This is a genomic window from Segatella copri, from assembly GCF_009494395.1.
In the GTDB taxonomy this organism is placed as follows: Bacteria; Bacteroidota; Bacteroidia; order Bacteroidales; family Bacteroidaceae; genus Prevotella.
Genome location: NZ_VZCB01000079.1, coordinates 285,248 through 373,794, shown reverse-complemented (window position 1 = coordinate 373,794; position 88,547 = coordinate 285,248). Strand labels below are relative to the sequence as shown.

The 88,547-nt window shown below is 44.7% G+C and carries 58 protein-coding genes and 1 pseudogene (1 of these 59 cut by a window edge); 47 read left to right on the top strand and 12 right to left on the bottom strand.

Annotation, left to right across the window (positions count from 1 at the left end; all coding sequences use genetic code 11):
* Nucleotides 1–410 precede the first annotated feature (410 nt).
* Complete coding sequence (locus F7D73_RS11080; RefSeq protein ID WP_153124690.1) at nucleotides 411–1,403, top strand: helix-turn-helix transcriptional regulator; 993 nt, start codon at nucleotides 411–413, stop codon at nucleotides 1,401–1,403.
* Here the strand turns inward: F7D73_RS11080 and F7D73_RS11075 are convergent.
* Entirely contained in the window at nucleotides 1,400–2,914 is a 1,515-nt protein-coding gene (locus tag F7D73_RS11075; protein WP_153124688.1) for an NAD(P)H-hydrate dehydratase, read from the bottom strand. The two genes, F7D73_RS11080 and F7D73_RS11075, sit on opposite strands and share 4 nt — an antisense overlap.
* A gap of 149 nt (nucleotides 2,915–3,063) precedes the next feature.
* On the opposite strand from F7D73_RS11075, the gene hpt reads away from it, so the two are divergent.
* The 5 genes from hpt to F7D73_RS11050 all read left to right on the top strand — a co-directional run bounded on the left by hpt (nucleotide 3,064) and on the right by F7D73_RS11050 (nucleotide 7,805).
* Nucleotides 3,064–3,600, top strand: a complete 537-nt coding sequence (gene hpt / locus F7D73_RS11070) for a hypoxanthine phosphoribosyltransferase (protein WP_153124686.1) — start codon at nucleotides 3,064–3,066, stop codon at nucleotides 3,598–3,600.
* Between the two features lie 37 nt (nucleotides 3,601–3,637).
* Nucleotides 3,638–4,210 (top strand): adenylate kinase, encoded by a 573-nt coding sequence (locus F7D73_RS11065; RefSeq protein WP_153124684.1) that lies wholly within the window; start codon nucleotides 3,638–3,640, stop codon nucleotides 4,208–4,210.
* Between the two features lie 116 nt (nucleotides 4,211–4,326).
* A complete protein-coding gene (gene obgE / locus F7D73_RS11060; RefSeq protein WP_153124682.1) occupies nucleotides 4,327–5,487 on the top strand; it encodes a GTPase ObgE in 1,161 nt (386 codons plus the stop codon).
* Between the two features lie 122 nt (nucleotides 5,488–5,609).
* On the top strand, nucleotides 5,610–6,449 hold the full coding sequence (gene pgeF / locus F7D73_RS11055) for a peptidoglycan editing factor PgeF (protein ID WP_153124681.1): 840 nt from the start codon (nucleotides 5,610–5,612) through the stop codon (nucleotides 6,447–6,449).
* Between the two features lie 165 nt (nucleotides 6,450–6,614).
* Complete coding sequence (locus tag F7D73_RS11050; protein WP_153124679.1) at nucleotides 6,615–7,805, top strand: M23 family metallopeptidase; 1,191 nt, start codon at nucleotides 6,615–6,617, stop codon at nucleotides 7,803–7,805.
* A 145-nt stretch (nucleotides 7,806–7,950) separates the two neighbouring features.
* Here F7D73_RS11050 and F7D73_RS11045 read toward each other — a convergent pair whose 3' ends face one another.
* Both F7D73_RS11045 and F7D73_RS11040 read right to left on the bottom strand, forming a co-directional pair.
* Nucleotides 7,951–8,151 (bottom strand): hypothetical protein, encoded by a 201-nt coding sequence (locus tag F7D73_RS11045; protein ID WP_006848784.1) that lies wholly within the window; start codon nucleotides 8,149–8,151, stop codon nucleotides 7,951–7,953.
* 21 nt (nucleotides 8,152–8,172) lie between these two features.
* Entirely contained in the window at nucleotides 8,173–9,357 is a 1,185-nt protein-coding gene (locus F7D73_RS11040; RefSeq protein ID WP_153124677.1) for a phosphoribosylaminoimidazolecarboxamide formyltransferase, read from the bottom strand.
* A gap of 212 nt (nucleotides 9,358–9,569) precedes the next feature.
* Between F7D73_RS11040 and F7D73_RS11035 the strand changes: the two genes are divergently transcribed.
* Nucleotides 9,570–9,794, top strand: coding sequence for a hypothetical protein (locus tag F7D73_RS11035; protein WP_153082714.1), 225 nt, complete (start codon nucleotides 9,570–9,572; stop codon nucleotides 9,792–9,794).
* 139 nt (nucleotides 9,795–9,933) lie between these two features.
* On the opposite strand, the gene rplS is transcribed toward F7D73_RS11035, so the two are convergent.
* Entirely contained in the window at nucleotides 9,934–10,299 is a 366-nt protein-coding gene (gene rplS / locus F7D73_RS11030) for a 50S ribosomal protein L19 (RefSeq protein ID WP_118086221.1), read from the bottom strand.
* A gap of 267 nt (nucleotides 10,300–10,566) precedes the next feature.
* Between rplS and F7D73_RS11025 the strand changes: the two genes are divergently transcribed.
* The 4 genes from F7D73_RS11025 (at nucleotide 10,567) to F7D73_RS11010 (ending at nucleotide 16,650) form a co-directional block, all read left to right on the top strand.
* Entirely contained in the window at nucleotides 10,567–11,349 is a 783-nt protein-coding gene (locus F7D73_RS11025) for a 5'-nucleotidase C-terminal domain-containing protein (RefSeq protein WP_153124675.1), read from the top strand.
* A 95-nt stretch (nucleotides 11,350–11,444) separates the two neighbouring features.
* Nucleotides 11,445–12,275 carry a bifunctional metallophosphatase/5'-nucleotidase gene (locus F7D73_RS11020; protein ID WP_153124712.1) on the top strand — a complete coding sequence of 277 codons (831 nt, stop codon included), beginning with the start codon at nucleotides 11,445–11,447 and terminating at the stop codon, nucleotides 12,273–12,275.
* Nucleotides 12,276–12,329: 54 nt separating this feature from the next.
* Nucleotides 12,330–13,934 carry a helix-turn-helix domain-containing protein gene (locus tag F7D73_RS11015; RefSeq protein ID WP_153124673.1) on the top strand — a complete coding sequence of 535 codons (1,605 nt, stop codon included), beginning with the start codon at nucleotides 12,330–12,332 and terminating at the stop codon, nucleotides 13,932–13,934.
* Nucleotides 13,935–14,112: 178 nt separating this feature from the next.
* Nucleotides 14,113–16,650 (top strand): glycoside hydrolase family 31 protein, encoded by a 2,538-nt coding sequence (locus F7D73_RS11010; protein WP_153124671.1) that lies wholly within the window; start codon nucleotides 14,113–14,115, stop codon nucleotides 16,648–16,650.
* Nucleotides 16,651–17,242: 592 nt separating this feature from the next.
* Here the strand turns inward: F7D73_RS11010 and F7D73_RS11005 are convergent.
* From F7D73_RS11005 to F7D73_RS16225, 4 genes and pseudogenes are all read right to left on the bottom strand, one after another.
* Complete coding sequence (locus F7D73_RS11005; RefSeq protein WP_153124669.1) at nucleotides 17,243–18,913, bottom strand: glycoside hydrolase family 43 protein; 1,671 nt, start codon at nucleotides 18,911–18,913, stop codon at nucleotides 17,243–17,245.
* 207 nt (nucleotides 18,914–19,120) lie between these two features.
* Nucleotides 19,121–21,838 (bottom strand): hybrid sensor histidine kinase/response regulator transcription factor, encoded by a 2,718-nt coding sequence (locus tag F7D73_RS11000; RefSeq protein ID WP_262884888.1) that lies wholly within the window; start codon nucleotides 21,836–21,838, stop codon nucleotides 19,121–19,123.
* Nucleotides 21,839–21,859: 21 nt separating this feature from the next.
* Nucleotides 21,860–22,009, bottom strand: a pseudogene (locus F7D73_RS16350) (hypothetical protein); the annotation flags it as partial.
* A gap of 14 nt (nucleotides 22,010–22,023) precedes the next feature.
* Complete coding sequence (locus F7D73_RS16225; protein ID WP_228117715.1) at nucleotides 22,024–23,217, bottom strand: ligand-binding sensor domain-containing protein; 1,194 nt, start codon at nucleotides 23,215–23,217, stop codon at nucleotides 22,024–22,026.
* Between the two features lie 481 nt (nucleotides 23,218–23,698).
* On the opposite strand from F7D73_RS16225, the gene F7D73_RS10995 reads away from it, so the two are divergent.
* The 11 genes from F7D73_RS10995 (at nucleotide 23,699) to F7D73_RS10945 (ending at nucleotide 45,007) form a co-directional block, all read left to right on the top strand.
* The gene (locus F7D73_RS10995; RefSeq protein WP_153124667.1) at nucleotides 23,699–25,096 is read left to right on the top strand and encodes a cellulase family glycosylhydrolase; all 1,398 of its coding nucleotides are present in this window, start codon (nucleotides 23,699–23,701) and stop codon (nucleotides 25,094–25,096) included.
* 142 nt (nucleotides 25,097–25,238) lie between these two features.
* Nucleotides 25,239–28,367 carry a SusC/RagA family TonB-linked outer membrane protein gene (locus F7D73_RS10990; protein ID WP_437182317.1) on the top strand — a complete coding sequence of 1,043 codons (3,129 nt, stop codon included), beginning with the start codon at nucleotides 25,239–25,241 and terminating at the stop codon, nucleotides 28,365–28,367.
* Between the two features lie 19 nt (nucleotides 28,368–28,386).
* On the top strand, nucleotides 28,387–30,351 hold the full coding sequence (locus tag F7D73_RS10985; RefSeq protein ID WP_153124662.1) for a RagB/SusD family nutrient uptake outer membrane protein: 1,965 nt from the start codon (nucleotides 28,387–28,389) through the stop codon (nucleotides 30,349–30,351).
* Between the two features lie 44 nt (nucleotides 30,352–30,395).
* Nucleotides 30,396–33,263: a SusC/RagA family TonB-linked outer membrane protein gene (locus F7D73_RS10980; RefSeq protein ID WP_153124660.1), complete on the top strand. Its 2,868-nt coding sequence runs from the start codon at nucleotides 30,396–30,398 to the stop codon at nucleotides 33,261–33,263.
* A gap of 22 nt (nucleotides 33,264–33,285) precedes the next feature.
* Entirely contained in the window at nucleotides 33,286–35,094 is a 1,809-nt protein-coding gene (locus F7D73_RS10975) for a RagB/SusD family nutrient uptake outer membrane protein (RefSeq protein WP_153124658.1), read from the top strand.
* 30 nt (nucleotides 35,095–35,124) lie between these two features.
* A complete protein-coding gene (locus F7D73_RS10970) occupies nucleotides 35,125–36,171 on the top strand; it encodes a DUF5627 domain-containing protein (protein WP_153092300.1) in 1,047 nt (348 codons plus the stop codon).
* A 44-nt stretch (nucleotides 36,172–36,215) separates the two neighbouring features.
* A complete protein-coding gene (locus F7D73_RS10965; protein WP_153124656.1) occupies nucleotides 36,216–38,453 on the top strand; it encodes an endo-1,4-beta-xylanase in 2,238 nt (745 codons plus the stop codon).
* A gap of 266 nt (nucleotides 38,454–38,719) precedes the next feature.
* Nucleotides 38,720–40,180: a TolB family protein gene (locus tag F7D73_RS10960; protein WP_153124654.1), complete on the top strand. Its 1,461-nt coding sequence runs from the start codon at nucleotides 38,720–38,722 to the stop codon at nucleotides 40,178–40,180.
* Nucleotides 40,181–40,207: 27 nt separating this feature from the next.
* The gene (locus F7D73_RS16070) at nucleotides 40,208–41,467 is read left to right on the top strand and encodes a DUF6057 family protein (protein WP_194256900.1); all 1,260 of its coding nucleotides are present in this window, start codon (nucleotides 40,208–40,210) and stop codon (nucleotides 41,465–41,467) included.
* 376 nt (nucleotides 41,468–41,843) lie between these two features.
* Nucleotides 41,844–42,773, top strand: coding sequence for a hypothetical protein (locus F7D73_RS10950; RefSeq protein ID WP_153124652.1), 930 nt, complete (start codon nucleotides 41,844–41,846; stop codon nucleotides 42,771–42,773).
* The gene (locus F7D73_RS10945) at nucleotides 42,773–45,007 is read left to right on the top strand and encodes a sialate O-acetylesterase (RefSeq protein ID WP_194256899.1); all 2,235 of its coding nucleotides are present in this window, start codon (nucleotides 42,773–42,775) and stop codon (nucleotides 45,005–45,007) included. The genes F7D73_RS10950 and F7D73_RS10945 overlap by 1 nt, the downstream gene beginning before the upstream one ends.
* A 103-nt stretch (nucleotides 45,008–45,110) precedes the next feature.
* Here the strand turns inward: F7D73_RS10945 and F7D73_RS10940 are convergent, their stop codons facing one another.
* Nucleotides 45,111–46,235: an ATP-binding protein gene (locus tag F7D73_RS10940; RefSeq protein WP_118141050.1), complete on the bottom strand. Its 1,125-nt coding sequence runs from the start codon at nucleotides 46,233–46,235 to the stop codon at nucleotides 45,111–45,113.
* A 604-nt stretch (nucleotides 46,236–46,839) separates the two neighbouring features.
* Between F7D73_RS10940 and F7D73_RS10935 the strand changes: the two genes are divergently transcribed.
* Entirely contained in the window at nucleotides 46,840–48,339 is a 1,500-nt protein-coding gene (locus F7D73_RS10935) for a glycoside hydrolase family 43 protein (RefSeq protein ID WP_117727183.1), read from the top strand.
* A 222-nt stretch (nucleotides 48,340–48,561) separates the two neighbouring features.
* Nucleotides 48,562–49,422, top strand: a complete 861-nt coding sequence (locus F7D73_RS10930; protein WP_153124650.1) for a nucleoside hydrolase-like domain-containing protein — start codon at nucleotides 48,562–48,564, stop codon at nucleotides 49,420–49,422.
* Between the two features lie 250 nt (nucleotides 49,423–49,672).
* On the opposite strand, the gene F7D73_RS10925 is transcribed toward F7D73_RS10930, so the two are convergent.
* Nucleotides 49,673–50,641, bottom strand: coding sequence for an Rpn family recombination-promoting nuclease/putative transposase (locus F7D73_RS10925; RefSeq protein WP_153124648.1), 969 nt, complete (start codon nucleotides 50,639–50,641; stop codon nucleotides 49,673–49,675).
* A gap of 1,011 nt (nucleotides 50,642–51,652) precedes the next feature.
* Nucleotides 51,653–53,527 (bottom strand): sialate O-acetylesterase, encoded by a 1,875-nt coding sequence (locus tag F7D73_RS10920; protein WP_437182318.1) that lies wholly within the window; start codon nucleotides 53,525–53,527, stop codon nucleotides 51,653–51,655.
* 308 nt (nucleotides 53,528–53,835) lie between these two features.
* Between F7D73_RS10920 and xyl3A (F7D73_RS10915) the strand changes: the two genes are divergently transcribed.
* The 23 genes from xyl3A (F7D73_RS10915) (at nucleotide 53,836) to F7D73_RS10805 (ending at nucleotide 86,572) form a co-directional block, all read left to right on the top strand.
* On the top strand, nucleotides 53,836–56,442 hold the full coding sequence (gene xyl3A / locus F7D73_RS10915) for a xylan 1,4-beta-xylosidase (protein ID WP_153124644.1): 2,607 nt from the start codon (nucleotides 53,836–53,838) through the stop codon (nucleotides 56,440–56,442).
* Nucleotides 56,443–56,465: 23 nt separating this feature from the next.
* On the top strand, nucleotides 56,466–58,982 hold the full coding sequence (locus F7D73_RS10910) for a glycosyl hydrolase family 8 (protein ID WP_153124642.1): 2,517 nt from the start codon (nucleotides 56,466–56,468) through the stop codon (nucleotides 58,980–58,982).
* Nucleotides 58,983–58,995: 13 nt separating this feature from the next.
* Nucleotides 58,996–59,700 (top strand): acetylxylan esterase, encoded by a 705-nt coding sequence (locus F7D73_RS10905; RefSeq protein WP_153124640.1) that lies wholly within the window; start codon nucleotides 58,996–58,998, stop codon nucleotides 59,698–59,700.
* Nucleotides 59,701–59,720: 20 nt separating this feature from the next.
* Entirely contained in the window at nucleotides 59,721–61,211 is a 1,491-nt protein-coding gene (locus F7D73_RS10900; protein ID WP_153124636.1) for a family 43 glycosylhydrolase, read from the top strand.
* A gap of 250 nt (nucleotides 61,212–61,461) precedes the next feature.
* Complete coding sequence (locus F7D73_RS10895; RefSeq protein WP_153124634.1) at nucleotides 61,462–62,070, top strand: HU family DNA-binding protein; 609 nt, start codon at nucleotides 61,462–61,464, stop codon at nucleotides 62,068–62,070.
* A gap of 243 nt (nucleotides 62,071–62,313) precedes the next feature.
* Nucleotides 62,314–64,920: a xylan 1,4-beta-xylosidase gene (xyl3A, locus tag F7D73_RS10890; protein ID WP_153124632.1), complete on the top strand. Its 2,607-nt coding sequence runs from the start codon at nucleotides 62,314–62,316 to the stop codon at nucleotides 64,918–64,920.
* A 199-nt stretch (nucleotides 64,921–65,119) separates the two neighbouring features.
* Nucleotides 65,120–65,671 carry a hypothetical protein gene (locus F7D73_RS10885; RefSeq protein WP_153124630.1) on the top strand — a complete coding sequence of 184 codons (552 nt, stop codon included), beginning with the start codon at nucleotides 65,120–65,122 and terminating at the stop codon, nucleotides 65,669–65,671.
* A gap of 136 nt (nucleotides 65,672–65,807) precedes the next feature.
* Nucleotides 65,808–65,999, top strand: coding sequence for a hypothetical protein (locus F7D73_RS10880; RefSeq protein ID WP_153124628.1), 192 nt, complete (start codon nucleotides 65,808–65,810; stop codon nucleotides 65,997–65,999).
* Nucleotides 65,996–66,601, top strand: coding sequence for a hypothetical protein (locus F7D73_RS10875; protein WP_153124626.1), 606 nt, complete (start codon nucleotides 65,996–65,998; stop codon nucleotides 66,599–66,601). The genes F7D73_RS10880 and F7D73_RS10875 overlap by 4 nt, the downstream gene beginning before the upstream one ends.
* A 38-nt stretch (nucleotides 66,602–66,639) precedes the next feature.
* Complete coding sequence (locus tag F7D73_RS10870) at nucleotides 66,640–66,807, top strand: hypothetical protein (RefSeq protein ID WP_153124624.1); 168 nt, start codon at nucleotides 66,640–66,642, stop codon at nucleotides 66,805–66,807.
* Complete coding sequence (locus tag F7D73_RS10865; protein ID WP_153124622.1) at nucleotides 66,794–67,330, top strand: hypothetical protein; 537 nt, start codon at nucleotides 66,794–66,796, stop codon at nucleotides 67,328–67,330. The genes F7D73_RS10870 and F7D73_RS10865 overlap by 14 nt, the downstream gene beginning before the upstream one ends.
* A gap of 25 nt (nucleotides 67,331–67,355) precedes the next feature.
* Nucleotides 67,356–67,883 (top strand): hypothetical protein, encoded by a 528-nt coding sequence (locus tag F7D73_RS10860; protein ID WP_153124620.1) that lies wholly within the window; start codon nucleotides 67,356–67,358, stop codon nucleotides 67,881–67,883.
* Between the two features lie 16 nt (nucleotides 67,884–67,899).
* Complete coding sequence (locus F7D73_RS10855) at nucleotides 67,900–68,256, top strand: hypothetical protein (RefSeq protein ID WP_153124618.1); 357 nt, start codon at nucleotides 67,900–67,902, stop codon at nucleotides 68,254–68,256.
* Entirely contained in the window at nucleotides 68,237–68,674 is a 438-nt protein-coding gene (locus F7D73_RS10850) for a hypothetical protein (RefSeq protein ID WP_153124617.1), read from the top strand. The genes F7D73_RS10855 and F7D73_RS10850 overlap by 20 nt, the downstream gene beginning before the upstream one ends.
* 517 nt (nucleotides 68,675–69,191) lie before the next feature.
* Complete coding sequence (locus tag F7D73_RS10845; protein ID WP_153124615.1) at nucleotides 69,192–70,763, top strand: ATP-binding protein; 1,572 nt, start codon at nucleotides 69,192–69,194, stop codon at nucleotides 70,761–70,763.
* Between the two features lie 255 nt (nucleotides 70,764–71,018).
* Nucleotides 71,019–72,365, top strand: coding sequence for a glycoside hydrolase family 43 protein (locus F7D73_RS10840; RefSeq protein WP_194256898.1), 1,347 nt, complete (start codon nucleotides 71,019–71,021; stop codon nucleotides 72,363–72,365).
* Between the two features lie 33 nt (nucleotides 72,366–72,398).
* Entirely contained in the window at nucleotides 72,399–74,324 is a 1,926-nt protein-coding gene (locus F7D73_RS10835) for a glycoside hydrolase family 97 protein (RefSeq protein ID WP_153124613.1), read from the top strand.
* 24 nt (nucleotides 74,325–74,348) lie between these two features.
* A complete protein-coding gene (locus F7D73_RS10830) occupies nucleotides 74,349–76,823 on the top strand; it encodes a glycoside hydrolase family 31 protein (RefSeq protein ID WP_228117714.1) in 2,475 nt (824 codons plus the stop codon).
* A gap of 19 nt (nucleotides 76,824–76,842) precedes the next feature.
* Nucleotides 76,843–79,227 (top strand): glycoside hydrolase family 127 protein, encoded by a 2,385-nt coding sequence (locus F7D73_RS10825; RefSeq protein WP_153124611.1) that lies wholly within the window; start codon nucleotides 76,843–76,845, stop codon nucleotides 79,225–79,227.
* A gap of 24 nt (nucleotides 79,228–79,251) precedes the next feature.
* Nucleotides 79,252–79,917 carry a hypothetical protein gene (locus F7D73_RS10820; RefSeq protein ID WP_153124609.1) on the top strand — a complete coding sequence of 222 codons (666 nt, stop codon included), beginning with the start codon at nucleotides 79,252–79,254 and terminating at the stop codon, nucleotides 79,915–79,917.
* A gap of 24 nt (nucleotides 79,918–79,941) precedes the next feature.
* Complete coding sequence (locus F7D73_RS10815; RefSeq protein ID WP_153124607.1) at nucleotides 79,942–80,343, top strand: hypothetical protein; 402 nt, start codon at nucleotides 79,942–79,944, stop codon at nucleotides 80,341–80,343.
* Between the two features lie 287 nt (nucleotides 80,344–80,630).
* Nucleotides 80,631–84,509 carry a response regulator gene (locus F7D73_RS10810; RefSeq protein ID WP_153124605.1) on the top strand — a complete coding sequence of 1,293 codons (3,879 nt, stop codon included), beginning with the start codon at nucleotides 80,631–80,633 and terminating at the stop codon, nucleotides 84,507–84,509.
* Between the two features lie 77 nt (nucleotides 84,510–84,586).
* Complete coding sequence (locus F7D73_RS10805) at nucleotides 84,587–86,572, top strand: glycoside hydrolase family 97 protein (RefSeq protein ID WP_228117713.1); 1,986 nt, start codon at nucleotides 84,587–84,589, stop codon at nucleotides 86,570–86,572.
* Here F7D73_RS10805 and F7D73_RS10800 read toward each other — a convergent pair.
* Nucleotides 86,565–88,547, bottom strand: the 3' portion of a protein-coding gene (locus tag F7D73_RS10800; RefSeq protein WP_228114438.1) for a hypothetical protein. The gene runs 24 nt beyond the window's last position; 1,983 of the gene's 2,007 nt are visible here — the last part of the coding sequence; the start codon falls outside the window, past its right edge; its stop codon occupies nucleotides 86,565–86,567. The genes F7D73_RS10805 and F7D73_RS10800 overlap by 8 nt on opposite strands.

Genomic DNA, 88,547 nt, shown 5'->3' with positions numbered 1-88,547 from the left:
TTTTGAGTATTAATAACTTATTTAATAATCGTCTCGTTTTAACGGGACACTAGTGAATTTGGATAAATGTAGAGACACTTCAAATCCTTTTCTATTTACTTTTCCTCTACTTTCTGTTGATGATTTATCCTCATCGTTCTGAAATCCGGTGCAAAAGTATATGAAATTCGTATAACCTCCAAACTTTTTTACCCTGAAAAATACTGAAAAATGCTTTTTCTTATCATTTAAACCACTGATTTATACTTAAAGTTGTTAAATTCTGCATTTTTTCTCTCTTTTATGATTGATTTATGATTGAATGTTGTAATTTTGCAGCGATTTATTCTGGAAACGGATAAAATATTAAAAAGAACATGAATCCGTAACTTTGTGTATAAGTAAACGAAATAAATGCATACCAAGCCAAAATGGAACTAAAAATTCGTATTATAAATCTGATATTGAGAGTTGAGCACCATCTGTGCCCGATTTACTGCGGTGTCGTCGATCGTCACCGTGTCATTGCTTTCCTGTTGCTTACTTTAGCTGAGATGTTTATCATCCCATTCCATCTATCTTTGTTCATCGCGTTGGGTGAACCATGGGGACTTAGCCTTACTGTCATTCATGCTTTGATATTGCTGGGCTTGCAGTTTGCCATTTGGAAAAGAAAGCTCGCTTTCTCTATAGGTATATCTTCCGTTTATCTTTTGTTGTTTTCCAAACTGGCTATTGATACAGTTTTCTGTTCTATTTTTGGATGCGAAACGGATGAAGTGAGCATTATCAGTAATATATTTATTATGTTCATACTTGCCATTACTGCCCTTACGCAACAGTTGAAAAAGACTTCTTTGGTAATTGTTATTGGTATGCTGCCGGTCATCTCCTTCTTTTTTGCCCGCAATAATTGTATGTCTACGCTATTTAGTGTCAAGGCGATTTTCCTTGGCTTTATACTGATGGCTTATGCTGCAATCTACCAAATGAAGGAGATTACCCGAAACCTGCGCCAACCTAAGCGAATTACCAATATTGAAAAGAAAGCATTGGATATGATTGCCAATATGGAGGATTCAAAAGTTGATAAAACCGGTAGCCTGATGGAGCATCTGACACCGGAATTACGTGAACGTATTATTAATAAAGCAACAGAGCATATCCGTAAGGAAGAAACTGATAAAATATTATGGAATCAGGTTTGCGAAGGCTTTACCAATAGTGAAAAACAAATCTGTAAGCTGGTTTATGAGGGAAAAACACTGAAGGAGATGTGCGACTTGCTGAATAAATCAGAGTCGAACATCACCAGTCAGCGTAGCCATATCCGTAAGAAATTGAATATGGATAGAAAGGACGATTTGCGTCAGGTCCTGGAAGCGAGAATCTCCCAGATAAGGGAGACCTCTCCTATATCTTAGTCTTCCATTCTCAGGAATGCCTTTGGCAGATATTGTATGATATCGCTGGCAATGAGACTTTCCTTGCCCAGATCTTTTGCGGCAAGGTCGCCTGCCAGACCGTGTAGATGCATTCCCAATCGGCAGGCATCTGCCTGCTTGTATCCTCGTGCCAGGAGGGCTGTGATGATTCCTGTAAGTACATCACCGCTTCCGGCTGTTGCCATGCCACTGTTGCCGGTAGAGCAGAATTCTACCTTTCCATCCGGATGGCAGAGGGCAGAATAGTGGCCTTTTAATATAATGTACGCCTGTAAGCGCTCTGCCAGTTCGCTGGCTTTCAAGAGCCGTTCGCTGCAACTGCTGCTGGTATTGCCAGCCAGGCGGTCCAGTTCTTTTGGATGGGGTGTGAGGATGATGTCCTTTGGAAGTTGCTGCATCCAGGCACGGTGGCTGGAGAGAATGTTCAATGCATCAGCATCTACGACCACCGGACAGCTGGCACGGCGCAGTTGGGCTATCAGGGCGATGGCGGTAGTCTCGTTGGTTCCCAGTCCAGGACCGATGCCCATGGCATGGAAGTTCTCTGTTTCCACCGGCTCGCTGAAGATGGTTTCTTCAGAATCCATCTGAAGTACCGCTTCCGGTACGCTTATCTGCATAATCTCGTAGTTGCGTTTGGGCGTATGTGTAGTCACTTTGCCCACACCGCTTCTCAAGCATGCCTTGGTAGCAAGGACCGATGCACCGCACATGCCATAGCTTCCGGCAATGATGAGTGCATTGCCCATGTTGCCCTTATGCGCAAAATCATTACGGGGATGCATCAGCAGTCTGATGTCCTTTTCCTCAAGGATGCTGTATCTGCAATCTGTATTCTTGATATATTCTGTAGAAAGTCGGATGTCAAGTACTTTCAGATGCCCCAGGTATTGCTGGTTGTCTGCCATCAGCATGCAGAGCTTTTTCTGCTGAAGGGTAAGAGTCTGGTCAGCCCGGATAATGTTGGAGTGGATGTTGTAGGAATTATCTTCGGTCATCAGTCCCGAAGGAATGTCGATACTTACCACCTTGGCAGCACTCTGGTTGATGTATTTTACCATAGCAGCAAAACCTCCAGCCAGCGGTTTGTTCAGTCCGCTGCCAAAGAGACCGTCAATCACAAGCGTACCTGCTTCGAGCTGTGGAGGATCGAAGTTGAGAACGACTTCCGTGAATTTCACTCTTTTTGCTTCCTGGAGCCTTTTCTTGTTGGCTGCACAGTCTGCTGAGAGTTTATTGTGTACATTGAACAGATATACATTCACCTGATATCCATCCTCGCTGAGCAATCTGGCAACAGCAAGGGCATCGCCACCATTGTTGCCGGGACCGGCGAAGACGACCACGGGTGTGCGGTTGGTCCATTCTTCCTCGATGGCACGAGTCAAAGCTTTGGCAGCGCGTTCCATGAGGTTGAGCGATGAGATGGGTTCATGCTCAATGGTGTATTTGTCTAGCTCATGTATCTGAGCACTTGTAAATATCTTCATACTTCGATTTATGTTAAAACTATGATGTTTGGGTAAAAACCTTGACATTTATTGCTTTCTAAATGCAAAAGTACTAAAAAAAGGTGGATGAAAGCATGATGTTTCATGTTTTTTTCGTATTTTTGCAGAAAATATTATATTTAAAGACGATGGGCATAGTAAAAATCAAGGATAAGAGCTTCAAAACATCGATTCCTGAAGCTGAGATTCTGAAGAAAGTACAGGTCGTAGCCGACCGTATCAACAAGGATTACGAAGGTAAGAAGCCGGTATTCCTGGCAGTGTTGAATGGTGCGTTTATTTTCGCAGCCGATTTGATGCGTATGATTACGGTACCGAGCGAGATCTCGTTTGTGAAGTATGCTTCCTATGAGGGTACCACCTCTACTGGCAGCATGAAGACACTCATGGGCATCAACCAGGACCTGGAAGGTCGGGATGTCATCATTGTAGAAGACATAGTTGACTCTGGTTTTACCATGGTCCACATGATAGATGAACTCAAGAAGAAGAATCCGGCTAGTATCGAAGTCTGCTCTTTGCTCGTAAAGCCAGGCAACCTGAAGGTTGATTTGGACATCAACTATGCCGTGATGGAAATTCCTAACGATTTCATCGTAGGATATGGATTGGATTATGATCAGGAAGGCAGAAACCTCCGCGACATCTATACGATTGTAGAGTAATACAACATATAATTTTATATATATATTTAAGGTAAAAATGAAAAATATCGTAATTTTCGGTGCTCCAGGTGCAGGTAAAGGTACACAGAGCGACAAGATGATCGAGAAGTATGGTCTCGGTCACATTTCAACAGGTGATGTACTTCGTAATGAAATCAAGAATGGTACAGAGCTTGGTAAGACAGCTAAGGGATTTATCGACAATGGTCAGTTGATTCCTGATGAGTTGATGATCGACATCCTCGCAAGCGTATACGATAGCTTTGGTAAGGAGCACGCTGGCGTAATCTTCGATGGTTTCCCACGTACTACTCCACAGGCTGAGGCTTTGAAGAAGATGCTCTCTGAGCGTGGTCACAAGATTGCAGCCATGATTGAGTTGGCTGTTCCTGAGGATGAGCTGATGGCTCGTTTGATTAACCGTGGTAAGGAAAGTGGCCGTTCTGATGATAACGAGGAGACTATCAAGAAGCGTCTCAATGTTTATCACACTCAGACTGCTCCGCTCATCGACTGGTATGAGAAGGAAGGTATCCACCACCACATCGAGGGCCTCGGTACAGTAGATGAGATCTTTGCTCGTGTTTGCAATGTAATCGACAACTTGTAATCAAGATAAAATAATCTTCCCCGCAGCAGCGGGGAAGATTTATTCGTTAAATAAAAGAAGAATCTTTCGTTCAAATAAAAGAAGATTTATTCATTCAATTAAAAAGAAAAAAATAAATGGCTGAATCCAATTTCGTAGATTATGTAAAGGTCAACTGCCGCTCTGGTAAGGGTGGTAAAGGCTCCATGCACCTGCGCCACGTAAAGTACCAGCCTAATGGCGGTCCAGATGGTGGCGACGGCGGACGTGGAGGAAGCATCTATCTCCGCGGCAACCATAACTACTGGACGTTGCTGCACCTCAAGTATCAGCGCCACTTCTTCGCCGAGCATGGTGGAAACGGTGGCCGTGATAAGTGTCATGGAACCGATGGCAAGGATATTTATATCGATGTGCCTTGCGGTACCGTGGTTTATAATGCCGAAACAGGCAAGTTTGTATGCGATGTGGCTTATGACGGGCAGGAAGTTCTGCTCCTCAAGGGCGGTCGTGGCGGATTGGGCAACTTCCAGTTCCGTACCTCTACCAACCAGGCTCCTCGCTATGCACAGCCGGGCGAACCTATGCAGGAGATGACCATCATCATGGAGCTCAAGCTCCTTGCCGATGTAGGTCTGGTAGGTTTCCCTAATGCCGGTAAGTCAACTTTGCTGAGTGCCGTATCAAGTGCTCGTCCTAAGATTGCAAACTATCCGTTTACTACGCTCGAACCATCGCTGGGTATCGTAGATTATCGCGATCACCAGAGTTTTGTCATGGCTGATATTCCTGGCATCATCGAGGGCGCGAGCGAAGGAAAAGGTTTGGGCTTGCGATTCCTCCGCCATATTGAGCGCAACTCTCTGTTGCTCTTCATGGTTCCGGGAGATACTGACGACATCAAGAAAGAATATGAAGTATTGCTGGGCGAGCTGAAGAACTTCAATCCAGAGATGCTCGACAAGCATCGCGTGCTGGCTATCACCAAGTGCGATCTGCTCGACGAAGAACTGATTGAAATGCTCAAGGAAACCTTGCCTACCGATCTTCCGGTGGTCTTCATCTCGTCTGTTACCGGACAGGGTATCCAGAAACTGAAGGATGTGCTCTGGAAGGAACTCAATTCTGAGAGCAACAAGCTTCAGGAGATTACTGCCGAAGATACGCTTGTTCACCGTGACAAGGATATGTCTCGCTTCCAGCAGGAACTGGCTGCAGAGGGCGAGGATGTAGTAGAATATATTGATGAGGATGAAATCGAGGATGTTGACGACCTCGATGATTTCGAATACGAGTAATCTTGACTTTGAACTTTGAACTTGGAACATTGAACTTTATGATATGCCCAAAAAGTCATAACGTTCTGTTTTCGGAGTTCAAAGTAAAAAGTCTAATCATAAAGTTCAAAGTTCAAAGTTCAATGTTCAAAGTATATAGCATAGTTTCTGGCGTCATGGCTTTCTCTACTACCCGCAAGGGAGGAGTGAGCCAGGGCAACTATAGCGAATTCAATATCAACGAATATTGCGGTGATTTTGCCGAGCATGTTGCAGAGAACCGCAAGCGTCTGGCTGCTGAGCTCGGTATCACTACCGACCATATCATCATGCCCCATCAGGTGCATGGAGTAGAGGTGCGCAATATTGCCGGCGAGTTTCTCACCATGCCTGAGAATATCCGCAAGATGGTGCTCGAAGGTGTAGATGCCGTGATGACTGACCAGAAAGGTGTATGCATCGGTGTTTCTACTGCCGATTGCATCCCTGTGCTTCTTTATGATGAGGAGCATCAGGCAGTGGCTGCCATCCATGCCGGCTGGCGTGGCACGCTGGCTCGCATCGTGCATAAAACCATTCAGGAGATGGCGTTTACCTATCATACCGACCCGAAGAAGTTGAAGGCTGTGATAGGTCCGGGCATTTCGCTCGACCATTTCGAGGTGGGCGATGAGGTTTACGAGGCTTTTGAGCAGGCAGCTTTCCCTATGGAAGAGATTGCCGAGCAGCGTCCTAATGCCGCCTTCTCGGTTGATCCTGCTGAGCGTGAGCGCCTGGCAGCTGAGGGGAATATTGTGCAGCCGCTGAAATGGCATCTCAATCTTCCGCTCTGCAACAAACAGATACTTCTGCATTGTGGAGTGGCCGAAGAGAATATCCAGGATTGTGGCATCTGTACTTTTGCCCACAGCGATGAGTACTTCTCTGCCAGAAAGCTGGGTATCGAGAGCGGCAGAATCTTCACAGGTATCTTGTTGAAGTAAAAGCCTGCTAGCAGGTAAGTATCAGATAGTTTTCAAGATAACATCCATTTTTCCTTTTCTTTCAGAACGGAGAGGGAGAAATGGATGTTTTTCAGTTTATAGTTAATAGTTTATAGTTTATAGAACATATAGGGATTTAGAAAGAAAAAGTAAATAATGAAAAGAATGAAAAAAGGATTGCGGCTATTGGCTGTGGCAGGATTCATGGTGTTCTCGCTGAGCAGCTTTATGCCCGCTAAAAATGTATTCACGGCAGCCGAACAGCAGCAGGTGAGTATTGCAACACCCGGTCTCTTTGCCCAGAGTCAGGCATTTAATGTAGACTTTGAGATATTCCGTGCTAAGGAATATTCCTTCCCGCTTCCTGTGGGCAAAGCAACCCTTCTGAACAATAATGTGTTGCGTATCTCTACCTCTAAAGGCGATGCTGTCAAGGCGATGCTCGAAGGTTATGTGCGACTTTCCAGAAAGTCGGAATCTATGGGTAATGTCATCGTGGTGCGCCACGATTGCGGTCTTGAAACCGTTTATGCCAACAATGCCGAGAACCTGGTTAAGGTAGGACAGCATGTGGATGCCGGACAGACGATTGCCATTGTAGGCTCTAAGGAGGGGGAAACTTATTGCGACTTCTCTATCATGGTGAATGGCGGTAGGTTGAATCCGGAAACTTTCGTAGAGTTGAAATCGCATAAGTTGCGCCGCCAGACGGTGCAGTTCCGCAAGCAGGGTGCCCGTGTCAGCGCTTCGGTTATCGGTGGCAAGGATTCTTCTGTAGGAAGAAATGCTGAGGCTGACAAGGAGGCATCTGGCAAGAAAAAGGGTGGAATAGGCGATGGAATGACGCTCGACCCTGATGAGGTTAATGATCCGTTTACCATTACCAATACTTTCGAGCTTGATTTGGAGAAGATAGAAAAGACTGCCTGGGCTTATCCTCTGCCTGGTGCCAAGGTAATCAGTCCTTATGGAGGCAAGCGCCGCCATTCGGGAGTTGACCTCAAGACGTGCCCGAATGATGAGATTGTGGCTGCCTTTGATGGTACGGTTGTTGCATCAGGACCTTATTTTGGCTATGGCAACTGTATTCGTATCAAGCATGCTTATGGTTTCGAGACGCTCTACAGTCATCAGAGCAAAAACAAGGTGAAGAAAGGGGATAAGGTAAAGGCTGGTCAGGTAATCGGTTTGACGGGCCGCACCGGTAGGGCTACCACAGAGCACCTTCATTTCGAGGTTAGCTTTGATGGTAGACGGCTGGACCCAGCCATCATCTTCGACCACAGCAACCATAAGCTGAAAGCCGCTACCTTGCATCTTACCAAGGGAAAGGGTGTGAAGAGCGTCAAGAACTGATAGATAAGCGGCAATATCTTATCATGATTTCACTTGCTGCAAAATAAAGCAAAGAGGGTGTGTCATAAGTCCTATGACACACCCTCTTGTTTTTTCCCTTAAGGCTAATTGTATTTACCCTTAAGGCTAATTATATTTTTCCTTCTTATTTCTTCTTCTGGGATTTACGATTGGCTCTCTGCTGGCGATACTTTGCCTTCTGACGGGCAGAGCCACTACCGTGAGCACCCGTTATGTACTTTTTCTTCTTGGCTTTGGTCTTCACCTTGTCGTCGTCATCCTTCTTAGGACCACCGCCGCCTTTGAAGACCATACCGCCCATGATAATATCGTCAATGTCACTCATATACCTTAATTATATAATAAATTAGTGATGGAAGAGGCGAACGTGAGTAAACGCCATAGCGATGCCGTACTTGTCGCAGGTATCAATAACATTATCGTCACGGATACTACCGCCTGCTTCTGCTATGTATTCAACACCACTCTTGTGAGCACGCTCAATATTGTCGCCGAATGGGAAGAAAGCATCACTACCAACGCTCACACCCTTGTTCTGTGCAATCCAAGCCTTCTTCTCCTCGCGGGTCAATGGCTCAGGCTTCTCAGTAAAGAACTGCTCCCAAACACCGTCCTGCAATACATCTTCCCACTCATCAGAGATGTAGACATTGATGGTATTGTCGCGGTCGGCACGACGGATCTTCTCCTTGAAAGGCAGGTTCATCACCTTAGGACACTGGCGCAACCACCACTCATCAGCCTTAGAACCAGCCAGACGGGTACAGTGGATACGGCTCTGCTGACCGGCACCGATACCGATAGCCTGACCATCCTTCACGTAGCATACAGAGTTACTCTGAGTATACTTCAGGGTGATGAGCGAGATAATCAGATCGCGCTTAGCCTCAGGAGTGAAAGTCTTGTTCTTGGTAGGAACATCCTCGAAGAGAGCAGGATCATCGAGCTTCACCTCGTTGCGTCCTTGTTCGAAGGTAACACCGAACACCTGCTTGTGCTCGATAGGAGCTGGCACATAGTCAGGATCAATCTTGATAACACAGTAGGTACCCTTGCGCTTCTCCTTCAGAATCTCGATAGCTTCAGGGGTATAGCCTGGAGCAATGACACCATCGCTTACCTCACGCTTGATGAGGAGAGCTGTAGCCTCGTCGCATACATCGCTCAGCGCAACAAAGTCGCCATAAGAGCACATGCGGTCAGCGCCACGCGCACGAGCATAGGCACAAGCCAATGGAGAGAGCTCAAACTTGACATCATCAACGAAGTAAATCTTCTTCAATGTGTCGCTCAGAGGCAAGCCGATAGCTGCACCGGCAGGAGAAACGTGTTTGAAACTAGCGGCAGCAGGCATTCCTGTAGCAGCCTTGAGTTCCTTGACCAATTGCCAGGAATTGAAGGCATCCAGGAAGTTGATGTAGCCAGGACGGCCGTTGATCACTTCGATAGGAAGTTCCCTTCCGTCATCCATATAGATGCGAGAAGGTTTCTGATTTGGATTACATCCGTACTTAAGTGCTAATTCTTTCATCTTCTAAGAAATGTTTTTTGGAATTTGGCGCAAAGTTACAAAAAATGATTGAGATATTGGACTTCTGTTTCGTAAAAAGCCCTAAAAAACAGCATTTTTATGATATAAAGCATTTTTTTTACCCCAAAACATAAAAAAGTCGGGAAAAATGAACTCTGTTTCATTCTTTTTCAGTACTTTTGTTCCCAATTAGAAAATATGAGAGGATTGTTATGAAACAGGATTTGAAAGTCCTTGCTGAACACTTAGAAAAGAAGGTTGGCAAGGCACATGTTTTCCACAAAATGTGGGATGTATTGAAAGGGAAGGAGAAGCCTTCCCGCCAGACTTTGGACAAGTTGGCGCTGCTCGCCGGATTCCAGAGTTGGGATGATTTCCAAGGTGCTTTACACGGCACGGAGGATGGGCTCGTGAATTATGATGCGGGCGAAAAATAAAAGAATGGAACATGGTTGGTTTAGCTGTCAACCATGATTTGTTTGAAGGTTTTTGGTTAAGATTATTAGCATAAAAAAGGGAACCCGGTCGTGAGACTGGATTCCCTTTATTTTTTCTGATTAGGTCTCCTAAGAAAAATTATTCTGCACCCTTAGTTACAGTCTTCTTCTCAGCGATACGAGCCTTCTTACCAGTAAGCTTACGCAAGTAATACAACTTAGCGCGACGAACCTTACCATGCTTGTTCACCTCGATAGAATCGATAGCTGGTGACTCGATAGGGAAGATACGCTCAACACCTACAGTACCAGACATCTTGCGAACTGTAAAACGCTTCTTGTCACCATGACCAGAGATCTTGATAACAACACCACGATAGAGCTGGATACGCTCCTTAGTACCCTCGACGATTTTGTAAGCGACTGTGATAGTATCACCTGCCTTGAACTCAGGGAACTTCTTGCCGGTTGCAAATGCTTCTTCAGCAACTTTAATCAAATCCATTTTTTGTATAAAATTAAAAATTGTTTGTCGTTCCAACGCAACATGGACTTGGACAACACTTCTGCCCAGACAACAGCGGTTACGCCGAAAAGCGGGTGCAAAGTTACTACTTTTTCTTGTATCTCGCAAATTTTCAGTCACTTTCTTTCTTTTTTCTCGCAGATTTAACTCTTTTTCTTTCTTGTCAACGTCTTTTCCCACAGATTTCACGGATTTCACAGATTTATTTTGTATCTTTGCGCTCTAAAAGTATTTAGTGTATTAAGTATGAAGAAAAAAAATAGTATCAAGATTTACCTTGCTTCGGCAGTCATGCTGCTGATGGCAAGTCCGGCTTTCGCCCAGAAATACAAGGTGGCGAAGGTGGAGAGAACCCGAATATTGGTTGATCAGAAATGGGATGCACAGCCTGATGCTGAGGCTGCCCGGTTTATCGCTCCTTATAAGAGTAAGGTAGACAGTATCATGGGTCCTGTTGTGGGTCATATTGCTCATGATATGATCCGTCACCGTCCAGAGAGCGAACTCAGTAACTTGCTCTGTGACATCCTGATATGGGGTGGCAAGCAGTTTGAAGAACAGCCGGTTTTCGCTGTTTACAATATGGGCGGCATCCGTTCTAATCTTGCCAAGGGTAAGGTTACTGTAGGCGATGTGAACGATATGGCTCCTTTCGAGAACAAAATCTGTTTCCTGACCCTGAAGGGTGATAAGGTTCTGGAGCTTTTCCAGCAGATAGCTCATCGTGGAGGCGAAGGCTTGAGCCATGCTGTTAGAATGGTTATCACCAAGGATGGCAAGCTGAAGAGCGTTACGCTGAACGGTGAACCTGTAGATCCGGAGAAGAGTTATCGCATTGCTACCCTCGATTATCTTGCCGAGGGTAACGACCAGCTCGTAGCCTTCAAGAGCGGAACCGATGTCTTTGCTCCTAAGCAGAAAGAGAACAATGTGCGTTACATCATCATGAATTATTTCCGCGAGATGCAGGCACAGGGCAAGGTGGTGGAATCCAAGATTGAAGGCAGATGCTCAGTTGATAGTTTATAGTTAACAGTTTATAGTTTATAGACGATAGTTTATAGTTGATAGTTCTGATGAAACATACATTATTATATATAGGTCTGGTTCTGGCATCTTTCGTGATGCAGCCAGCAGCCGTTCAAGCTAAGGCTAAGAAAGAGGCAAAGGTGGTAAAGCAGCTCGTAGTGCTCCATACCAACGATACGCATTCATGCGTGATGCCAATCAATCCGAATCTCGCAGATACGGCAACAGCAAATCGTGGCGGTTTTCTCCGTAGGGTGGCGATGATTAAGGAAGAGCGCAAGGCGAATCCCGACTTGCTGCTCTTTGACAGTGGCGATTTCTCACAGGGTTCACCTTATTACTCTCTCTTCAAGGGAGATGTAGAAATAGGACTGATGAACGAAATGAAATATGATGCCGCTACCATCGGCAACCACGAGTTCGATTTCGGAATAGACAACATGGTGCGCATCTTCAAGATGGCGAAGTTTCCTATCGTCTGTTCCAACTATGATTTCACAGGTACCGAACTGGCAAATATCGTAAAGCCTTACACCATTATCAAGCGCAAGGGACTGAAGATTGGCGTTTTCGGCTTGTGTCCGGAACTTGCCGGTCTGGTAATTGAAGCCAACTATGGCTGCATCAAATATCTCGATCCTATCGCCAAGGCAAAGGAAATGACAGAGATATTGAAGAAGAAAGAGAAGTGTGATGTCATCATCTGCATCTCCCACCTGGGCTGGAAGATAGATGGCATCGACGATTCTGAGGTAGCCCCAGCCACCCGTGACATCGACCTGATACTGGGCGGTCATAGCCATACCTACTTCAAGCAGTTGGAGTATCTGAATAATCTCGATGGCAAACCGGTGCCAATCGACCAGAACGGCAAGAGCGCTATCTGGGTTGGCAAGATGACTTTGGATATCGTAAAGAATAAATAAAAGAAGAAGGTAGATACCTGGCAAAACGCGAGGTGTCAGCCTTCTTGAGAATCCATGAGAAGTTATAAACCATATATCATCAAACTATGCATCGTTTTCCTCTGCTTTTGGGGCTGGATACTTACCGGTTCAGCCCAGAAAGTAGAGACAAACGATTATTTCTATGTGCTCAATACCCAACAGGGCCTTTCTGATAATTGTATCCTACAGATGATACAGTTGGCAGATGGCAGGTTGGCAGTGAGAACTCGCAAGGGTATCAATCTCTACAATGGAAGGCGTTTCACCTTTATCCCTCTTCCTGCAGAAAAGGCAGAAAGCATCACGAAATACAAGGGGCAGACGCATCTTTATGCTGATAGCCAGGATAGACTTTGGGTAAAGGAATATCAGATGATATTCTGTATTCTGCTTTCAGAGGGCAGACTTCAGGAACATTCTCTTGATTCTCTGCCAGGAAATGGAAAAGAGAATAAGATGAGGATAATCCCAAACACTCCTACTGGGAATGCTATTCAGGACCTGTTTGTAGATAGCAGGAAGAATGTCTGGGTTGTTATGGGTGATTCGCTGCTCAATACGCAGGATGGCAATCTGATTCATTTGAAGAAGGAATGGGGGTATCTGCAGGATTTGGATACTGATGGCAAACAAGTTTATGCTTTCATGGATTCGGGAATCGTGGCGGTTTTTCAGAGAGATAAGCTGGTTTATGCCGCTTCTGCCTATTCAACAGCCGAAGTTCAGCATTATCGGAATACCTCGCTCACTATTCAGACGCAGAGCGGACAGTTTTACCAGATTAGGACCGGACGTGATGAGAAGAACAAGGCGGATGCTTCCATTTTCCTGCATTTTAATCCGGAAACCCGGAAGTTTGCCAGGATATTCGCATGCGATTACATCTTGCATACATTGAATATGTCATCAGACAATCAGGCTTTGATCAGCAGTCAGCATGGTTATCTGATGTTCGACTTCAAGTTGGGAACTACTCCACGCGAGGTAAGGGAATTGTCTTTACCTGATGGAAAATCGCTCACCACGGGCATCAATACAGTTTATCGGGATAAGGAAGGAGCCATCTGGCTGGGAACCTATCACGATGGTCTAATTTATGTTTCACCTATGTTGGGTCTCTTTTTTACGATAGACCAGCCCTGGTGGCAGTCGGGATGGGCGATAGCTGGCTTTGTTGTCTTCCTTGCGACTTTGGTGGGCATTATCACTCTTTATCTTCGTAGAAGAAAGAGGATAAATGTAATAAATACTGATTCTATTAAAGATGAAGTTCCTTTATTGCCAGCGGATAGCCAGCAGCAGGAAACAGCCGAAACTCTTAATCAGGAGCCTGAACTGATACTTCAGGTGCGTGCTCTGGTAGAGCAGCATCTTGAAGATGGCGAATATGGTGTAGAGCAACTGGCGAGGGACCTCTGCATGGAGCGGACGGGACTTTATAAAAAGCTGACGGCTCTGATCGATACTACTCCTGTGGCATTTATCCGCAGTATCCGCCTTCATCGTGCAGCAGCCTTGCTTCAGGAAGGGAAGCTTAGTGTGAATGAAATCGCCGACCGAACGGGCTTCAGCTCGCCCAGTTATTTCACTAAGTGTTTTAAGAAGGAATTTGGCGTATTGCCTTCAGAATATAGATAAATCGTGCCGGAATAGCCTTGGAAGGGGCTTTTTCGGTATGATTCAACAAATGTACCACTCGAATCATCATTTGTTTTATCCCTTTTCTAACATTTAGCATTACCTTTGCAGCAGAAATCCAATCCTATGTATTTGGAATTGGATAAATCATAAACCCTCTAATAAAATAAACAAAAGTATGCTAAGGAATTTATCTCTCATTGCCCTTTTGGGCATCGCTGCCGTTGGTGTTCCAAGTGAACTCAGCGCCAAGAGCGTAAAGGTGGCAAGCACCCAGAAAGGTGCGGCTGCCAAGTCCATCACCCGTCAGGTGGCTCAACAGAATGTAACCATCGAATTCTATTCACCATCCATCGTCCGCATCTTGAAATCAGATGCCGGTGTTGGTGCTTCCGTTCAGAAGAAAAGCTATTCAGTCATCTTGAAACCTCAGCAGATGAAGGGGATTCAAATACAGGAAAACGGGGATATTGTAAATATTAAGTCTAGTTTCATTTCCGTCGAACTGAATCAGCAGACAGGCGAAATCCGCTTCCTTTCGAAGGATGGAAAACTGTTGCTTACCGATACGAAGACCCGTCTGGAAGCCCGCAAGGATGAAGCCAACAAGGGTAAGTACCGCATAGAGCAGGACTTCCGTCTTGCCGACGACGAGGCCATCTATGGATTAGGACAGCTGCGTGATGTTTATATGAATCAGCGTGGCCGCCAGAATATTGAACTCTGGAATCATAACACTTACATTGCTATCCCTTATTTCACCAGCGAGAAAGGCTATGGTCTTTACTGGGACAATGCGGGAAAAACCTATTTCAATGATGTGGTAGCATCCAGGAACAATAGCAACCAGCCATCATGCACTTCCTTTACCAGCGAAGTGGGAACCTGCGCTGACTACTATTTCATGTACAAGGATGGTACGCAGGATGGAGTCATCGCCAGCATCCGTGAACTCACCGGACAGGCAACCATGTTCCCGAAATGGGCAATGGGCTTCTGGCAATGCCGTGAGCGCTATAAGACCAGCGATGAACTGGCAGGCGTATTGGACAAGTATCGTGAACTGAAGATTCCTACTGATGCCATCGTGCAGGATTGGCAATATTGGGGATGCGATTCCAACTGGAATGCGATGAAGTTCCAGAACCCATATTATATTAATAAGGTGGGCGACCCAGCTTATGCCAAGTATCTTCCTACTGATATGAAGCAGATGAAGGCACAGGGCGAGCCTCGACTGAAGAGTCCGGAGGAAATGGTGAAGTATGTTCATAAGAACGATGCCCACCTGATGATTTCCATTTGGTCAAGTTTTGGTCCTTGGACCGAACAGTATCGTGAGCTGAAGAAGATGAATGCTCTCCTTCCTTTCGATACCTGGCCAAGAAACAATGGCGTGATGCCATACGATGTTTTCAATCCGAAGGCTCGCGACCTCTATTGGAAATATCTTTCTCATCTCTACCAAATGGGATTCGATGCCTGGTGGACCGATTCTACGGAACCAGACCATTTTGAGAAGCCGGGTGATGAGAACTACCAGACCTACGATGGTTCATGGCTTGGAGTGAAAAACGCCTTCCCATTATTGCATAACAAGAGCATCTATGAGCATCAGAGAGCGATGAAGGGCAACACAAAGCGTTCGCTCCAGATGACCCGAAGCGGCAGTTTTGGTATACAGCATTATGGCACTCTCTGCTGGAGCGGCGATGTGTTAGCTTCCTGGAACGAGATGAAGAATCAGATTCCATCGGGTTTGAACTTCTCGCTCTGTGGCATTCCTTTCTGGAATACCGACCTGGGTGGTTTCTTCTACTGGGAGTTTGAACAGAATCCTAAGAATCCTGCTGTTCAGGAATTGCAGACCCGTTGGATGCAATGGGGAACCTTCATGCCATTGATGCGCAACCACTGTTCTGCACCGATGGTAAGCGAACTGTATGAATTCGGAAAACAGGGCGACTGGGCTTATGATGCCATGATTAAGAGCATCAAGCTGCGCTATCGTCTCCTTCCTTACATTTACAGTACAGCAGGCGACTGCGTGCAGAATAGCGGAAGCATGATGCGTGCCCTGGTGATGGACTATGCGGCAGACAAAAAGGCTTCCCGCCTGAACGATGAGTATCTCTTCGGTCGCAACATTCTGGTGAAGCCGGTAACCGATCCTTTATACACCTGGAAGGATAAGGAGAAGAAGGGCCATACCATCTATCCTGATGTAAGGAAGGCAGCTGCGCCTGTGAATGTTTACTTGCCAAAGGGTAATAAATGGTATGATTTCTGGAGCAACACCCAGTATGAGGGTGGCCAGGATATCCAGCGCCTTTGTCCTATCGACATTATGCCTGTATTCATCAAGGCGGGTACCATCCTGCCATTCGGTCCTGAAGTGCAGTATAGTTCAGAGAAGCCTTGGGATGAGCTTGAAATCCGTGTCTATCCTGGTGCCAATGGAACGTTTACGCTCTATGAGGACGAGGGCGACAACTATAACTACGAAAAGGGTAAATTCTCTGAAATCAAGTTTGTGTGGGATGAAGCAGGAAGAACCCTGAGCATCGCACCACGCAAGGGTAGTTATAAGGGAATGCTCCAGCATCGCAGATTCCACATCGTGCTGGTGGGAGCTGATAGCGGAACAGGCGATCAGCCTATGCAGGCAAGCAAGAGCGTGGAATATGACGGGAAGGCAGTAAAGGTACAACTATAAGATAAACGGTTTTAATAAATCACTCAAGTTTCGCAAGTGGTTTAAGTACGGGCTGAAGGCCCAAAAGCTCCTAGCCCAGGGCATCGCCCTGGGTATAATAGCAATCAGCAAGGCGCCCTGTAAGGGCAAAAGCTTTATGTGTTGCTTGGAGTTTTAAAGCTTTTGCCCATACAGGGCGACAGGTTTGCGTCCGTAATTACCCAGGGCGATGCCCTGGGCTAGGAGCTTCTGCCCTTTCAGGGCGTGTGGGGCAAAACTTGCGAAACTTGAATAAATCACTGAACTTTCGCATGTGGGGAAGTTAAGGGAAGTTAGGGAAGTTAGAGGGAAGTTAAGGGACAAATGTCCTATGTTTAAGCTAGAAGACTATTGTCTCTTAACTTCCCGAACGACCGTAGGGAGTGATAACTTCTTTAACTTCAATTAATTCCCTCACTTGCGAAACTTGAATACTTATATTTGGAAATGATAATATGCATATCGTTTCTTTGAGATATAATACTAAAGAAGAAGGTTGATACCAGGCAAAACGCGAGGTATCAACCTTTTCTTTTATTATCTATTCCTAAAATATTAATCTTTTCTCAAATCCTTATTCCTTGTTGGAAGAAGCATAGAGACCGATGCAGGCACCGATGAAGCCGCCGCTTTTCTGGGTGCTCAGGTTAGAGGCGTCCACACCCTTGGCAAGCAGCTGCCAGCTGCCGCCTTCTTCGGCATAATAGAAATCATAATATCTGTCATGACCTTCTACCTTCAGCTTCAGCTTGCCAGCCTTGATAGGAGCAGAGGCGATAGTAACATTGTTCTTCTCGGCACGGGTCAGAGTAATCATCAGCTTGCCCTTCTTCATGGTCTTACCCAATACGAAGTTGTGGTCTTCCTTCTGGAGAAGTGCCAGACCTGCGATGTCCTTGTCGTTGCGAGGAGTAAAGTTGATTTCAGTCTCAGCTGTGAATGTGCTGTGCTGCTGACGTGCCCAGATGGCAGACATCGGCTCACGCTTGTAGATATTGCCTGGCAGGAGGTTCATCTTCAGTTTGCCGTTCTCTACCTTGTAGCAATCTGTAAAGTCGCGGAGGAACATCCAGCGTGGATTCAACTCTTTCAGACCCGCCTTGTTGTTATCTACCTCGAAGTTATCAACATAAGAGAAGTTGCCTGAGAACTCATTCTTCTCTGCAGGTTTCAAGCCAGCCTTCTCTCCAACGCTAGAGATAGGAGTGTTCTTGGCAAGAATCTCTGGCCATCCATTCTTCCAGGTTACAGGCAGCAGATAAGTATCGCGGCCTGTGTTGTACATATCCTCTTCGTAAGGGCGGCAAGCCAGGAATACAGCCCACCAGTTGCCCTTGCCATCTTCTACGATATCAGCATGACCGGCACTGGAAACTGGGTCCTTGCGGTTAGGGTCGAGACCGGTACGCTGGGTAAGGATAGGGTTGTTAGGGCATTCCTCCCATGGTCCCATCGGATTCTTGGCACGCAGGATAACCTCGCTGTGCCATCCGCCTGTACCACCTTCGGCGCACATCAGATAATAGAACTTGCCTTTCTTGAAGAGGTGAGGACCCTCAATCCAGATAGGACGCGCCTCTACATGGGTTCCTCCACGGAGAATCTCCTTGAAATCGCCCTTGATACTGTCGCCCTTCACGTCGAATTCGAAGCAGCGGATAGAGCGCTGACCCTCGTAATCGGCACCGCCAACAACCGGACCATTGTGAACGATATAGCCCTTGCCGTTGTCATCGAAGAAGAAGCTAGGGTCGATACCGTCAATCTTTCTCAGATAGATAGGCTCGCTCCAGCCCTTGGAAGGATCTTTTGATTTCACAAAGAAGTTGCCGGCTCCCACGTTGGTGGTAATCATATAGAAGGTCTTGTTCTTCTTGTTGTAGCTGATGGCTGGTGCAAAGATACCACCCGAAACGTGCTGTCCCTTCAATGGAACCTGTGATGTGCGGTCGAGCACATGACCGGCAGGCTGCCAGTTGACCAGGTCTTTACTGGTTGAGAGAGGCACACCAGGGAAGAAGGTAAACGAAGAGTTTACCAGATAGTAGGTGTCGCCTACGCGGCAGAGTGATGGGTCTGGATAAAAACCAGCCAGCACGGGGTTGTAATACTGGTGAGTCTTGTCGATTTCAACATTGAATCGAGCGTCATTGCCCGCATACTTGAAATAGTCAAACTCAGCTGTCTGCGCCTGTGCAGCGGCAGCAAGCGTCAGGGAAAGCGATAAGATTGTAATTTTCTTCATTTTATTATTGGGTTTAAAATTACAGAATGAGTATCTGAATTCATGGCTGAAACATGTATTCATAAAACTGCTGCAAAGTTACCGCTTTCCTTTTAAATATACCCCCATAAAATGTTACCAACACTTTGCAGAGTTTATCATAAACTTTTCGATTTGTAACAAATACTTTATTTCAGGAAACATCTTGCCTTTTCGGTTGTGAAAAGGCTAGATTTTCCGGTGTGCCTGCATATAATCGCGAGGCGAAGAGCCATAAAGGTTCTTGAACATGGTGCTGAAGCTGGCTGGGTTGGAGAAACCGCAGGTAAACATGATGTCTGATATCGTCTTGTTAGAGTGGCTCAGCAATTTTTCGGCATACTGCAGACGGGTATTGCGGATGAAGGCATGTGGTGTCTGGTTGGTCAGCTCCTTCATTCGGCGGTGCAGATGCACACGGCTCAGTCCAACCTCGCGGGCAATCATATCCACACTCAGGTCTTCATTATCCATGTTATCATTGATTACTTTCATCACCTGTTCCATCAGCTGGTCTTTTGGCGACAGGTCTTTTTCTATCGCGAGCTGCTTGTCGCTCTGGCTCTCACTGCCCGTAAACTTGTTTTTCAAAGTACGGCGAACGTTGAGCAGGTTGATGATGGTGCGGCGCAGAATGTCAATATTGAACGGCTTCACCACATAGGCATCGGCACCCGACTGCAAACCGGTCAGCTGGTCTTCCTCTCTGCTCATTGCTGTAAGCAGAATCACCGGAATGTGGTTGGTGTTCACATTGTTCTTAATCTTGGTGCAGAGCGTATTGCCGTCCATCTCAGGCATCATGATATCTGTGATAACGAGGCTTGGCTTCTGCTTGATAATCTCCGGCAGTGCCTCCTTTCCGTTGCAGAAGGTAAGGATATTGTAGGTTTCCTGAAGTTGGGTCTTCAGGAAATCACGTATAGCCTCATCGTCTTCTACCACAGCGATGGTGCTCTTTACCTTGCTCATGAAATCTTCTTCGGTTCCATTGGCTGCATCCTCTTTATTTTCTTCCTCTATGTTTTCTTCCAGTTCCTTAATTTCTTTAGCTGCCTGTGGCTCCGGTGCATCTGTCATTTCTTCCGGTTTCAGATGTTCGTTGCCCAGAGGCAGCGTGATGAGGAACTGGCTTCCTTCCGTCCAGTCGGCTTCATCAAGTGTCCTGTTGTTGGCGGCTGTAATGGTTCCGTAGTGCAGTTCCACGAGCGAGCGGGTCAGGTCGAGACCGATTCCCGTACCTACATTCCGGTCGTTGGAAGAGGTGGGACTCTGATAGAAACGCTGGAAGATGGTTTCGAGCTTATCCTCTTGAATGCCCTTTCCGCTATCCTTGATGGCGATGCGGACATGATGAGGCGAGTGGGAGAGGGTGATACGGATTCTGCCGCCTGTCGGTGTAAACTTGAAGGCGTTTGACAGGACGTTCATCAATACCTTGTCAAAGTTGTCACGGTCTATCCATACTGGGAGAGCCTTGTCTTCGTGTTCAAAGGTGAATTGGATGCTCTTGGCAACCGCCTGCTGGCAGAAGAGTTTGTATTCATCGCCAATAAAGGCAACCATATCGGTTTCGCTCATGTGCATCACCATCTGTCCCTTGTCAATCTTTCTCAAGTCCATCATCTGGTCAATCAGGTGCAGGATTCGTTCCGAGTTCTTGCGCATTATATCGTAGATGCCCTGTCGGTGGGCATCCTTATCTTCCTTGATCAGCGTGAACAGAGGGGTGAGGATGAGGGTCAATGGGGTACGGATTTCGTGGCTGATGTTCATGAAGAACTTCAGCTTCGCTTCGCCCATCTCTTCGGCATGGATATGCTGCTGCAATATAAGCTGGTCTTCCATCTTGCGTTTGCGATGCTTGATATAGAGCAGACAGAGTCCCAGGAATGCAAGCAGATAGCAGAGTCTTGCCCAGATGCTGGCGTACCAGGCTGGGTGAACGATAATGGAGAACTCCTTGACAGGGGTTTCGTATCCGTTGCAGATGGCCTTGACACGGAACTTGTAGGTACCTGCTGGCATGTGTGAGAAAGAAAGTTCGTTCAGACCAGGCTGTATGGTTCGCCAATCCTCACCATTGATGCTGTAGGCATAGCTGATCTGTTCTACATTATTATATGTAAGAGTAGACAGCTGGATGGTGAAGGTGTTATCATCATACGACAAGGAGAACTTGTCGCTGTTGTATACACCTTTGTCGGTGATGGTATAGATGCCCGATTCCATATCCTGGTATACAGGTTTGTTGCCCACAAGAAGTCCTGATATGGTAACTTTCGCCTGCCAAGGATGCTGTTTCACCTTGTCCGTATCAAACCAGTTGATACCACCGGTTCCACCCATCACCAGCATTTTTCCTCCCCAGAGTGTGCAGGCTGCAGCATCGCTGAACTCATTGCTCTGCAAGCCATTGTCTGAGTAGTACTTGTTGATAGTTCCTTTTTCTGTATCTATCTGGTTTAAGCCACCGGTAGTTCCTATCCAGATTCTGCCCTTGTAATCTTCTATGATGCTGGCTGCGCTGTTGTCTGAAAGTCCAGTTTCCGTGTTGTAAATCTTCGGATTGGCATATCCCTTCTTCGGATCATAGCAGATTGCTCCGTCTTCTGTGCCAAACCAAACGCGGTTCTTGCTGTCAGCGTAGACGCAATGAGAGAAACAGCCCTTGTTCAGACAGTTGACGCCACCGAAAGTGGAAGTCCAGCTATTCTTTTGCTGGTCATAGCAAGCCAGACCTACAGAAGTGGCAACGAAAACCAGCTTACCATCTTTTGAGATGCTGAGTTTCACGAGGTAATCGTTAGGAATACTGTTCTTCTTCAGGTCGTTATCTGCGCCATATAGTGCTTTCCATTGCTTGATGCTTCCATCTGGAGAAAGGCGGAACAGTCCTTCGCCCATGGTGGCAAACCAGATATTGCCCTGTGGGTCTTCCTGGATATCGAAGATGCCCGTCTGGTTGCCAATGCCTAGGCTGAATGGATGGAAAGAGCCCCCCGCATCTATAAATCCAATGCCGTCAGTATAGGTTCCTACCCATGTTCTGCCCTTCTGGTCTTTGCAGAGTGTCAGTACCGTGGTGTTGCTTAATAATGGCTGTTGATACTACCGGTTTTTAGGTCAAAGAGGTAAAGACCATCCTTGTCGGTGCCCACCCAGACTTGATTGCCCTGGTTGGGACACAGACTTGTGATGCTGTTTTCGCCTATCACGTTGCGGTTGCCCAAACGGTAGCCCATATAGTTGAAATCACATTGAGCCTGCGACTGCATGAATACGCCCTTCTGGAGCATACTCACCCAGATGTTTCCCGTAAAATCTTCTATAATGCTGGTAACCTTGCTCTTGGCAAGATTTACTTCGCGGCTGAACAGGGGATTATTTTGCAAGAATCCTGTTATAGGATTATACACAAAGATACCCATACCGTCGCAACCGATAAACAAGCGCTGGTCGCGGCTAATATAGATGCTTTCAATAGGAAGATTGCCTATGCCGGCTATCTTGGTGAAGACGGTTGAACCTGTCTTGAGAAGATAAACACCATCATTCTTGGTTGCAAGATAAATGTTGCCCTTGTTGTCTTGTCTGATATCTTGTGCTTCCAGTGTTTCTGCTCCAGGAATCTGTTTGGTCAGTTTCCCTTTCTTGTCGGCACGGCATAGTTTGCCGTTCTCCTGGATAATCCAAAGTCTTTCCTGTTTGTCTTCCAGAATCTTATGTATGAATTTCAGGTTCTCCACTTCGCCCTTCATGGCATAGCATACTTCTGCATCTTCTTTCTTGAGCATAATTCCATATCCCGATGTAACTACGGCTATATCCTTGTTTTTCAGACGGTAAACCTGAGTTACAAAGGTTCTGATAGGCTGATTCTTGGAGTCAAGTAGTGGAATGTTGGCAAAACTCTTTCCATTAAATAAAAGGAGCGAGTTGTTTGTACCCAACAGAATATGCCCTTGGACATCTTGGGTAATGCAGTTGATATAATTGCTGGTCAGACCTCTGTTGTCTTCTTTGGTTTTTCTGATGACCATAAAGTTATAGCCATCATAAACGTTCAGACCGTTACGGGTGGCAATCCAAATGAAACCATTTGAATCCTGGAACACCTGAGTGGCAAGGTTGCTTGAAAGCTGCTTGTCTGAATTGAACAATTTTCCTCGCTGCGCCATCAAGTTCTGCGCAGTGAGACAGAGGATAAACATCAGTAAAAGACCGATGTATCTCACTATTCTGAGGTTCGATTTCATGGAAATCATCATGATTCTTGGTTTCATTGTCTTTTTGCTTTTTTATATTCGTTTGCAAAAATACGAAATAAATGGGAGAATAGTGCACGGAAATGTATGTTTTTTATAGAATGATACTAAAAAGATGTTAAAATGTTACGTGGGGTAAGGTCGATGTTACATGTGATACGACAGAAAAACTATTGGTTACTTGTTATAAAGTATGTATGATAGATTTGAGGTATCTTTGCAGCAGTTTTAAGTTATGTTGATTTTAGTAGTTTTGAATATGTAGGTTAGTTAGGTTTATAGGTTTATATAAATAGGTTTAAGATTTTCTAAATGATTTAGATATTATGGTTTTTATATAGAATCATGATTAATTGGTTTTCGGGAATGGTGCGTAGTGATTACGCGCCATTCCATTTTAAAAGACCAGCATCCTTTTCTGTAGACTTGAACCTGACAATCCTCCATGATTTGATATGAAGACTGACAATATATGATAAATCTAAAAATAATTGTAACAATGAACAGAAAGAAATTGTTAATATCACTCGCTATGACTATGCTGTCAATGGCGGGACTGGCTGCCGATAATCTGCCGGCACTCCGTGTGCAGGGTAAGAATCTGGTAGATGCCAATGGTAAGACCGTTGTCTTACATGGTGTGATGGATACGCCGAATCGCTACTTCAATGGGTGGAGATGGCAACAGTGGAAGGCTGACTATTCGGAGTCAGACATAAAGCCTTGTCTGGAATATTTCTCCAAGCAGTTTTCGGCTATTACCGACAAGGAGCAGGGAGCTTACTGTACCGTGTTCCGTCTGCACATGGACCCTTGCTGGACCAATGATCCGAAAAAGAAAGCAGAAAACGAGGCAGATATCTCGGCATTCGACATGAAGCGCTATCGTCTCTATCTTCAGAAGCTCTACATTCCTCTCATTAAGGATGCCATCGCTCATGGACTTTACGTCATCGTCCGTCCGCCGGGTGTCTGTCCTGGTGATATCAGTGTCGGCGACAAGTACAACCGCTATCTGAAGGGTATCTGGAAAACATTTGCTGCCGATGAATACATCAAGCAGAATGAAGGAGTAATCTCCATCGAACTTGCCAATGAGCCTGTGAGAGTACATCTTTCAGACGGAACGAATTCAGAAAGGGCTTTGCACGATTACTTCCAACCGGTAGTGGATGTAATCAGAAGCCAGGGTTTCAAGGGAATCATCTGGGTTCCGGGCGCCGGTTATCAGAGCCAATATCAGGACTACGCCAAGTATCCTATCACCGATAGCGAGGACAATTTCTCTTATGCAGTACATGTTTATTCCGGATGGTATAATGCCAGCGACAAGAACTGTAATCACGATGCCTTCATCAAACAATTCCAGGCTCAGGTGCCTATGGTTACCAGCAAACCTATCATGGTAACGGAGATAGACTGGAGTCCGGAAGATCCTGACAAGGCGAGCGAAGGTCACTACAACGAGTGGGGACAGTGGACACAACCTAACCTGGGAAGCTGGGCAACAGCATCTACCTCAAAATGGGGATTGGCTTGGAAGGCAGTTCACGACCATTTTGGCAATATCGGAATGACATTGACTCATCCGCAGGAATATTACGATATTGATGAGTACTTGAAGAGCGGTAAAGTGCAGCCAGGTTTCCAGAATGCCAAGAAGCACGGACTGTTCGAAGAGTGTTGCGGCTATGCCTGTATGAACTGGTATAAAGAATGGTATTTGAAACAAAATACAACAGGAATTAAACAATTAGAAACCCAGGCAGACGTGGTTTCCACCTTATATTATAATATAGAAGGAAAAGAGGTAGAAAAGCCAACTTCGGGTGTTTATATAATAAAACAACTGTTAAGTAATGGAAAAATACGTTCTCGCAAGGTTTTTCTGAAATGATAAAGTTTCTGTTACACCACGCAAAGTAAGTTTCGAAAGAAATCCATACCTTTGCCGCCGTGAATAAACAATTTTAGTGCACGCCTAAATTTTTAAAGCATAAATCAAAAATGAATAGAACATGATTGAACAAGTGTTAACAATGAAACGGACAGCAGCCTTATGCTTGGTAGGAGCTTTCTGCAGCCTGAATGCTCAGGCTCAGAAGATCCATGTCAAGGGTAATCTTGTTGACGGTACAGGTGAACCTCTGATTGGTGCCACTGTAAAAGTGAAAGGTAATGCCAGCGTCGGTACGGTCACCGACTTTGACGGTAACTTCAAAATCGATGTGCCTTCTGAGAATTCTACTCTCGTATTTACATACGTAGGTATGAAGACCAAGGAAGTAAAGATCGGTAAGAAGAGAGAGTTCAAACTCTCACTGGAAGACGACAATGCCATCGGTGAAGTCGTAGTTGTTGGTTATGGTCAGCAGAAGAAAGCATCAGTCGTAGGTTCCATCACCCAGACTACTGGTGAGGTTTTGGAGCGTGCAGCTGGTGTCAGCGACGTTGGTTCAGCCTTGACAGGTAACCTCCCAGGAGTTGTTACAATCCAAGGCAATGGTATGCCTGGTGAGGAGGAACCTCAGATTATCATCCGTGGTTCTAGTTCATGGAACAATTCCGACCCTCTCGTTCTCGTTGATGGTATTGAACGTCCTCTGAGCAGCGTGGACATCTCTTCTGTGGAGAGCATCTCTGTACTGAAGGATGCTTCTGCTACTGCAGTCTATGGTGTGAAGGGAGCCAATGGTGTCATCTTGGTTACCACCAAGCGTGGTCAGGAAGGCAAGGCTAAGATTGACGTTGGTTTCAATGCTACGTTGAAAGCTCCTTCTAAGTTGCCTAATAAGTACGACTCTTATGATGCGTTGATGCTTCGCAACCAAGTGGTAGAGCGTGAACTGGGCATTTATCCTGAAGGTGTTTCATATCTTCGTCCTCAGTCTTTTATAGACAACTATCGAAACCAGACTACGGATGAGCAGCGTGAACGTTATGCCAATGTGGATTGGCAGGATGCACTTTTCAAAAAGTCTGCTGTATCCTATAATGCCAACGTGAACGTGAGTGGTGGTACAAAATTCGTTAAGTACTTCGCTTCTGCTGATTTCGTGCATGAGGGAGACCTCTTCCGTGAGTATGACAATGGTCGTAACTACAACTCTGGTTATGGATACAATCGTATCAATGTTCGTAGTAACTTGGACTTTGCCATCACTAGTAGCACTACTTTGAAGGTAAATGTGGCTGGTAGCAATGGCGTAAGAAAAGCTCCTTGGAGTAACATGAGCAACAGTGAGTGGCAGATTGGTCAGCAGTGGGCTGGTGCTTATAACATCGCCCCAGATGTATTCTTGCCACAATATTCTGACGGTACATGGGGATTCTATCCATCAGCTTCCAATGTAAGCAACTCTGCACAGAATCTTGCTATCGGTGGTACAGCACAGGCTACAACCACTCGTATCAATACAGACTTTACCCTTGAGCAGAAATTGGATTTCATAACCAAAGGCTTAAATTTCCGTGGTACTATCTCTTGGGATAATGTTTTTGTTGAGACAGGACGAGGTATCAATGACTTGAATAATGATGCCCAGACTAAGTATATTGATCCTGAAACAGGTCAGGTTACTTATGGTAAAGAACTTGAGGGACAGAATAAGTTTGATTGGCAGCAAGGTGTGAACTGGTCAACGGAAGGTGGTTCTGTAGATAATAACCAGACTGTTCGCAACCTCTACTATCAGTTGCAGCTCAACTGGGCTCGCAAGTTTGGACAGCATGATGTATCAGCCATGGGCTTGTTCTCACGTCAGGAGAATGCACGTGGTAGTGTGATGCCAACTTACCGTGAGGACTGGGCGTTCCGTGCTACCTATAGCTATGCTGGTCGTTATAACATCGAGTATAATGGCGCCTATAACGGATCAGAAAAGTTCAGCAAGGACAATCGTTTTGCCTTCTTCAATTCAGGTGCTATCGGATGGACCATTACTGAGGAAAACTTCATGAAGTCTCTTCGTGACAATCACATCATCGATATGTTGAAGTTACGTGCTTCCTATGGTGAGATTGGTGATGACAACCTAGGTCCAGACCCATTTGATTCTACTCGTCGCTGGTTGTATATGAGTCAGTGGGCGTATGGCGGCAAGACTACGATGGATCTCGACCATACTGAGAGCATCTATACATGGTATCGACAGAACACTCTTGGAAATGATAATGTGAAATGGGAAACAGTTAAGAAAACCAACTTCGGTATTGATTATGGTTTCTTGGGAGGCTTGATTACTGGTTCTTTGGATTTTTTCTGTGATCGTCGTAATGACATCTTGATTTTCGGCTCCAGCCGTTCTGTTCCTTCTTATTTCGGAACGACAGCACCTACTATTAATAAAGGTAAGGTTCGTACCAGTGGTTACGAGTGGGAATTGAAACTTAATAAGGTGTTTGCTAATGGCTTGCGACTCTGGGGTAATTTCAATATGACCCATGCCAAGAATAAGGTAATCTTGAAGGATGATGCCATCCTTACTCCAAATTATCAAAAGGAGGCAGGATTTGCCATGGGGCAGTATCGCTCTTATATAGACAGGGGCTTTATCAATAATATTGATGATTTGATAGGTTCTCCGGCGCACGATTCCAATGACAATCACCGTTTGGTTGGTGACTATTACATTGTCGATTTCAATGGTGATGGTGTTGTTGATAGCAAGGACTCGGCTCCTGTAGGTTATAGCAATAGTCCGCAGAACACCTATAATGCTACTATTGGTTTCGAATGGAAGGGGTTCTCTGCTTTCGCTCAGTTCTATGGAGTAACTAATGTGACCCGTGACGTAGGATTGGGAAGCTTTGGTAATAAGCTTGATAATGTTTATAATATTGGTACTTGGTGGAATAAGAATCAAAGCAATGCAGAATGTATCCTCCCTCGTTGGGGTGCCACTGCTTCAAGTTACACCGATGGTACACAGTATATGTATGATGGCTCTTACATTCGTTTGAAGAATGTCGAGATTGCTTATACCTGGACCAAGGGTTGGATTAAGGCATTAGGCGTAAACTACCTCAAGATTTACTTGAATGGTAATAACCTCTGGCTTTGGACTCGTATGCCTGATGACCGTGAGGCAAACCTCGGTGGTGGTGGCTGGTTGGGCGCATACCCTACGGTTCGCCGCTTCAACTTAGGTGTTAAATTCTCATTGTAATTATAAAAAAAATATTCAGATGAAAAATAAGATAAAGACATTATTGTTGATGGGATGCGTCTCGATGGCTTTCGGCACCTCGCTGAACTCTTGTCAAGACTACTTGGACAAGGAGCCAGACTCAACAGTTTCTGCAGACGATGCCTTTGCCAATTTCCGTAATTTCCAAGGTTTCGTTGAGGAAATATACAACTGTATCCCTGATAAAGAGAAATGTAACTGGTGTCCTTCATGGAACTGGGGTGACGATGAAATCTTCAATCCAGAGGCTGATGGCAGAATGACCCATCAGGTTGATTTAGGTAACTTCCGTGCATGGGAATCTACTGGTAACTGGCTAAAGCGTGATGGTGCACCTACTTCCACAGATAAGATGGCACATGGTATTTGGAACCATGCGTGGTATTGCATCAGAAAATGTAATCTCGGTTTACAGAATATCGACAAGTTTGTGACTGGAAGTGCTGAAGAGAAAAAACTGATAGAGGGTCAGCTCTATTTCTTCCGTGCATGGTGGCATGAGGAAATGATGGAGTATTTTGGTGGTATGCCTTATGTGGATACTTATCTCGATGCCAATGCCGAACTGAATTTGCCACGCCTTTCTTATCAGGAATGCGCTGATAAAGCGGCTGCAGATTTCCGCAAGGCTGCCGATTTGTTGCCTATTAATTGGGATAAGACTTCTGCAGGTTCTGCCACACAAGGTAAGAATGATCTTCGCATCAATAAGATTATGGCTCTTGGTTATCTTGGTAAAACCTATCTTTGGGCTGCTAGTCCTTTGATGAAGAATGGTGCGCAGACAGGTGCCAGCAAGAATGGCAAGACTTATGATTATGATCAAGAATATGCTAAGAAGGCAGCTGAGGCTTTTGGTGAGCTTCTCTCTCTTGTAGAAGCTGGTCAGACCCAATATGCGTTGGCTGAGTTTAAGTACTCAGACATCTACAATCATGAGAAATCTGCTGATGCCAATACCTGTTTCACAGATATCTTCTATACCAAGAAGCAGAACTGGAAAATGCCAGGAACAGTTGAAGCTATCTTCCGTGGTCCATCTGCTGATTTTAATGGCTCTAACTGGAACACCTCTAAGGTCTTTGGTCCTAAGGTAAAGAAAGTAGTTGCTCATGATAATGCCATTCACCAACCTACGGCCAACCTTGTAGAGGCTTATGGAATGGCTAACGGTGAGCCAATCTATTTGGTTGAGAATGGTCAGTATGTACTCAATCCAAAGTCTGGCTTCGACCCTGCACATCCTTTCAAAGATCGTGATCCCCGTTTCTACCACGATATCGTCTTCGATGGTTTTAAGTATTTGAACGGAACACCTGGTCAGTTTGCAGATCTGCAGTATTGCCAATTATATACGGGTGGTAATATGCGCCCAGTAGAAAATGCAAGTCGTACGGGTTATTTCATTCAGAAGTTGGTGCCTCATACCTGTAATGAAGTGGATAAAGATTATGACTGGGGTGCAGCTTTCCACTGCTATTTGCCATATATGCGTCTTGCAGACATATACTTGATGTATGCAGAGGCTTGTGCTGCATTCGGTGGTGCTTCCGGCAAGTCTTCAAACTTTGGTAAGACCGCAGAAGATGCAATCAATACCCTTCGCGACCGTTGTGGTGCTGGTCATGTTGCTGCAGAATTTGTTGCTGACAACCATAAGTTCATGGACGAGGTTCGTCGTGAGCGTGAGGTAGAACTTTCTTTCGAAGGATTCCGATTCTGTGACTTACAGCGTTGGTTGCTTTTGACAGAGGCTCCTTATAACCAAAAATTCTCACAGGAGTTTGACCGTGTGGAAAGTGCAGACTTCTATAAAAAGCATGATCCTAAGGACGCTCAGGTTGCCAATTATCGTAGAAAATTGATATTGACTCGTAATTTCGATACCAAGCACTATTGGTTCCCATTGCCAATCAGGGAGACTCAGCTCTATCCAGAGTTTCGTCAAAATCCAGGCTGGTAAGGTTTAAAATTATAAATTAGTAATACTAAATGAATAATGATAGTATGAATTCAATATTCAAATCATATAATTATAAGCTTTTTGTAGCAAGTCTTGTGGCTTTGGCTCCTCTTGGTGCCAATGCCAAGACTGCACAGACAAGCGAATCCGACACAGCCAGTGCCGACAAGGAGATGGTTCAGGTGGCTTACCGAAAGGTAGCCAAGGATGACCTCTTGGGCGGTGTGTCTGTAGTCGATGTAGAGAACTTGATGAAGAAGAACTACCATACTTATAGCCTCGACAATATGCAAGGTTATGTAGGTGGTTGGAATGGCAATTCTCTCTGGGGTATGGATGGCGACAACGCTGGTTATCTCGTCTTGGTAGATGGTGTGCCTCGTGAAGCAAACAACGTTCAACCAAGTGAGATTGCACAGATATCTTTTCTCAAGGGTGCGCAGGCAGTGGTGCTCTATGGTAGCAAGGCTGCCAAGGGTGCTATAGTCATCACCACCAAGCGTGGACATAATGACGGCTTGAAGGTAGAGGTTCAGGCTAATGCGGGCTTGAACGTTGCTAAATCTTATCCTGAGTATCTTAGCAGTGCAGAGTATATGACTCTCTATAACGAGGCTCGTCGTAATGATGACCTGTCTGAGCTTTATACTGCTGAGGACATCTATAATCATGGAGCAGGTTTGAACCCTTACCGTTATCCTAATCTCGATTTCTATTCTTCTGATTATCTCAGAAAGATGAACAGCCGTTATGAGGCTACTGCAGAAATCAGCGGTGGTGGTAAACGAGCTCACTTCTATAGCAATATCAACTATTATCGCCAGGGCGATTACTTCAAGTTTGGTGAGGCAAAGAACAATAATATCCAGCGTTTCAGCGTTCGTGGTAATGTGGATGTAAACATTACTGATGATATTAAGGCTTGGGTCAACTCTAGTGCAACCTTCTATGATTCTCATTCAGCAAAGGGTAATTACTGGAATGCTGCTGCTACTTGGCGTCCTAATTTCCCGCAGAATGCAGCTCCTCTTATCTCCACTGATATGATAGCTCCTAACGCTAAGGCTGCTTGGGACTTGATGAGCGTTGCGAAGTTGGTAGATGGCAAATACTTCCTTGCTGGTACTCAGGCAAACTCCTCCAATGTTTTTGCTGATATCTATTCTGCAGGAAAGAGTAAATTTACTAGTCGTCAATTCCAGTTTGATACGGGTGTCAATATCAACTTGCACAAGGTGTTGAAGGGCTTGTCTTTCGAGACTCATTTCGCAGTCGACTATGCCACATCTTATAATACTTCTTTCGATAATAGCTATGCTGTTTATATCCCAACATGGGCTAACGTCGATGGCAAGGATATGATTGTCGCATTGAAGAAGGAAGGTGAGGATAAAAAGTCTGGCAACCAGAACATCGGCGGAAGTACAGATAACCAGACCATGTTTTTCTCTGGTCAGTTCAACTACAACAATACTTTCAATAAGGTTCACAATCTGTCGGCAATGTTGATAGCTTCTGGCTTCCAGCAGTCGAAGTCTGGACAGTATCACAAGAACTCTAGTGCCAATCTTGCATTCGATGCTTCTTACAATTATGCCCAGAAGTATTACGCAGATTTTGGCTTAGCTGCCATCCACTCTGCCCAGTTGGCTCCAGGTCATCGTGAGGCTCTCTCACCATCACTTTCTTTGGGTTGGAGACTCAAGAATGAGTCTTTCTTGAAGAATTCCCAGGTGGTAGATGACATGATGATCAGTGTATCTGGTAGTATTATCAATGAGGATATTGATATAGCAAATGGTGACAATCGCTACTATCTCTATCAGAGTATTTGGACTTCTGATTACGGCTATGGATGGTATGATGGATCTAGCGATAAATACACCTATTCAAAAAGAGGTGAGAACAAAGGCCTTGATTTTATCAAGCGCAAAGAGTTGTCTCTGAATTTCAAGACATCCTTGTGGCAGAGATTGGTGACGTTGGATGCAAGTTTCTTCATCAATTCGATGGAGGGTTATCTCATCACTTCGCCAACATTCTATCCATCTCATTTGAATACTGGTTATCCAGCGGCTTCGTTTATGCCAGTACTTAATTACAACAATAATCGTAGAGTTGGATTTGATTTCGCAGCCAACTTCAATAAGAAGGTAGGTGATGTGGATCTTTCACTTGGTGTGACTGGTACTTACTATACAACCAAGGCTACCAAACGAGATGAGAACAACGTAGAGCAGTATCAGAACAGACAAGGAAAGGCACTTGATGGCATTTGGGGCTACAAGAGCGCAGGTCTCTTCCAAAGCGAGGAGGAAATCAAAACTTCTCCAGACCAAAGCTATTTTGGCGGAACAGTTAAACCTGGTGACATCAAGTATGTGGATGTAAATGGTGATAATAAAATTGACCAATATGACCAAGTCTTCTTGGGTAAGGGTGGTTGGTATGGAGCACCATTCACGCTTGGTGTCAATCTTACAGCTAAGTGGAAGAACTTTACCTTCTTTGCTCTTGGTACCGGAAACTTCGGTGCTTGGGGAGTCAAGAATAATTCTTATTGGTGGGTAAAGGGCGATAGCAAATATTCTGCTGTAGTTCGTAACCGATGGACAGAGGAAACCAAAGAGACTGCAACCTATCCTCGCTTGACAACTCTTGCTGGTAACAACAACTTCCAGACATCCGACTTCTGGATGTACAAGACGGATGCTTTCCGCTTGGCTAAGGTCCAGATAACTTACGACTTGCCTAGTACTTTGTTCCAGAAGACATGGCTTAAGGGGTTGTCGGCATACGTAAGCGGAGCTAACTTGCTTACCATTTCAGGAGAGCGCGAAGTCTTAGAGATGAACGTTGGGTCTGCGCCTCAGACACGCTATTATAATATAGGTGTGAAGGCAACATTCTAATCATTTTAAAATGTAGAAAGAAATGAAAGTAAAAAATATATTTATATTAGCAGCAATGTCGCTTACTTTGGCTTCTTGCTCAGATCTCTTCGAGCCTGCAGAGGAAAACAACCGTGGCTTGAATGAGATTTACAATGAACCAACATACGCTCAGGGACTATTGGGATATGGTTATGCGATGCTTCCTTACAATACCAAGAGTGTTACTGATGTTGCTACAGATGACGCTGTAAGCAATGACTTGACAAATGGCTATCTCAAGATGGCTACAGGTTCTTGGACTGCTAATAACGATCCAATGTCTAGATGGACAAATGGTCGTGCTAGTATCCAGTATCTCAATATCTTCCTTCAGGAGGTAGATAAGGTAAACTGGGCAAAGGACGAGAATGCTCGTAAGATGTATTGTGATAGCCGTAAAGGTGAAGCTTATGCTTTGAGAGCTCTCAACTTGTATTATCTTTTGATGAATCATGGTGGATGGACAGCCGATGGCAAACTGCTTGGTGTTCCTAATTTGACAGAACCAGAGTCTTCTACTGATGATTTCAACAAGCCACGTAATACATTCCAAGAGTGCTTGGATCAAATCTATAGCGATTTGGACGAGGCTGCCAAGCTTCTCCCTCTTGATTACAATGACTTGACTGATGATAACGCTGTTCCTGCCAAGTATAAGGAAATCGGAGTACTGACCGCAGGAGACTACAACCGTGTATTTGGTACTATTATGCGTGGTCGTATCAGTGGTCGTATTGCTGAGGCTATTCGCTCACAGGTATCTTTGCTTGCAGCTAGTCCTGCTTTCTCTGAAGGTACAAACGTCGATTATGCTAAGGCTGCTGACGACGCTGCTACCGTTCTTGATCGTATCAATGGTGTGAATGGTTTGTCTGAAACAGGTAATAATTGGTTTATGCAAACCAAAGAAATCGATGCGCTTGGTTCTGGTGCTTGTCCTGCTGAAATTCTTTGGCGTGGCAGTCGTACCAATGGTTCTGATGACTGGGATCTTGGTCTGAACCAAGAGTCTGATAATTTCCCTCCATCTCTTTATGGTAAGGGTAGAATCAACCCAACTCAGAATCTGGTCGATGCATTCCCTGCTGCAAATGGTTATCCTATCACCGATGCTCGTTCTGAGTATGATAAGTTGGATCCTTACAGCAATCGAGATCCTCGTCTTGACCTTTATATCATTCATGATGGTAGTACTTATAAGGGAAAGACCATTCATACAGACATTACGACGTCTAATAACAATGATGGTTTGAATAAGATTTCCAATTCTACTCGTACAGGCTATTACATGAAAAAGCTGTTGCGTGAGGATTGCAATCCTGACCCTAATTCAAAGAATGCTCAGTATCATTATCCTGTGTATATTCGCTATACTGAGATATTCCTCGATTACGCTGAGGCTGCCAACGAGGCTTGGGGACCACAGGGTAAGGGATCTCACAACTACTCAGCTTACGATGTAATCAAGGCAATCCGTCAGCGTGCCGGAGTTGGCGAGTTTGGCGAGGATCCATACTTGGATGAGTGCGCTGGTAGCAAAGAGAAAATGCGTGAGTTGATTCGCAACGAGCGTCGTTTGGAACTTTGTTTTGAAAATAAGCGCTTTAGTGACCTTCGCCGTTGGAAAGCTCCTCTAAATGAGGCTGTGCGTGGTATAGAAATCACTTCAGAGGCTGGTGTCCCATCATACAAAGACATGAAGGTTGAGGATCGCAGCTATAAAGATTACATGTATTACGGTCCTATACCACAGAGCGAAATGTTGAAGTGGAGCAACTTGCAGCAGAATAAGGGCTGGGAAGTAAAATAATAACGACTAATATTTAAAATGATGAAAACAATGAAGATAAGCAAATATTTGTCCATGGCTGCATTGGGAATCTTGGCTTTAGGCTTTAACTCTTGTGAGAATGGCGACCAAGAATTTCCTGATTATGAGGGCGGTACTACTGTATATTATCCTTATCAGTATATCGAACGTTCTGTAGTTTTAGGCAATGATGAGAATCGCGATAATACGGATGATAACAATCATGTATTGTATATCGTATCTACAATGGGTGGAGCATATAATGGAAAAAACATCACATTGAATGTAGATGTTGATAATTCATTGTGTGACAATCTGTATTTTGAGGATGGAGTTACTCCTGTAAAGCCAATGCCTAGCAATTATTATACAATTCCTACCAAGACGGTTGCGTATAATGGGAAATTGCAGGGACGTCTTCAGGTTAAGTTGGAGGATGCTTTTTTTGCTGATCCAGATTGCGCAAAGAATACATATGTAATCCCAGTTCGCATCAAGGATTTGGTGGGAGCCGATTCTATTCTTTCAGGTTCTCCTGTCGTTGCAGGTACAACTCCTGTTCGTACTGATGCTGCATCTTGGTCTATAGTTCCTAAGGATTATATCCTTTATTGCGTTAAGTTTATGAATCCATGGGATGGCTATTATTTCCGTAGAGGAACTGACAAGATTACAGAGAATGGACAAACTAATGAGGTAAAGCGTGAAGGTGCAACTATTGAAAAGGATGAAGTGAGTCGAATTACAACTAAGGGCTTGAAGGAATGTAATTTCGTAGTCTCTGTAAATAAAGCTGACGGCTCAAAGGTCACTTGCAACTTGAAACTTACGTTCGATGATAGTGGTAATTGTACCGTTACTTCTGATACAGAGGGCATGACTGCTTCTGGTTCTGGAAAGTTTGTAGAAAAGGGAGCAAAGTTGGCTTGGGGTAACAAGGATCGTGACATCCTGACTCTCAATTACAGGGTTGATTTCGGTTCTGGTATTGTTTTGGAAACATCCGATCAGTTCGTTGCCGAGACTCGTGGTAACACCAATGGTGTTGTTACTTTCAGTCCTAAGTATATCAAGTAGTACTATTCTTGATAGATAAGTGTCATTCTAATAATTTGATTATTATGAAATTGAAAAATATTAATTTAGGTTTAGGCTTGATGACTCTCTTGGCTTTGTCTTCTTGTGCTGATGACAAGTTCTCGGAGTACAGAACTGATATGACCAAGAATTTAAAGGATTATCAGTATCTGAATAACTACGAGCCTTTGAAGAAATATGTGGAAGATATGAAAGCTGCCGGCAAGTGCAATCCCGACTTTAAGTTGGGCATTGCGCTCGGCGCAGCCGACTTCAACAAGCAGGAACTTGTATATTGCCTGGCTGGTAGCAATTTCAATGAAATGACTGCTGGTAATGCCATGAAAATGGCTTCTTGTGTGAAAGATGATGGCAGTATGGATTTTTCGACAGTCAAGGAGTTCGTCAAGAATGCGCAAGATGCAGATATGACGATTTATGGTCATACGCTGGCTTGGCACTCACAGGCCGCTAATAAGTATCTCAATAATCTTATCAAGGATAAGGAACTGCCACCTGATCCAACTGGTGGAAACAAGTACTTGGAGATTGCTTGTGGCGATGCTGGCGCCAATCCATGGGATAAACAGATTAGTTATAAGTTGCCTAAGGCATTGGTTAAGGGACAACGTTACGTGATGTCCGTTAAGGTAAAGGCATCGGATGTCGGAACTTTTGCTGCTTGGCCTATTTGGGAAGCAAGTGATAATAAAAACCAATGGGGTGGTAGTAATGATGTTCAGTATATGGCTACTTATGACATCTCTGAGGATTATTCTACTTTGACTTGGGAGTTTACAGCCAATTTCCCTATTGATAAGCTTCAGTTTGTATTCGGTAAGGTAGGAGGAACCATTTCTTGCGATGACTTTACGTTGACGAAAGCTGGTTCTGATGAGAATCTTATTGAAAATGGAGACTTTGCGAAAGAGTCGGCTAGTGGTTGGAATCCGACTGGCTGTACCATCAAGGTGGCTTCTGCAGCCGCAGCTGTCGATATCCCTGTAAGTGTTGGGCATCTTACCTTTGATGATGGTCAGAACCTTGGTGGATGGGGTATGGATAATGCGCCAAAGATTGTAAATGGTGTTTGTGAGGTTGGTAACAACGCAGCCAAGGAAAACCCTTGGAATGCACAAGTTAACTATGAACCAGGTTTCGCTTTCGAGAATGGTAAAACCTATCACTTGAAGATGAAAATCAAGGGTTCTGTAGCTGGCGAATTTGGTGCTGGATTCCAGAATCCTGACGGATACAAAGGCTGTGGTGACTTCCCTACCATCAAGGTTACAACTGATTGGAAGGAAGTTGATGTAGCTACCACATGTAATGGTGACAATGCCTTGCGCCTGCTGTTGAATATCGGTAAATATGCGGGTACCCTTCATATTGATGATTTTGAAGTTTACTACATGAAGTCTGCTAATTCCATTCCTCTTACGGATGAAGAGAAGAAATCTCTTCTTACTGATGCAATGGGCAAGTGGATTGATGGTATGATGGAGGCTACTGATGGTTATGTTACATCATGGGATGTTGTGAACGAGGCCCTTTCTGGTGCCGATAAAGATGGTGATGGCAAGTTCGACTTGCAGTCTGCTAAACGAGGCAACGTTTCAGCTGCCGATGCAAAGAACAATTTCTACTGGCAGGATTACCTGGGTGACATTGATTATGTTCGCACTGCTGTAGCTGCAGCTCGCAAGAGTTTTGCCGCCCATAATGGTGACCCTGAGAAATTGAAACTCTTCATCAATGATTATAACCTGGAGAGCGATTGGGACGACAATGGTAAGTTGAAGAGCTTGATCCAGTGGATTCATGATTGGGAAGCTGATGGCGTGACCAAGATTGATGGTATCGGTACTCAGATGCATATCTCTTGCTATGCTGATCCTAACACTCAGAAAAGTAAGAAAGATCATATCGTCAAGATGTTGGAGTTGATGGCTAAAAGTGGCAAGCTTTGTAAGATTTCTGAACTTGATATGGGTTATGTCGATGCCGCTGGCAAAGAAGTGAAGACAGTCGATATGACAGAGGAACAACACAAGGAAATGCGTGACCTCTACACCTTCGTTCTCCAGAAGTACTTCGAGATTATCCCTATAGATAAGCAGTATGGCATTACTCAGTGGTGTGCTACAGATGCTCCTAAGGATTCAGGTTGGCGTCCTGGTTTGCCAGTAGGCCTCTGGGATCTCAACTATCTTCGCAAGCATACCTATGCAGGTTTCGCTGTAGGTCTTGGTGCTCCAGAATATTGGAAGGAAGCCAAGTAAATACTCTAAAAGACATTAGTTTTAGGTTTATCATACAAAGATTAACCGAAAAAAGATGTTAGTCGTTAAGGTTGGCTGTGTTGTGATGACACGGTCAACCTTTTTACTTAAAATGGCACGAAAACGCACTTTTTCTCACTCTTTTTTCGAGAAAAAGTGCGTTTTCGTGCCAAAATCTTTAATTTGGCTGCATAATTTCAATCCAGATAAAGTATTTGTTACATGACGCAAAGGGTGTTTCAGGGGAAAGATGTATCTTTGTATACATGAAAAAGATATATTATTTGCTGATGGGCTGCCTGCTGCTGGTGGGCTGCTCACAAAAGCCACATGACATAACGATGGTGAGCCAGTTGCCTGCCATCTATCCCGACTACGTGGGCGTTACCGTGCCTGCCAATATCGCTCCGCTCAACTTCTGCATGGAAGATGAGGGATATACGGCTATGTCGGTACAGATAAAGGGATCCAGAAAGGGAGCGATGGAGACATCGGGAGAGGATGCGGAGTTTGACATCGAACAATGGCATCAACTGCTACGTGATAATCGGGGCGGAAAACTGACCCTTACTGTTGTCGCCAAGAAGGACGGACAGTGGAGACAATTCAAGCCTTTTGACATCTTCGTGGATAAGCAGAGGATGAAGGAGTGGGGCGTCACTTATCGCATGGTAGCTCCTGGCTATGAGCTCTATGGTATGCAGGGACTCTTCCAGCGTTGCCTCTCCAACTTTGATGAGTTTGCCATCTATCGCACCACCGAGGTGCCGGGCAGTTGTGTGAATTGTCATACCGCCAATGCCACCAATCCCGATGAGTTTACGCTGCATATCCGTGGCGAGAAGGGTGCTACCTTGATTCGCCATCAGGGCAAGGACGACTGGATGAAGTCGAAGAATCTGGAGGTGGGCGGTCCGATGGTGTTCCCTTGTTGGCATCCATCGGGCAAGTTTATCGCCTTCAGCACCAATGATACGCAGCAGTATTTTCATTCTCAGGCTAAGAAGCGCATCGAGTATTTCGATATGAGCTCTGACATCTTCATCTACAATCCCGAGACGCATGAGGCGATGGTGGATGCTCGCTTTGCCACCAAGGAGAATCTGGAGAACTGCCCTGTGTTTTCGCCAGACGGTAAGTGGCTCTATTATATCACCGCGCCTTTCAGAGATCCGAAGCTGCATTTCCGTGAGAGCCGATATAGCCTCTGCCGTGTGGGCTTCGATGCCAAGACGGGCAAGCTGGGCGAAAAGGTGGATACGCTCATCAGTGCGGTGGCTTTGGGCAAGAGCATCACTTGGCCTCGTCCGTCATACGATGGCAGATATCTGATGTTTACCACGCTGGATTATGGCTACTTCTCTATCTGGCATCCGGAGGCTGACCTATGGCTGCTAGACTTGAAGACTGGCAAGGCTCATGCCCTGGACGCTGCCAACAGTGATGACTCTGACAGTTTCCACAACTGGAGCAAGAGTGGCGGATGGTATCTCTTTACCAGTAGGCGAGAGGACGGCCTGTATACTCGCATCTATCTGGCTAGCGTGGACAGGCAGGGCCATTCTACCAAGCCTTTCCTCCTGCCGCAACGCCGACCTAGGGAGGACAATCTGCGCCGCATGTATTCATATAATACGCCCGACTTCACGCTGCGCAAGGTGGAGATAGAGGATATGCCTGGGCATATCAACAACCCTAAACGTATGGAATGGCGGGTGGCTAAGTAATGCTATATATAATAAGGTATAAGGAAAATGAAAGATACGAAGAATAATGATAGAAGCCGATGGATGGTGGCGGCTGGCTTCATGGCTGCCCTGTACATCTTCTTGCGATATGCCTATCCCTGCGCATTGGCTTATCATGAGCAGATGCAGCTCTTCTTATGGAATGGGGATTATCTGATGGATAGACTGGCAGAACCAGGTGGCGTGGCTCGCTATTTGGCTGAGATGCTGGTGCAGTGCTATAACAATCTGCCGCTGGGCGCCTTGCTCCTGGCGCTACTCATGGGCGGCTTGCAACGGATCACCTGGCTCTTGATGAGAAGGATGGGCTGTAAGGACGGTATGAGATGTTATCTCCTGTCGTTTCTGCCGCCTATTGTGATGTGGGCGGTCATGGGCGATAAGGATGTGATGACTACTGTGCCTATGGCTTTGCTGCTTACTGAGGCTATGTTGCTGCTGATGCCTAGTAACATCTTCTCGGCTTGGAGACCTGCCATTATTTATCTGCTGCTATTGCTCACTTTGGGCTATTGGCTAGTGGGACCGATGGCGATATGGGCGGCAGTGGGCTTGGTGGTTTATGCCTTGTGCAGGCAGAAGGATAAGCAGAACTGGGCGATGGGCTTGGTGGCTGTGCTGGTGGTAGGCTTGTTTGTGCAGTTGGAAAGTGCCAGAATGCTGCCTTATCCCAAGGCTCGTGTGTTTCGTGGCATTGATTATCTGCGCGATCCTACGGCGTTCTTCCCTCATGAGTGGTATACTTCTGATGTGTATGAGCAGATGGAGTATAGCATGTTGGTGCGCCGACAGGATTGGCATGCCATCTTGGACAAGGCTGCTAAGAAGGCTCCGATGGCTACGGCGAGCGAGGCGGCTGTGAAGTTGGCGCAATGGAAGACGGGGGCATTGAGTGATGAGGGGATGCGCCAGTTTATGGCTTCGTATGGCAAGCTGGATCATCCCATCAATATCTGCATGAAGAGTGACCTCTTCTTCCAGTTGGGCTTGGTGAATGCTTCTCGCCGATATGCCTTCGAGTTTAAACAGCTTATTGCCAATGGCAATCAGAGTGGCAGAATGCTGAAGCGTCTTGCCGAGACCGAACTGGTGAGTGGCCATGATCAGTTGGCGCGCAAGTATCTCTACATCTTGCATGATGCCACCTTCTATCGCCAATGGGCGGAGGATGTGCTTCCTCTCACCCGCAGTGTCAAGCTTTTGGATGCTCATCCCCTCTATGGTCCGCTATCCCATAGCTTCCCAGAGAAGGATGTGATGTATTAGGCTCATCTGTATATTTTTCCTCTGTTTTGACTAAACATTTGGGGAATCTGGAATGTTTTGGGTAAAAACATTTGGGGAATCTGGAACATTTTGGGCAAAAACATTTGGGGAATCTGGAATATTTTGGGTAAAAACATTTGGGGAATCTGGAATATTTGTTTATTTGACTTTTCCTGATTTCCTCTTCAAATAGGTTTGATGGTGTATCATTTTCGTTATAATGTTGGCTATCAAACCTATTTGGTACTTCTCACAAAGTATTTGTTACACCACATAATGTTTTAACCGACTTTTTATACTATCTTTGCCAACAGATTTGAGAAACATCTCAATCTTATAACATGATTTATTAACTTAATAACAAATTGTAAAGCTTATGAAAAAGTTATTTACTTTGATTGTAGCAGCTTTCATGGCTGTAAGTGTAAATGCTCAGACAGAGACTCCTCTTGTTTTGGGTGGTGGTTGGAATGCAGGTTTTGCCTACGATGCTGACGTTTATGACTTCACTGTCTCCAAGCAGTGGGGTGCAGCAGAGTTCGCCTGCAAGGTCAACTCTGCAGATTATCCTAAGTATATCCTCGAGTTCGAAGAACCGCTTCCTGCCAACTTCCAGGTGAACTATACTTGGAAGGCTTCTGCTGATGCTGAAGGTGATGCTACTCCTGCTTATGGTCGTGCTGTGGGCGATGGAGCTACCAAGAAGTTTGAACTTTCTTTCGATCAGGAGCATCCTTACATCGTTGGTGTATCTGTACAGCATACCGATGCTGTGGAAGCGAACCTGAAGGTAAAGAAGATGACTTTGGTTGCAGCTGATGGTACAGAAAAGAAGATTAATGCCTCCTTCACCGGTTGGGCAGGTACTGATAACACCGTAGCTTATAAGGGTGTAGTTTCTTTCAATCAACTGTATCAACAGCTCCCTATCAAAGGTTTGGAAGGCAAGAGTAATGTTACAGTCAAGGTGAAACTGGCTGAGCCAGCCACAAATGTTCATATGTGTGTAGATTACGAGGAGGGTTCTGAGTGGCCTTCATTCAATGGCAGCGATGAGATTACTTTCACCACCAAGGATGGTGGAGTCATCAAGAACGTGGGTATCCAGTATACCGACGCTGAAAATAAACCTGCTCAGGTATCAGTCCTCGGTGCCTGGTTGGTTGATACAACTACCGGTATTTCTAAGGTAGAGAATCTGAAGGTTGCCCAGGATGGCAAGTGCTTCAACCTCGCTGGTCAGCAGGTTGGTAAGAACTATAAGGGTATTGTCATCAAGAATGGTAAGAAAGTGATTGTTAAATAATGAAGAAAACTTTTTCTCTCTTTATGATTCTCCTGGCGATTTGCCTCCAATTGCCGGCACAGAGTTGGGAGACGATAACTGTAGGTTCGGGCATTCGTAAAACCTATACCTACATTCCTCTAAATGTAGAGAAATCACCAGCTCTGGTGATTTCTCTGCATGGTATGAACCAGGACCCTGAATATCAGCAGAAGCAGACCCAATGGAATGCGATGGCTGATAAGGAGGGTTTTATCGTTACTTATCCGTTGGGTAATAACAAGATGTGGGACACTAACGGTACTTCTGATGTGAAGTTTGTGGAGACTGTCATCAAAGAAATGATAAACCAGCACCATGTGGACAAGAACCGAATCTATCTTTCCGGTTTCTCTATGGGTAGCTGGCTGGGTTATCATTGCCTGGAAACGATTGGTGATCAGATTGCTGCCTTCGGACCTGTGAGCGGTGTGGACATAGGTAAGCAGCCTAAAGCTAACCGCAAGGTGCCTATCATGCATATTCACGGAACCGGTGATGATGTGTTCAAATATACGGGCGATCCTTCTCACATGGCTGGCGGTTATCCTAGCATTGAGGAATATGTAAAGAAGTGGGCTGCCTACGAGGGTTGCGATGCAAACAATCCGCAGGTGGTTCGCCCTTATCCTTCCAGCAGAAAAACTGCCAATGCTACCCGTACTATATATAATAATGTGAACAATGATGTAGAAGTGAACCTTATTTCTATCGACGGTAAGGGACATTGGCATTCCAATGATCCTAATGGTGTAAATTCTACCCAGGAGCTATGGAACTTCTTCAAGCGTCATCGGTTGAACCAGCATTCTACTCCAGATCCTAATTTTCAGATTTATCTCTGTTTCGGACAGTCGAACATGGAGGGAAATGCTGCCATCGAGGCGCAGGACAAGACAGGTGTGAACCCTCGTTTCATGGCAATGTATACGCTCGATAATGCCAATGCCGGATGGACAAAAGGCAAATGGCATACGGCTACTCCGCCTCAGGCTCGTCCTTACACCCGTCTGTCGGTAGTAGATTATTTCGGAAGAAAGATGGTAGATAATCTGTCTGACGAGGTGAAGGTGGGAACCATCACCGTAGCTGTAGGCGGAGCAAGCATCGATCTCTTTGATAAGGATAAGTATCAGTCTTATCTCAATGATGTCAATACTGCCGACTGGCTCCGCAATTATGCCAAGGAGTATGGTGGTAATCCTTACGGCCGTCTTATCGAGTTGGCTAAGATTGCACAGAAGAGTGGTGTCATCAAAGGTATTCTCCTGCATCAGGGCGAAACCAATAACTGCGATCAGACCTGGCCTTCTAAGGTAAAGAAGATTTATGAGGATATGCTTGCCGATTTAGGACTTGATGCCAAGAATGTGCCTCTGCTCGTTGGTGAGTTGGGACAGAAAGACCAGAACGCTGCCTGCTGGGGACATAATGCGATTATCGACAATATCACAGCTACGATTCCTACAGCTCATGTCGTTTCTTCCAAGGATTGTCCTCTGCAGAGCGACCGACTCCATTTCACAGCAGAGGGCTATCGTATGTTTGGTAAGCGTTATGCCGACGTGATGCTCGACATCCTGGGTGTTACTCCTGCCGAGAAGCGCAACTATTTCATCCGTTACGAGAGTACGGCTGGCGAAAACCTCTGGGATCGTCAGGCAATCTATACTTTGCCTCAGGCTTTAGAGAAGGGTGCCAGATATTCACTTACCATGAAGGTGCGAACTTCTGCCGATTGCGCAGAACTCGGTTTCTGGCCTATCTGGAATGCAAGTGACAACAAGAACCAGTGGGGTGGAAGCGATGATGTGCAGTATCTGGCAGCCTATCCTATTGAGGCTGGCGGCTGGAAGACGCTTACCTGGAACTTCACTGCCAACTTCCCTCTGGATACCTTCCAGTTTGTATTTGGCAAATATGGTGGCACACTCGATATTGACGACCTCGTGCTGGTGAAGGAAGGAACATCCGAGAACCTCATTGCCAATGCCGATTTCTCAGCCAAGCATATTCAGGGCTGGAATACCAACTGGCAGGGACCAAGCTATTATCTTGCCAATGATGCTTACCAGTCTACTGGCATCACCCAGCCATCGGTAGTAGCCCAGCCTTCCCAGCAGGATGATGCTTACTATACGCTTCAGGGCGTACGTGTCAGCCATCCTACAAGCGGAATCTTTATTCACAAGGGTAGAAAAATTGTGATGAAGTAGTTAGGTTTTGTGATAAAATAAAAATAGTTTTGTTGTTTAGATGTCCTTTCACCTTTCATCTATCTTCTTGCATTTCAGATAGGTGAAAGGACTTTTTTGTTTCTTATAGGTGCTCTAGCCAATTCTCGGGAGTGATGATTGTTTTATCCTTCACATCGTATGTGTTTAGGAAGGAAGCAGGAAACTGAGTATTTGCTCTCTTTGGATTCCATTTCATTTCGAAGAGAGTAAACTGTCCGTCGCTTTCCTCGATGTAGTCTATCTCTTGCTGTTGGTTGGTTCGCCAGAAATAGCTGTTTACATATCTTCCTTCATACTGGTTAGCTTTTATTCTTTCGCTGATAACGAAGTTCTCCCACAAGGCACCAACATCTTGTCGAAGGGCCAAAGGCGCAAAGTTTTGCAATATGGCATTTCGGATACCATTGTCGTAAAAGTAAAACTTCTTGGCTCGTTTCAGTTCTGTGCGCAGGTTTCTGCTAAAACCATTTAGCTTGAAGATGATATAGCATTTTTCTAGCAAGTCTACATATTTTTCCACGGTTTTGCTGTCCGTACCTACTGTCTGTGCCAGCTCATTGTATGAAACTTCGCTAGTAACTTGCAGTGCTAAAGCAGTGAGTAGCTTGCTAAGCAATGCAGGTCGGCGTATACTCTCTAAGGTGAGCAAGTCCTTATAGAGATAACTATTGGACAGATTGTACAAGATGTCTTTTGCATCTTTTGTATGATTGATGACATCTGGGTATGAGCCATAGATGAGGCGATTCTCTAGTGTTTGCTTTACTGTAAGTAAGCCTTGAGATTCGAGTAATTCACCAGTGGACAATGGAAAGAGATGATACTCAAACTTTCTGCCGGTCAGTGGCTCATTGAGCTTGTTTTGTAATTCAAATGAGGAAGAGCCTGTTACCAGTAATTGTACTTCAGGGAAGTTGTCAGTAATCAATTTTAGGGTTAGCCCTATGTTTTCTACTCTTTGTGCCTCGTCTATCATGACAATCTTGTGTTTGCCAATGAGCAATTTTAGTTCTTGGCTATTCACCTGGGATAGCATTTCTTTTACTTCTGGCTCATCACAGTTTAATTGCAATATAGGTTCCGTACGTTTTTCAAGTATCATTTTGAAAAGCGTACTTTTTCCTACTTGTCTGGCACCTATTATAATAATAGCTTTACCACCAAACATTCTGGCCTCTATCGTTTCTTGTAGTTTCCTTCTTATCATTTTATTCTTATGTTTAAATCTTCTGCAAAGATTATGCAAATGAGCGCAATGAAAGCTCGCTTTCAAATTGCCGAGTGCAGCTAATCTTCTGCAAAGGTAATGAAAATATTCGCTAATCCAAAAAATAACACTGTTTTTTTGGATTATAATCCGAAAATTCGTACTGATTTTTTGGATTAGGGACATTTTTGAGCTATTTTTGCCTTGTTAATAGGGTGCCATGTAACTTTAGTTTATACCCAATGTTATGGGTTGTGAAAATTCTTAATCTAGTATCTGTTGCTTGTAGCCCTAGGAGTTGATGATTGTTGTTCCAGAAGCTAATGCCTTTAACTCCTGTTCCTAATGATTGCAAGTCCTAGAATCGCATATCTTTTGGCGACCGCCAAAAGATATGCGGAAGGCATTCTTCTCACTATTACTTACGTCACTTGTAGGCATCAAGCCCTACGCTTGTAATCATTCAGTACTGGGAGGGCAGGTAACAAACCTGCCCTCCCAGTGCATTTTGATACGTTTGATAAAGTATTTGATATATGGCGCAAAGCCTATGTCGGATTATTCTTGTAATTTTGCAACGAATAAACAATTTAATCATATACGTATGAAAAAGAAAAATATCCAGACCCCTGTTTTATCAATGGCCATTGCTGCATGTATGATATCTCATCAGCAAAATGCGTGGGGCCGGGAAAAACCGTCCCTGCAAAATGATTCCGTGCCTTATGTAACCATGCCGGACGTTTCCCCTAAACTCACCACAGGAGATGGAAATCCCCTGCTGGATTTTATGTTTACAGCGGATCCAACTGCAGTAGAATATAATGGCAGAATTTATGTGTACGCAACAAACGATCAGCAACAATATGATTCAATAGGCGGTTACGGAAAAAACTCCTACGAATACATCAAATCTCTGGTGATGATGTCTTCCGATGACATGACAAACTGGACCTATCACGGAATTATTAAAACAGACAGCATCGCCCCATGGATACAAACATCATGGGCACCGTCGATCGCAAAACGTGAGGAAGCGGACGGCAAGACTCACTTCTACCTCTATTTCTCCAATAGCGGGGGTGGAACCGCAGTGCTGACATCCACATCCCCCATAGGACCGTGGTCAAGCCCGCTGAATCATAGTTTGGTAGACACAAACACTCCAGGCATAGCAGGAGAATGCAAAGCCGCTTTCGATCCGGGTGTAGTCATCGATGACAAAGGAAAAGGTTGGCTGACAGTAGGCGGAGGATGTGCTCGCATTATGCGTTTGGGAAAAGACATGATTAGTGTGGATGGCCCGATAAAGCCCATCAGGGCTCCCCATCATTTCGAAGCTAACGAATTAAACTACATCAACGGCACATACGTTTATACTTATAACATAGATTGGCAAGATTTTAGCGACTGGCCTCTCCCGACAGAGAAACCAACCACCTGTTGCATGAGTTACATGACTAGCAAAACTCCGCTGGTAACCAAAAGTTGGAAATACCAGCACAACTATATGAAAAACCCTGGAGATTATGGATTTGACTACAGCAACAATCATACACATCTACACAAATTCCGCGGGAAATGGTATGTATTCTATCACACAATGAGTCTGCAACATAGTTTCAATACAACAGCTGGTTTTCGTAATGTTTGTGTCGATGAAATACAAGTTGACGAGAATACTGTGAATATCCACATGGGTAACCAGACTCTGAAAGGCGTAAAACAGATACAGCCTATGAATCCGTTCATCATCCAGCAGGCCGAAACCACAGCAGCCACACAAGGTGTCAAGTTCACAAATGGAAAAAGCATCGGGGACATGTATGCCGTTACCGTTCCCAACAAGACTGGCATCATTGCTGTCAGAGGTGTGGAATTCAACAAAGTACCTTCCAGTCTGGAAATTAAGGCATCCGGAAACGGAATCATAGAAGTCCGCCGGGATAGGCCGGACGGAGAAGTCATAGCTTCAATCAAAGTCGGTACCCCGCAAATGAAACTCATAGAATCCCAACTTCAAAAGAATATGACAGGCACAATGGACCTCTGTTTTGTCCTGAAAGGAAACAATATCACATTCGACGAATGGAAGTTCAAATGATAACTTCCTGATGACAAGGAGGGTGCATTGCCCATTATGATGCACTCTCCTTAACTTCCTGTACGTATCCCGCGCTGAGGAGACTATGCATGGAAGCTGTGCTATCGTTGGATTCTCTTGTTTGTTTTTGCAACACTAAGATAAGTGAATTCTTCGACATGGCAAAATCCTGGGCCGCTCGGCTCTGCCGCTTGACTTGTTCAAGAACTTTTTGCTGCTCAGGTGTTAAAAAAGTTTCTGAGTAAGTTGTGTGTTTATACAATTACAGACCAAGATGTATGCGGAGGTCCCCCTGTGGATTATGCCTTCAGTTCTCATCAATGGATCCGCAAGACTTGCGGCAAGGATATCCGCTTTTTCTGGGACGACAGCGCCTGGATCGTGCAGAACGCCATAGGAAGCCAGAATTGGAACGAATACGCAACTCATATACAAAATCACGGGAATCTAGGGAAAATATATCCGAAAAACAAATACGGAGTGGAAGGCGACACTCCTTCTTTCCTACATGTAACCCCAAATGGATTAAACGATCCGACCGAATGTAGCCAGGCAGGTTGGGGTGGCTATTTCCGATGGGGACTGTCACCAGACAGTCTGACAACATGTTACACAAATGCAGATCCGGCAGTCAGATGCATATCGGAGAAATATGAAAAATACTTCTATCCCGCAATATTCGCCAACTTCATGGCACGTATGGATTGGGCTGCATACGGCAAAGGAAACCGTAACCCGATAGTCATCGTAAATGGTGAAAAGGGGTTGAACCCGATTATAATTGAACCAGAAACAGAAGAGAAAGTCCAATTAAACGCTTCAAAATCTGTGGATCCGGATAAAGATAAACTGACATTCCACTGGTGGATATTGCCGGAAGCGGGTACTTACACCTCAACGGTAAGTATCAGAGAGGCAGACAAAGCTAATGCCATTCTGCGTATCCCCCAGGATGCGGCAGGAAAAGAACTGCATATAATCTGTGAAGTGACAGACAATGGGACTCCGGCGCTGACCAGTTACAGAAGGGTCATCATCCGCCCAAAACTTGGCGAGACATTCAACCTTTCTGGGCAGCGATAAACATAACTATAAAGGCAATGTTATCAGAAAAAGAAAAAAGATAATTCAGTGATTGATATTTAACATATAACAAATGAGACGTTTTACAATGCTCGCATCGTACTATATATAATAATGTGAACGATGATGTAGAATCTATATAATATAAATATTAAACAAATGGTATAAAAAATCCCAGAATCGCTCTTCCAAGCAGTTCTGGGATTTATTATGGTGATATTTGTCATCAATATCTCCGCTATTATATTTTTTATGTATTGCTCAGATTCTTAATGATTTCCAAAGGTAGCTGGGTAGCTTTGGAAACCTGTTCGGCAGAAAGTCCCATTGCCAGCAATCGTTGTGCTGTTTCTGTGTTGGCCTCATGCTTGCCTTCTGCTCTACCTTTCTCCATACCTTTTTCCATACCTTCCGCAAGACCTTCTTGCTTACCTTTCGCCATACCTAATTCCATTCCCTTTTCCATACCCTCAGCTATACCTTCACGCTTAGCGGTGTCAACGGAATTCTTGATGTCGCGATATGCCATCTTGCTGGTCTCGTACTCCCTCATTTCCTGCGGAGTAAACTTGGCTATCTCGGCTTCCTCGAAGAGGCGGTCGAAGACTTTATCGCACAGTTCTTTAGGGCGCTGGGTAAGCTTATAGAGATTCTTCAGTGCATAGAGCCACTTCTCGTAGAGTGTATCCAATTCTTCCAGGGATTTGTTGAACTTGGAAATCTCTACATAGATATATTCGAGTTTGTCGTAAAATACTTTGTGGGTAGCAGTGTCGCACAACTGCACATGATGGCGGATTTTCTCCTTGTCGAATGCATCCTCGTTCATGCTGAAGTTGAGCAGGGCAATGGTATAGATATGATTGAGCTTGAAATCCCACTCATTCCCCTTGGGCGCCTGTTCTCGGATAGGGAAGGTGGAGTAGAAGAGGGCGCGATCCTTGAAATACGTCTGGTACGCATTCTGCATTTCAACGATGAACTTCTCGCCGTTTTCGCCCTCGCAATATACATCAAAGATGGCTCTGCGGTCGGTATAGACATCTCCCACATGCTCCGGGTTCAGATACGATACGTCCTTTACAACCTGTCTGCCATTAAACAAGCTGTTGAGGAAGCAAATGAGCAAATCCTTGTTCATTGCTGTTCCGAAAATTCGCTTGAAACCGAAGTCGGTCAGCAAGCTGATGTATCTTTCTTCTACCTGTTTCATAATCATCTGTATTAAAAATCCATGCCGCAAAGTTACGGTTTTATTTTCATATCTGCAAGAGATTTCTGGGATTTTTAAAGGTAAAAAAGTAAAAAGGTAAAAAAGTAAAGATTTTGCTATCCCCAATACTATCTGATAACTTTTTCTAAAACTTTTCGACCTGTACGGTTGAAATTACCCACACGCCCTTTACCTTTTCCTTCGGCCGGTGACCGTTGGTTCAGGGCGTGTGGGGCTTACATGCGAAACTTCAGTAACGAATTAATCTATATAATATAAATAATGAACAAATGGTATAAAAAAATCCCAGAATCGCTCTTCCAAGCAGTTCTGGGATTTATTATGTCTGATAGTTTGCCATGATGTGCTTCCGTTTGCCTACAGATATGGCTGCGTGGGGTTAAGAATATGACTGCGTGGGGTTAAGGATACGACTGCATTGGGTTAAGAATATGACTGCATTGGGTTACGGATACGACTCCGTAGGCTAACGGAGACGTATCCTTCGGCTTGTCGAGATATCTGCGTCAGCTGATTGAGTCACTTGAGTTAGCTGATTGAACTACTTGAGTTAGCTTACTGAACTACTTGGGTTAGCTTACTGAACTACTTGGGTTAGCTGATTGAACTACTTGAGTTAGCTTACTGAGCTATATCAGTATCCTGTAGTGTTACATGTGTATTTTTTTTTCTAATTTAATGCCACATTTGCCACACTTATACTTAACTCTATGATTATTAGAAGATAACGTGTGGCAATAAGGGGCGTTTTTATTACCACTTTATTGCCACCTATTACCACTTTTTGCATAAAATCAGCAAAATAACGGTGTTTTTGAGGGATTTGCTACGTCCCGACGCAGCAAAAGTTACGTCCGGACGTAGTAAAAGATACGTCGTGACGTAATTTCAGTGCGGGAATTCAATGGCAAGAAGTATATAAATAATCCCAGAATCGCTCTTCCAAGCGGTTCTGGGATTTATTATGTCTGATAGTTTGTTTACCACTTAATTTGTTTACCATTTAAAGAGATGAGGAACAAACACTTTGAAGCAGCGGCGCCAGGTGAGCCACTCATGATGAGTGCCTGGTGATACATAAACATCGAGCTTGATGCCCAGTTCCTTCAACTGCTGTGCCATCTTCTCGGTACCGAAGTTCTCTTCCGAACCGCAGCCCATAAACATATAGTGAATGTCCTTGTTGTATTTCTCTGCATCAGCAAATACTCCATTGAAACAGGTCTTTACATCCACGCCAAAGAGTGCACCGCTGAAGGTTCCAAGGGCAGAGAACTTATCCATGTGAGGCAATACCGTGTTGAAAGTCTGGCAACCGCCCCATGACAATCCTGCCATCGCACGATGCTCGCGGTCGGTATAAGTACGGAATGTCTTGTCAACCATCGGAATCAGATCCTTGATAATCACATCATAGAAAGAAGCACCATAGTGGTTGCGCTCTTCATCTACGTTTTTGCCAGGACGGGCAACGAAAGGCTTCTTTACATCGCCACTCTCCATGACCACAATCATAGGCTCAGCCTTGCCTTCTGCTATCAGGTTGTCCATGATGTGCTGCATCATTCCCTGCTTGCTCCAACCCGTCTCGTCTTCGCCCATGCCATGCTGCAGATAAAGCACAGGATAGCGCTTGGTGGTTTTGGTTTCATATTCGGCTGGTGTATAAACCATGGCACGGCGGAACTGCTTCTGAGAGGCTGCATAGTAAGATACTGAACGAACCTGACCTTTGGCTACGCCCTGCTGAGGACGGTAATAGTTGCCTTCTGCTCCCTCTGGTACTTCCAGACCGCCTGCTTCACGGCAGCAGCCGAAATAGGTTTCGCTGGCAGGGTCAACCACCTGCACACCATCTACATTCAGAAAATAGTAGTGGAATCCTACCACCAGCGGATCGCTTACGCCGTACCAGTCGCCATCCAGGTCTTTCTTCATTTCATATTTCTTGCCGCAGATGTCGAAGATTACTTTCTTTGCCTCAGGAGCATGGAGCTTTACGTAGGCTCTGCGGTCTTTATCTACACGCGGATAGTTGCTGTCCGGAATGATTCCCTGCAGGGCGAGCATCATGTTTGCATAGCGCTTGCCCATGGTGCGGTAGCTTTCTGCGATGAAGTGGAGACCGTCGCCACGTTGCGGACAACCCTTTGATGAAATGACGTGGGCTGTAGGGATGGTCTTGGCGATATCATCAACGATGGCGATATGTGCCCAGCATTTTCCGCCCATATCCTTCTGTACGGTTTCGCCTACGAGCAGAGGAACGTCTTCTGCCTTCAGATTCAAATCCTTCAAGATGTCGTTATAAACAGTCTTTACTCGGTTAGGCCAGTTGGCATCGCCGTTGTTGGTTTCGCCCTGGTGCAGGAGGATGCCCTTGATAACACCCTGCTTCTTGGCTATTTTTGCCAGTTCTATCAGTCGGGCGTATGGATTTCCGTTGTATTGGGATGCAAAGTTCTTCATCCAGTCGGGTTGTTTCTTGAGATAAGCCTTATAGGTACGCTTATCGAAGAGGTCGATGCTGGCTCCGCCTACTGCCACGGTGATGGTTCCCACCTTGATGCTGTCTGGCAGATTATCCACCATCTTTCTTCCGAAATAGTCAACAGGCGTCAGTCCTGTAGAGGGTCTTGCCTGCGGTGGCACAGCGGTGTGCCATTGTCCCTTCTTCCATCCCGCCTTTTCATCATCCACGGCATACATAGCCTGAAATCTCGGGTTCACGCCCGTTCGGTCGATGTCTTCGATAGCCGCATTTCCTTCCATGTTCGACTGTCCGAAGCAGAGATAGATTTGAAAATTAGGATCAGGCTTTTCCTGAACCTTACTGCCCGTTTTCTGTGCCATCATCGGCAGGCACGCCATTGCGAGCATCGATGCTAAGATTGATAATCTCTTCATAGTTTATATTTATTTAAATTATTAGATTGATTTTCATCTTCTGTTCTGTTTGCAAAGTTATGAAAAGATTTCCATACGTGCTTTGTCTCATATATCAATAACTTTTCCCTTTCTCTCATTCTTATATTTATTGTAAGGTGTTCTTGTTTTTCTCTAGCATTGTTACATAATATAAAGAATTTGATACATGTAATAATGTAGAATACAGCTTTTTTGCTTACCTTTGCATCGATAAATAACAATCCAATTACTAATAGCTTAAAAGTAAAATTATGAATAAGAATGTTATATATGCAGTTTTGCTGTTTATTCCCCTCATGTTTGCTGGTAATGTTTCAGCGCAGCAGTTGCCTTATCAGAATCCTGCTCTCTCGGCTCATGAGAGAGCGGTAGATTTGTGTGGTCGTCTCACTTTGGAAGAGAAAGCTTCTCTGATGCTGGATGATTCGCCGGCTATCCCACGATTGGGAATCAAGAGATTCCAGTGGTGGAGCGAGGCGCTGCATGGTGTGGCGAACATGGGAGATGTAACCGTCTTTCCGGAACCTATCGGAATGGCTGCATCGTTTAACGACAGAATGGTGTATAGAGTCTTTGATGCAACATCTGATGAGATGCGTGCCAAATGGAATGAACTGCAGCAGAAGGGGGGAGATGTAACTCGTTTCCATGCCCTCTCAGTCTGGACTCCAAACGTGAATATCTTCCGTGATCCTCGCTGGGGACGTGGACAGGAAACCTATGGTGAAGATCCTTACTTGACCTCCCGAATGGGATGTGCCGTGGTGCGCGGACTGCAGGGACCTGAGGATACGAAATACCGCAAGCTCTGGGCTTGTGCCAAGCACTATGCCATCCATAGCGGACCAGAATGGGCTCGCCATACAGACAATATTACCGATGTTACACCGCGCGACCTTTGGGAAACTTATATGCCTGCCTTCAAATCACTGGTGCAGGATGCCAAGGTGCGTGAGGTGATGTGTGCCTATCAGCGTTGGGATGATGAACCATGCTGCGGCAGTACCCGATTGCTGCAGCAGATTTTGAGAGATGAATGGGGATTCAGGTATCTGGTGGTTTCCGACTGTGGCGCTGTTACTGATTTTTGGGAGAACCATAAGGTGTCTAGCAATGCCAGAAATGCGGCAGTTAAGGGTGTATTGGCTGGTACGGATGTGGAGTGTGGATATAATTATGTATATAAGTCGGTGCCTGAGGCTGTGAAGTATGGTGCCCTGACTGAAGAAGAAGTTGATAAGCATGTGATTCGTCTGCTCGAAGGTCGTTTCGACTTGGGTGAGATGGATGACAACAAGATCGTATCATGGTCGAAGATTCCTGTATCGGTGCTTTGCAGCAAGGCACATCGCCAGCTCTCGCTCGATATGGCTCTGCAGACCATGACGCTGCTCCAAAACAATAATGGGGTATTACCTCTCGATAAAAAGGTAAAGAAGATTGCTTTCATCGGACCAAATGTGGATAACGAACCGATGATGTGGGGAAACTATAATGGTACCCCACGACAGACAATTACCATCCTGGATGGTATCAAGAGTCGTTTGAAGAAAAACCAGGTCGTTACCTTTAAAGGGTGCGACCTGGTGAACGACCAGACTTTGGATTCTTACTTCGACCAGTGTAGCATGGATGGCAAGATGGGCTTTAAGGGTACTTTCTGGAACAACCGTAAGATGGAAGGCAAGCCTGTTGCCATCACCCAGGGGAAGAATCCTGTGCAGGTAACGACCTATGGTCAGCACTCTTTTGCTCCTAATGTGAAGTTGGTGGACTTCTCTGCAAAATATGAAACCGTGTTCCGTCCTAAGCAGACTGACAAGGTGTTGCTCGACGTGGCTGGTTGCGGTCACTATGAGGTTTATCTGAATGGTGAGAAGAAGGCAGAGCATTCTATCTGGCGCACTACCGAGAGTCGTATCGAGTTCCAAGCCGAGAAGGGCAAGGAGTATAAGATAGAAATACGATATGCTGAGATGCCTAATTATAATGCGGACATGAAGTTCAATATCGGGCACGAGAATCCTATCGACTATCAGGCTTCGCTCAAGCAGTTGAAGGATTGCGAGACCGTTGTCTTCGTAGGTGGCATCTCACCACAGTTGGAAGGTGAGGAAATGCCTATCCATGTACCAGGCTTCAAGGGTGGTGACCGCACAGATATCGAACTGCCTGCCGTACAACGCAATTTTCTGAAAGCATTGAAGGCAGCTGGAAAGAAAGTGGTATTTGTAAACTGCTCAGGTTCGGCTATTGCACTCACACCAGAAACCCAGAGTTGTGATGCTATCCTACAGGCATGGTATCCGGGTCAGGAAGGTGGAGAGGCTGTGGCTCGTGTACTCTTCGGGGAGTACAATCCTGCCGGCAAGTTGCCTATTACGTTCTATAAGAATTCAGAGCAGTTGCCTGATTTCAAGGATTACAGCATGAAGGGCAGAACCTATCGTTATATGAACGATGCGCTCTTCCCATTCGGATATGGTTTAAGCTATACTTCTTTCCGTATTGGCGATGCTACACTTTCCAACTCTATCCTGAAGAAGGGTGAGAAGATTACGCTGAAGGTACCGGTAAGCAATGTAGGAAAGAAGGATGGAACCGAGGTGGTGCAGGTGTATGTGAAGGATCCTGCCGATACTGAAGGACCATTGAAGAGCTTGAAGGCTTTCGAGAGAGTGGAGGTGAAGGCTGGAAAGACTGCTGAGGCTGTCATCACGCTGGATAGCAGAAACTTCGAACTCTTCGATGCTGCAACCAATACCGTCCGTGCCAAGGCTGGAAAGTATGAAGTCTATTACGGCAGCAGTTCGGCTGATAAGGACTTGAAGAAACTGGATGTTTCTATTGAATATTAAGTAACTGTATCATAATTAATAGTATGAAGACATGGATGTGCGCCTTGATGCTGGCGTTATCGACAGGAGCTTCGGCTCAGAATCCGGTAATCAGCGGACAGTATTCTGCTGATCCTACGGCTCGCGTATTCAACGGGAAGGTATATCTTTATCCTTCTCATGATATTCCGAGTCCTATCGAGAAACTGAAGGAATGGTTCTGCATGGCAGATTATCACGTTTTCTCTTCTACCAATCTTACTGAGTGGGAGGATCATGGAGTCATCGTTTCGCAGGATAAAGTACCTTGGGTACAAGACGGAAGTTATACGATGTGGGCTCCAGATTGTGTAGAGAAAGACGGGAAATATTACTTCTATTTCCCTGCCGCTCCGAAAGGGGAGGAGAAGGGATTCGGGATTGGTGTGGCGGTTGCCGACCAGCCGGAAGGACCGTTTATGCCGATGTGGAAACCTATAGAGGGTGTGCACGGCATAGATCCTTGTGTGTTGATAGAGAAGGACGGACAGGCTTATATCTACTGGGCAGGAGCTGGCCTGCACATGGCTAAGCTGAAACCAAACATGACGGAACTCGCCTCGGAACCCAAACTGGTAGAGGGATTGCCTGAGGGGTTCAAGGAAGGACCGTTTGCCTTCGAGCGTAACGGTAAGTATTATTTCACCTTCCCTTGGGTGCGTGAAAAGAATGGAACCGAAACACTGGCTTATGCCATGGCTGACCATCCGATGGGACCTTTCACATTCAAGGGCATCATCATGGATGAGTCGCCTACGAAGTGCTGGACCAATCATCACAGCATCGTGGAATATCAGGGACAGTGGTATCTCTTCTATCATCATAATGATTATTCGCCTAAGTTCGACAAGAACCGCTCGGTGCGAATCGACTCTCTGAACTTCAATCCTGACGGAACGATACAGAAGGTGATACCTACGCTAAGAGGTGTGGGATTGACCAAGGCTCGTTCGCGCATTCAGATAGACCGCTATTCTGCGCTGCAAGGCAAGGGTATAGGTATTGATTATCTGGATAAAAACAATTGTTTTGCCGGATGGAAAACTCTCTTCTCTAAATCGAATACAGCTCTTATATATAATAAGGTGGATTTTGGTAACGAGAAGGTGGTGGAAATCACCGTTCGTGCCAAGTCGGTTAAGGGCGGTGTGCTCGTAGTCAGAGCCGATGGCAAGAAGGGTAATATCATCGCTAAGGTGAAGATTCCGAAGTCGGCAGCCTGGAAGAATGTCCGTGCTCAGGTGCTCCATGCTCCTCAGGGCGTTCATGCTCTCCATGTATCCTTGCAGAGTGGAGCCGATGTTGAGGTTGACTGGCTGGGCTTTGATGCGTTGCCTTGGGAAAAGGGTGCTTTCGAAACTCACCAGTATCGTAATCTCTTTGCCGAGATGGGCTATAAGCAGGCTGATATAGACAGGAAGGTGAACGAAGTGTTCAACGATGTATTCTACGGTAAGAACAAGGTCTATTTCGAGGTGGGCGATTCCATGGGATATGTCAGCGATGTAAAGAACAATGATGTGAGAACCGAAGGCATGTCGTATGGAATGATGGCTGCCGTTCAGTTTGATAAGAAGGACATCTTCGACCGCCTCTGGCGATGGAGCAAGAAATACATGCAGCATCAGAAAGGACCTTATAAGGGCTATTTCGCATGGAGCTGCAAGACTGATGGAACGAGAAATGCGCAGGGAGCCGCATCGGATGGTGAACTCTATTTCGTAACTTCGCTCATCTTTGCATCCAACCGATGGGGTAATGATACGGGCATCAACTATCTGAAGGAAGCGCAGAATATCCTGGATTGCAGTATGCAGAAGGTAGGAATGGACCGCACGGCTCCGCTCATCAATCTCGAACATCAGCTCATTACCTTTACGCCCGATCATTGGGGCGGGAAGTTTACCGATCCTTCTTACCATCTTCCAGCCTTTTATGAGGTATGGGCAAAATGGGCTAACGATGGACGTTCTCAGTTCTGGAAGGAGTGTGCTGAGAAAAGCCGTGAGTTTCTGCATAAGTGCATCAATGAGAAGACGGGCTTGAACCCGGACTATTGCAACTATGATGGCAGTCTGATGAAGACCGGTCAGTTGCTGGGTGATGCTTTCCGTTATGACTCATGGCGTGTTCCAATGAACATAGCGCTCGATTATTCCTGGGCTTGTAAGGATAAGGAGTGGCAGCAGAAATATGCCAATACGTTGCAGAATTTCCTGTATAGTCAGGGTATAGATACTTTCCTGGACCAGTATAATGTAGATGGAACGATGGTAGAAGATATTCTGCCGGCAGGTACGGCTCCTAAGGCACTCCGCCATTCTATCGGTTTCGTTGCCACTGCGGCTGCGGCTTCATTGGTCAGCAATCATGTGAAGGGCAGGGAATTCGTCAGTCATTTCTGGAATGCCAAGCATGAGCCAGATAAAGAAGGCTTCTTCGATGGCTACTACGACGGACTGTTGCGTCTCTTCGCCTTCATGCATCTGAGTGGCCGTTATCAGATTATCGAACCTCAATAATAATGAATAGTCTATGAACAACTTTTTCAATAAAATAGTTAGATTGTTTTGTTTATGTGTATTCCTTTTTGGACATTCCTCTGCGGATGCCCAAAATAAGGAATTACCTGTAGACATTAATCCTTATTTCGGACCTGTCGGCAAGCAGCCCGTCGTGCCCAATGCGGCTGGCTTTATTCAGAGATGGTTGCTCTTGGAGCCAATCTCTATGCCGGTCAAGAGCAATGTCGTTTTTACTGATTCTTATTTGAAGGAGATATTCCATACGCAGTATTTCCCTAAACAGATGGAAACAGTTCCTAAGGATGGAGCCGTCGTGAAGGTGGGGAATGAAAAGCTGAAATGGCATGCGCTGGATAGTAAACTGTTTAATGTGAAGCTCTTCCGTTTCGCCACTTCGTTCGGAAAACCCAAGTATGGTGTCTTGTTCTGGGCGGTTACCATTATCGATTGCCCTGAGGAGATGAAAGACGTCCGCTTGTCTGTTGGCTCGAATGGTGCCTCCATGTGGTGGCTCAATGGCGAGGAGGCGGTGATGCTGGAGGGCGACCGAAGAATGGTTCGAGATGATGTGGTTTCTAAGAAGCTTACCTTGAAGAAGGGTAGGAATATTCTTCGTGGTGCAGTAATCAATGGTCCTGGTATGAGTGACTTCTGTGTCCGGTTCATCGACGGACAAGGCAAGCCTGTCAGAAACCTGTCTATTCACGTGAAGTAGTGCTATCAATATAGAAAGTTATGAAACAGAACAATATATTTTTCAGATATTTTAGCCCGGTTGCTGCTCAGCAGAAACTTTATGTCGCTGCTTTGGTTGCCTTGTTGTCTTCCTCTGCTTACGAGGCAGAAGCCCAGGTGGGCGAACCTTTCATTCATGATCCTTCTACCATTGCCCTGTGTGATGGAAAGTATTATACCTTTGGAACGGGTGAAGGTGGACTCTGGTCGGAGGATGGCTGGACCTGGCAGGGTGGTGCTGTTCGTCCCGGCAGGGGAGCGGCTCCAGACGTATTGAAGATTGGCGACCGTTATCTCGTAGCCTACAGTGCTACGGGTGGTGGATTGGGCGGCAGTCATCGCGGTGATGTCCTGACGATGTGGAACAAAACGCTCAATCCGAAATCGCCTGATTTCAAATATACCGAACCGATTGTTGTTGCCTCATCCCTTGATGATGAAGACTGTGATGCCATTGATGCGGGCTTGTTGCTCGACCCTACTACCGGCAGACTCTGGCTCAGCTACGGAACCTATTTCGGATTTATCCGTCTGGTAGAACTCGACCCGAAGACGGGTAAGCGGATGGAAGGCAACGAACCCGTCAATATCGCCATCGACTGCGAAGCTACCGATTTGATTTACCGCAACGGCTGGTATTATCTTCTCGGCACTCATGGCACCTGTTGCGATGGTCCTAATTCTACCTACAATATCGTGGTGGGACGTTCGAGAAAGATAACCGGTCCATACGTAGATAATGTGGGCAGAGAGATGTTGCAGGGCGGTGGAAAGATGGTGATTGCTGCCAATAATCTGAAGACGGGTCCCGGTCACTTCGGGCGCTATATTGAGGAAGAAGGTGTAGAAAAGATGTCGTTCCACTATGAGTCTGATTTCAGACAGGGAGGACGAAGTGTGTTGGCTATCCGTCCTTTGTTGTGGAAGAACGACTGGCCTGTGGCTGGTGATGAATTTCATTCCGGAACCTACGAGATAGAATCGGAACGAAGAGGCTATGCCCTGGAGATTGCCGTAGATTTCGTGAGAATGCAACGTGATATCGAACCTTTCTGGATCAAGCCGACCAAGCCTTTGAAGAACATCGAACCTCAAACCTTGAAGGAGGTAGAAGCAGGATGGCCTAAGGGCGAGGTGAAGGTGAGAATGAACGATTACATGTTCCGTCCTCATCAGAAGTGGAGTATCATGCCTGCCGGAAAGGGTGGTTATCTGGGTGGTCCTTATTATAAGATCTGCATAGAAGGCACTACCCGTTATCTTACCGCAACCGCTCAGCATGATGTCATCACCAAACCTGAGTTTACTGGTGAAGATGCCCAGCTTTGGCGCATCGAACAACTTACCGATGGCACCTATCGCATTATGCCGAAGGCTATACCAGGCACAGAAGAGAAACTGGCATTGGTTTCATTAGGCGACTGTACTCCAGGCCTGGCTCCTTTCGATTTCAACAGCGATAATTCTAAATGGAATTTCAGACAACAATAAATCAATTATGATTTGATAAGTAAGTTATTTGGTCTTAGAAGCCTATATTATTTACTTCTTAAATACTGTTCTGTGAGGTTGTCGGCAGCTGCCGGCAACCTTGCTGTTATATGGCAGCAAAGTAGCTGTCATCTGGCAGCAATCTTGCTGGCAATTGCCAACTATTAAATAAATCTAATTCTTATGGTCAATAGATACAGCTTCTGTGATTATTTCATATATTTGCAGAAGATAATAAAACTAAGCAACTATGGACTTAAAGTATGATGTTTATACCATTACCAATGCTGAGGGTAGTGGTGAGGAACGAAAATACGTTCGATTGAAGCAGTATGAGGCGATGACGGCTCACGAACTGGAAGCCACTATCCAGCAAAGATGTTCACTCACCAAGGGTGATGTGGCTGCAGTGTTGTCTGAACTTCATGACATTGTCGTGTCTGAATTTTCTATGGGACGCAGGGTTTATATTCCCGAACTGGGATATTTCTCGCTTGCTGTAAACCTGGAAATGCCTGCGGATAAGCCTAATAAGAAGATTACGGGAAAGGAAGTACGTTTGCGGGGAATCAATTTCCGTCCGGAGGCTGGGCTGTTGAGGGAAATAGATAGAAATATCCATTTCGTCCGTTCCCAGTATTCCAGTCGTTCAACTATTTTTACAGAAGAGAAGCTTTGGGCAAAATTGCAGGAATATTTCCAGAAGAACCGTTATCTCACCATCAAACTCATGAGGATACTGTTTGGACTGTCTCGCCATATGGCACAAAAGTGGATAAATCACTTCATAGCCAAAGGCTTGTTGGTAAAGGATGGTACTCCCCGTTCACCGATTTATTTCCTGAATGATAAACAGTAACAAAATGCGGTGATGTGGTGGCATCTTTATTGGATGATGAAGACTGTGATGCCATTGATGCGGTCGATCAGCCTATGCAGGCAAGCAAGAGTGTGGAATATGACGGTAAGGCTGTAAAGGTACAGATGTAATTTACATAATTTAAAGTATTTGATACTTGTGATAAAATAGTATTCTGCTTTTTTGTTTACCTTTGCAGTGCAAATAACAATTTAATATACTAATAGCTTAATAGTAATTACAATGAACAAGAATGTTATATACGCAGCTTTGATGTTTGTGGTAACTATGTCCTCCGGCAATGCCTCAGCGCAGCAGTTGCCTTATCAGAATCCAGCCCTCTCGGCTCATGAAAGAGCGGTAGATTTATGTGGTCGTCTCACTTTGGAAGAGAAAGCTTCTCTGATGCTGGATGATTCGCCGGCTATTCCGCGATTGGGAATCAAGAGATTCCAGTGGTGGAGCGAAGCACTGCATGGTGTGGCGAACATGGGAGATGTAACCGTCTTTCCGGAACCTATCGGAATGGCAGCTTCGTTTAACGACAGAATGGTGTATAGAGTCTTTGATGCAACATCTGATGAGATGCGTGCCAAATGGAATGAACTGCAGCAGAAGGGAGGAGATGTAACCCGTTTCCATGCTTTATCTGTCTGGACTCCAAACGTGAATATCTTCCGTGATCCTCGCTGGGGACGTGGACAGGAAACCTATGGTGAGGATCCTTATCTTACCAGTAGGATGGGATGTGCCGTGGTGCGCGGATTGCAGGGACCTGAAGATACGAAATACCGCAAACTCTTGGCTTGTGCCAAGCACTATGCAATCCATAGCGGACCGGAATGGGCTCGCCATACAGACAATATTACCGATGTCACGCCGCGTGACCTTTGGGAAACTTATATGCCTGCCTTCAAATCACTGGTGCAGGATGCCAAGGTGCGTGAGGTGATGTGTGCCTATCAGCGTTGGGATGATGAACCATGCTGCGGCAACACCCGCCTTTTGCAGCAGATTCTCAGGGATGAGTGGGGATTCAAGTACCTGGTAGTTTCCGACTGTGGCGCTGTTACTGATTTCTGGGAGAATCATAAGGTTTCGAGCAATGCCAGAAATGCGGCTGCCAAGGGCGTGCTGGCTGGTACAGATGTGGAGTGTGGATATAATTATGTATATAAGTCGGTGCCTGAGGCAGTGAAGTATGGTGCCTTGACTGAAGATGAAGTTGATAAGCATGTGATTCGTCTGCTCGAAGGTCGTTTCGATTTGGGCGAGATGGATGACAACAAGATTGTATCATGGTCGAAGATTCCAGTATCGGTGCTTTGCAGTAAGGCGCATCGCCAGCTCTCGCTCGATATGGCTCTGCAGACCATGACGCTGCTCCAAAACAAGAATGAGGTATTGCCTCTCGATAAAAAGGTAAAGAAGATTGCTTTCATCGGACCAAATGTGGATAACGAACCGATGATGTGGGGAAACTATAATGGTACTCCACGACAGACAATTACCATCCTGGATGGTATCAGGAGTCGTTTGAAGAAAAACCAGGTTGTCACCTTTAATGGATGCGACTTGGTGAACGACCAGACTTTGAATTCTTACTTCGACCAGTGTAGTATGGATGGCAAGATGGGCTTTAAGGGCACTTTCTGGAACAACCGCAAGATGGAAGGCAAGCCTGTTGCCATCACCCAGGAGAAGAATCCTGTGCAGGTAACGACCTATGGTCAGCATTCTTTTGCTCCTAATGTGAAGTTGGTGGGCTTCTCTGCAAAATATGAAACCGTGTTCCGTCCTAAGCAGACAGACAAGGTGTTGCTCGACGTGGCTGGTTGCGGTCACTACGAGGTATATCTGAATGGTGAGAAGAAGGCAGAGCATTCTATCTGGCGTACTACCGAGAGTCGTATCGAGTTCCAAGCCGAGAAGGGCAAGGAGTATAAGATAGAGATCCGCTATCACGAAATGCCAACCTATAATGCGGACATGAAGTTCAATATCGGTCATGAGAATCCTATCGACTATAAGGCTTCGCTCAAGCAGTTGAAGGATTGCGAGACTGTAGTCTTCGTAGGTGGTATCTCTCCACAGTTGGAAGGTGAGGAAATGCCTATCGAGATTTCTGGCTTCAAGGGTGGTGACCGCACCAACATCGAATTGCCTAAGGTTCAGCGCAATTTCCTGAAGGCTTTGAAGGAGGCTGGCAAAAAGGTTGTCTTTGTCAACTGTTCGGGTTCTGCCATTGCCTTGACTCCAGAGACAGAGAGTTGCGATGCCATCCTCCAGGCCTGGTATCCTGGTCAGGAAGGTGGTGAGGCAGTGGCTCGTGTACTCTTCGGAGAGTACAATCCTGCCGGCAAGTTGCCTATTACGTTCTATAAAAATTCAGAGCAGTTGCCTGATTTCAAGGATTATAGCATGAAGGGCAGAACCTATCGTTATATGAACGATGCGCTCTTCCCATTCGGATATGGTTTAAGCTACACTTCTTTCCGTATTGGCGATGCTACACTTTCCAACTCTATCCTGAAGAAGGGTGAGAAGATTACCTTGAAGGTGCCTGTAAGTAATGTTGGCAAGAAAGATGGAACCGAGATTGTGCAGGTGTATGTGAAGGATCCTGCCGATACCGAAGGACCATTGAAGAGCTTGAAGGCTTTCGAGAGAGTGGAGGTGAAGGCAGGAAAGACTGCTGAGGCTGTCATCACGCTGGATAGCAGAAACTTCGAACTCTTCGATGCTGCCACCAATACCGTGCGTGCCAAGGCAGGTAACTATGAGGTATATTATGGCAATAGCTCGGCAGATAAGGACTTGAAGAAGATAATGGTAAATTATGAATATTAAGAAAAATCTGACTAAGAAGGCAGGCTTGAAAGTATTGTAAATTGAAAGAACTTTAAGTATCATGTTGTTTCTTTGTGCCTTGGCCATTTCAGTCAAGGCACAAAGCAGTACATCATTTTGATGGAAATATCGAAACAAATGGATATCTTAAAGAGTGTTCAATTAAGGCTAGAAAAGAAACTGTTAAAAATTTTGCTAAATGAAAAGAATTTTGGCGTTGTTTGTGTTGTTTGGGTATTTTTTGCTCACATATAGTTTAGAATACCATGAGCAAGTTTATTATGTTGCTCATGGAACGTTAGATCGTGATACGATAAGATGTGTGTCTTTTGATGTCGTGAATAGTAACATGGAACCAATTGTAATTCTTTTTACAGAGGATGATTTGGAAAAAATGAATTTTGAAGAAGTGTTATATAGAAAGTGCTATCGTCGTTATGGCGATTTTTCGTTATCTTGTTGGGCATATGATAATGTGATAAATTGTGGAGAGCCATATTCTTTTGTCTTTCCTCAGACATTTATAAAAATTGTATATCCTATGAAAAGGTTTAAGTTTACTATAATCTCTTCGAATATCCCTTTTGAAAAGATAAAAAGTTGTGTTTCACGGCATATGATAGTTTGTAAAGAATCAGATATTAATAAATATATTTCAAGTTTTATAACTAGTGTCGAAGAGAATAAGGTTACTTGCATGTATGATTCTTTAGTAGTAGAATGGGAGTGCATGCGAGTTTTGGAAGAATAAAAATTAAGTCTTAAATGGCAATTCTCTTAGAAAGTCACAAGATTTTGAAAAGTATTTTGATACTAAGGAATATGCAGATGGTAGTACTGCTACCGTTGGTGGAGCAACAGATAACAATCAGAATATTGTAATGAATGTGAACTTTGATACAGAGAAAAATAGATTATATGAAATTTTTCATACATTTGGTTTTGAGCACCCTAAAATGAAAGGTGGTTCTTCTGGAATAATGTGTTATCCCCCAAGGTCTCCTAATGCAAAAGATGCACAACTCTTTGGAAGTGATTTGCTTAATGATGTTTTACCTTTTATAAAAAAAGAAAAATGAAAAAAATATTATTTATAATCTTATACCTGTGTTTCGCAATTTCTTTGAAAGCGAAACTTGTTACAGGGACATTTATATATTATAATTTATTTATCATATCACCTAATGCATACCCTGTATGTATTGATGGTTTTTTTGAAAAGGATAAGGGGTTAAGAATTCAGATGTGCCATTGTGAAAAGCTTATATATGGTTTGTTGAAGAATTCATATATATGTCCTTTTTTGATGGGCGTGGAATCTTCTTTATATTGTAAAATTTATCAACAAAAGTTTGGAGTAGAAAAGGGTTTTCTTATGTATAACTCCGAATTGCAAAGATTTAGTAAGGAGTATGATGGCTTTAGTAAATGTGAAATTAAACTCACGGACAATCAAATGATTATTCTTTCATTATGTGCAATGTCTGGTTCTTTTGAAATAGAAGAGAAGAAAAATGTATCTTATAATAGTACGTTAGGTGTTGATTTAACTAGATATAAAGATGAATTTGTACAACTTATGTATCCGATTAGGATATCTTCTTATAGTCATATAAACTATAAGTTGATAGATATTAAAAAAGGTAAGGAAAAAAAGGTAGTTATTGATTGTGCCTACTGACGAAAAAATCGCCTAGGGAACTGAAAAAATAAAATCGTATGATAAAAAATATGATTGTTTTAATGAACGAAGCGAATAAAAAAGAACAAAGCGCAAATGCACTGATACAAATAATGGTAAAAGCAAATTCAATCATTAAACCGCTAGGATTAGGTAGAATAGTTAGACGAAATAATCATTTTGAATATGTATATGGTACAAAATAGAAAAAATGAATTTGGAATAGTAAAAACGGTTATGTTTTTATGTATAATGGCTATCTTATGTTCTTGTAAGGATGTAAAGAAAATTCTTACAAGAAATAGTTATCAATATTGGCATTATATAGATAGTAAGCAGAATGAGGACGAAACAAGACACCCTTATTTTTGTAGGGAGGATTCTTTCTATTTTTATGTCGATAGCAAAGGTGTTTTTATCGAGTTTCGAGCAAATTGGCGTTTTAGGGAATATAATGGTTTCCTTGTTTCTCATTATCTTTATGAACCAAGTTGGAATTTGTTAAACCGTAACACAATCCGTTTTGGACGCTTTCGCTATAAAATTATTTCTGTTTCCGATAATAGAATCTTGATTCGTAATGACATTGATCCCAAAAACGCTGTAGACACTTTAGAGTTGGTTCCCAAGTCTCATATACCTAAAGATTATAGAGATTTTCAAAAACCATTTCAGTACAAGGAAGAAAAAAAAAATAGAGAGAAAGGTGAATATTTCTTTATATTTTAGGATAGTAAAAAAATAATTAGTGCGTATGAAAAATTTAATTGTATTTATGCTGTTATTTTGTATGTTTTCTTGTACACAGGAGAGAAGAGAACGACATATGGTTTCTTTTATAGTTAAAGACTTGGAAAGATATCCAATGGGTAAGAATTCTTATTTGATTGTAAAATCTAAAGATGTACCAATATGGCATAATCGCATTAAAGGTTCATATTGGGTAGGTCCTTTTTATGAGGATTTGATACAATCTCCTTTTGGATTCTCTTTTTCTAGTGGAAATGTATACAAAATTGCAGCTAGTGAGAATGTATATATGTTTGATAAACATATGAAAAGCAAAGATACTATCTCGATTTGTTATGCTGTTCGGGATTCTGTACCAATTGTTAATTCTGAAAATGCTAGTGATACGATGTTTATAAATAAAACTCCATTTGTTAATTATACCAAAAGAGCAAGGATGTATAAAAGACATCGAGATAGTGTTTGGGTTAATTATCAACCCGATACGCTTGTAATGCCTAAAATTAAACGAGATACATTAATAGAAAAATAATATAGTTTATCGTCTTATGAAAAGATTTATAATACTTGTAGTATTCAAGGATGGAGCAAATGCGGACGTGGAGTATTTCTATGATACTAACGGCGCTTTGATAAAGGACTTGAACAAGGGCATCAGCAATATAGAGTATGATGTACTTGGCAACTTGTACGGACATGCCTATTTTTATGAATTAAAGCAGAAAAATCCATCAATAGAACCTAGTCATACTTTTGGAGTCGTGGGATATGTTAAAGAGTTTGATCCTTATTTCAATCAAGTTGTTTCTTATCCGGTTTTTGGTAAGAATAATACAGAATTAGAAGAGCAGATAAATATTGTTGAACAACAAGCTATAGATAATTATGAAAAGAATAATCGCTAATGGTTGGCTAATGATTAGTATGGGGGTGTTTTATTCTTGTGCTAGTCATAAATACACAAAAGAAACGTTGAATTTGCATGCTGTTCAAGTCGATTTGTCTATGGAACAGGGAGTAAAACGCCAGATAGAATATTATGAGGAAGGAGTTGTTTATGCTTTTTCATTTAGAAGTGGCGGTGTCTTATTGATATTGCAAGGTCCTTTAATGAAAACTCCTATAGATGATTTTAAGCCTTCGACATCGTTGAAGGATAAGCATCTTATAGAAAAAGGTATGGACAAGAAAGGTCTTAAATGGAGGCGTGATACATATTCTAGTTTCAGAGTTTGTTATTTTAATGTAATTCCAACAGAGGAAAGAAAATTTGATAGAATCTTAAATGGAATCAAATTTAAGGCTACGATGTGTGAATGGTAATTTGACTTTTCCTGATTTCAGTAGACACTTTTTTACTTTATAAACTAGAAAGGTAGACACTATCAATTTCATAAAACAGAAATAGTAGAAGCATTAGCTAAAAGTGCAGTCAATGATACTTCCATGATACATCAATGAGACTTCTCGGCGCTAAAACCGAGAAGTCTCATTGTTGCTAATTCTTTATATAACAAGTGCTTAATCCATATTTTTCAAACAAAAATGAGACTATGAGACTTTTTTTGCTAAAAAACTTTTTTCACGTAAGCGATCGGCGTCTATAAAAGATGAAAAACTCCCAAAAAGTTTGGAGATTTAACCAAAACACCTCATCTTATGACGCACCCTCTTCTTACTTGTTACATCATATAAGCTCTTTAATAGACGTTGATAGAGTGATAAAATTCCCTTCAAGGTATTGGGTGCACAGTTGACTACATAATAAATCCCGAAATCGCTTGGCGGTTTCGGGATTTTTGCTTATCTTTGCCAACGTAAATAGTAAATAGTTGATAATATGGCAACGAAGTTATATCCAATAGGCATGCAGACCTTCTCTGAGATTCGAGAGGAGGACTTTCTTTATGTAGATAAGACGGAGTACATCTATCGTATGACTCATACGAGTGGAAAGTATTTCTTCTTGGCGCGTCCACGTCGTTTCGGAAAGTCACTCCTCGTCTCTACTATGCAGAGCTATTTCGAGGGAAAGAAGGAACTCTTTAAGGGGCTTGCCATCGAAAAGCTAGAAAAAGATTGGACGGAATATCCTGTGCTTCATTTTAGTTTGGCAGGTGGAAAGCACATGGAGAAAGACCAATTGGTGCGCTATCTCTTGTATATATTGAATGTAAATGAAGAAAAATTTGGCATCGTCAATGATTCTCCTGACCCGAATGTTCGTATGCTTAATTTAATAAAAACGGTATATGAGCAGACTGGGCAGAAGGTCGTTGTGCTCATCGATGAATACGATGCTCCTTTGCTTGATGTGGTGCATGAGGATACTAGCTTGGACGTATTGAGAGAGGTGATGCGCAATTTCTATAGTCCCCTAAAGGATAGCGACCGTATGCTGCGTTTCGTCTTCTTGACAGGCATTACCAAGTTCTCGCAGCTTAGTATCTTCAGTGAACTCAATAATATCACAAATGTGAGTATGCACCAAGAGTATGCTGGCATTTGCGGCATTACCAAGGAGGAATTGTTGGATAAGTTTGATGAGGATATTGATGTGTTAGCAGGTAGGTTGGGATTGACACACGAACAAGCCTTGTCAAAACTGAAGGAAAATTATGATGGCTATCACTTTACCTGGCCATCATCAGATATTTTCAATCCTTATAGCTTGTTGAACTGTTTAGCTGAAGGACAGATGAATTCCTATTGGTTTGGCTCAGGCACTCCTACTTATCTCCTTAATATGATGCGGAAATATGACTTTACACCGATTGACCTGGGTGAACAGATGGATGCATCAAAGGATGATTTCGATGCAGCCACTGAGACGATGACTACTATCATGCCTTTGCTTTATCAGAGTGGTTATATCACTATCAAGAATTATGATCTGGAAACGGAACTCTATACCTTGGCTCTGCCAAACAAAGAGGTGAGGATAGGTTTGTTTCGCAGTATGTTGCCGCATTATTTGGCGGCAAAGTCTGCAATGTGCAATACGACCGTGGCCAAGATGTCGGCTCTTATCAATAAGGGTAACATGGATGGTGCTCTTCAGCTATTGAAAACGTTCTGGGAGACGGTACCTTATTGCGATAATACCGATTATGAGGGGCATTATCAGCAGACAATGTATATCATCTTTGCCCTGCTTACGAATTTCCGTATATTGGTGGAACAGCATACTTTCCGGGGAAGAACAGACATTACGATGGAAACAAAGGATAACATCTATGTGATAGAACTGAAATTTAATAAGTCAGCACAAGAGGCTCTTGACCAAATCAACAACAAGCATTATGCTGATGCTTTTGCCCTAAAAGGCAAAACCGTGGAAAAGATTGGTATGAACTTTATGATTGATGAAGATAAGACGATCGTATTGGATTGGGTAAAATATTCCTGCTAAAAAATGAGGGTGTGTCATAAGTCCATGACACATCCTCATTTTTTTCTTGTTGGATGCTGATAGCAGTGCAGGCTATCAGCCTATGCTGGCAAGTAAGAGTATGGAATATGACAGAAAGACAGTAAAGCTATAGATACAAGTGTTACATCATATAAACTATTTGAAACATGTGAAAAAGCAGAATTCTACTTTTTTGCTTACCTTTGCAGCAACAAATAACAATTTAATCAACTAATAATTAATTTAAATCATAAAATGACCAGATACAGAATGATTTTATCCCTGCTTTTGGCTGGCATGGGAACTGCTGCAACAGCACAGAACATCAACTTGCCAATCATCCAGACCAAGTACACAGCCGATCCTGCACCTTATGTGCACAACGATACGGTTTATCTCTATACCACCCACGATGAGGATGGGGCTGAGGGTTTCCTGATGAAAGACTGGCTGCTCTATACCTCAACGGATATGGTAAACTGGCAAGACCGTGGTGCCGTGGCTTCATTGAAAGACTTCAAGTGGTTCAAGGGTGAAAATGGTGCCTGGGCAGAGCAGGTCATCGAGCGCAATGGCAAATGGTATATGTATTGTCCTATCCATGGTCATGGCATCGGAGTGTTGGTAGCTGATAGTCCATTCGGACCGTTTAAGGATCCTATCGGAAAGCCTTTGGCATGGGAAGGAGACTGGTTCGACATCGACCCTACCGTATGGATTGATGATGATAACCAGGCTTACATGTATTGGGGCAACCCAGAGTTGAAGGCTGTGAAACTGAACGAGGACATGATTTCTTATTCTGATTCCATCATGCACTTCCCGAAGATTCAGGATTATCAGGAAGGTCCTTGGTTCTGGAAGCGCAATGGCAATTATTATCTGGCTTATGCTTCTACCTGCTGTCCTGAGGGCATCGGTTATGCGATGAGCAAGAATCCGCTCGGACCGTGGGAATATAAGGGACATATCATGAACCATACGCCTCGTACTCGTGGCAATCATCCGGGCATCATCGACTATAAGGGCAAGAGCTATTGCTTCGGCTTGAATTATGACATCTTCCGTTTGAAGACGGGACGTCATGCCGAGCAGCGTTCGGTATCTGCAGCCGAAATGACTTACAATCCTGACGGAACCATCCAGGAGTTGCCATACTTCCAGGATTGCAAGTTGGAGCAGATAGAATGGTTCAACCCTTATCGCCAGGTTGAGGCTGAGACGATGGCTTGGGGCTATGGATTGAAAACGCAGCCTAAGAACGAATGGGCGCAGAAGGACAGATGGAACCAGGTGGTTACGAATGTTGATGAGGATGAGTATATCCTCGTGAAGGGTGTTGACTTCAAGAAGGGTGCAAGTAAGTTTGAGGTTTCTGCCTCTTGCCACATGTTTGGCGGCAGCATCGAAATCCGTCTTGATGGGGTAAACGGCCAGTGCATCGGCAAGGTGGATATCAAGAACACCAAGGATGAATACAAAACCTTCTCTACCCGGGTGAAGAAGATAAAGGGTGTATACGACCTCTACTTCGTCTTCAAGGGAGGCAACATCCAGAAGCAGAACCTCTTCTTCCTGGACTGGTGGAAATTTGGGGAGTAAGAGTTCCGTTTAATAATTACTATTTGGAGTTTTATGAAACTATTTGAAAATTTGGTTAATGTAGAGTTCAATAAGAGAGTGCCTTTCTTGGCACTTCTCTTATCGTGCAGTTTGGTATCGTTTGCCCAGAATCTGCGGGAAACTTTCTCTTCTCCCAATGGAAAGATAGAATGGAAGGCAGAGGGTGAGAAAAATAAGGTGAAGGCTTTTGATGTAGCTTATCGCGATGCCAGTAAAGGAAATAAGGAAAGCCAGGTGCTTCATATTTCTGGTTATGGCTTGACTACCGGTGATGGTGGAGGAAGAAATCTGATCTTGAAAAACATTTCCAAACCCAAGTATATTTCGGAGCATTATCAGATGCTCATGGGAAAGAAGAGTGAATGCAAGAACGAGGCGAATGAAATAGTTTATACCTTTGAGGATGATCTGAAGCGCCCGTTGCGCATGGTGGTTCGCCTTTATAATGATGGTGTAGCCTTTCGTTATGAGTTGGAGGGCTTGCAGCATACGGCAATCAAGCAGGATTTGACTACTTATCATATCAGTGAAGGCACACGCCGATGGTTTCAGGAATGGACAGAGTCTTATGAGAATTTCTTCCCTTTATCTACCACAGGTAAAGGCGGAAAACAACATTGGGGCTATCCTTGTCTGCTTGAGCAGAATGGTGTGTTCTCTCTTATTACTGAAGCTGGTATAGAACGAATCAACAGTGCCTCTTCCTTGAAGAACGGGCAGAATCCGGAGGACTATCATGTGTTCCTGGATGAAAACACACAGCATTATTCGGGTAATTGGAAATCTCCCTGGCGGGTGGTTGTCATTGGCAAGAAGCAGGACCTGATAGCTTCTAGCCTGGTAACTGATGTCAGTGCCCCTTGTCGTCTGAAAGATACTTCATGGATACGACCAGGAAGTGTAAGCTGGATTTATTGGGCTTACAACCATGGCTCTAACGACTTGAATATCATTAAAAAATATGTAGATATGGCGAAGACCTTGCATCTGCCATACGTATTGATTGATGCCGAATGGGATGAGATGAAGAATGGAGCCACCATCGAGGAGGCTTTGAAATATGCCATAGATAGAGGTGTGAAGCCTTTACTCTGGTATAATTCTTCTACTGCATGGATTAAAGCTTGGGGTGCACCAGGACCTCACAATAGGCTGAATGCTCCGGAAAACAGGGAGAAGGAGTTTGCCTGGTTAGAGAAAATGGGCGTAGCTGGAGTGAAGATTGACTTCTTTGCTGGCGATAAACAGGAAACGATGGAGTATTGCATCGACCTCTTGGAGTGTGCGGCACGCCATCATCTTATGGTTAATTTCCATGGTGCTACTGTTCCCCGCGGCTGGCAGCGCACTTATCCCAACCTGCTCTCTACCGAGGGTGTGTATGGAGCGGAATGGTATAATAATGAATCTGTGCTGACAAAAAAGGCTGCTTGCCATAATGCCACCTTGCCATTTACCCGCGGCATCGTGGGCTCGATGGATTATACGCCTTGCACCTTTTCTGATTCTCAGCATCCGCATATCACTACCCATGCTCATGAGTTGGCTTTGCCAATCTTGTTCGAGTCGGCTTTGATGCATTGGGCTGATAAGCCGGAGAGTTATCTTGCCCAGCCAAAGGAAGTGCAGGATTTTATTTCGAACATGCCGACAGCATGGGATGAGACGCGCTTGCTCTGTGGCTATCCGGGCGAAAGTGTCGTGATGGCTCGCAGAAAGGGAAGCACATGGTATGTGGCTGGCATTAATGGCAAGGATGAATCCCAGAAACTGGCCCTGAATTTATCTTCTCTGACAAAGCAAAATTCACGGGTTGTTTTGTTTGAGGATAGCGGAGCGGCAAAAAATCCTTGGAAAATTTCATACCGTAAGGTTAGGGGTATGAAAGATTATATCACAGCACAGCCTCGTGGTGGCTTTGTGATGGTTATCAAATAGTAAATGTAATCAGTAAATAAGAAAATGATGAATTCGTTATTTCGTAAAGTTATTGCCGTTGTAGGTTTTATGCCTTTCAGCGTGGTTGCTTCGGCAGGGAATATGGGTGCTGGAGAGGTTCATGCCGTATTCAATGGCTTGGAATGGCAAAAGGGAAATGGGAAGTTGCTGGTGCAGTTTGTCAAGCCGGATGTGGTAAGAGTTAGATTCCAGCCAGAGGGTAAGTTTGCCGGTAATGGTACGGATGTGTGTGTGCCGCGCAAGGATAAGAAAATAAAACTGCGTTATGGAAAGGATTATCTCTCCATGACATCAGATAGTCTGGTGGTTAAGATTGACCAGTCTTCGGGAGCCATCAGTTATTTCGACCATCAGCACCATCTGCTCCTGTCAGAAAACCTGAAGAATCCTCGTTCTTCACAGAAAGTTTATCAGGAAAAGGTGACTTTTGACGAGAAAACCCGTAGAGTGGTACATACGGCAAATGGCGATGTTGAGGAAATGGACGTGCTGAAGCGGGATACGCTGGGCTCGGCTTATCGCTATCAGATGAACTTCAACTGGAAGAAGGATGAGGCTATCTATGGCTTGGGATCCCATGTAGAGGACTACATGAACCTGCGTGGCAAGAAGATGTGGCTTTGTCAGCACAACCTGAAGGCGATGGTACCGGTGCTCAACTCTACGGCTGGTTATGGCTTGCTCTTTGATGCAGGCTGTGCCATGATATATAATAATGTGGCAGATAGCAGTTATGTGGAAATGGAAGCTGCGCAGGAAATTGATTATTACATGATGAAGGGACACAACATGGATGCGGTGGTTGTCAATTATCGCCAGCTTACAGGTGAGTGCCCGATGATGCCGCAGTATCTTTTCGGCTATACCCAGTCGAAGGAACGCTATTGCAGTTCCAGGGAACTGGAGAGCATCGTCAGAGAATATCGCCAGCGCAAGATTCCGCTTGATATGATCGTACAGGATTGGAGTTACTGGCCTGCAGGGCATTGGGGAGAGATGAAGATGGACACGAAGTTTTATCCCGACAAGAAGGCTTTGGCAGATTCGCTCCATGCCATGAACTGCAAGCTGATGATTTCTATCTGGCCCAATGCGCAGTTCTGTCCTCAGAACGATGATTTCAAGAAAAGGGGATGGATATTGCCGGGTGGTTCTGTTTATGACGCTTACAATCCGAAGGCCCGTTCGCTCTATTGGGATTATGCCAACAACGAGTTCTTCAAGAATGGGTTTGATGCGTGGTGGTGCGATTCCTCTGAACCTGTGGATGGCGACTGGAACAATCCGATGCGCAAGGGTTATGGCCATCAGAACCATGCCGAGCGATGGAAACTCAACACTCGGGCTTTGAGTGATATGCTGGGGGCAGAGCGCAGCCAGACTTACTCTCTTTATCATGCAATGGGAATCTATGAACATCAGAGAGCGGTGACCGATGGGAAGCGAGTTGTTAATCTGACCCGTTCTTCGTATGCCGGTCAGCAGCGCTTTTCTACCATCACCTGGAACGGAGACACTTATGCCTCATGGAAGAGTTTTGCCCAGATGATTCCTGCAGGCTTGAATTTCATGGCTACGGGATGTCCTTATTGGACGATTGATGTAGGTGCTTTCTTCGTAGGTCCTGACAAATGGAACCGATGGTTCTATAAGGGTGAGTTCCCTAAAGGGTGCAACGACCCTGCCTATCGTGAACTGTACACGAGAATGTTTCAGTTTGCCACCTTCCTGCCTATGCTTCGAAGTCATGGCACCGATACTCCCCGAGAGGTATGGCGATTCGGCAATCCGGGCGAACCTTTCTACGAGAGTATAGTCAACCATATCAGGTTACGCTACGAACTGTTGCCATATACCTATTCGCTGGCTTCGAAAGTGACAAGAGATGGCTACACCCTGGCACGAGCCCTGGCATTTGACTTTGCCTCTGATTCCATTGTTCATGATATCAAGGACGAGTTTATGATGGGGCCATCCTTCCTGGTAGCCCCCATGACCCAGCCATTGATGCAGTATGGAGAGGCAAGCAGAAAGGTGTATCTTCCAAAAACAGATGCTGGCTGGTATGACTATTGGACAGGCAAGCATGAGGATGGAGGCAGATGGATAGAAGCGGCAGCTCCTATAGAACATTCTCCTCTCTATGTGAAAGCAGGAAGCATCATTCCGTTTGCAGTCTGTCAGCAATTTACAGGAGAACAGCCAGATGCACCTTATACTATCAAGATATATCCCGGAGCAGATGCCGACTTTGAAATCTACGAGGATGCCGGTGATGGCTATGCCTATGAGAAGAACGCCTTTGCCACTTATCGTCTGCATTGGAATGACAAGGCTAAAACTCTGGAAATTTCAGCGAGAAAGGGAAGTTACAGAAATATGGTGAAGGAAAGACAGCTCAACATCGAACTCCTTGACGGAACCAAGAATACGGTTACATATAAGGGAAAGGCTCTGAAAGTAGTAATGGGTAACTAAATAGAAATAATATCAAAATATGAAGAAACAACTAATGATTGCTCTGTTGAGCATTGCGCCTGCCTTGGGTGTTGTGGCGCAAGATAAACTATATAAGGATGAGTTCCCGCTGGGCGACATCACCCTTCTGGACGGACCATTGAAGCATGCTCGCGACTTGAACGTGCAGGTGCTCCTGAAATATGATTGCGATCGTATGCTGGCCCCTTATCGCAAGGAGGCAGGCTTGCAGCCTCGCAAACCTTCTTATCCCAACTGGGATGGACTGGACGGACATGTGGGCGGACATTATCTGTCGGCCCTTGCCATCAATGCGGCCACAGGCAATGAAGAGTGCCGCAAGCGCATGGAATATATGATATCCGAACTCCAGCTGGTGCTTGATGCCAACAATCAACGTCCTGAAGCCTGGTGTCATAACTATATAGGTGGTGTTCCGAATAGTGCTAAGATGTGGACAGCTTTCAGTAAGGGCGATTTCGGACCTTACTTCGGAACATGGGCACCTTTCTATAACATTCATAAGATGTATGCAGGTCTTCGTGATGCATGGCTCTATTGCGGCAATGAACAGGCAAAGAATCTCTTTCTGAAGTTCTGTGATTGGGCTGTGGACATTACGCGTGATCTGAACGACGAACAGATGGAGAAAATGCTCGGCAACGAGCATGGAGGCATGAACGAGGTGCTTGCTGATGCATACGCCATTACCGGAGAGCAGAAATATCTGGATTGTGCCCGCCGCTTCTCCCACAGAATGTTGCTCGTTCCTCTGGAAAACGGCAAGGACTGCCTTGACAATATGCATGCCAATACGCAGATTCCGAAGGTTATCGGCTATCAGCGCATCGCTGAGTTGGCTCATGATGTGCAATATCACAATGCCAGCGAGTATTTCTGGGAAATTGTGACACGTCAGCGTTCGCTGGCTTTGGGAGGTAACAGCAGGCGAGAGCACTTCCCGACTAAGGAAAATTGCATCGACTATATCAACGACATCGATGGACCGGAGTCTTGCAATACTTATAATATGCTGAAGCTTACCGAGGATTTGAATCGAGTAAAGCCTGATGGCATGTATGGCGACTTTTACGAGACTGCGATGTTCAACCATATCCTCTCTGCCCAGCATCCGCAACATGGCGGCTATGTCTATTTCACTTCCGCCCGTCCTCGCCATTACCGCAACTATTCTGCTCCTAATGAGGCGATGTGGTGCTGCGTGGGAACAGGAATGGAAGACCACGGAAAGTATGGACAGTTTGTCTGGACGCACGATAAGGGTGTGAAGGCGGAGGATGATGCTCTGTATGTGAATCTCTTCGTGGCTTCCGAGTTGAATTGGAAGGATAGAAAGATGGTGATTCGTCAGCAGACTGCCTTCCCGTATGCTGAGTCATCAGTCGTAGAAGTAGCCAAGGGTAAGGGAACTTTCATCCTGAAAGTCCGCAAGCCATCCTGGTGTGAAAACTTCACCGTGAAGGGTGTTGGTTTTGATGCCGATAGCTATGAGGAGAATGGATTTGTCTGCATGAAGCGCAAATGGAAGAAGGGTGACCAGGTAAAGATTTCTATGCCTATGCACGCTTACATCAAACCGATGATCAATGTGCCTCAGTATGTGGCAATCATGTATGGTCCTATCCTGCTCGGCATGAAGACGGGAACGGAGGATATGCGTTCGCTCATTGCTGATGACAGCCGTTTCGGACAGTATGCCGGTGGAAAGAAACTGGCTCTTGACAAGGCTCCTATTCTGTTGCCGAAACATCTCGACGACATTGCCAAAGACCTGAAGCCAATTCCTGGCAAGCCATTGCACTTTAAACTTGCCACCCACATGGAGAATGCCATCGAAGGCGAGTTGCAGCCGTTCTTCGAAATTCACGATTCTCGATATATGATGTACTGGTTGGCACTTGGCGAGAATGAGTACAAGGCTTATATGCAGAAGTTGGCTGATGAGGAAAATGCCCGTCAGGCTTTGGAGGCTAGAACTGTGGATAAGGTGAGCCCTGGAGAACAACAGCCGGAGACTGACCATCGTATGGAGACCGATAATTCGGACAAGGGTAATACAGAAGGTGTATTCTTCCGTGATGCAAAGGATGGCCATTATTTCAGCTATCTGATGCAGACCAAGGGAGAGACTAACCTTAGTCTCCAGCTCAAGTTCTGGGGACAGGATGAATGGCGTACAAGTGAGTTTGATATTTATGTCAACGACAAGTTGCTTTGCAGCGTGAACAACAGTCATCGCTGGCGCACCACACAGTTTAAGACCGTTGATTATGCCATTCCTTCAGAGTTTGTTAAGGGCAAGAAGGAAGTAAGAGTGAAGTTTGTAGCTCACAAGGGCAAGCAGGTAGGACAGATTTATGGTGTGAGACTTGTGAAGAATTAATTGTAGAATTTATTTTTAGATTTTATGCACATCCATGGCACGGGAGATGATGTCGTGAAATGGGGCGGCGATCCAAACCATGCCGCTGGTGGCTATGGTAGGATTGACGATTATGTCAAGAAGTGGGCTGCTTATGAAGGTTGTGATGTGGATAATCCAGAGGTGATTCGTCCTTATCCTGCATCCATGAGTTATGCTGCCGCCACTCGTACTCGCTATATCAATAAGGTGGATGGTACAGAGGTTACTCTCATCGCCATTGATGGTAAGGGACATTGGCATTCGGATGATCCTAATGCAGTCTATTCTACCCGCGAGCTTTGGAACTTCTTCAAGCAGTATAAGCTCGATCTTCCTGATAATGAGGATTCTAGCGAGGCTAAGGGTGAGGTGTTGTTCTCTGACAATTGGGAAGACGAGGTTATCAACGTAGGTGAAGGCGTGCCTGCTGGGTGGAAGCGCATCAATAGCATGAATGATGGGAGCCGCAGCGATGAGAAAGCGAACGGCGCTGCCAATACGGGTGGTGCTCGTATCAAGGATTTCGTGGCTGGTGGTGATTTCAATACAGGATTCTATCTCAGTGCTCGTGACTTCGACCAGTGCAAACTCTCTTATGGCTTGTATGATGGGCATCGTCTGCACTTGATTCCTGGCAAATACCAGCTTTCTTTCAACTCTTCTTATTGAAATGATGGTTCCGAGAATGGGGCAGTGACCTTTGATGCTGGCATTGCTGGCATAAGCGACAATAAGTCTGTCTTGTTGGAACAGAACTTGGATTCGGAAGGTAACTTGAAGGAGAATGCCAATCTGGTGGTGAAAGGTTCTCTGGCTCACTTCTTGAACTTCACTGTAGAAAAAGAAGGTGACTATGAACTTTATTTCACCATGTCTTCTGGTTGGGCTGCGGTTATTCTTGGCAATGTGAAGATTAAAAAGGCGGATACCAGTACTGGTATTACTGAGAACGCAATCAATGTTTTTGGAAATGGCCATAGCATGACCTACAATTTAGCGGGTCATCGCATCAGCGCTCAGACCAAGGGTATGGTTATCGAGCAGACACAGCTTGCCAATGGCAGAAAGGTTTCCAGAAAGGTTATCAAGAAATAAGCTGAGGGTATTGATGTAAGCAAGAGCTTTAAGTTTGGGGAAGTAAATTCGGGTAATGACGAAGATTAAGGATGTAAAATCCCAGTTATAAATAAGATGACCTTGCGTTTTGCAAGGTCATCTTATTGCGTTTTTTTGTAGCATAAACCTTTTCTCTTGTAATTTTTGAGCAAAAACACTACTAAAGAATGCAAATTCTTGTTTTTTTTCTTTTTTCTGACAGAAAAAAAATAACTTTGCAGGATAAATAATTCATGTAAATAACAATTATATACAATCATAAGCCAATGAAACGTTTTATGCTCTTTTCAATCATTTGCATCGTCCAGATGCTGACATGCTTTTCTCATGCTGTCACAGGACGACTTTATACATCCAACGACCTGTCGAGTAGCCTGATTCGATGTATCATACAGGATAAGTATGGTTTCATTTGGGTGGGTACCAATTATGGACTGAATCGTTTTGACGGCTATAAATTCAGTACCTATCTTTGCAATCCTGCCGATACGACAACCATTCAGGACAATGATATCGTAAAACTCTATCCTTACAGCAAAGAGTTCCTCTTTGTGGCAACAAATCGTGGACTCTATAAATATTCTTATCTTACCAATAGTTTCCAGCATATCGTATTGGAAAAGAAAGATGAGAAGATAAGAGTAAGTTCTCTTATTGAGGATAGAAAGCATAATCTCCTGATAGGTACATCCGGGTATGGTGCCTATAGGTTGGATATGACTACAGGTAAAGTTACTCGCCTTTCAAGGAAATCTGCAAATTCAGTGGATGATTTCTTTGCTATACTGTTCTTCGATGATGAGGGATATCTGTGGCAGGCTAATCATACAAAGGTGTTGAGAAAATATAAATACGATGGCAAGTCTATCAAACTGGTAAGTGTATATGAACCTAAAGATCTGTTTGGCATCCGTAAATTATATGCCACAGACAAGAAGGGGTTCTTTGTGGCGCATACGGGCGGCATTATGCGCTATGATTATGCCTCGCATAGCTTCTCACGCTACGATTTCGATTTTTCAGCTCATCAGGGGGCAGGATATATCAGTGCTGTTACCTTGGATAAGTATGGCAATTTATGGTTGGGTACTTCGGGAGATGGAACTTTCAAGATACCGCATGGAAGCAGAAAGGCTTATCGGGTGGAGTTGAATAACCAATCGTTTATCTTTGATAATGCGCATATTAGCGATTTGCTGATAGACAGAGATGGTAATCAGTGGTATGGATGCTATATGAAAGGACTTTTCTTGTCGAATAATGATAAGAATGTGTTCCATCCGGTTTCTTTGGATGAATTGGGGGCTGGTATGGAAACCATTTCGTCTGTAGTGGGAGTTGCTGACGGATTGATGCTTTTTGTGGTCAAAAATCATGGGTTGTATCTCTTGGATGAGAAGACGGGCAATACCAAGCTACTGCAAAGTCCTGCAGGACCAATCAAAGTGTACTCGGATTTTCGGAAGAATGTTTATGTATATGGCCGTGATGGCATTTTTGAGTATGATTGGAAGCATCAGACTTACCGGTTGTTGCTGCCTGCCAATGGACTTTCTCTAGATGGTATGCAGGTAGATGCTGCTGGTAATATTTATTTTACGAGCCCGGGCAACGGACTTTATGTATGGAATAGAAAGAGTGGCAAGATGACGCAATATCTGATGGATGATAAGCGTCCACACAAAACCATTTGTAATAACTGGACATCGGAGATCAGGTTAGATTCCCGGGGATGGCTCTGGTGTGCAACAGCCAATGGTGTGTCGTGCATGGATACCAAAACCGGATATTTTGACATCATTCTTTCTCGGCCTTTGTTAGAGGGTAAAACGTGCTATTCTACATTAGAACTGTCGGATGGTAAGATTGCTATTGCCACAGAGATGGGGCTTTATCTCTATGACAGAAAAAAACAGCAGACTACCCCTTGGCCTCATTCCGAGAGTATTAGCGGATTGAGAATTTATTCGCTGAAGAAGGATGTCAAGGGAAACCTATGGATGAGCACTGCGCAGGGTATCTGGTGTTATGATAGTAAAGCTAAGTCGTTTTTCTCTTTTGAAAAGGGAAACGGACTCTTGACCAAGGAATATCTGGCTGGAGTAGTAGGTTCTACATCGGATGGGGTTATCTGTTATGGAAACTCCGAAGGTTTGACTTATTTTAGGCCTTCTCAGGTAAAGGATTATAATGAGAAAACGTCCGTCATTTATCTGTCGGGTGTGTTGCTTGATGGAAAGATGGCTCCGTTTATTGGAGATAATCTGAGTGTTCCGTCTGATTTCAAGTCGATAGTACTCAGCTTCTCCCAGCTTGATTATCAGAGCGTGGGTAACATCGTGTTCCAGTATCGCATCAACGGGGGCAAATGGATCAGCAATGCGGCTGGAGACAATAGCTTCAACTTCACAGGTTTGTCGTATGGACATTATCGTATAGAAGTGCGTATCTATTGCAACGGCAAGTACTCCACATATAAAAAGGTGATCAACCTGGATGTGCTGGCACCTTGGTTTCTTACCGTTTGGGCGAAGCTCATCTATCTCTTTCTGATTCTCGGCCTCACGGCTGCCGCTATCATTGTTTATCTGCGCATGAAGAAGAGAGATCTGGAAGAGGCTAAGATGCAGTTCCTCATCAATGCCACCCACGATATCCGTTCGCCGCTGACGCTGATTATGGAGCCTCTGAAGAAATTGAAGGAGCGATTGGGAAATGCTGAGGAATATCAGGCGGATATTGATACCATCGACCGAAACGCACAGCGTCTGCTCACCCTGGTGAATCAGATTCTCGACAAGAGACGCCTGGACAAGCATCAGATGAACCTCTCGTGCAGGGAAACCAACCTGGTGGAGTTTTCGCAGGGTTTGGTTTCGCTCTTCACCTATAATGCCAACCTGCGTGGTATTAATATCAGGCTGGAGATGCCAGAGACGCCTGTGAATGCATGGATAGACCGCAACAAGCTGGATAAGGCGATAGCTAATCTGCTGTCTAATGCCTTTAAATATACGCCTAATGGCGGCGAAATCATCTTCCGCATTGAGAAGCAGGATAAGAAGGTGCTCCTGTATGTGATTGATAGCGGCAAGGGATTGGGAAAGAACGATGATGCCAAAACCCTGTTTGAACGCTTCTATCAGGGACAAAATTCTGCTGATATGCACCTGGGAGGTTCGGGCATCGGCTTGAATCTCTGCCGTTCCATCGTAAGGCTTCATGGAGGTGATGTGTATGCACATAATCGTGAAGACGGGAAGAGCGGTGCCTGTTTCATCATAGAATTGCCTTTGGGAAAAGAACATCTTAAGGATAGCCAGATTAATTCAGACTACGTGGTGAATGGAAAGAAACTGCAGAGAAGTGGGGCTAGCAAGAACAGTAAAATCCTGCTGGTGGATGACGATATCGAAATCTGCCGCTATATCAAGACGGAACTGAGCGACTGGTATCGCTTTGTAATCTGCAACAATGGCAAAGAGGCACTGAAGCAGTTGCTTACCGATGATTTCGACCTGGTGGTAAGCGATGTGGTGATGCCTGAGATGGATGGTATCACGCTGCTTAGGAATATCAAGGGCAATGCCAATATCAGCCACGTGCCAGTCATCATGCTTACTTCCAAATCTGAAATCAGCGATAGGCTGGAGGGTATTAAGCTAGGAGCTGATGCTTATCTGGCAAAACCATTCAGTCTGGAGGAACTTCATCTCACGGTAGACAATCTCATCGACAATGTACGTCGCTTGAAGGGTAAGTTCAGTGGTGCCTTGAAGCAGGACGACAAGGTGGAGAAGATAGAGGTGAAAGGCTACGACGAGGAGCTGATGGAGCGTATCATGAAGGTAGTGAACGAGAACTTGAGCGATTCTGACTTCAATGTAGAGAAAATGTGTGATGAGGTGGGCGTAAGCCGCACCCAGCTGCATCGTAAGTTGAAGGAGATGACCGGTGTGCCTACCAGCGAGTTCCTGCGAAACATCCGTCTCAATGAGGCTGCCCGATTGATAAGAGAGCGTAAAATCAACATTACGCAGGTTTCGTATATGGTGGGATTTGCCAATAACAGTCATTTCTCCACTGCATTTAAGAAATATTTCGGTATGTCGCCTTCGGAATATGCGGCAAAATATACTGAGTAAAGTATTTGAAACATTTAAAAAAGTCATTATGATTGTTTATTCGTAATTTTGTAGCGTTAAACGAATAAACAATCATAATGATGAATACAACGAAAATCTTGGCTTTCAGAAAGCCGTTACTGTTGATTGTATGGCTGCTTGCCATGCAGGGCGCAGCTTTTGCCCAGAATCTGCGGGAAACTTTCTTTTCTCCCAATGGAAAGATTGAATGGAAGGCTGAGGGTGAGGAAAATAAGGTGAAGGTTTTTGAGGTAGCTTATCGCGATGCCTGTAGAGGAAATAAGGAAAGCCAGGTGCTTCATATTTCTGGTTATGGTTTGAATACCAGCGATGGTGGAGGAAGAAATCTAGTCTTGAAAGACATTTCCAAACCCAAGTATATTTCGGAGCATTATCAGATGCTCATGGGAAAGAAGAGTGAATGCAAGAACGAGGCGAATGAAATAGTTTATACCTTTGGGGATGATCTGCAGCGCCCGTTGCGCATGGTGGTTCGACTTTATAACGATGGCGTAGCCTTCCGTTATGAGTTGGAGGGTTTGCAGCATACGTCAATCAAGCAGGATTTGACTACTTATCATATCAGTGAAGGCACGCGCCGGTGGTTTCAGGAATGGACGGAGTCTTATGAGAATTTCTTCCCTTTATCCACTACCGGTAAAGGTGGAAAACAACATTGGGGCTATCCTTGTCTGCTTGAGCAGAATGGTGTGTACTCTCTTATTACTGAAGCTGGTATAGAACGAATCAACAGTGCCTCTTCCTTGAAGAATGGGCAGAATCCGGAGGACTATCATGTGTTCCTGGATGAAAACACACAGCATTATTCGGGTAATTGGAAATCTCCCTGGCGAGTGGTTGTCATTGGAAAGAAGCAGGATCTGATAGCTTCGACCCTGGTAACTGATGTCAGTGCCCCTTGTCGTCTGAAAGATACTGCATGGATTAAACCGGGAAGTGTAAGCTGGATTTATTGGGCTTACAACCATGGCTCAAACGACTTGAATATCATTAAAAAGTATGTAGATATGGCGAAGACCTTGCATCTGCCATACGTATTGATTGATGCAGAATGGGATGAGATGAAGAATGGAGCCACCATCGAGGAGGCTTTGAAATATGCTAAGGATAGGGGTGTGAAGCCTTTGCTTTGGTATAATTCTTCTACTGCATGGATTAAGGCTTGGGGTGCACCAGGTCCTCACAATAGACTGAATGCTCCGGAAAACAGGGAGAAGGAGTTTGCCTGGTTGGAGAAAATGGGCGTAGCTGGAGTGAAGATTGACTTCTTTGCTGGCGATAAACAGGAAACGATGGAGTATTGCATCGACCTCTTGGAGTGTGCGGCACGCCATCATCTTACGGTTAACTTTCATGGTGCTACTGTTCCCCGAGGCTGGCAGCGCACTTATCCCAACCTGCTCTCTACCGAGGGTGTGTATGGAGCGGAATGGTATAATAATGAATCTGTGCTGACAAAAAAGGCTGCTTGCCATAATGCTACCTTGCCATTTACCCGCGGCATCGTGGGCTCGATGGATTATACGCCTTGCACCTTTTCTGATTCTCAGCATCCGCATATCACTACCCATGCTCATGAGTTGGCATTGCCAATCTTGTTTGAGTCGGCTTTGATGCATTGGGCTGATAAGCCGGAGAGTTATCTTGCCCAGCCAAAGGAAGTGCAGGATTTTATCTCGAACATGCCTACAGCATGGGATGAGACGCGATTGCTCAATGGTTATCCGGGCGAAAGTGTCGTGATGGCTCGCAGAAAGGGAAGCACCTGGTATGTGGCAGGCATTAATGGCAAGGATGAATCCCTGAAACTGGCCCTGAATTTATCTTCTCTGACAAAGCAAAACTCACGTGTTGTTTTGTTCGAGGATAGCGGAACGGCAAAAAATCCTTGGAAAATTTCATACCGTAAGGTTAGGGGTATGAAAGAGTATATCACAGCACAGCCTCGTGGTGGCTTTGTGATGGTTATCAAATCCAAAAAACGCTTCGCACCAAACAAAGTGCGAAGCGTTTTTTTAGAATGTATTGAATGTATTATTTGATGTGGATGGTGTAATTCTTGCTGATGCCCTTGTAGGTGCATTTCACATAAGCCTTGTCTTGCAAGGTCTTAGGCTGAAGAATCTCTATCTCCACCTCCTTGTTGTCGGATGATGCAGTGATGCGTGGTGCGCTCTTCTCGCCTGTTTGCAAAGAGGCGATGACATCATACTCATTGTAACCGAAGTTGCCATTCTCATTGGTCATTCTCGTTGGAATGGTAGGAACATCCAGTTTTCTGCCGTTCATCTTGATTTCGATGGTAGGCGATATTGGGCATTCCATGTTCTCGCCCTTCTTGGTGAATCCGAGGCCCTCCAGTTCGCAAAGTTGCTTGCCCTCACCTTCGGCGATGAGATAGATGGCATGTTTCTTGCCGATACCATCTACCTTGTCTGCTACGTCCAGTGTCAACTTTTGGATTCCCTGCGCTGAAGTCTGGGCAGGAACCGTTAGCTCACCAAGCAATTTGCCTTTCCATGTCTTGTTTGCCCATGGACCATCCATCATTACTTTGATTTTGAAGCTCTTTTGCGTTTTTGCCTTCACAAAGATATTAAGTTGGGTGCCGTTTCCTTTTTTTGTTCCCTCAAAAGGTTGCAATCCTTTCTGTGCTTTGCTGAGACCGCCGAATCCGAAATACTTGAATCCAACGATGTCACCAGCGTTCATGTTTACAGGCATGTGGTTGTTCCATACGTCCCAGGCATCCTGCATGGCTTGGTTGTTGCTCAGATAGCTGGCGATACCAGCAGAATAGTAGTGGTATGGATTCAAGCCGTATATCTGGAATCCTTCCGAAGTGACTTCTGCTCCCGTGTATTCTGTGTTGTCGGATGCTTTGGCGGTCCAGATGCCTTTCTTGTTGTATGGATCGTATGCCCTGATAACCACTTTTCCGCCTTCTTCCACAGATTTCTTATCCCATTGGATGGTAACGGGAGCAACGACAGACTGACGGGCAAACCCAAATCCACGTGGTGGGCGATGATAGAACACATACCATTGACCGTTGATTTCTTGTAGGCTTCCATGGGTGTTATGGGCGGCATTGCTGGTGATTAACTTGGTGCCGTCTTCGTTAGGAACCACTCCACGTGAGTCAACCAATACACCACCATTCTTCCATGGACCTAATGGGGTGTCTCCATAGGCATATCGCAAGGTGGAGTTGGTGTTGCCTAATCCGTATTCCTTTCCGGAATAGCCGGAGTAAATCATCACATACTTGTTGCCTACTTTTCGGATGGATGATGCCTCGAAGAAGTTGAAATCTGTAGGCTTCTGTCCCTTGATGATAGGGTAGGTTGTTCCCTTAGGGTCTCTTACGTTGCCTTGTGCGTCGCAAGCTGGCAGCGAGTACTTGATGAGCTCAGTACCTGGTCTGAGCGAGTACATGGTGCTAGGGTCGAGTTGTGCGGCTGATGAATGTTGGAATCCCCAGTAGCCGTATGCTCTGAATCCTGTGTCGTAATCTGGATCCTTTGGGTCAGTGATATTCTCGATGTATACGGAAGGGTCGAAGTCGAGGATGCTGCCTGGCAGCTCTTCCGTTCCATCTGCATTGAGGTTGATGGGAGTGAAAGGACCATCAGGTCGCTTGCCTTTGCAGACCATTCTCACACGCTTGTATCCTCGGGAGTGAGGATAGAGATAGTAATCTTTTGTTCCATCTTTTCGTTTTATCTCTACCAAATCGGGAGCAAACATGGTGTCCCATTGATTGTTGATGTGATAGGAAAAAATGGCTCCCTCGTCTCTCCACTGGGTGAGGTCTTCTGTTGGGGCAGACCACATGCGTATGTCTGATCCGCAGTAAGACTTGAAGGATGTGTCGTGAGAGCCTATGATGTAAGCTCTGTACTTCCCTGGGTTGTCAGGGTCTTCGAATACTCTAGGTTCTCCGTCTGGCACATGCTCCCAAAGTGGGAGATATGGATTTTGTGCCATGCAAGGAGTGCTGAGCGAAAGCAATGG

Coding starts and splice junctions, on each gene's coding strand:
- F7D73_RS11015 (WP_153124673.1), top strand. CDS start 12,330: ATGAGAAGTTATAAACCATATATCATCAAACTATGCATCGTTTTCCTC.
- F7D73_RS11080 (WP_153124690.1), top strand. CDS start 411: ATGGAACTAAAAATTCGTATTATAAATCTGATATTGAGAGTTGAGCAC.
- F7D73_RS10830 (WP_228117714.1), top strand. CDS start 74,349: ATGATGAATTCGTTATTTCGTAAAGTTATTGCCGTTGTAGGTTTTATG.
- F7D73_RS10925 (WP_153124648.1), bottom strand. CDS start 50,641: ATGATTATGAAACAGGTAGAAGAAAGATACATCAGCTTGCTGACCGAC.
- F7D73_RS11020 (WP_153124712.1), top strand. CDS start 11,445: ATGCAGCCAGCAGCCGTTCAAGCTAAGGCTAAGAAAGAGGCAAAGGTG.
- F7D73_RS10970 (WP_153092300.1), top strand. CDS start 35,125: ATGAAGATAAGCAAATATTTGTCCATGGCTGCATTGGGAATCTTGGCT.
- F7D73_RS10950 (WP_153124652.1), top strand. CDS start 41,844: ATGAAAAAGTTATTTACTTTGATTGTAGCAGCTTTCATGGCTGTAAGT.
- F7D73_RS10945 (WP_194256899.1), top strand. CDS start 42,773: ATGAAGAAAACTTTTTCTCTCTTTATGATTCTCCTGGCGATTTGCCTC.
- rplS (WP_118086221.1), bottom strand. CDS start 10,299: ATGGATTTGATTAAAGTTGCTGAAGAAGCATTTGCAACCGGCAAGAAG.
- F7D73_RS10825 (WP_153124611.1), top strand. CDS start 76,843: ATGAAGAAACAACTAATGATTGCTCTGTTGAGCATTGCGCCTGCCTTG.
- F7D73_RS11040 (WP_153124677.1), bottom strand. CDS start 9,357: ATGAAAGAATTAGCACTTAAGTACGGATGTAATCCAAATCAGAAACCT.
- F7D73_RS11010 (WP_153124671.1), top strand. CDS start 14,113: ATGCTAAGGAATTTATCTCTCATTGCCCTTTTGGGCATCGCTGCCGTT.
- hpt (WP_153124686.1), top strand. CDS start 3,064: ATGGGCATAGTAAAAATCAAGGATAAGAGCTTCAAAACATCGATTCCT.
- F7D73_RS10875 (WP_153124626.1), top strand. CDS start 65,996: ATGAAAAAAATATTATTTATAATCTTATACCTGTGTTTCGCAATTTCT.
- F7D73_RS10805 (WP_228117713.1), top strand. CDS start 84,587: ATGATGAATACAACGAAAATCTTGGCTTTCAGAAAGCCGTTACTGTTG.
- F7D73_RS10895 (WP_153124634.1), top strand. CDS start 61,462: ATGGACTTAAAGTATGATGTTTATACCATTACCAATGCTGAGGGTAGT.
- F7D73_RS11005 (WP_153124669.1), bottom strand. CDS start 18,913: ATGAAGAAAATTACAATCTTATCGCTTTCCCTGACGCTTGCTGCCGCT.
- F7D73_RS10840 (WP_194256898.1), top strand. CDS start 71,019: ATGACCAGATACAGAATGATTTTATCCCTGCTTTTGGCTGGCATGGGA.
- F7D73_RS10920 (WP_437182318.1), bottom strand. CDS start 53,527: ATGGCGTGCCTGCCGATGATGGCACAGAAAACGGGCAGTAAGGTTCAG.
- F7D73_RS10900 (WP_153124636.1), top strand. CDS start 59,721: ATGAAACAGAACAATATATTTTTCAGATATTTTAGCCCGGTTGCTGCT.
- F7D73_RS11065 (WP_153124684.1), top strand. CDS start 3,638: ATGAAAAATATCGTAATTTTCGGTGCTCCAGGTGCAGGTAAAGGTACA.
- F7D73_RS11050 (WP_153124679.1), top strand. CDS start 6,615: ATGAAAAAAGGATTGCGGCTATTGGCTGTGGCAGGATTCATGGTGTTC.
- F7D73_RS10910 (WP_153124642.1), top strand. CDS start 56,466: ATGAAGACATGGATGTGCGCCTTGATGCTGGCGTTATCGACAGGAGCT.
- F7D73_RS10935 (WP_117727183.1), top strand. CDS start 46,840: ATGAAAAAGAAAAATATCCAGACCCCTGTTTTATCAATGGCCATTGCT.
- F7D73_RS10990 (WP_437182317.1), top strand. CDS start 25,239: ATGAAACGGACAGCAGCCTTATGCTTGGTAGGAGCTTTCTGCAGCCTG.
- obgE (WP_153124682.1), top strand. CDS start 4,327: ATGGCTGAATCCAATTTCGTAGATTATGTAAAGGTCAACTGCCGCTCT.
- F7D73_RS10810 (WP_153124605.1), top strand. CDS start 80,631: ATGAAACGTTTTATGCTCTTTTCAATCATTTGCATCGTCCAGATGCTG.
- F7D73_RS10980 (WP_153124660.1), top strand. CDS start 30,396: ATGAATTCAATATTCAAATCATATAATTATAAGCTTTTTGTAGCAAGT.
- F7D73_RS10985 (WP_153124662.1), top strand. CDS start 28,387: ATGAAAAATAAGATAAAGACATTATTGTTGATGGGATGCGTCTCGATG.
- F7D73_RS10965 (WP_153124656.1), top strand. CDS start 36,216: ATGAAATTGAAAAATATTAATTTAGGTTTAGGCTTGATGACTCTCTTG.
- F7D73_RS11045 (WP_006848784.1), bottom strand. CDS start 8,151: ATGAGTGACATTGACGATATTATCATGGGCGGTATGGTCTTCAAAGGC.
- F7D73_RS10995 (WP_153124667.1), top strand. CDS start 23,699: ATGAACAGAAAGAAATTGTTAATATCACTCGCTATGACTATGCTGTCA.
- F7D73_RS10820 (WP_153124609.1), top strand. CDS start 79,252: ATGCACATCCATGGCACGGGAGATGATGTCGTGAAATGGGGCGGCGAT.
- F7D73_RS10865 (WP_153124622.1), top strand. CDS start 66,794: ATGGTACAAAATAGAAAAAATGAATTTGGAATAGTAAAAACGGTTATG.
- xyl3A (WP_153124644.1), top strand. CDS start 53,836: ATGAATAAGAATGTTATATATGCAGTTTTGCTGTTTATTCCCCTCATG.
- F7D73_RS11000 (WP_262884888.1), bottom strand. CDS start 21,838: ATGGGCGAAGGACTGTTCCGCCTTTCTCCAGATGGAAGCATCAAGCAA.
- F7D73_RS10975 (WP_153124658.1), top strand. CDS start 33,286: ATGAAAGTAAAAAATATATTTATATTAGCAGCAATGTCGCTTACTTTG.
- F7D73_RS16225 (WP_228117715.1), bottom strand. CDS start 23,217: ATGAAACCAAGAATCATGATGATTTCCATGAAATCGAACCTCAGAATA.
- F7D73_RS10855 (WP_153124618.1), top strand. CDS start 67,900: ATGAAAAGATTTATAATACTTGTAGTATTCAAGGATGGAGCAAATGCG.
- pgeF (WP_153124681.1), top strand. CDS start 5,610: ATGTTCAAAGTATATAGCATAGTTTCTGGCGTCATGGCTTTCTCTACT.
- F7D73_RS11025 (WP_153124675.1), top strand. CDS start 10,567: ATGAAGAAAAAAAATAGTATCAAGATTTACCTTGCTTCGGCAGTCATG.
- F7D73_RS11075 (WP_153124688.1), bottom strand. CDS start 2,914: ATGAAGATATTTACAAGTGCTCAGATACATGAGCTAGACAAATACACC.
- F7D73_RS10870 (WP_153124624.1), top strand. CDS start 66,640: ATGATAAAAAATATGATTGTTTTAATGAACGAAGCGAATAAAAAAGAA.
- F7D73_RS10940 (WP_118141050.1), bottom strand. CDS start 46,235: ATGATAAGAAGGAAACTACAAGAAACGATAGAGGCCAGAATGTTTGGT.
- F7D73_RS11035 (WP_153082714.1), top strand. CDS start 9,570: ATGAAACAGGATTTGAAAGTCCTTGCTGAACACTTAGAAAAGAAGGTT.
- F7D73_RS10860 (WP_153124620.1), top strand. CDS start 67,356: ATGAAAAATTTAATTGTATTTATGCTGTTATTTTGTATGTTTTCTTGT.
- F7D73_RS10835 (WP_153124613.1), top strand. CDS start 72,399: ATGAAACTATTTGAAAATTTGGTTAATGTAGAGTTCAATAAGAGAGTG.
- F7D73_RS10850 (WP_153124617.1), top strand. CDS start 68,237: ATGAAAAGAATAATCGCTAATGGTTGGCTAATGATTAGTATGGGGGTG.
- xyl3A (WP_153124632.1), top strand. CDS start 62,314: ATGAACAAGAATGTTATATACGCAGCTTTGATGTTTGTGGTAACTATG.
- F7D73_RS10885 (WP_153124630.1), top strand. CDS start 65,120: ATGAAAAGAATTTTGGCGTTGTTTGTGTTGTTTGGGTATTTTTTGCTC.
- F7D73_RS10845 (WP_153124615.1), top strand. CDS start 69,192: ATGGCAACGAAGTTATATCCAATAGGCATGCAGACCTTCTCTGAGATT.
- F7D73_RS10960 (WP_153124654.1), top strand. CDS start 38,720: ATGAAAAAGATATATTATTTGCTGATGGGCTGCCTGCTGCTGGTGGGC.
- F7D73_RS16070 (WP_194256900.1), top strand. CDS start 40,208: ATGAAAGATACGAAGAATAATGATAGAAGCCGATGGATGGTGGCGGCT.
- F7D73_RS10905 (WP_153124640.1), top strand. CDS start 58,996: ATGAACAACTTTTTCAATAAAATAGTTAGATTGTTTTGTTTATGTGTA.